This is a genomic window from Aeromonas sp. 601027, assembly GCF_049174455.1.
GTDB lineage: Bacteria > Pseudomonadota > Gammaproteobacteria > Enterobacterales > Aeromonadaceae > Aeromonas > Aeromonas veronii_A.
Genome location: NZ_JAAKTN010000018.1, coordinates 57274 through 140711 on the forward strand (window position 1 = coordinate 57274; position 83438 = coordinate 140711).

The 83438-nt window shown below is 53.9% G+C and carries 64 protein-coding genes, 4 tRNA genes and 12 pseudogenes (1 of these 80 running past the window's edge); 38 read left to right on the forward strand and 42 right to left on the reverse strand.

All coding sequences use genetic code 11. The features are described 5' to 3' along the window. Positions 1–564, reverse strand: the start of a protein-coding gene (locus tag G5193_RS19790; RefSeq protein WP_421207033.1) for an alpha-glucosidase. Its footprint begins 1458 nt before the window's first position; 564 of the gene's 2022 nt are visible here — the first part of the coding sequence; it begins with the start codon at positions 562–564; its stop codon lies off the left edge, out of view. Positions 565–853: 289 nt separating this feature from the next. Between G5193_RS19790 and G5193_RS19795 the strand changes: the two genes are divergently transcribed. The 9 genes from G5193_RS19795 (at position 854) to G5193_RS19835 (ending at position 10612) form a co-directional block, all read left to right on the forward strand. Further along, positions 854–2242, forward strand: a complete 1389-nt coding sequence (locus G5193_RS19795) for a glycoside-pentoside-hexuronide (GPH):cation symporter (RefSeq protein ID WP_421207035.1) — start codon at positions 854–856, stop codon at positions 2240–2242. A 62-nt stretch (positions 2243–2304) separates the two neighbouring features. Beyond that, positions 2305–3762, forward strand: coding sequence for a glycoside-pentoside-hexuronide (GPH):cation symporter (locus G5193_RS19800; RefSeq protein ID WP_421207037.1), 1458 nt, complete (start codon positions 2305–2307; stop codon positions 3760–3762). 64 nt (positions 3763–3826) lie between these two features. Further along, entirely contained in the window at positions 3827–5581 is a 1755-nt protein-coding gene (araD, locus tag G5193_RS19805; protein WP_216978944.1) for an L-arabinonate dehydratase, read from the forward strand. 11 nt (positions 5582–5592) lie between these two features. Then, positions 5593–6381: an HpcH/HpaI aldolase family protein gene (locus G5193_RS19810; protein WP_216978945.1), complete on the forward strand. Its 789-nt coding sequence runs from the start codon at positions 5593–5595 to the stop codon at positions 6379–6381. Continuing rightward, entirely contained in the window at positions 6381–7274 is an 894-nt protein-coding gene (locus tag G5193_RS19815; protein WP_421207040.1) for an aldose 1-epimerase, read from the forward strand. Before G5193_RS19810 ends, G5193_RS19815 begins: the two co-directional genes overlap by 1 nt. After that, positions 7267–8154, forward strand: a complete 888-nt coding sequence (locus tag G5193_RS19820; protein WP_216978947.1) for an SMP-30/gluconolactonase/LRE family protein — start codon at positions 7267–7269, stop codon at positions 8152–8154. Before G5193_RS19815 ends, G5193_RS19820 begins: the two co-directional genes overlap by 8 nt. Further along, complete coding sequence (locus tag G5193_RS19825; RefSeq protein ID WP_069556391.1) at positions 8151–9017, forward strand: NAD(P)-dependent oxidoreductase; 867 nt, start codon at positions 8151–8153, stop codon at positions 9015–9017. Before G5193_RS19820 ends, G5193_RS19825 begins: the two co-directional genes overlap by 4 nt. A 95-nt stretch (positions 9018–9112) precedes the next feature. Then, complete coding sequence (gene ompL / locus G5193_RS19830; protein WP_216978948.1) at positions 9113–9802, forward strand: porin OmpL; 690 nt, start codon at positions 9113–9115, stop codon at positions 9800–9802. A gap of 42 nt (positions 9803–9844) precedes the next feature. Beyond that, positions 9845–10612: an SDR family NAD(P)-dependent oxidoreductase gene (locus G5193_RS19835; protein WP_216953421.1), complete on the forward strand. Its 768-nt coding sequence runs from the start codon at positions 9845–9847 to the stop codon at positions 10610–10612. Between the two features lie 360 nt (positions 10613–10972). Here the strand turns inward: G5193_RS19835 and G5193_RS19840 are convergent. Both G5193_RS19840 and dauA read right to left on the reverse strand, forming a co-directional pair. Further along, positions 10973–11060: transfer RNA gene (locus tag G5193_RS19840), tRNA-Ser, on the reverse strand. 183 nt (positions 11061–11243) lie between these two features. After that, complete coding sequence (dauA, locus tag G5193_RS19845; RefSeq protein ID WP_069528347.1) at positions 11244–12980, reverse strand: C4-dicarboxylic acid transporter DauA; 1737 nt, start codon at positions 12978–12980, stop codon at positions 11244–11246. A 487-nt stretch (positions 12981–13467) separates the two neighbouring features. Between dauA and G5193_RS19850 the strand changes: the two genes are divergently transcribed. Both G5193_RS19850 and G5193_RS19855 read left to right on the forward strand, forming a co-directional pair. Next, positions 13468–13543 (forward strand) — tRNA-Asn (locus tag G5193_RS19850). Positions 13544–13545: 2 nt separating this feature from the next. After that, a tRNA-Asn gene (locus tag G5193_RS19855) sits at positions 13546–13621 on the forward strand. 44 nt (positions 13622–13665) lie between these two features. Here G5193_RS19855 and G5193_RS19860 read toward each other — a convergent pair. Together G5193_RS19860 and G5193_RS19865 are read right to left on the reverse strand one after the other, a co-directional pair. Next, the gene (locus G5193_RS19860) at positions 13666–14739 is read right to left on the reverse strand and encodes an HNH endonuclease (RefSeq protein ID WP_421207042.1); all 1074 of its coding nucleotides are present in this window, start codon (positions 14737–14739) and stop codon (positions 13666–13668) included. Next, a complete protein-coding gene (locus G5193_RS19865; protein WP_416034159.1) occupies positions 14723–15349 on the reverse strand; it encodes a class I SAM-dependent methyltransferase in 627 nt (208 codons plus the stop codon). Before G5193_RS19865 ends, G5193_RS19860 begins: the two co-directional genes overlap by 17 nt. Positions 15350–15610: 261 nt before the next feature. Between G5193_RS19865 and G5193_RS19870 the strand changes: the two genes are divergently transcribed. After that, positions 15611–20809, forward strand: coding sequence for a RecQ family ATP-dependent DNA helicase (locus G5193_RS19870; protein WP_421207045.1), 5199 nt, complete (start codon positions 15611–15613; stop codon positions 20807–20809). Positions 20810–20958: 149 nt separating this feature from the next. Here G5193_RS19870 and G5193_RS19875 read toward each other — a convergent pair. Then, a pseudogene (locus tag G5193_RS19875) lies at positions 20959–22014 on the reverse strand (IS3 family transposase). A 72-nt stretch (positions 22015–22086) separates the two neighbouring features. After that, positions 22087–22806 (reverse strand): hypothetical protein, encoded by a 720-nt coding sequence (locus G5193_RS19880; RefSeq protein WP_410489650.1) that lies wholly within the window; start codon positions 22804–22806, stop codon positions 22087–22089. 296 nt (positions 22807–23102) lie between these two features. Between G5193_RS19880 and G5193_RS19885 the strand changes: the two genes are divergently transcribed. Together G5193_RS19885 and G5193_RS19890 are read left to right on the forward strand one after the other, a co-directional pair. Then, entirely contained in the window at positions 23103–23654 is a 552-nt protein-coding gene (locus tag G5193_RS19885; RefSeq protein WP_216953405.1) for a lipoprotein, read from the forward strand. A 199-nt stretch (positions 23655–23853) separates the two neighbouring features. After that, positions 23854–25851 carry a hypothetical protein gene (locus tag G5193_RS19890; protein WP_421207047.1) on the forward strand — a complete coding sequence of 666 codons (1998 nt, stop codon included), beginning with the start codon at positions 23854–23856 and terminating at the stop codon, positions 25849–25851. An 84-nt stretch (positions 25852–25935) separates the two neighbouring features. Here the strand turns inward: G5193_RS19890 and glgC are convergent, their stop codons facing one another. Beyond that, entirely contained in the window at positions 25936–27210 is a 1275-nt protein-coding gene (gene glgC / locus G5193_RS19895) for a glucose-1-phosphate adenylyltransferase (protein ID WP_005337070.1), read from the reverse strand. A 189-nt stretch (positions 27211–27399) separates the two neighbouring features. Between glgC and G5193_RS19900 the strand changes: the two genes are divergently transcribed. Next, on the forward strand, positions 27400–29040 hold the full coding sequence (locus G5193_RS19900; RefSeq protein WP_421172589.1) for an EAL domain-containing protein: 1641 nt from the start codon (positions 27400–27402) through the stop codon (positions 29038–29040). On the opposite strand, the gene G5193_RS19905 is transcribed toward G5193_RS19900, so the two are convergent. The 14 genes from G5193_RS19905 to lrp all read right to left on the reverse strand — a co-directional run bounded on the left by G5193_RS19905 (position 29003) and on the right by lrp (position 44286). Then, complete coding sequence (locus G5193_RS19905) at positions 29003–29497, reverse strand: hypothetical protein (RefSeq protein WP_042055706.1); 495 nt, start codon at positions 29495–29497, stop codon at positions 29003–29005. The genes G5193_RS19900 and G5193_RS19905 overlap by 38 nt on opposite strands. Positions 29498–29671: 174 nt before the next feature. Next, the gene (locus G5193_RS19910; RefSeq protein ID WP_005337077.1) at positions 29672–30034 is read right to left on the reverse strand and encodes a DUF2750 domain-containing protein; all 363 of its coding nucleotides are present in this window, start codon (positions 30032–30034) and stop codon (positions 29672–29674) included. 180 nt (positions 30035–30214) lie between these two features. After that, a complete protein-coding gene (locus tag G5193_RS19915; protein ID WP_005337079.1) occupies positions 30215–31519 on the reverse strand; it encodes an inosine/guanosine kinase in 1305 nt (434 codons plus the stop codon). A gap of 185 nt (positions 31520–31704) precedes the next feature. After that, the gene (locus G5193_RS19920) at positions 31705–32097 is read right to left on the reverse strand and encodes an MAPEG family protein (RefSeq protein ID WP_005359993.1); all 393 of its coding nucleotides are present in this window, start codon (positions 32095–32097) and stop codon (positions 31705–31707) included. Positions 32098–32131: 34 nt separating this feature from the next. After that, entirely contained in the window at positions 32132–33106 is a 975-nt protein-coding gene (gene hemH / locus G5193_RS19925) for a ferrochelatase (RefSeq protein WP_005351231.1), read from the reverse strand. Between the two features lie 98 nt (positions 33107–33204). Next, positions 33205–33849 carry an adenylate kinase gene (gene adk, locus G5193_RS19930; protein ID WP_005337083.1) on the reverse strand — a complete coding sequence of 215 codons (645 nt, stop codon included), beginning with the start codon at positions 33847–33849 and terminating at the stop codon, positions 33205–33207. Between the two features lie 304 nt (positions 33850–34153). Next, entirely contained in the window at positions 34154–34912 is a 759-nt protein-coding gene (gene miaE / locus G5193_RS19935) for a tRNA isopentenyl-2-thiomethyl-A-37 hydroxylase MiaE (RefSeq protein ID WP_005346385.1), read from the reverse strand. A gap of 204 nt (positions 34913–35116) precedes the next feature. Continuing rightward, positions 35117–36637, reverse strand: coding sequence for an amidophosphoribosyltransferase (gene purF, locus G5193_RS19940; RefSeq protein ID WP_005351229.1), 1521 nt, complete (start codon positions 36635–36637; stop codon positions 35117–35119). Positions 36638–36658: 21 nt separating this feature from the next. Beyond that, positions 36659–37147, reverse strand: a complete 489-nt coding sequence (locus tag G5193_RS19945) for a CvpA family protein (protein ID WP_005337086.1) — start codon at positions 37145–37147, stop codon at positions 36659–36661. 221 nt (positions 37148–37368) lie between these two features. Beyond that, positions 37369–38664 (reverse strand): serine--tRNA ligase, encoded by a 1296-nt coding sequence (gene serS, locus G5193_RS19950; protein WP_421207048.1) that lies wholly within the window; start codon positions 38662–38664, stop codon positions 37369–37371. Positions 38665–38972: 308 nt separating this feature from the next. Beyond that, positions 38973–40310, reverse strand: a complete 1338-nt coding sequence (locus tag G5193_RS19955; RefSeq protein WP_421207050.1) for a replication-associated recombination protein A — start codon at positions 40308–40310, stop codon at positions 38973–38975. A gap of 76 nt (positions 40311–40386) precedes the next feature. Further along, positions 40387–40995, reverse strand: coding sequence for an outer membrane lipoprotein chaperone LolA (gene lolA, locus G5193_RS19960; RefSeq protein ID WP_421207052.1), 609 nt, complete (start codon positions 40993–40995; stop codon positions 40387–40389). 80 nt (positions 40996–41075) lie between these two features. Further along, complete coding sequence (locus tag G5193_RS19965) at positions 41076–43592, reverse strand: DNA translocase FtsK 4TM domain-containing protein (RefSeq protein WP_421207054.1); 2517 nt, start codon at positions 43590–43592, stop codon at positions 41076–41078. Between the two features lie 202 nt (positions 43593–43794). Further along, positions 43795–44286 carry a leucine-responsive transcriptional regulator Lrp gene (lrp, locus tag G5193_RS19970; RefSeq protein WP_005300047.1) on the reverse strand — a complete coding sequence of 164 codons (492 nt, stop codon included), beginning with the start codon at positions 44284–44286 and terminating at the stop codon, positions 43795–43797. A 150-nt stretch (positions 44287–44436) separates the two neighbouring features. On the opposite strand from lrp, the gene ald reads away from it, so the two are divergent. From ald to G5193_RS19985, 3 genes are all read left to right on the forward strand, one after another. Next, positions 44437–45552: an alanine dehydrogenase gene (gene ald, locus G5193_RS19975; protein ID WP_421207056.1), complete on the forward strand. Its 1116-nt coding sequence runs from the start codon at positions 44437–44439 to the stop codon at positions 45550–45552. Positions 45553–45748: 196 nt separating this feature from the next. Further along, positions 45749–46699 (forward strand): thioredoxin-disulfide reductase, encoded by a 951-nt coding sequence (trxB, locus tag G5193_RS19980; RefSeq protein WP_421207058.1) that lies wholly within the window; start codon positions 45749–45751, stop codon positions 46697–46699. Between the two features lie 62 nt (positions 46700–46761). After that, the gene (locus tag G5193_RS19985) at positions 46762–48009 is read left to right on the forward strand and encodes a diguanylate cyclase (protein WP_257697060.1); all 1248 of its coding nucleotides are present in this window, start codon (positions 46762–46764) and stop codon (positions 48007–48009) included. Between the two features lie 108 nt (positions 48010–48117). Here G5193_RS19985 and G5193_RS19990 read toward each other — a convergent pair whose 3' ends face one another. After that, a complete protein-coding gene (locus G5193_RS19990) occupies positions 48118–48588 on the reverse strand; it encodes a glycine zipper 2TM domain-containing protein (protein WP_005337104.1) in 471 nt (156 codons plus the stop codon). A 19-nt stretch (positions 48589–48607) separates the two neighbouring features. Here G5193_RS19990 and aat point away from each other — a divergent pair, with 19 nt between their 5' ends. From aat to infA, 3 genes are all read left to right on the forward strand, one after another. Next, complete coding sequence (gene aat / locus G5193_RS19995) at positions 48608–49315, forward strand: leucyl/phenylalanyl-tRNA--protein transferase (RefSeq protein WP_019445527.1); 708 nt, start codon at positions 48608–48610, stop codon at positions 49313–49315. Beyond that, a complete protein-coding gene (locus tag G5193_RS20000; RefSeq protein ID WP_005351203.1) occupies positions 49312–50028 on the forward strand; it encodes an arginyltransferase in 717 nt (238 codons plus the stop codon). The genes aat and G5193_RS20000 overlap by 4 nt, the downstream gene beginning before the upstream one ends. A 68-nt stretch (positions 50029–50096) precedes the next feature. After that, positions 50097–50315: a translation initiation factor IF-1 gene (gene infA, locus G5193_RS20005; RefSeq protein WP_005300033.1), complete on the forward strand. Its 219-nt coding sequence runs from the start codon at positions 50097–50099 to the stop codon at positions 50313–50315. A 68-nt stretch (positions 50316–50383) separates the two neighbouring features. Here the strand turns inward: infA and clpA are convergent, their stop codons facing one another. Together clpA and clpS are read right to left on the reverse strand one after the other, a co-directional pair. Further along, positions 50384–52639 (reverse strand): ATP-dependent Clp protease ATP-binding subunit ClpA, encoded by a 2256-nt coding sequence (clpA, locus tag G5193_RS20010; RefSeq protein ID WP_421207061.1) that lies wholly within the window; start codon positions 52637–52639, stop codon positions 50384–50386. Positions 52640–52698: 59 nt separating this feature from the next. Further along, entirely contained in the window at positions 52699–53016 is a 318-nt protein-coding gene (gene clpS, locus G5193_RS20015; RefSeq protein ID WP_005337111.1) for an ATP-dependent Clp protease adapter ClpS, read from the reverse strand. A 229-nt stretch (positions 53017–53245) separates the two neighbouring features. Between clpS and cspD the strand changes: the two genes are divergently transcribed. Beyond that, positions 53246–53464, forward strand: coding sequence for a cold shock-like protein CspD (gene cspD / locus G5193_RS20020; RefSeq protein ID WP_005300025.1), 219 nt, complete (start codon positions 53246–53248; stop codon positions 53462–53464). 117 nt (positions 53465–53581) lie between these two features. On the opposite strand, the gene folD is transcribed toward cspD, so the two are convergent. Then, positions 53582–54436: a bifunctional methylenetetrahydrofolate dehydrogenase/methenyltetrahydrofolate cyclohydrolase FolD gene (gene folD / locus G5193_RS20025; protein ID WP_108613922.1), complete on the reverse strand. Its 855-nt coding sequence runs from the start codon at positions 54434–54436 to the stop codon at positions 53582–53584. A 213-nt stretch (positions 54437–54649) separates the two neighbouring features. Here folD and G5193_RS20030 point away from each other — a divergent pair. Together G5193_RS20030 and G5193_RS20035 are read left to right on the forward strand one after the other, a co-directional pair. After that, positions 54650–54726: transfer RNA gene (locus tag G5193_RS20030), tRNA-Pro, on the forward strand. 690 nt (positions 54727–55416) lie between these two features. Next, a pseudogene (locus tag G5193_RS20035) lies at positions 55417–55821 on the forward strand (IS66 family transposase); the annotation flags it as partial. 15 nt (positions 55822–55836) lie between these two features. Here the strand turns inward: G5193_RS20035 and G5193_RS20040 are convergent. Continuing rightward, positions 55837–56403, reverse strand: coding sequence for a hypothetical protein (locus G5193_RS20040; RefSeq protein ID WP_421207062.1), 567 nt, complete (start codon positions 56401–56403; stop codon positions 55837–55839). 118 nt (positions 56404–56521) lie between these two features. Here G5193_RS20040 and G5193_RS20045 point away from each other — a divergent pair, with 118 nt between their 5' ends. From G5193_RS20045 to G5193_RS20060, 4 genes and pseudogenes are all read left to right on the forward strand, one after another. After that, positions 56522–56728 carry a helix-turn-helix domain-containing protein gene (locus G5193_RS20045; protein ID WP_005895552.1) on the forward strand — a complete coding sequence of 69 codons (207 nt, stop codon included), beginning with the start codon at positions 56522–56524 and terminating at the stop codon, positions 56726–56728. A gap of 240 nt (positions 56729–56968) precedes the next feature. Next, positions 56969–58072 carry a DUF3289 family protein gene (locus G5193_RS20050; protein WP_421207064.1) on the forward strand — a complete coding sequence of 368 codons (1104 nt, stop codon included), beginning with the start codon at positions 56969–56971 and terminating at the stop codon, positions 58070–58072. Positions 58073–58681: 609 nt separating this feature from the next. Continuing rightward, positions 58682–58915: pseudogene (locus tag G5193_RS20055) on the forward strand (DUF4172 domain-containing protein); the annotation flags it as partial. Between the two features lie 66 nt (positions 58916–58981). After that, a complete protein-coding gene (locus G5193_RS20060; protein WP_421207095.1) occupies positions 58982–59809 on the forward strand; it encodes a Fic family protein in 828 nt (275 codons plus the stop codon). A 75-nt stretch (positions 59810–59884) separates the two neighbouring features. Here G5193_RS20060 and G5193_RS20065 read toward each other — a convergent pair whose 3' ends face one another. From G5193_RS20065 to G5193_RS20075, 3 genes are all read right to left on the reverse strand, one after another. Further along, positions 59885–60145 (reverse strand): hypothetical protein, encoded by a 261-nt coding sequence (locus G5193_RS20065; protein WP_421207066.1) that lies wholly within the window; start codon positions 60143–60145, stop codon positions 59885–59887. Between the two features lie 60 nt (positions 60146–60205). Next, on the reverse strand, positions 60206–60613 hold the full coding sequence (locus G5193_RS20070) for an H-NS family nucleoid-associated regulatory protein (protein ID WP_421207068.1): 408 nt from the start codon (positions 60611–60613) through the stop codon (positions 60206–60208). Positions 60614–60967: 354 nt separating this feature from the next. Beyond that, a complete protein-coding gene (locus G5193_RS20075) occupies positions 60968–61267 on the reverse strand; it encodes a hypothetical protein (protein WP_421207070.1) in 300 nt (99 codons plus the stop codon). A 502-nt stretch (positions 61268–61769) separates the two neighbouring features. On the opposite strand from G5193_RS20075, the gene G5193_RS20080 reads away from it, so the two are divergent. Together G5193_RS20080 and G5193_RS20085 are read left to right on the forward strand one after the other, a co-directional pair. Continuing rightward, positions 61770–62222 (forward strand): antitoxin Xre/MbcA/ParS toxin-binding domain-containing protein, encoded by a 453-nt coding sequence (locus G5193_RS20080; RefSeq protein ID WP_421207072.1) that lies wholly within the window; start codon positions 61770–61772, stop codon positions 62220–62222. A 506-nt stretch (positions 62223–62728) separates the two neighbouring features. Continuing rightward, positions 62729–63109, forward strand: a pseudogene (locus G5193_RS20085) (transposase); the annotation flags it as partial. 396 nt (positions 63110–63505) lie between these two features. Here the strand turns inward: G5193_RS20085 and G5193_RS20090 are convergent. The 3 genes from G5193_RS20090 to G5193_RS20100 form a co-directional block, all read right to left on the reverse strand. Further along, a complete protein-coding gene (locus G5193_RS20090; RefSeq protein ID WP_421207074.1) occupies positions 63506–63781 on the reverse strand; it encodes a hypothetical protein in 276 nt (91 codons plus the stop codon). 402 nt (positions 63782–64183) lie between these two features. Next, complete coding sequence (locus tag G5193_RS20095; RefSeq protein WP_421207076.1) at positions 64184–64969, reverse strand: hypothetical protein; 786 nt, start codon at positions 64967–64969, stop codon at positions 64184–64186. Between the two features lie 810 nt (positions 64970–65779). Further along, complete coding sequence (locus G5193_RS20100; protein WP_421207097.1) at positions 65780–66757, reverse strand: IS110 family transposase; 978 nt, start codon at positions 66755–66757, stop codon at positions 65780–65782. Positions 66758–66873: 116 nt separating this feature from the next. On the opposite strand from G5193_RS20100, the pseudogene G5193_RS20105 reads away from it, so the two are divergent. The 4 genes and pseudogenes from G5193_RS20105 to G5193_RS20120 all read left to right on the forward strand — a co-directional run. Continuing rightward, a pseudogene (locus G5193_RS20105) lies at positions 66874–67254 on the forward strand (DDE-type integrase/transposase/recombinase); the annotation flags it as partial. Between the two features lie 194 nt (positions 67255–67448). Then, the gene (locus G5193_RS20110; protein WP_421207078.1) at positions 67449–68510 is read left to right on the forward strand and encodes an IS110 family transposase; all 1062 of its coding nucleotides are present in this window, start codon (positions 67449–67451) and stop codon (positions 68508–68510) included. A gap of 12 nt (positions 68511–68522) precedes the next feature. Continuing rightward, a pseudogene (locus G5193_RS20115) lies at positions 68523–68727 on the forward strand (integrase core domain-containing protein); the annotation flags it as partial. A 15-nt stretch (positions 68728–68742) separates the two neighbouring features. Further along, positions 68743–69335: pseudogene (locus tag G5193_RS20120) on the forward strand (IS5 family transposase); the annotation flags it as partial. A 24-nt stretch (positions 69336–69359) separates the two neighbouring features. Here G5193_RS20120 and G5193_RS20125 read toward each other — a convergent pair. The 6 genes from G5193_RS20125 to G5193_RS20150 form a co-directional block, all read right to left on the reverse strand. Further along, positions 69360–70718, reverse strand: a complete 1359-nt coding sequence (locus G5193_RS20125; RefSeq protein WP_421207080.1) for an efflux transporter outer membrane subunit — start codon at positions 70716–70718, stop codon at positions 69360–69362. 2 nt (positions 70719–70720) lie between these two features. Further along, positions 70721–72652 carry a MacB family efflux pump subunit gene (locus G5193_RS20130; protein ID WP_421207082.1) on the reverse strand — a complete coding sequence of 644 codons (1932 nt, stop codon included), beginning with the start codon at positions 72650–72652 and terminating at the stop codon, positions 70721–70723. Then, entirely contained in the window at positions 72649–73806 is a 1158-nt protein-coding gene (locus G5193_RS20135; RefSeq protein WP_421207083.1) for an efflux RND transporter periplasmic adaptor subunit, read from the reverse strand. Before G5193_RS20135 ends, G5193_RS20130 begins: the two co-directional genes overlap by 4 nt. A 62-nt stretch (positions 73807–73868) precedes the next feature. Next, on the reverse strand, positions 73869–75857 hold the full coding sequence (locus G5193_RS20140) for an ATP-binding cassette domain-containing protein (protein WP_421207085.1): 1989 nt from the start codon (positions 75855–75857) through the stop codon (positions 73869–73871). A gap of 15 nt (positions 75858–75872) precedes the next feature. Beyond that, on the reverse strand, positions 75873–76493 hold the full coding sequence (locus G5193_RS20145) for a hypothetical protein (protein WP_421207087.1): 621 nt from the start codon (positions 76491–76493) through the stop codon (positions 75873–75875). 492 nt (positions 76494–76985) lie between these two features. Next, on the reverse strand, positions 76986–77201 hold the full coding sequence (locus G5193_RS20150; protein ID WP_421207089.1) for a hypothetical protein: 216 nt from the start codon (positions 77199–77201) through the stop codon (positions 76986–76988). 390 nt (positions 77202–77591) lie between these two features. Here G5193_RS20150 and G5193_RS20155 point away from each other — a divergent pair, with 390 nt between their 5' ends. Both G5193_RS20155 and G5193_RS20160 read left to right on the forward strand, forming a co-directional pair. Next, positions 77592–78620, forward strand: coding sequence for an IS110 family transposase (locus G5193_RS20155; RefSeq protein ID WP_421207091.1), 1029 nt, complete (start codon positions 77592–77594; stop codon positions 78618–78620). 376 nt (positions 78621–78996) lie between these two features. Then, positions 78997–79708: pseudogene (locus G5193_RS20160) on the forward strand (IS5 family transposase); the annotation flags it as partial. Positions 79709–79723: 15 nt separating this feature from the next. Here the strand turns inward: G5193_RS20160 and G5193_RS20165 are convergent. Both G5193_RS20165 and G5193_RS20170 read right to left on the reverse strand, forming a co-directional pair. Beyond that, positions 79724–81213: pseudogene (locus tag G5193_RS20165) on the reverse strand (IS3 family transposase). 144 nt (positions 81214–81357) lie between these two features. Continuing rightward, positions 81358–81528 (reverse strand): annotated as a pseudogene (locus tag G5193_RS20170) (DUF6444 domain-containing protein); the annotation flags it as partial. A 71-nt stretch (positions 81529–81599) separates the two neighbouring features. Between G5193_RS20170 and G5193_RS20175 the strand changes: the two are divergent. Together G5193_RS20175 and G5193_RS20180 are read left to right on the forward strand one after the other, a co-directional pair. Beyond that, positions 81600–82157: pseudogene (locus tag G5193_RS20175) on the forward strand (transposase); the annotation flags it as partial. Between the two features lie 45 nt (positions 82158–82202). Next, positions 82203–82710: pseudogene (locus G5193_RS20180) on the forward strand (IS5 family transposase); the annotation flags it as partial. A 94-nt stretch (positions 82711–82804) separates the two neighbouring features. On the opposite strand, the gene G5193_RS20185 reads toward G5193_RS20180, so the two are convergent. Then, a partial coding sequence (locus G5193_RS20185) for a DUF1120 domain-containing protein (RefSeq protein WP_421207092.1) occupies positions 82805–83438 on the reverse strand: 634 nt, incomplete at its 5' end.

The window sequence follows — 83438 nt, forward strand, 5'->3', positions numbered from 1 at the left end:
GGTGGTGTCGATATGGCAGCTGTATTTGCGAGAGGAGACAAACGTGGGTTGCGGATAGTTGGTGTGGTAGTAATCCCCACCGGCTTTGCCCATCACATCGGCTTTCCATTTGATCTCGCTGTGGGGATGGCGACCAACACCGGGCTCTGAGGTCCACAACGGAAAGTGACGGCCACGCAAATCAAAATAGGACATCTGCTCGCCACAACCCCAGACATGCTCTTTACGTTCGGCCGGCAATCTGACCCAAAAGCGGTTATATGCCTCGTCCAGTATGGTCGGATAAAGCATCACATCATCGCCATCACACACCACAGCCACCTGTAGCAAAGCCGGGGTCAAGGCATTCGGGGCAAAAACGAACAGGTTGTTGTCAACCTGTTCGATATGAGTCAATGCGACGCGAGACTCGATATAGTCTTCGATATCAAAATTGCCGCGATAAATTTCCATTTTTTCCCGGCCCTTACCTATATAAAACGCCGGGGCATCCGCTTGATGAGAAAATAACAACTGCTGCTGGTGCTGAATCGTTAACGCCTGTGACGAAAATTCGAGTTGCATTGCATAAGCTCCTGTTTAGTCGGGCCATCCCCGCTTGCTCGCAAACACAATAATAGCGCTACGATTTCATTTCAATCGCGTAAAACCCAAACAGCGATCTCGATCACCAATCAACACTCGCCACACGAAAACGTTTGGCTCGTTTGCAAACACCATTTGTAAGAGAATCCTTAACCACCAGCGCAATCTCTCGATCTGGATCCCACTTTTTAACAATCACCCTTGCGCCCGCAATCGCATCGCTACGATTATTGTCGTGCCGGATGGGTTCCACACTATGGAGAATAAAATGGTTGTTCAGGCGCATATCGAAAGCAGACTGCCTTTTAGGGAAAAACTTGCCTATGGCGTCGGCGATTTTGGTTACAACTTTGTATTGAATATCACCACCCTCTACCTGCTTAAATTTCTGACCGATGTAGCAGGTATCAATGCGGCGTGGGCAGGCGTCATCTTTTTGGTGGCGAAAGTGTTCACCGGCTTCACCGACCTGGGCACCGGCATTTTCCTCGACACACGCAAGAGCTTCGGACCTCGCGGCAAGTTTCGTCCGATGCTGCTCTGGACCATAGTGCCCCTGTTTGTCTGCAATATGTTGCTGTTTTGCAATTTTGAGCTCAACAGCGAGACCAAGACTACCCTGTTCATCGTCTGCTTTATGGCCTTTGGCCTGTTCTTTAGCTTGGGCAATGCCAGCTATGGCGCCATGGTGCCCTCTATGACCAAAAATGTTCAGGATCGCGCAGAGCTGGCAGCATGGCGTCAGGGCGGAGCCAACACCGGCCTGTTGTTAGCCACCGTCGGTTTCATGCCCATCGCCATGTTGTTTGAATCCCAGGAGACCGGCTACATGGTGGCAGCCCTGGCCTACACCTCGGTCGGCTTGGCGGCGGTGCTCTTTTGCTACCTCAACGTCAAAGAACACCACACCATCATAGGTAATGACCCTGACCAGATAGTCGAGAAGCCCACCATCAAGGAGGGGCTCAAGGCGGTACTCAAGAACAACCAGTTGCTGGTGCTGGCAGTAGCCAACCTGCTGACCCTCTCCGCATTCAACGTCAAACTCACCGTGCAGGTCTTCTACGCCCAGTACATTCTGGGTGATGTCTCCATGGTCTCTTACATGAGCTTTGTCAGCATGGGGTGCATCTACCTCGGGGTGTTGTCTGTGCCTGCGCTGGTACGCCGCTTTGGCAAAAAACCTGTCTATCTGGCCGGATTGTGCCTGTGGATCTCCGGCGACATTGCCAACTACCTGTTCGGTGGCACCGTCATGAGTTACGTGCTGTTCACCTCGCTGGCGTTCTTTGGCACCTCTTTCGTCAACAGCCTTAACTGGGCGTTTGTCTCAGATACCGTTGAGTACGGTGAGTGGAAAACCGGTACCCGTACCGAAGGCTTGGTCTACTGCGGCATGACCTTCTTTAGAAAGTGTTCGCAAGCTATCGCAGGGTTCGTCCCCGGGTTTGCTCTGGCACTGGTTGGCTACATGCCCAATGTGGAGCAAACCGATGCCGCCAAAGCCGGGATCACCGGACTGATTTTCATCTACCCGGCAAGCCTGGCCATCGTAACGGCACTGGTGATGGCCCTCTTCTACACCCTCAACGAGCAGCGCTATCAAGAGATCATCGCCAGCCTTGGTGCCCGCCGTGTGGCGACCACCCAAAGCTGACTCTCATGCAACTGGCAGCGGCGTGCTGGCCACGCTGTTGCTCTCTTCAAGGATGTGATCCCATGACATATCGCAATGTGGCAAGTGACCGTCTGGCATGGCAGGAAAAGATGGCCTACGGAGTGGGTGATCTCGGCTATAACTTCCTGCTCAACTGCACAACTCTCTATTTGCTGATCTTCCTGACCGATGTGGCAGCCATTCCGGCAGCATGGGCCGGAGCAATCTTTCTGGTTTCAAAGTTCTTTACCGCCTGCACCGATCTGGTGACCGGCAGCGTGCTGGATAATCGTTCCGAGCTCGGCCCCAGAGGTAAATTTCGCCCCTTCCTGCTCTGGACCATAGTGCCACTGGCTCTTATCAACACCGCCCTGTTTACCAGCGTTGAGCTCCCGGTCATCGCTAAAACAGTACTGTTTACCCTGCTGTTCATGATGTTTGGTGCCTTTTACAGTTTTGGCAATGCCTCCTATGGCGCCATGGTCCCGGCCCTCACCAAGCGACTCCAGGACCGAGCCGAGCTCGCCGCCTGGCGCCAGGGCGGAGCCAATACCGGATTACTGCTCTGCTCGGTGGGGTTCATGCCGCTGGTATTGCTGTTTGACAAACCACAGGTCGGCTATAGCGTTGCGGTACTGATTTATTCGGTCATGGGGGCTGCAGCAGTACTCTTTTGCTACAGCAGAGTTCGTGAACGCCATGTGCTGCCATCGGTTGTCAACGAATCGGGGTTTTCGGCAGTACAAACCAACGCACGGACCGTGCTGGCAAACCGTCCGCTGGGCATCCTGGCGCTGGCCAATCTGCTGACGCTAGCAGCGTTCAACACCAAGCTGATTGTTCAGGTTTTTTACGCCCAATATGTGATTGGCGACGTATCGATGATCGCCTACATGAGCTTCATCAGCATAGGGTGTATCTACCTGGGTGTATTGCTGGTCCCCTTTGCCGTGCACCGTTTTGGCAAACTGCCTGTCTATCTGGCCGGCATTGGCGTGTGGATATGCGGTGACCTGCTCAACTACCTCTACAGCGAGAGTGCTCTCGATTACATCCTCTTCACCTCCCTGGCCCTGTGGGGATCCGCTTTCGTCAACAGTCTCAACTGGGCGTTCATCTCTGACACCGTCGAGTATGGGGAATGGAAAACCGGCATCCGCACAGAAGGGCTGGTCTACTGCAGTCTGACCTTCTGCCGCAAATGTTCGGCCGCGCTTGCGGGCCTCATTCCCGGGCTGGTGCTGGCATGGTCAGACTATGTTCCCAACGCGACGCAAAGCACCGAGACCCAAAGCAGCATCGCCAATCTGATGTTTCTCTACCCGATCTGTGCCCTGATTTGCGCTGCTGCCTTGATGTTGCTGTTCTACCCGCTCACTGATGCTCGCTATCAACAGATCGTCCGGGAGCTGGCACAACGCCATGCCCTTGCTTCTCCCCGGAAACCCCATCACCGAATGAGTGAACAATCTACTCCATCGCCTGACACCCCCCCTCTTCGTGCGGGTCAGAATGGCTGAATTTAACATGCTGTTTTTATTGAATTAATCCTTAACCAAATCAGACAAAGAGAGCGCTATTCCTATGTCATTCAACAGTGAAAACCTGGCCAAGCTCGATATCTCGGCGCTGCGTAGCCAACGCTGGTATGCCCCCGACACCATCCGAGCCTTCGCCCATCGTCAACGCAGTCAGCAAAGTGGCTTGAACCGCGACGAATTCATGGGCAAGCCCGTGATCGGGATCATCAATACCTGGAGTGAAATGAGCCCCTGCCATAGCCACCTGCGTGAGCGCGCCGAGGCCGTCAAGCGAGCCGTCTGGGCCGCGGGAGGCTACCCCGTTGAATTGCCCGCGCTGTCGGTCGGGGAAGTATTGGTCAAGCCGACCACCATGCTCTATCGCAACTTTCTGGCGATGGAGGCAGAAGAGCTGCTGCGCCAGCATCCGATCGATGGGGCTGTGCTGCTCGGCGGTTGCGACAAATCCACGCCAGCCCTGCTGATGGGCGCCATTTCGATGGACTTGCCAGTGATCTTCTGCCCCGCCGGCCCCATGTCGAGCGGCAAATGGCGCGGTCATGTCACCGGTGCCGGTACCCATACCAAGAAGTTCTGGGATCAATTGCGCTTGGGGGCCATTACCCAGCATGACTGGATCGAGCTGGAGGGGGCGATGACTCGCTCCATCGGCACCTGCAATACCATGGGCACAGCATCCACCATGACCTCCATCGCCGATGCCATGGGCTTTATGTTGCCGGGGGCCAGCTCCATCCCCGCCGCTGACTCACGACACGTCCAGATGGCAGCCCAATGCGGCCAAATCATCGTCGACATGGTGTGGCATGATCACAAACCTTCCCGCTGGCTGACCCGAGCCAACTTCCTCAATGGCGTAGTGGCCTACATGGCGCTCGGCGGCTCCACCAATGCCGCGATCCACATGATTGCGATGGCCAACCGGGCGGGCATCAACCTCACTCTGGAAGACATGGAGTCGGTGGCACGGGAAGTCCCTGTGCTGGCCAATCTGTTTCCCTCTGGTGATCAGTTGATGGAGGAGTTCTTCTTCGCCGGCGGTCTGATGGCCCAGCTGAAAAAGGTGGAGTCATTCCTCCACCTCGATGCGATCGGGGTCACCAATCGTCCCGTTGCACAGTGGATTGCCAACGCGACCTGTTATGACGACAACGTGATCCGCTCGCTAGATAACCCTGTGGTACCGCTCTCCCGTGGATGTGCATTGACAGTATTGCGCGGCAATCTGTGCCCCAACGGGGCTGTGATGAAATCATCTGCCGCCAAACCCGAACTGCGCCACCACAAGGGCCCTGCCATCGTCTTCGACAGCCATCAAGAGCTCTCGGATCGCATCGATGACCCCGCCCTGGAGGTAACCAAGGAATCAGTGATTATCCTGCGCAATGCCGGCCCGGTCGGCGCGCCGGGCATGCCGGAGTGGGGCAACCTGCCGATCCCGAAAAAGCTGCTGCAACAAGGCGTCACCGACATGGTGCGGATTAGCGATGCCCGCATGTCCGGTACTCACTATGGCACCTGTATCCTGCACGTTGCCCCTGAAGCGGCCATTGGTGGCCCACTGGCACTGGTACGTACCGGTGACCTCATCGAGCTCGATATCGCCAATGGCCGCCTCAACATGCTGGTCAGTGATGAAGAGCTGGCCGAGCGCCGCCGCACGCTAAAACCGGTACACAAAGTTTATGAACGCTCTTATGCCGCACTCTATCAACAACATGTGACCCAGGCCGATCAGGGCTGTGACTTCGATTTCCTCCAGGCTGGCAGCAAAGTGCCCGAGCCCCCGATTTTCTAAAGGAGCAAACAATGAATCCGTTCAAACTTGCGATTACTCAAGGTCCACGCCCACTGGGCACCTGGATGATGACTGGCAGCGATACGGTGGCGGAAGCCATGGCGACTGTCGGTTTCGATTTCTTGGTGCTGGACCAGGAACATGTGCCGGTCGATAGCCTGGATGCGATCCGTATCGATCGCGCCATTCGTGCCAGCAACCCGGCCACCACCCCACTCTACCGCCTGGCCTGGAACGACACTGTGTTGATCAAACGGGCGCTTGATGGCGGTGCAACGTCGCTGATGGTGCCGTTTGTCAACAGTGCAGCAGAAGCCCGCAAAGCGGTAGAGGCGGCCTACTACCCTCCCCTAGGCAAACGCGGCTTTGCCGCGGTGCATCGTGCGTCCGGTTACGGTGCCGAACCCGAATTCGTGCGTAAAGCCCGGGAAGAGCTCTGCCTTATCCTGCAAATTGAGACCCCTGACGCCATTGATGCCATGGAAGAGATGGCCATTGAAGGAGTGACCGGCTTCTTTATCGGCCCCGGCGATATGAGCGCAGCCATGGGCCATATTGGCAATCCCTCTCACCCCGAGGTGCAAGCCAAGATCCGTGAAGGGCTGGAGAAGTGCCAGCGCTTGGGATTGCCTTGCGGGATCGTCGGTGGCAACCCCGAGCTGGTGAACAAATATCAAGAGATGGGTTTTAGCTTCGTGGCGCTCGGCTCCGACATGAGTTACCTGCTGGCTCGCGCCCGTGAACAGCTCGCCGCGATCCGGGGGGAACGTCTGAGCATATCCGGTGGCGAGGTTTACTGATGAAGAGGCTTCACCGCCAAAGCGGCCCGCTTGATCTGGAGCTCATCCCCGAGCTTGGTGGCGCTATCGGCAAACTGACCTGGCATGGCAGGGAGATCTTGCGCTCCCTGCCCGATGGTCAGAACGTCACAGTCAACCAGGGGGGCTGTTTTCCCCTGGTACCTTACTCCAACCGTATTGCTCATGGACGGTTTCACTTCGCCGGATATGATTACGCCCTGCTGCGTAACTTTGGCGATCATCCCCACTCAATTCATGGCAACGGCTGGCAGCAGCCATGGCAAGAAGGGGATGCAGATGATTACTCTGTCGTGCTGACCCTGCACCATGACGCACAGGGAGCATCCGCGGCGCAATGGCCCTGGCCTTATCGGGCAACTCAGCGCTTCACCCTGCAAGAGAATGCGCTGCATATCATACTCACTTACCACAATCTGGCCGATCACGCTGTCCCGGCTGGGCTGGGCTTTCACCCCTATTTTCCCCGTGCGGCGCACGCCGAGATCCAGTTCGACGCAGGCGGTGTGGTACTCAACGACCACAAGTCCCTGCCCACTGGTCTCGCGCCACTACCGACCCAATGGAACTATCGCACTTGGCGCAAACCTGAACCCGCCAGTATCGATAACTGCTTCCATCACTGGAGTGGCTGTGCACGGGTGCGCTGGCCAGATGAGAAGCTGATGGTGACCCTGAGCTCACCCGATGCGCCTCACGCCATCCTGTTTCTGCCGCCCGCCGATCGTGACTTCATCGCCATCGAGCCGGTTTCTCATATCAATGATGCCATCAACAACGGTGGCTTTGGTGACCCTGCGCTGGCCATGGCCACTGTGCCAGCCAATGGGCAGTTGCAGATCTCCATGCTGCTTGAGGTTTCTCACTATGCCTAATCCTGCTCTGCTACTTGCCGACTACCGCGGCCATCTGCCCGAGTGCCCGACCTGGAGCACTGATGAACAGGCGCTCTACTGGACCGATATTCTCGAGCGTTGCCTGCACCGCTATCACCCCGAAAGCGGCGCCATGACGACAATCCCCTTCCCCGAAGAAGTGGGCTGTTTTGCCCTGCGCGAACAGGGTGGCTTTATCGCAGCGATGCGCACCGGGATCTATCTGTGTGATCAACACGGGCAAATTGAGCGTAAAGTCGCCGATAACCCCAATAACCCAGCGCTGGCCCGTTTTAATGATGGCGGTACCGATCAGGCGGGTCGTTTCTATGCGGGCACTTACTGGAGCCCACGAGATTACAACGGCGCCCTGCTATGCCGGGTTGATGCCGAGCTGCAGATGTCGGTGATCCAGTGCGACATTCTGGGAGCCAATGGCTTGGCATTCAGCCCAGACATGCGCTGGATGTACACCACTGATACCCCCAACCGCCGCCTTTATCGCACTCCGTTGGCCCGCGACGGTTCACTCGGTCAACGGCAACTGCTGCGCGAGTTTGCAGCCCGCGCCGACGAAGGGCGCCCGGATGGGGCTGCAATCGATGTAGAAGGATGCTACTGGAGCGCCCTGTTTGATGGCCATCGTATCGCCCGCTTCTCTGCAGAGGGGGTATTGCTGGCCGAATATCCCTTGCCGGTACGTTGCCCCACCATGGTCTGTTTTGGTGGTGAAGACATGAAGACCCTCTTCATCACCACCACTCGCGAAAATATGGACGCCGCCGAACTGGCAGCACGTCCGCTCTCAGGTGCGCTGTTCAGCATGCGTGTTGACATCGCCGGTCTTGCTAAACCCACATTTAAGGAAAACAACAGATGAAAACTATTGGCTTTATCGGTCTTGGTCTGATGGGCGAAGCGATGTCAAAGAACATCGTCAAAAAATTTGATGGCAATGTGTTGGTATTCGATATCAATCAGGAGGCTGTCGCCCGGGTGGTCGATGCAGGCGCCATCGCCTCCCCTTCCATTGCCAGGTTGGCAGCCGATGCGGATGTGATCATCTCCATGGTACCGCGCTCCGAACACGTCAAAGCGGTCTATACCGAACTGCTGCCACACCTTGGCCCCGGCAAGATCACCATCGACATGTCCACCATTGACCCGGCAGTGTCAATCGCCTTATCCCGCCAGGTAGCAGAAACCGGTGCCGTGATGCTCGATGCGCCCGTGGTCAAATCCGTCCCTGCCGCCGTGGCTGCCGAGCTCGGGATCTACATAGGTGGCGACCTGTCCGCCTACAAAAAGGTCAAGCCATTGCTAGCCATGATGGGCAGCAACCAGATCCACCTGGGGGGCAACGGCCGTGGTTTGATCATGAAGGTGCTGCACAACACCTTGGTCGCCCAAATTCAGAACAGTGTCAACGAAATGCTGGCCACCGCCGATCATTTCGGCATCGATAAAGAGAGCTTCAACACCGCCGTCTCTTACGGTGGCGGCAGCAACTTCTATCTGACCAGCAAGATAGGTGCCCTGATCGCCGAGAACTACAACACTGTCTTCTCGCTGGAGAACATGGCCAAAGATATCGGCATTATGAAGAACCTCATGGGAGAAGAAGCGCTGACCCTGCCCGGAGTCGAATTGGTGAATAACATTTACCAGCAAGGCCTGAATAACGGTTTGGGCCGTGAGGATTTCTGTGCCACTTATAAGTTGGTAAAGCAAAACATTCAATAGCTGGCTGATAAAAACCATCGCATGAGGTAATTAATTTACCTCATGCCAATCGCTGTACGATTTAATATCAACTTACCATTGGCGAGTCAATCACTATGCGTATCCACCCCAAAATATGCTTAATCCCTCTTATATGCTGCAACGCAGCTTTCGCGGGCGGTTATTTTGAAAGCCGTGAGGCATTTAACTTTGCTACCGACCAAAATGAGTTATTGTTGCGACTCGGCTATAACTGGGAATCTGGTGCGGGTATTATGGCCAGCAATGCGTATAATACCGATAAACTAGACAAGCTAAAGCACAGTTATAACGAAATTGAAGGGTGGTATCCGCTATTAAATTTAACCACCAAACTCTCGGTCAATGCCGGGGGTTTGGTTAACTCCTCTAGCTCTGGCTCTGGTGGCTCTGCGTATCTGGATGGAAAGTACAACTTTACCGATAACTTTTCCGTTATTGCACGATACCGTTACAATCATCAAAATTATCTAACTACGGATCTTGATGGTTATGGCGATAATAACGATACCAATGAATACGCACTGTATATTGTCAATAAAATAACGCCAGCTTTGACCCATACTTTTGAATCGCACTATTTTTCTCGCGTTAATAATTTCAACAGTGCTAATGGGAAAGATCATCACTGGGAGCTAACCAGTCAAACCCGCTATCGAATCAATCCACAATGGATGCCTTATCTGGAATTACAGTGGTACGATAGAAATATTGCCTATGATGCAGAGGCATACCGGATCCGTATTGGTGTTAAATACTTTTTCTAATGTTGCCAGATGAATTCAATCTATGACTCACGGAGAGCAGTTATGAACTATTCCCAGCAAGTACAATATCACTCTATTGCCGGCAAGGTCGCCGTTATCACAGGTGGCGCCAGTGGCATTGGCGAAGAGTTGGTGCGCGCCTTTGTCAGCCAAGGTGCCAAAGTCGCCTTCCTCGATTTTGATAAATCTGCAGGCGAAGCACTCGCGCATGAGCTCGACTGCCTGTTTCTGTTTTGCGATGTCACCGACCTGACTCTGCTCAAAGCGTGTTTTACGACCATTGAACAACAGCTGGGCAGTGTCGATATCCTGATCAACAACGCGGGCAGCGATGATCACCATAAAATTGAGGATCTGACCGAGGAGTATTTCGAAAACCGCATCAATATCAATCTGCGTCACCAGTTGTTTGCGATCCAAGCCGTGTTGCCAGGCATGGAGCAAAAAGGGAGCGGCAGCATCATCAATATGGGATCCATCAACTGGATGCGGGGCCGCCCCGGGAGAGTCTGCTACTCCCTGTCAAAAGCCGCTATCCATGGTTTTACCCGTACCCTGGCGCAGGAGTTGGGCGCAAGAGGCATTCGGGTTAACAGCCTGGTCCCAGGCGCAATCCGTACCCCCAAACAGGATGCGATGTGGGCGCAACTCGACCCTGCCGCGGTGAACCAGTTTGTCGAACTGCAAGCACTCAAATTCCGTCTCGATGGCTCACATTGTGCTCGCATGGCCCTCTTCCTGGGTTCTGACGAATCCAATGGCTGTACCGGCCAAGATTTCATTGTTGATGCGGGGCTTACTCTGAACTAAGGCTCTGTCCCAAGGCTGTCTGCTTGAAATGATGAGGTTTGAGCAATATCTGGCTGGCATGGCATTCAACCATGCCGGGCAATCCAGAAGAGGCAAATGCTGCAGATATTGCTTGTTTTTATAGATACGCGCTTGGCTAGATGGGACAGGTCTCGATGCAAATGGGGAAAACGCCATTAATCCGAGCAAGAGTGGTCTCCATGACCCTTTCTTACATCTGAGGGTACCGGAAGAAGATCCCACCATCTTCAGAATGATGCGATCAACTGATATGCAAACCACCAACAGTTGAGATAGTCGGGGCGCATAATAAATCATGCATAAAGAAAAACCCCTGCTCTAAAGCAGGGGTTTACTGTTTGGCGGTGAGGGAGGGATTCGAACCCTCGATACGTTGCCGTATACACACTTTCCAGGCGTGCTCCTTCAGCCACTCGGACACCTCACCAAATTTTTGCTCACTGTTTTATGTGCTTGAGCTGCACATTCGCTGGCGGACCATGCCGCGGCGACGGGGCGTAATGTAAGGGATACGATGGCTTTTGGTCAATGCAATTTTTTACTTTTTGCGTTCGTTTGCTCAATATCCGAACCAAGTGACCAAAAATATGCCGTTTCGTATCCCTTTCAATCAATTTACTGCCGCTTCGTGCAAATGTTCACCTTTGAGCGCCTCTTCCAGCGAACCGTAGAATTCCAGCTTGCCGGGCTGCGGCCGCACCTTGGCACGGGCCAGGGTCTTGAGCGGTTGGAACTGCAACTCGGCCACCCGCAACTCGACCCCGGCTTTGGCCATCTGCTTGCCAAAGTGGAGGAAGGCAGACAGGCCGCCCGCATCGAGGATGGAAACCGCCTCCATCTGCAACACCAGCACCTGGTGCCCTTTCACTTGCGCTTCCAGCTCGGCAAAGACCCGTTCGGCCGCGGCAAAGAAGAGCGGGCCGTTGATCTTGTAGAGCAGGCCGTTGTCCGGCACCTCGTGGGCATAGCGCTTGTGCTCGGCCAAATCGTGCAGTTTGGTCATCTTGGCGATTTCACGCATAAAGAGCAGGGAGGCCAGGATCACCCCGAAGGTGATGGCGATGACCATGTCGAAAATGACGGTGAGTGACAGGCAGACCAGCAGCACCAGCACATCGGATTTGGGCGCGCGACGGATCAGCTCCACCACCTTGTGCGCTTCACTCATGTTCCAGGCCACGATGAGCAGCAAGGCAGCCATGGCCGAGAGCGGCAACCAGGAGAGCCAGGGGGCCAGCACCAGAATGGCGGCCAGCACCACCAGCGCATGGACGATCCCCGAGATGGGGGACGTAGCACCGGCACGCACGTTGGCGGCAGAGCGAGCGATAGCGGCGGTAGCGGTAATGCCGCCAAAGAAGGGGGCGAAGATGTTGCCAAGCCCCTGCCCCACCAGCTCGGCGTTGGAGCTGTGTTTGCGACCGGTCATGCCATCGAGCACCACGGCGCAGAGCAGCGACTCGATCGCCCCCAGCATTGCCATGGAGAAGGCGGCAGGCAGCAGCCGCTCAACAGCCGCCAGGTTCCATTCAACTGGCAAACCATCCGGTCCGGGCAAGGCCCAGGGCATCACCAGGGTCGGCGCGATGGGCGGGATCCCCATCCCTTGAGTGCCATCGGCCAGGGTATAGCTGAACTTGCTGCCGATGGTGGCCACATCCACCCCAAAGTAATGGAGGCCAAAACCCAGACCTACCCCGACCAGCACTGCGGGCAGGTGGCCAGGCACCGGCAGACGCAGGCGCGGCCAGAGCAGCAGCACGGCCAGCGTTGCGACCCCCACCAGGGTATCGCCCCACTGCCAGCTTGGCAGGGCGGCGGCCAGCGCTTCGACCTTGCCCAGATAGGTTTCCGGCATCTCGGGCACGCTTAGGCCAAAGAAGTCCTTGATCTGCAAGGTGGCGATCACGATGGCGATACCACCGGTAAAGCCCAGCGTCACTGACGGGGGAATGTACTCGATAAGGCGGCCAAGACGGGCCATCCCCATCGCCACCAGAAAGAGGCCGGAGATGAGCGTCGCCATCAACAGACCACCGACCCCGAACTGCTGGGCGACAGGATAGAGGATCACCACAAAGGCAGCGGTCGGGCCGGAGATGGAGTAGCGGGAGCCACCGGTCACGGCGATCACGATTCCGGCAATGATGGCGGTATAGAGACCGTGTTGCGGCGGCACACCGCTGGCAATGGCCAGTGCCATGGCGAGCGGGATGGCGATGATGCCCACCGTCACACCGGCGATAAGATCACGGCCGAAGCGGGCCATGCTATAGGGTTCATCAATACAGGACTGGCGTAAGGCTATGGCGAGCTTCACGCTATTTAAAGAGGCTTGCTTGTGCATGTATATCGTAATACCAGAAGAGGGAGATAAAGGCCGGAGAGATCCGGCGCCCGATCATCATCAAGGGCCGGCAGGGCTGTCGACGCGGCGATGGTATCCTGCGTAACCTTACTCCAGACGGGTCATTTTTTCGATGGGCAGGATCAATGAAAAGCACTCTGCCCCATGATTTGGCCCATTTACCGCCAAATCGCCGATCTTGACTCCAGCTCTCCCCCTTTTAGCCACAAAGATTACCATTTGAGCCTCACCTGGTTACCAGCACGTTCGCGACATCATGCTGTCATCATCAGGTTGATGCGAACCGAACCCATGCCCCCTGCGCCGGTTGGGGGGAGCGATGGCAAGGGACTGATTGTGCTGAAAATAAACCGCAAAGCGCAACTTTTGGGCAAACAGTCCGAAAATCCGGTTTTCGAGAAATTCGCGGGTTGACACCCGCCGCCCTGGTCATTAATATTCGCCCCGTCTTAACGAGACAGGCAATTCCTCCTTAGTTCAGTCGGTAGAACGGCGGACTGTTAATCCGTATGTCACTGGTTCAAGTCCAGTAGGAGGAGCCAATTCCCTCGTAGTTCAGTCGGTAGAACGGCGGACTGTTAATCCGTATGTCACAGGTTCAAGTCCTGTCGAGGGAGCCAAATTCTAAAGCCCAGCCTTTTGGCTGGGCTTTTTCGTATCTGCCTCAGAAGAGTCTAGAGAAGCCTAGATTACTCATCCCCACACTGGGGGCTGTCACGTCCACAAACAGGTCAATACCACGCCACAACCGAGCATGCTCACGGAGTGCTTGCTGATAGGCCCAAGTGGCGATTGCGGTAGAACGCTCGGCGTCGATGCTCACCAGAGGGGACAGCTCGTCCGTGAGGTACGCCCCATGGGTCAGGATATTCTGCTCGTACCAGGCATCCCTGTGCTCGGGAGCGGCGAGAAAATCCCGTTTGCTCCGGTTACAGTTGGCGTGTGCCAGTACGAAGTTGTGGCCCAAATCGATTGGATAACGACGCCAGGGGATGAAATGGTCTACCTCACCACTCCCGTGTATCGCCTTGTTACAGTAAAAACAGGTTCCCCCCTGCAAGTCCCTCAAAACCTCCCCCACCCGTACCAGCGCCTGACGGCTTGAACCAAATAGAAAATTCTCCAGCCCTACACTTGGGCCAATCAGTGGCTGATTCCCCTTGATGTCGCAGATAAGCTGCAACCAATGCTGTCGGGAGAGGGAGACCACCAGATCGTAAAAGCGGTGGAGACAGTAGAGAATTCCGGGGTTCAGGCAGATATGATCCGCGCCCCTTTGATGAGGATAGAGGTGGCACTCCTCTCGCCCACCCAGGATCTGCAGACGCCACAAGGGCCCCTCAACAAGGATGCGCCGAACTCGGGCAAGAAGAGGCCGCCAGGCGTCGTGCCGACGCAGTGCAGTTACCGAGCGGACCCCCTCTGCACGCAGCCGGGACAACTCCGTTAGCATGATGGCCTGACGACCGCTGCTCTGTTTGAGCAAGGTAGCCGTTTCTCCCGTCGCCGAGTAGGGCAGACTGTGCTGCCAATAAAGCTCCACAAACTTGGTGGCCAGTTCGTCCAGCGTAATAGTGCGCGCCGCGGTCAGATCATGGGTCTCGGTACTGCGCTCAATCGCGATATCTGCAATCCCGTGGAGCAAGGCGCACTTGTAAGTGGCCACAAAATCGCCTTCGGTAAAGATGCGTTGCAGATAGGCAATAAAAGCGAGTTGTTGCTCAGGGGAGGCGTGCATGTTCACCCCCAAGGATCAGACTCTGCCAACTCAAGCCGCTACGCGCCAAGGCATCCTCCTGTGGTTCTGACACATGGAGCAGTGTCATCCCCTCCTCCAATGCAAGCCGCTCCACCTCATCGACAGCTACCGGATACATGGCTCGCTCCCGCATCTCCTGCTCCGAGATAACCAGACGAAGACTCAGTACCAGATAACCATCTGGTGAGAGCAGCTCATGAAGACGTGCCAGCGCCAAGGGACGAGACTCCGGGGGTAGATGCATCCAGACAGCACTGAGCAAAATCAGATCAAAAGTACCGGTCACGCGAGAGAGAGCCGGCATAGCGTCATTGACCCAATCCACTGCAACATCCCGGGTACGGCACTGTCCCAGCGAAGCGAGTGCCTGACTGGGTTCGACAGCGACCACACTGTGGCCCTGATGGAGCCCGGCCAAAAACGCGGCATCCCGACCACTGCCAGCCCCTACATCGAGCAACCGGCGCGGCGCCGCCACGAGCCAAGGCTCCAGCAGAGTGAGCCAGTCGCAATGAACAGTGCGCGAAGATACTTGTTGGTAACGGGCCGCCAATTCGGTGGCGTGGCGCTGGTAGTAGTCGAGGGACACAATGCGTTCCAATCGGAAAATAAAGGGAAATAGTCTCACAAGATCAGTGGGTTGACTATGACAAGGACGACACTTTACAGACATGAACGATTAAGGGGGCAGAGGCATTTACAAAAACGGGATGCCAGCCAAAAGAAGCGCGGCCAGAGGGCTCTGAATGATGCCACCGCTCAACATTTCGGGTAATATTCGTCCAACTCACTGATCTGTTGGCACTTATTATCGCCATGATAGGTCAACGCCAGATGGAGATGGCTATTGATGAACCCAGCTGATGTCGTGGCCCTGTTTGGGGATGACAAGATTCTTTCTTTTGACCTTGAGCTGACCAGGGATGAAAAGCTGCGCCATCTGGGTGCACTCCTGGCTGATCGTGAGCTCAATCTCAAAGGCCCGCAGGATCTCTCCCTCAAGGCGTTAAATGCTCTGGCACAGGGGGCTGAGGTAATCCTTGGCCATAATATTCTCGATTTTGATCTCCCCTGGTTGGCCAAACAGGCTGTACGTCCCCAGTTGCTTCTCGAAAAGCCGGTAATAGATACCCTCTATCTATCTCCCCTTGCCTTTCCCAAAAACCCCTATCACCGCTTGGTCAAGGATTACAAACTGGTTCGGGATACCCTCAATGATCCGGTCGCGGATGCAAGGCTCGCATTGCAGATCTTCTCGGAACAGTTGATAGCCCTGCAAGCCTTACCCCTGTCCCAATTGCAGCTTTATCAATATCTGTTCGACCAGGGAGTCATGGCGCAATTTAACACTCAGGGTCTGTCACTGGTGTTTGCCAGACTGACAGGCCGCCCGCCAGTGCGGGGCTCGGAGCTACCCACTCTCATCAAGAGCATTGCCCATGAGAAAGCGTGCCCCAATCAGCTCAACCGGGTGATTGGTGATGCCCTGCGTCAACCCATGCTGTTGTTACCATTGGCTTATGCCTGCGCCTGGTTGCCCGTGTCCGGCGGGAACTCCGTGTTGCCCCCCTGGATTTGGCGCCGCTTCCCCCAGACCGCAGAAATCATTCACACAATTCGTGAACGTCACTGCGGTCATGCTGACTGCAGCTATTGTCAGGAGAACCACGATGCACGCCGCCATCTGCAGCGAATCTTCGAGCTCGACAACTTTCGCAACCTGCCTGATGGGACACCATTGCAGAAGACCTTGATCGAGGAAGCCATGGCTGGCGTCGCATTGCTCGGCATACTCCCAACCAGCGGCGGTAAGTCGCTCTGCTACCAGCTCCCGGCACTGGTGCGTAACCAGCGAAGCGGTGCTCTCACGGTCGTGATATCCCCCCTGCAGGCACTGATGAAGGATCAGGTGGACAACCTTAAACACAAGGCCGGTATTGAAGGGGTTGCCGCTATCTCGGGGCTGCTGACGCTACCAGAGCGAGGCGCGATTCTTGAACAGATCCGTATGGGGGATATCGCCTTGCTCTATATCTCCCCCGAGCAGTTGCGCAACCGCACAGTCAAACAAGCAATACGACAACGTCAGATCGGTGGCTGGGTATTTGACGAAGCGCACTGCCTGTCGAAATGGGGGCATGATTTTCGCCCTGACTATCTCTACTGTGCCAAGGCCATCGCCACCATTGCCAAGGAACAGCAGGTCCCCATGCCTCCTGTCTTCTGCTATACCGCGACCGCCAAACCGGATGTGATTGAGGATATTTGCGCCCAGTTTCTCGACAAACAGCCCAGACCTCTTCTCAGACTGGAAGGCGGGGTTGAACGTACCAACCTCGAATATGCCGTCGTTGAGTGTCCCGGTCTCAATAAACAGGGCCATATCCTTAACCTGCTCGAGCAGTTCTTCGGTGAGGAAAAGCCCGGTTCCTGCGTTATCTACTGCGCAACCAAGCGCAGCGTGGACGAGCTGGCCGATTTCCTCGGTCAGCAACAATCCCTCCCGATCTCGCGCTTTTACGCCCGAATGGACAGTGCCCAGAAAAAAGCGACTCTCGAACAATTTATCAATGGCGAGATCCGGGTCATCTGCGCGACCAACGCCTTCGGGATGGGGATCGACAAGGATGATGTGCGTTTGGTGATCCATGCCGATATCCCCGGCTCCCTCGAAAACTATCTACAGGAAGCGGGACGAGCGGGACGCGATACAGCACAAGCCCACTGCGTACTGCTGTTTGATGAACAGGATATCGAGAAACAGTTCCAGCTCGAGGCAATGAGTGAAGTCAGCCTGCGCGATATCAAGCAGATTCTGCGCGGAATACGGCTCAGGGCCAGCAAAGGCGGCAAGCAGGAGAACAACCCGCCACTGGTCGCAACCAGTGCAGAGCTCATCAACCAGCCTGAGGTGGAAACCAGCTTTGCTGCCGATGACACCAATGCGGATACCAAGGTCAAGACAGCGATCGCCTGGCTCGAGCGCGCTGGCTATCTGGAGCGCAGCGACAACATCACTCAGGTTTTTCAGGGGCGCCCTCTGTTTGCTTCCACAGAAGAGGCAATGAAAAGGGTAGACAGTCTAAAACTCGCTCCCAAGGCCAAAGCCATCTGGCAAGCGGTTATCCAGGCGCTGATGAGTGCTGCCGATGATGATGGTCTCAGTGCCGATGCCATTGCCGAAGAGGCAGGCCAATACATGGCCGATCACGGAAGTGGAGTTCAGGCCAGTGAAGTGATGCGGGTACTCACCCAGATGGCGGATGTCGGTCTGCTCTCTCAGGGGATGTTACTGACTACCTGGCTTCGCCCCAAAGGAAGAGACAATGCCAAGGTGCTCTGCGGGCAAGTACACAGCATTGAAAAGGCGATGCTGGACACCTTGCGTGAAACAGAACCCGAACCTGATACAGGGCAAGGGCTGATCTTTAACATTCGACTGGTCAATCAGGCCATCAAAGATCTGGGGCATGAGCGGTGTAACCCTGGCTTGCTGCGCAATTTGCTGACCAGCTGGGCCCAGGATGGTCGCTCGGGGGGCGAGAAAGGCTCCATTGATGTCAAATATCTCTCTCGGGATCTTTACCAACTCACCTTCAACCGAACCTGGTCCCAGATTGAGCAGACAATTGAGCAACGCCATCGCGTCACTGGCGCCACCCTCGATTTTCTCTACACCCTGTTGGCAAGCAGCGAAGAGAGTGTCCAGCGCCAAGTGATGCTGTCATTTGCCCTGGAACAACTGGTCAAATACCTGCGAGAAGACATGGATGTGGCTCAGCTAATGAACAAGCGGGAGGCAAGCAGCCAGCAGGAGTGGTTGCTCAAAGGGGCAGAGCGGGCACTGCTCTACCTGCATGAGCAACACGCCATCGTGCTGCAAAATGGTCTTGCCGTGTTCCGAAGCGCTATGACCCTCACGCTGACCGCTGAGCGGCAGCAACAATACAACAAGGCAGACTATCAGCCGCTTGAGCATCACTATCGCCAGAAGGTGATTCAGATCCATGTGATGAATGAATACGCCCGCATCAGCCTGGAGCACTTCAAGAAAGCCAAAAAGCTGGTGACAGACTACTTTTCCATGGAAGCTGACAAGTTCCTCGGTCACTACTTCAAAGGGCGCAACAAAATCCTGGAGCTGGCGACCAGCGAACACTCCTGGAAGCGCATTGTCGAAGATCTTCACAACCGAGCCCAGGAGCAGATCGTTCAGGCACCGCCCGAGCAAAACTTGCTGGTACTGGCAGGCCCGGGGTCAGGCAAGAGCAAGGTGATTATCCACCGCTGCGCCTACCTGATGCGGGTCAAGCAAATCTCCCCATCGCGGATCATGTTGCTCTGTTACAACCATAATGCGGCGATGTCCCTGCGCCGACGCCTGACCGAGTTGCTGGGGCGTGACGGAGCACGGGTCTCGGTATTCACCTTTCACGGTCTCGCAATGAGTCTGACAGGCAATGCGGTGCAAAACCGGACATCCGACGATATCGACTTTACCACCATCATTGATGACGCAATCAAGCTGCTCCGGGGGGAGCAGAACCAGCTCGGTCTCGAATTGGAAGAGCAGCGGGAAAAGCTGCTCGGTGGATTGCAATTTCTGCTCGTCGACGAGTATCAGGACATTGATGAACAACAGTACCAGCTTATCGCGGCACTGGTGGGCAAAAGCGAAGAGGATGAGGAGGCCCGACTGCATCTGATGGCTGTGGGTGATGATGACCAATCGATCTACGCCTTTCGCGACGCGAACGTCAGCTTTATTCGCCGCTTTGAGCACGACTACAATGCCCAGACTCACTTCCTGACCTGGAACTATCGTTCCACCACCCACATCATCGAGACCTCCAACCGCGTGATTGAGCACAATCAGGATCGCATGAAGCGTACACATCCCATCAAGATCGACGACAGGCGCAAGATGGAAGTGGCCGGGGGGCACTGGGAGGGACTGGAGGCAGCACAGGGCCGTGTCATCATCCAGCAGTGCCAGGATGTGGCGCAACAGGCAGCCGAGGTTGTGAGACATATCGCGCTTATCCGTGAGAAGACTCCCACTTGCCCGCTGGAATCTATCGCCGTGCTGGCCCGTAATGGGCTGGAGAAGGAGGAACTGGCCTGGGTTCGCTCGGCGCTGGCAGATGCCGATATTCCCTGTCGTTTTACTCTGGATAAAGAGAACGGTTTTCCTGTGCATCGCTGCCGTGAAATCTTGCGCTATCAGAATTGGCTACAACAGCAAGGTCATGCCCTGCTGACAGCGGAGCAACTTGCAGCCCCTCTCCCTCCACTCTCACTGGCCAACCGTTGGGAGGAGCTACTGCACAATCTGATTGCTCAATGGCAAGCCAGCCAGGGAGAGCACGCTCTTTCTGCCCACCACTTCCTGATGTTCCTCTACGAGTATTTGAGCGAGCAAAAGCGCCAGATCCGCTTCGGTAAAGGGGTATTGTTAAGTACGGTACATGGGGTTAAGGGGGAGGAGTATCGCCATGTGATACTTCTCGACGGCGGCTGGCAACGCGCGGCGGAGCTATCGACCAGTAACCTGGAAGAGGAGCGGCGCCTCTTCTATGTGGGGATGACACGTGCTATCGAAAGGCTGGTTCTCATGGCTCGCCACGATCAACGTAATCCCCATATTCCACTGATCGCCTCCCACTGCTACGTGCAGAGACCTTACGCAACCCGACCGGACAGACAACGTCGTTTTGCCATGATGGGTATGTCGCAACTGGTGTTGGGCTATGCCGGACGCAGTAGCGAGACTCATCGTATCCACCGCCTGCTCAGTCAGATAAAGGTTGGCGATGCCGTGCGTATCGCTCCCGATAAAAACAACAAGCTTCATGTGTATCACCAGAATCACGAAATAGCTCGCCTCTCCCTGCTCGGCGAAGAGACCTGGAAATTCGACATGAATAGCATCCGTGAAGCCCGAGTGATTGCTCTGGTGGAACGACGTAAAGAACAGGAGAAAGAAGAGTATCAACCCAAGATGCGCAGCGAACGTTGGGAGATCCCCATAATCGAGCTGGAGTTATGAACCAAACTGGTAGCCCCCCATGCTACCGGGATAGACCTTCACGACTTGCAGCACCAGCTGTGCCGGTACTGCAATAGGTGATAGTGAAAGCTTGGTGACTTGACGACACGTCGCTGCCAATAGCCTCAATTCAGGTCATAATGTAGTGGTCAACTAAATCCGGACACTTGGTTAGGCCGTTCTTCGGCTTTTGCTGGCGGTATCCCGTCATTGTGGCAATGTGGACGCCGCCAGTTGTAGTAAGTAATCCATCAGGTAATAACTGATATCTCGTTTCGCTTCTCGCAAGCTCATATATCCCATAGCCGGGAGCCACTCTGACTTCAGGCTCCTGAACAGTCGCTCCATCGGGGCGTTATCCCAGCAGTTACCACGACGACTCATACTCTGGGTCATGCGATAGCGCCACACTCGTTGCCGAAATGCCCGGCTGCCATATTGGCTGCCTTGGTCAGAGTGAAATAGCACACCGGATGGGCAACCCCGCTGCTGATAGGCCATCTCCAGTGCTTTGATGGCTAGCTCTGCATCTGGTTTATCTGACATCGCCCAGCCCACGACCCGCCGGGTGTGCAGGTCAAGAACCGCTGCCAGGTAATGCCAACGACCACCTGCCCAGACGTAGGTGATATCGCCACACCACACCTGATTGGGTTGCTGGACATCAAATTCACGGGCCAGCAGATTGGGGATATCCGGTCGTTCAGACTGTGCCACCTTATAGCGGTGTGCGCCCGGCTGTTTGGATACCAGCCCGGCTTCCTTCATCAGGTTACGTACTTTGAATCGGCCAATCTGATACCCCAACTCTCGCATCATCGACATCAAGGCGCGGCTGCCCGCTGAGTTCCGGCTTTCTTTGAACAACCTGCGCAACTCAGAGCGCTGCTGCATACGCTCACGGTTAATCGTCCGCCTGCGAGTCAGATAGTCGTAAAAGCAGGAGGTGGGAACATCGAAAGCGCGGCAGACCAGAGTGATGGGGCTTCCAGCTCCTGGATTTTCTGCAGCTCCGGAGTCAGCGCTTTGCTGATTGGGGTAGTGCCAATTCGTTAGGATTGAAGCTGCTGAACCCAACGACGCAGTACGGTTTCACCGACATCCAGTGAACAGCTGGCTTCAGGGACAGAATATCCCTGGTCGAGCACCAGGGATGCGGCTTCGAGCTTGAATTCGGCAGTAAATGAGCGACGTAATCTTGTCATTGAACACCTCAGGTCATGGTGGCGACTGTACCACCTAAAATGGTGTCCGGGATGATTAGACCACTACATTGCTTATTGGCGGGTGACCCGGATCTGCAGGGTCTGGCGCTCGCTCTGGCTGCCTCGTCCGCCCTGTAGCTGGGTGCCGAGGCTACTCCCCTGATCTGCCGAGCTGGTCGAGAGCTCCCCCACCGTCAGCCACTGGCCTGGGGCCCCGCTCACCTCGGTGGCACTCTGCCCACGATTGATGGTGCCCTGATCCAGCCTCGCCTGTTCGCTGCTCAGCGCAATCTGCACCCGATCGCCAATCAAGGTGGCCGTGGCATAGAGGCCGTTCACCAACGGCATCATCCCCACCACGGCGCCCCCGTTCCATTGGTAGAAAGTCACCGGCTGATAGGAGCCCATCTGCAGCAGCACGGGACGGCCCGAAAGCCCGCGCACCTGCCAGCTGTCGTTTTGGCTGCGCTGGTACTGCTGGGAGTTGCCATCGAGCAACCACTGCCGCTTGACCTCGTCGCGACTGATTGAGCCTCCCAGTTGCTGACCGCTGGCGGCACCATCGACCCGCCACTCGATAAGCAGGCTTTGCGGTGGCTGGTTGATCTGCGCCAGCGTGGCTTCGGCCTCCTGCAGCTGGGCTGGCGTCCCGCTCAGCACCAGCTGATTACCCATGGCACTCACCCCAAGCTGGGGATAGATCTCCTTGAGGGTCTGCACCGCGGCCTGCGCCTCGAATACCGGGATCACTTTCACCTCGGCCCACAGCGATGGGCTCCAGAGTCCCATCATGCAGCCAAGCCACAGCAGCGCCCTGCAGCCAACCTTGCCCATCCGAACCATTACGCTCTCCTCGTTCTCTTTGCTCTTCTCGCTCTCTGTGCTCTTCTCTCTGCTTAAGGCGTAGACCTGCGCCCGCAGCCAACAGCTCAGCCCTATTCCGCTCACTCGTCGATGATGAACCCGGCGGTTGCCAAAAAACAATCGGGAATGCAGCAACTCCGTGATTTCCCACGGTATGAGGCTCTCATTCCACGCCCGTTATCGCGTAAGATAGCGCCATCATAGTTGCCCAAGCGGAATCCATCATGTTGAAACAGTTGTTGTTACTCCCCCTCGCCCTGCTGCTGGGGGCCTGCTCCCTGACCCAGTACAATGTCAGCGAGGCCGAAATCAACCAGTACCTCAAAGATCAGGTCTCTTTTGAAAAACAGCTGGGGATCCCCGGCATCATGTCGAGCAAGATCCGTCTGGATGAGATGCAGAGCCGTATCGGCCGCAAACAAGCGGATCGCATCGAGCTGGATGCCGCTGGCGACCTGCAGGTGAGCAGCCCCCTTGGCAGCCAGCAGATGAAGATCCGCTTTGCCCTGAGTGCCCGCCCCGACTATGTGGCCGATCAGGGCGCCATCTATCTGCGCGACCTTGAACTGATCTCGGTCAAGACCGAGCCGGCCGATATCGGGGCCGCCCTCACCCCACTGCTGCCCACCTTCAATCAGTCGCTCTCCCTGTTCCTGTCGCAGACCCCGGTCTACCGCCTCGACAGCAGCCGCAAGAACGAAGCCAGGATCAAGGACAAGGTTGAAGCCCTCAAGGTAGAGCCGGGCCGTCTGGTCATCCCGTTCAAGCTGCTCTGATCACCGCCGCACTGGCACTTTCAGCGCGCTCAACAGATAACCGTCCTATTCGACAGCGCACATCCGGTTTAACGTGCAGCCGAATGGGGCGGTTTTTTACTTCTCAAGTCCCCCTCAACACAGCATAATGCAGACCATTCTCATTTAGATTCGTCATGAGAAGCGTCAATAATAAAACCAACCAATGGTGAGAAGGGACATGAGAAAAACCGTACTGGTTCAGGCGATCGCCTGCGCACTGATCAGCGGCGCCGCACACGCTGCCGTCAAGGTCGAAGACAAGACATTCAATACCGCCGCCAACATGCTGGCCTATACCGAATTCGAGCTCTCTGGCGAGCCGCTGGCCGAAGCACTGGGGCTGGATCTGGATGTGCTGGATGCCAACCGTGCCGATGAACCAACTCCGTTCGACTTCGCTGCCGGCATCGAATCCTACGAATACTCCGAAGAGGCGATGTACGCCCTCAACTACCAATCCGGCATGGGCCCACATCTGGTGAACGGGCCGCAAAACCTGGCCCGTGGTGGCACCATGGCCTCTCTGGGGCAACGGGTGCTGGCCATGGCCGATGCGGTCGGCTTCCCGGCCGATGAAGTGCCGCAAGGCATGTATCCCCTCTCCCTGCCCTACGCCTCCGCCAATCCGGAGTTTGCCCAGGCCGTCAACGCCACTCCGGTCAATGGCGATCAGATCACCATCAAGACCGCCAAAGGGACCGAGAAAACCGTCAAGACCCAGGTGCCCGCCTACTTCCGCGACTACAGCACCCTGCGCTGGAGCGGCAGCGACAACCTGCTGGTGCCCGCAGCGGTGGGCGGTATCCTGCTCAAAGAGGTGATGTGGTCCCAGGACTTCCTCGGCGGCATGCACGTAGCCGAAACCGATGAAGAGGTAGAAGCCGCCTCCGCCACCATGGATCAGGATGGCAAGCACAAGCTGGGCGTCTCTGCCGCCGATGGCTTCAATGGCATGATGCTGACCGAGCAGTCCATCGACAAGCTGGCCATCATGCAGAACCAGCTTGGCTTCGATGGCAAGCAACTGGGCGCCAGGATCACCCCGCAGTACGATCCGGCCAAGGGCGTTGTCTACTTCCCCCATCAGGTGAAAGTGACCGAAACCAGCAACAACGATGCCGGGGCCATCGGCAAGCTGGAGGTGGTGGATGGCTCCGCCCAGCTGCGCGATGCCTGGATGATGCTGTGGCCGCTCTCCGAGTTCTATGCCTTCAGCGATCAGCGCAGCGCCAACACCAACCAGAACCCGGCCTTCCACGCCGTGTTTGACGGCGCGCCGTTTGCCGCCGCACCGGCTGCCAACAAGGCCAATGACCTGGGCAAAGCGGTCACAGGCAGCGATGCCTTCTCGCTGGCGATAAATCTCTCCAACCTCACCTTCAAGAACCTGGCAGCCCTGCACTTTGATACCAAGGCTGGCACCCTGGTCGACAGCTGGCAGGCAGGCAAACAGGGCAAGCACGTCACCACCTTTGACGCCGCTTACGCACTGGTCGCCCTGCAGATCTTCCAGCGCGCTCAGGACGCGCTGCCGGTCGGTTACGCCGCCGGTGACAATGGCGAGCTGAACCTCAAGACCAAGCAGGGTCAAGAGGCGCTCGACTTGATCCGCAAACAGGCCGATTTCATCCTTGCCAACCTCAAGGGTAAAAATGGTCTGGTGCATGACGGCATCACGCTAGGTGGCAAGCTCGATGCCGGCCACTCCATCGATGCGCAGTTCGCCGCCATCCGTGGTCTGACTGCCGCCTTCCTCGCTACCTCCGATGCCAAGTACCGCACCGCCGCCCGCGAGCTGTTTATCGCCACCGACAAGGCCTACTTCAATGCCAAGGCGGGCACTTGGCTGGCGGGTAAACAGGGTGAATACACTCCCTGGACCCAGGCTGCCATCTCCGGCGCCCTGCGCTCCGCCATGCTGAACCTGCGCAACGAAGGGGCCGAGAAGGCGCCCGAGTTGGAGCTGGCCAAGCTGACCGGTCAATACGTCAGCTGGTTCCGTGGCACCGTCAACGGTGGCATGCAGATGGCCGAGTGGATCGGTGACTCCGGCGAGAACATCATCGAAGGTGCCGGCAGCGACACCGACGAAGATGGTGTACCGCAAGTGACCGCTGCCGGTGGCAAGCACGGCACCGCCATGGTGATGGCCGCTAAAGCAGTGGTTAGCGAGTAATCCTCGCCATTCACCAGCATGAAAAAGGGAGCCAAATTGGCTCCCTTTGCATTACAGCGTCTGACACAGTTTCAAGGGGTTTCCTCAAACCAGCTTGTCCAGCATCTCCTTGGTCACCAGCACAATCCCCTGCTCGGAGCGGTAGAAGCGGCGGCTATCCTCATCGGCATTCTCGCCCACCACCAACCCATCGGGCAGCACACACCCTTTATCCACCACCACCCGGCGTAGACGGCAACCGGCGCCAATCTCGACCCCGGGGAAGATGATGGCCTGATCCAGGGTGCAGAAGGAGTGCACCCGCACATTGGTAAAGAGCACCGAGTTGAGCACAAACGACCCGCTGACAATGGTACCGCCCGAGAACATGGAGTTGATGGTCATGCCGTGCTGGCCATTGCGATCCTGCACAAACTTGGCCGGTGGCGTCAGGGTCTGGCTGGTCCAGATAGGCCAGTTCTGATCGTAGATATCGAGCTCGGGCAGCACGGAGGCGAGATCCATGTTCGCTTCCCAGAAGGAGTCCAGTGTACCCACGTCACGCCAGTAGGGCTTTTGCCCCTCGCGTGCCCCGACACAGGACATGTTGAAGGGGTGCGCAAAGGCCATCCCCTCCTCCACAATGCGGGGGATCACATCCATTCCGAAGTCGTGTTTGGAGTCCTGATTGTGAATATCCTCCTCCAGCAATTGGTAGAGGTACTCCGCCTCGAAGATATAGATCCCCATGGAGGCCAGCGAGCGATCCTCGCAACCCGGCATGGCAGGCGGATTGGCCGGTTTTTCGACGAAGGCGCGGATCTTGCGCTGCTCGTCGATATCCATGATCCCGAAGGCGGATGCCTCTGCCCGCGGCACTTCGATGCAGGCTACCGTCACCTTGGCACCGAGGCGTACATGGTCGAGCAGCATGGCGGCATAATCCATCTTGTAGATGTGATCCCCAGCCAGCACCACCAGGTATTTGGGGCCGTAGTCACGAATGATATCGACGTTCTGATAGATGGCATCGGCGGTGCCGCGATACCAGTGCACCTCATCCACCCTTTGCTGGGCTGGAAGCAGGTCGATGAACTCGTTCATCTGGTAACGCAGGAAGGACCAGCCCGATTGCAGGTGACGCAGCAGACTGTGAGATTTGTATTGGGTGACTACACCAACGCGGCGGATCCCCGAGTTGATACAGTTGGAGAGCACAAAGTCGATGATCCGGAATTTGCCACCGAAATGGACGGCAGGCTTGGCGCGGTTGTCAGTCAACTGCTTCAGGCGACTGCCACGTCCACCTGCCAGCACCAGTGCCATACTCTGGTTCAACAATTGTCGTGCTTTGGCACTATTTTCTGGCTCTAACAACATGATTTACCTCTGCCTTGTTTGATCTGTTTTCAACTCATCTTCGCCTGTTTCGGTACCTGTGAAAGTGGTTTCACTCACATTTAACCGATTTCAATTGACCCTTTTCACCGAGTTGCGAGGAATAGCATGCTTTGCACCGCAAGCTTGGTTAAAATTCCCTCATAAAGCAGCCACTTCAAGGATAAAAAGATGGTTCACAAGCTTGGACGCCCCCTCTTCATGATCGCCACCATAGTGACCATACCCCTGCTGCTCCTGCAAGCAGTTTGGTTGGCCCTTCAGAGCACACCGCTCACTCTGACAGTTATTCTGGCCACCACACTGCTCGGCATGATCCTGTTGTTAATGCTGGCCATGCGCACCATGGACGGCATGGTCCAGCATCAGGAGCTCACCTGGGTCAAGGCCATCAGGAGCCGGGATCCCTCACAGCTTGATGAGCCCGCCTCCCGGGAAGTGCTGCAACAGCTGCTGGAACAGTTCGAGAGTGCCGAACAGAGTGCCCATCGTCAGCTGACCGAACTGAGCAATCTGGCCACCACCGACGAGCTGACTCAACTACTCAACCGCCACGCCTTTCGCCGCGACATGACCGAGTTGCTGCAGCGGGATCAGGACACCCAGACCGCAAGTCTGGTGCTGATCCGCGCCACCGAGCTTGGCAAGATCAACGCCCAGCGCGGCTTCCAGTCTGGTGATGCCTACATCAAGGACATGGCGGCCCTTATCAAGCGGGTGGTGAGCCGCTTCCCGGGCAATCAGGTCTATCGCATTTCGGGGGCTGATTTCGCCGTGCTGGTGCAACCGGTGGCCAATATTCCCCCCCATCTGCTGGGACAGGATTTGAAAGTGGCTTTCGATCACTATCAGGCTCAACACGAGCTGGAGAGCACAGGTTACTCGGGGTTGACCAAGCTCAGCAGCGGCCAGAAAATCGAAGCCGTGCTGGCCAGGGCGGATTTGGCGCTGGCACGCGCCCAGACCGAAACCATCAATGGCTGGGCCATCCAGCAGGATGACAACGTCTCCGATCTGCAGGGACAGCATCACTGGCGCGAGGTGCTGACTGAAGTGCTGGCACAGGAGCGACTCAGCTTCACCTATCAGCCAATCCAGCCCCTGCACCGCAGCATGCTGGCCTACAACGAAATCTACACCCGTTTCAGCGGCAGCGATGGTACCGCCCTGCCCACCGACACCCTGTTTGCCATGGCCCAGCGGCTCGATATGGTGATGCGGCTGGAGCAACTGGTGATTGTTCATATAATGCGTCAATACCGGGCTTTTGGTGCCAATCAGAGTCGCTGGGGAGTCAATCTCTCCCCCAACCTGCTGCAAAACAGCGCCTTCCTGATCTGGCTTGACCGCCAGTTGCTCAAAGATCCCAATACCAGCGCCAATCTGGTGTTCGAGCTGGATGAAGAGCATCTGGAACGCAATCTGACCGGTGCCAAGCGGGTATTTGAACTGCTGCGCCGCAACGGCAGCCGCTCGGCCATCGCCAATTTCGGCAAGGGGATCGGCTCCTTTACCCTGTTTCGCGAGCTCAAGCCCGACTACATCAAGCTGGATCCTGCCCTTATTACCGGGCTGGAGCAGGATCAGACCAACCAGCAGTTTGTGCGGATGATCGTCGATGTATCACATCGGATGGGATGTCAGGTGATTGCTGAGGGGGTAGAACAGCTTGGCCAGAAACAGCTGCTGCAGGGGATGTATGTGGATGGCTTGCAGGGCTATCTGATCGCCCGGCCGCAACCGCTGCGACCGGATATCAGCCAGCTGGGGCTCTTTACTGAGGATGCTTCAGCTTCAACAGGGTCAGAATGATGTCATTGAGCTGGCGATAGCGCTCCAGCTCTTTCTGATCGTAACGGGTCGCCAGCGTGGTGGGGTTGTGGCGATTTTTGAGGTAACGGTTGATTTGCAGGCGATTGAACCCCGCCACCTGATAGACCTGGCCAAGCAGGGTATTGAGCTCATCGTGCTCCAGACCGGCTCTGGCCAGATAGTCCCCATCGGCGGGACTCTCGGTCTGGTGGCTCCACTTGCCAATGCGACCGCTCTCTTGCAGATAGCTGAGCCACTGCTCGATATAGAGCGGTTTGCACCCCGCCAACAGGTTGAAAAAGCCCACCGCATCGCAACGACAACCGCTCAGGAGCACGACCGCCAGCTGATCATCATCGCACTGGAAGGTCACTGGTCCGGCTTGCGCCCAATCCAGCGCCTGCACCCGAATGCTGGCCTTCTCACCCGCAGCTCCCGTTACGTCGAATACAAACATGGCGCTCCTCCCTTGGCAAAAGGTTGATGATGGACCATCCCCCTGACAGGTGCAAAGGCAAATCGGCTTTTAACTCATCAATCGGACCATTCGACCATAAAAAAACCGACACCCTCACGGATGCCGGTCTTTGTCCCGATGGCCTGTGCATTCAGGCCATCAATGGAGGCGCTTTCAGGCGTCCAGCTCAACTAGTGCCTTGGCCAGCTCGATAGGTTCGAGCTCCTGACCTTCAAGATCGGCGTTCCAGTTCGGGCCGACCAGTACATCGTCTTCGTCCAGATCGTTGATCCAGATATCGAGAAACTCTTCCAGATCGATCACTTCCGGCTCGTAATCGGCCCACTCGTCGACGCAGTGCAGACGGGCGTCCTCTTCGGCAGACCAGAGCGGCATCACGTCGGCATCTTCAAATTCGGCGGAGCGGCAGACGACCCAGTCTTCCCCATAGCGCAGACCCCACACCTGACCCGACTCGCGGACTTGTTCGATAAACAGTTGGAAATTGGCGTCAAGGTTGTCGTTAAGCATGCTCATGGGATTCTCTCTTTCTTTCGGGTGCTGCGGCATTGTCGGGCGACAATACGATGGCCAAATGGTGTCGCAAAAGTGACATGGACTCAAGCATATTGGGGTTATTCTGGGAAAAAAGCCGGGATAACCCCCATTTGCCTGCAAAAACGCCTCCCGATGGAGGCGTCTTGCAGATTCAGGAGATCAACGCTCCCAGTAAACCTCTTCCAGGCTGTCCTCTTTCTCAGGCAAACCGCGGGAGAGACGGGGGCTGCTCTGGGCCAACACCTCGTAGCTGACGCGGTTGGCGTATTTGCACACCTGGGCCAGTGAGGAGTAGGTCAGGAACTCGGAGATGTGCTTGGCGGAGTTGGGCACATTCATCCGGTGATAGGAGTTGGCCACCATGTCGTGCAGCACGGCGGAAAGCGCGCCATCCCCTGCCCCGTTGGTGTTCTTGATCTTCTCCGGGCCCCCCATATACGGGGAGATGTGGGAGTAGATGCGGGCCGGTTTACGGCACTTGGCGCGGGCCATCGGGCGGCTGAACTCATACATGTTGAACTCGGGGATAACGCCCGGCAACAGGGTATGAGTGGTCTCGCGCTTGTAGTCCTCGTCGGTATAACTCGCCATGTAGAGGCCGATGGGGCCAGCAGTACAGAGCACCATATCGGCCCAGTCGAGCGCCTTGTCGGCAGCACCGAGCGGATCAGCGATGCCGGTCAGGGCTTCCCCTTCGTCTTCGTTCATCGCCAGCACGGTCACGTTCTCGGCAATGAAGTCGCGCCACCACTGGGGATTTTCGTCGATGACGAAACGGGTGCCCAGGGTCAGCACCACGGGAATACCGGCCTCACGGGCATAACGCACCGCGGTCATGGCCGCCTCTTTCATCGGATCACCATCGTCACCGCGTACCAGATAGGCGGTGATCACCAGTGCAGACGCCCCTTTGATCACATCCTCCGGAATGTGCTGCACATCCAGCTGGTTCATCTTGCCAGCGTTGATACCGAAGCTGCGCTCGCCGCACTCGGTAATGAAAGTGAAGCAACGGCCGATGGGGCCATCCACCGGCTGCAGATAGTCCAGATTGACGCGGGAAGAGGTGTTGCACAGATAACGGTAGGCGTAGCAGCCGATTCGAATATCCTGACTCATCACACCCAGCAGGATGGAGTGGGAATCGGCCAGTACCGAGTAGTTGTGTACCGTGTTGCCAATGGTGCCACCGGCAAACTCGCTCACCACCATGTTGTTGGCCTTGAGCTCGTCATAAATCCGTTCGGCCACGTCGTCATTGATAACGACGGAGTGCCCCTTGCTCAGACCATAACGGGTCAGAAAGTCTTCATCCACATGGGCTTCAATATCAACCAGGGTCTGATCAATCCCGACCACGTAGGCTTTGCCCAGCTCAGTTAACAGGGGATTTTGCGGAACCAGGGGATCGCGTCTGTCGACAGGGAAGTAGTGTTTGGACTTGCGCTGACCGGGAAATTTCATGGCAATGTTCTGTGCTCTGGGGAAAAGAGGGGCGGGATTTTAACACAATCCGCCGCCCCGAAAAGTCGCCCTGTTTAAATAATGGAGTCAGTATAGACAAGGCTGCAAGGAAAAACGTTTGCCTTTTCACCATAAAAAAACCACCCCGTCCGAGGTGGTTCCCTAGCATAAAAAAGCGCCTGTTTTCAGGCGGCCGCCATGCCCTGCAAAAGGGCCAGTACCGAAAAGAGGCCGAGGGCGAGCCAGAACAGCAAGGTACCCAGAAAACGGGGCACATTGGGGGCTTTGGGGATCTGGATGCCGATGGCATGCAGGATGCGGCCGACCAGCAGCATGGCGCCACCGGCATGCAGCCAGAGCGCACCGGCACCGGAGAGCTCGCACAGCGCCATCAGCAGCAGGGTCAGCGGCACATACTCGGCAAAATTGCCGTGGGCCCGGATCGCCGCCAGCAGCTCGGGGGCCTCCCCCTGCCCTATCATCACCCCGAACTGGGCGCGGCGTTTGACCACCCAGAAGGAGAGCCCCAGAAACAGCAGCCCCAGCAGGCCTGCGTATATCAGTGTGATATGTACCATGACTCGACTCCTTGTTTGACTGACTGCCGGTCACTCATGCCAATTCGCGGCAGATGAGCGAGACCATCATCCGGATGTGGGCCTGATCGCTGTTGAGGGCCGGAATATATTCAAACCGCTCGCCACCGGCCTCCATGAAGATCTCCCGATTCTGTACCTGAATTTCCTCAAGGGTTTCGAGGCAGTCGGCCGCAAAGGCAGGGCAAATCACATCGAGCCGCTTGATGCCCGCAGCAGGCATACCGCCAATGGTCACGTCTGTGTAGGGCTTGAGCCACTCCTCCTTGCCAAAGCGGGACTGGAAGCTTGCCGTCCACTGCCCGGCCTCCAGCCCGAGCGCCTCGGCCAGCAAGCTGGCGGTATGGCGACACTGGTGACCATAGGGGTCCCCTTCGTTCTCGTAGCGCTCGGGAATACCGTGGAACGACATCAGCAGGTGATCACCCTGACCGTGCTGCTCCCAGTGACGGCGCACGCTCATGGCCAGCGCCTGAATGTATTCGGGATGGGCGTGATAATCACGAATGAGCCGTACCACCGGCAGATTGCGCTCTCTCTTCATCGCCTTGCCCCAGGCATCGAAGACCGAGGCGGTGGTACTGACCGAATATTGCGGATAGAGCGGCAACAGGATCACCCGGTTGACCCCTTTGGCCTTGAGCGCCTGCCAGCCATCATTCACTGACGGGGAACCATAAGTCATCGCCAGCTCCACCGGCACCTCGACCCCCTCCCGCTTGAGCTCCTGCTCCAGTGCGGCGCGCTGCTGCTTGCTTATCACCATCAGCGGCGAGCCCTGCTCGGTCCACACCTGCTGATAGAGCTTGGCCACTTTGGGCGAGCGCGTCGGCAAGATGATGAAGTGGAGCAGCGGACACCAGAGGTAACGGGGCAGGTCCACCACACGGGGATCGTGCAGGAACTGGCTGAGGAACGCTTTGACGGCAGCGGTGGTCGGTGCGGCTGGGGTACCCAGATTGACCAGCAATATTCCGGTTTTCGTGGTCACGTTGGCTTCCTGTCTATCTGTCATTATGCAAAAAGGGCCCGACAGGGCCCTTCTCTTTATTTATCTGATGGCACGGGAAACAGTGCCGGCAGCAAAGATCAGCCCAGAATGGTGGCAAGCTGCTTGCTGACCAGATCAACCGGCTGGGTGCCGTCGATCTTGACGTAACGGGTGTGGCCCGCTTCCGCCTCTTTGCCGTAGAAACCGATCAGCGGCGCGGTCTGCTGATGATATACATCCAGACGCTTGCGTACTGTGGTCTCTTCGTCGTCGGCGCGGATCACCAGATCTTCACCGGTCACGTCATCCTTGCCTTCCACTTTCGGCGGGTTGAACACCACGTGGTAGGTACGGCCGGAGCCGGAGTGAACGCGACGGCCGCTCATGCGCTTGACGATCTCTTCGTCCGGCACATCGAACTCCAGCACGAAATCAACCACGACACCGGCGTCCTTCATGGCTTGCGCCTGGGGAATGGTGCGCGGGAAACCGTCCAACAGGAAGCCTTTGGCGCAGTCCGGCTGAGCGATGCGCTCCTTGACCAGACCGATGATGATGTCGTCAGAGACCAGCTGACCTGCGTCCATCACAGCTTTGGCTTTCAGACCGAGCTCGGTGCCCGCCTTGATCGCCGCACGCAGCATGTCGCCGGTGGAGATCTGGGGAATACCGTGTTTTTCCATGATGAACTGAGCCTGGGTACCTTTGCCGGCGCCCGGAGCCCCCAACAGAACAATGCGCATACACGCTCCTATTGATTGGTTATTCAAATCTTGCGAAGGCAAAAAAGTACACGGTTTCGCCCGTTTCTACAAGGGTGAGCCACCTGAATGAGCACTTTATCACCACAATAACCGGCTGATCGAACAGGATTTCATCGCAATGGGAAGACGCAAAAATAGCCAGGGATTCAGCATAGAGCGCCAAAAGCAGGAAGGAGGTACGACAGAAAAAAAGATCCCGGCTCAGGGCCGGGAATTGCGCTCAAAAGTAACTACTTGTCGCTCGTAGTAGGAACAGGGCAATAGTAGTTTGCCCCCCTGTGCGTCAACAACTGTCAGATGTGACAGGCAGGCCGCTATGGAACCGGAACTGCGGATCCGGTGAGCAGATTAGCTCGGCTTCGAGCTTGCCAAAGAAGGCTACCCGCTCGCTGATATCCTCCCCTGCGTACTGTTCGGCCAGGCTCAGGTAATCCTGATAGTGACGCGCTTCGGAGCGCAGCAAAGAGACATAGAAGCGGCTCAGCTCTTCGTCCAGATGGGGGGCCAGCTTGGCAAAACGCTCGCAGGAGCGGGCCTCGATATAGGCGCCGATGATCATCTTGTCGACTATGGTGGCCGGCTCATGGGTGCGCACATGCTGCATCAACTGGCGAGCATAGCGGGAGGCCGTCACCGGCCCGTATTCGATGCCGCGGGCCTGCATGATCTCCAGCACCTGCTCGAAGTGGTGCAGCTCCTCCTGAATGAGCCGCACCATGGGAAACAGCAGCGGATTGCGTTCCAGCTCGGCAAAGACGGTGCGATCAGACTCTCCCATGCTGCGTTTGCCCAGGATCTCGGCCTTCTCCGGAATGGCATCCAGCTCGCGATAAAACTCCAGCTTGGGCAGCAGATGGCGCTTGCCCTTGGGCAGGCAGTAGCGGCGCACCAGACTGTGGGCAGTAAGTGCGGCCTTGGTCTCGCAGTTGGCGTGATCGATGAGCAGGGTCGGTAAACGGGCCGGATCCCGCGCCATCTCCACCCACTCATCCGGGGTCTCGCACTGTAAAAACTGGCGCACTGGGGCTAGCAGATCATCCATCTGAACTCTCGTCTCTTAAAGCGTATCGGTCATATATGTTGCCGCCTATGCTAGCGGATCCCGCTGACCATGCCCATATCCGGCAAGATAAGCGGATATTTTTCAAACAGATATCTCCTCCCCCTTCTGCCGGTGTGAGGCAAAAACGACAATGGGGGCCACTGGCCCCCATCTCGCTATCCCATCTGGCAAAACCGCAAACGTTTAACTGCCTTCGTTAAAAATTTCCAGATTGCTGGTGCCTTCCTGCCATTCACGCACCGCTTTGGTGTCATCGTTGCGCAGGGCGTTGAGGTGATCCAGATAGGACTGGTCCACGTCGGAGGTGACGTAGTGACCATTGAACACCGAGGTCTCGAAGTGACGCAGATCCGGGTTGATCTCCCGCACGGCGGCTTCCAGATCTTCCAGATCCTGGAAAATCAGGCCGTCAGCGCCAATCAGCTTGCACACCTCTTCTACTTCACGGCCGTGGGCGATCAGCTCGTTGGCGGTGGGCATGTCGATGCCATAGACGTTGGGGAAGCGAATTTCCGGCGCCGCCGAGGCGAAGTAGACCTTGGCTGCCCCCGCTTCACGGGCCATCTGGATGATCTGCTCGGACGTGGTACCACGCACGATGGAATCATCCACCAGCAACACCTTCTTGCCCTTGAATTCGGAGCTGATGGCGTTGAGTTTGCGGCGCACTGACTTCTTACGCTGGGTCTGGCCCGGCATGATGAAGGTACGGCCGATGTAGCGGTTCTTCACGAAGCCCTGACGGTATGGCAGATCCAGGGTGTGAGCGATCTCCAGCGCCACGTCACAGGAGGTCTCGGGGATGGGGATAACCACATCGACGTCGAGATCTTCCCACTCGCGGGCAATCTTCTGACCCAGCTTGCGACCCATGTTGAGGCGGGCGGCGTAGACCGAGACCTTGTCGATGCACGAATCGGGACGAGCGAAGTAGACGTATTCGAAGATGCAGGAGCTCATCTGCGGGTTCTCCGCACACTGCTCGGAGAAGAGCTGGCCCTGCTCGGTGATGTAGATGGCTTCACCCGGCGCAATATCCCGTACCGTCTCGAAACCGATGGCGTCGAGTGCCACGCTCTCGGAGGCGAGCATGTACTCCACCTGGCCCTGCTCGTCCTGACGACGACCGAGGATCAGCGGGCGAATGCCGTTGGGATCACGAAAACCGATGAGACCATGACCAATCACCAAGGAGACCACCGCATAAGCGCCGCGGATCTGCTGATGGGTTCTGCGCACCGCGGCGAAGATATCTTCGGGGCGCAACGCCATCTTGTCACAACGATCCAGCTCGTGGGCCAGCACGTTCAGCAGCACTTCCGAGTCGGAGGTGGTGTTGATGTGACGGCGGGCGACCTTGAACTGCTGCTCCTTGAGCTCCTTGGCGTTGGTGAGGTTGCCGTTATGGGCCAGCACCATGCCGTAGGGCGAGTTCACATAAAAAGGTTGGGCTTCAGCGGCACTTGAGCTACCTGCGGTGGGATATCTGACATGACCTATGCCGATGTTCCCTTGCAAACGCTGCATGTGGCGCACTTCAAACACGTCCTTCACCAGGCCATTGGCCTTGCGTTGCCGGAAGTTTCCACTATCAATGGTCACGATCCCGGCGGCATCCTGTCCCCTGTGCTGCAACACCGTCAAGGCGTCGTAGAGGGCCTGATTGACGGGGGTGGTGCCAACTATACCGACAATACCACACATGTCTTTGCTACCTCGAAGTCACTATACCTGTTTAAGAAAACTGGATGAGTTCAACATGAACCCGAAAAACCACTGGATCACCGGCTTGAACTCCGGCACCAGCTTGGACGCCACCCACCAGTCGCTCTGGGAGAGGCTGGTGAAGGTATCCATGAAAAAAAGCAGGGCACTGACGATCAGCACCCCGCGAATTGCACCGAAGCAGACCCCCAGCACCCGATCGGTACCGGAGAGACCCGTCTTGTCCACCAACAGGCCCACCACATAGTTGACCACACTGCCGAGGATCAGGGTCGCCACAAACAGCGCCGCGATGGCCAGACCGTTGCGAACCAGCGCGTCGGAGAAGGAGGTGAAATAGACGGCGAGATCGGGATAGAAATGGCTGGCAATAAAGAAGGCAACGAACCAGGTGACAAGAGACATGGCCTCCTTGACGAAGCCGCGCACCAGACTGATGAGAGCAGAGAAACCGACGATGCCGATGATGGCGTAATCAATCCAGACCATAGAAAAAGATGTCCTGCGAAATTGCGGCGCAGTCTAACAAAAACGATTGCGCATTGCTTGATAAAAATGTGTTAACTGTTCAAAGCGGCGCCGAAAAGCTGCATTTTTTTCAGCACTAAAACGATTGTTCGGCGCCAGAATGCACAACGCCATGGCAATGCCATGGCGTTGTGGTCAGCTGCGTGAGCTTACCCGATGTGGGTCAGGCCACCCATGTGAGCTTACCCGATGTGGGTCAGGCCACCCATGTAGGATTGCAGCGCGGCCGGAATGGCGATACGACCATCTGCCTGCTGGTAGTTCTCAAGCACAGCGACCAAGGTACGACCCACAGCCAGACCTGAGCCATTCAAGGTGTGAATGAGCTGCGGCTTGCCATCGACACGCACGCGAGCCTGCATGCGGCGCGCCTGGAAGTCGGTGCAGTTGGAGACGGAGGAGATCTCGCGGTAAGTGTTCTGGGCCGGCAGCCACACTTCCAGATCGTAGGTTTTGGAAGCGCAGAAGCCCATGTCACCGGTAGAGAGCGCCATCACGCGATACGGCAGCTCCAGCAGTTGCAGCACCTTCTCGGCGTGACCGACCATCTCCTCCAGCGCATCCCAGGATTTCTCCGGGTGAACCAGCTGTACCATCTCGACCTTGTCGAACTGGTGCATACGGATGAGGCCGCGGGTATCACGACCGTAGGAACCGGCTTCAGAGCGGAAGCAGGGGCTGTGGGCGGTCATCTTGATCGGCAGCTCTTGCGCGTCAAAGATCTCGTCACGGGCCATGTTGGTGAGCGGCACTTCGGAGGTCGGGATCAGGGAGAACTTGCGTACCTTGCCCTCTTCTTCCCCTTCACCTTCGATACCGGTGTTGAACAGGTCTTGAGCAAATTTCGGCAACTGGCCGGTGCCATAGAGGCTGTCCGGGTTCACCAGATAGGGCACGTAGCATTCGGTGTAACCGTGCTGCTGGGTGTGCAGATCCAGCATGAACTGAGCCAGGGCACGGTGCAGACGGGCAATCTGACCCTTCATCACCACAAAACGGGTACCGGAGAGTTTGACGCCATTCTTGAAGTCAACGCCCTTGGCCGCTTCGCCCAGATCGATGTGATCGCGTACCGGGAAGCTGAACTCACGCGGGGTACCCCAACGGCGCACTTCCACGTTGTCGTTCTCGTCACGGCCCACCGGAGTGGTCTCGCTCGGCAGGTTGGGGATGGCGTCGGCAATGGCTTTCAGCTGGGCCAGCAGGGCATCCAGCTCGACCTTGCTGGTTTCCAGCTCGTCGTTGATTTTGGTCACTTCGGCCTTGAGCGGGGCAACATCTTCACCACGACGGGCAGCTTCACCGATGGATTTGGAGCGGGCGTTGCGCTCGGCCTGCAGCTCCTGGGTACGGGACTGCAGATCCTTGCGTTTCTCTTCCAGAGCGTTGACAGCCGCTACGTCCAGAACGTAGCCACGTGTCGCCAGACGAGCGGCAGCCTCTTCGATATCGCTGCGCAGATATTTGGGATCCAGCATGGTTTACCTACTTTTTTAAAATGGGATCTGGGCCTGAGTCATCATGACGGGCTGGGAAACAGATCCGGAAGTTAACATCGGTTGGCGCACCCCAATCGTCTTCAGAATCGGGCCTTAACTATCACAGGCCTTCGAGATCAAGAAGATGGCGCAAGGCCAAGACAAGCGGGGTCAGACGGGCAGTGTAGCAGACCGCCCCCCCGCCCGAACAGGGACTATTTGTGTCGTTTTTACCGACTTTGGCACGCAAACCGTCCTGCATATTCAAACGCCTGACCAATTTTCAGCCACGCGGGGTAACAAAGGGGCTATTTGCCCCGTTGCTGCGGACTTTGCCTGTCCAGCTCATGGAGGTAATCAAGCTTCTGGCCAATCTGCTTTTCAAGGCCGCGATCGGTGGGCTGGTAGTACTGCTTGCCCGCAAGCTCAGGCGGAAAATACTGCTCGCCAGCGGCATAGGCGCCCGGCTCGTCATGGGCATAGCGATACTCGGCGCCATAGCCCAGATCGCTCATCAGCTTGGTCGGCGCATTGCGCAGGTGTACCGGCACCTCGAAGTCAGGGAGGTTTTTGGCATCATGAAGCGCCGCCTTCCAGGCGGTATAGACCGCATTGCTTTTCGGGGCGCAGGCGAGATAGACGATCGCCTGGGCGATGGCCCGTTCCCCTTCCGCCGGACCGATCCGATGGAAACAATCCCAGGCCGACAGGGCGACCTGCATGGCGCGCGGATCGGCATTGCCCACATCTTCCGAGGCAATCGCCAGCAAGCGGCGGGCTATATAGAGGGGATCGCAACCGGCGCTCACCATGCGGGCGTACCAATAGAGCGCCGCATCCGGCGCCGAGCCGCGAATGGATTTGTGCACCGCCGAGATGAGGTCGTAGAAGTGATCGCCCCCCTTGTCGAAGCGGGCCACGTGCTCCCCCACCACGGCGGCGAGCAGGGCACTGTCGATCACCCGCACCCCTGTGCTGTCGGTTTCGGCCATGTCGGCCAACAGCTCCAGATAGTTGAGGGATTTGCGCCCGTCCCCATCCACCGCCTTGGCCAGCGCCTCTTTGGCACCGGGGGCGAAGGTGAGTGCCGGATCATTAAGACCACGGGGATCGGTCATCGCCTGATCGAGCATGGCGAGAATATCGCTCTCCTCCAGTCGCTTGAGCAGATAGACCCGGGCTCGTGAGAGCAGTGCGTTGTTGAGTTCGAACGAGGGGTTTTCAGTGGTGGCACCGATAAAAGTGATGGTGCCATCTTCGATGTGAGGCAGGAACACATCCTGCTGGCTCTTGTTGAAGCGGTGCACCTCATCCACAAACAGAATGGTGCGAACCCCGCGCCAGCTATTCTCCTTCGCCTTGTCGATGGCGGCGCGGATCTCCTTGATGCCGGAGGTGACCGCAGAGAGTCGCTCCACTTCCGCCTGACAGTAGTGAGCCATCAACTCCGCCAGCGTGGTCTTGCCGGTACCGGGCGGCCCCCACAGGATCATCGAGTGGCAGTGACCCGCCAGGATCGCTTTGCGCAGGGGCTTGTCAGCCCCCAGGATATGTTGCTGACCGATATACTGGTCGAGGTTTTGCGGCCGCATCCGGGCCGCCAGCGGACGAAAGTCCGATGAGAAATCCAGCGTCAAGTTGCTCATCTGTATTGACCACCCAGCGTCACGCCACTCGCCTTTGACTGGCGCAGTGGCGAGCAATCCAACGACCGCTTGCTCATTAGCGCTGGTCGTCCAGCTCGACCCCCTTCGGGATCTTGAAGACAAATTCGTTACCCTTGAGCACCGGCTTGCGGTTGAAGTTATTGAGGGTAAATTCGGTCCACTGCCCCTGCGCCTCTTTCACATCGAAGCGGCTGATGTTGTTGTCGCGATCGAAGGTTACACGGAAGGAGGCGATAAGCTCGCTCGGATCACGGCTGGTGACTGTGTAGACATCACCCTGCTGAGTCACGTCGTACTGCTTCCATAGTTTTTCGTCATTGCCGGTGATAAGCACGAAGGGGGTATTGAGCACCGCATCCTTCATTTTAAGGGCGGTGACCTGCTCGACGAAGGGATCATAGACCCAGACATCCTGACCATCGGCCACGATCAGGCTCTCGTCCGGCGAGGTGGTGTGCCAGTTGAAACGGTTTGGCCGCTGCACCAGCAGATCGCCGCTGGCCTTTTGCAGCTCCTTGCCCTTGCTGTCATAGACGGTCTGGGCAAATTTGGCGGAGAAGAGGCTCACCCCCGCCAGCTTCTGTTTGAGATCGCTGGCCGCATCGGCCCACACCTGGCTGCTGGCCATCAGCAGCACGGTACCCATCAACAGTTGTTTTTTCATCACGCTCTTCATAAAGACGCTCTCGATAAAAGGCCACGCCCGTGGAGGGCATGGCCAGGGATAGTATGAAACGGTGAGGCTTAGTCCCGCACCGGCGGCGGTGCCAGCACGTCGCGCTGACCATTGCCACCCGGTGAGCTGACGATGCCCTGATTCTCCATCTGCTCGATGAGACGGGCTGCCCGGTTGTAACCAATCTTGAACTTGCGCTGGACGCTGGAGGTCGAGCCACGGCGGGACTCCACCACAAAAGCGACCGCTTCGTCGAACAGGGGGTCCAGCTCTTCATCGCCACCACCGCCATATTCGCCGCTGCCACCTTCACCACCCGACTCACCGGAGAGGATCTCCTCGATGTAGTTCGGCTCGCCGCGCAGTTTCCAGTCCGCCACAACCTTGTGCACTTCGTGATCATCGACGAACGCACCGTGTACCCGGGTCGGGTTGGAGGTACCGGCCGGCATGTAGAGCATGTCGCCCATACCGAGCAGAGATTCGGCACCACCCTGATCGATGATGGTGCGCGAGTCGATCTTGCTCGACACCTGGAACGAGATCCGGGTCGGGATGTTGGCCTTGATAAGACCGGTAATGACATCCACCGACGGACGCTGGGTCGCCAGAATAAGGTGAATACCGGCGGCCCGCGCCTTCTGGGCGATACGGGCGATCAGCTCTTCCACCTTCTTGCCGACGATCATCATCATGTCGGCAAATTCGTCCACCACCACCACGATGTGAGGCAGTTTCTCCAACTCTGGCGGCATCTGATCCATGGAGTCACCCGGGCGCCACAACGGATCCAGCAGAGGTTCCCCCTCCTCGATGGCAGCCAGCACCTTGTCGTTGTAGCCCTTGAGGTTGCGCACCCCGACTGCCGACATCAGCTTGTAACGGCGTTCCATCTCCCCCACACACCAGCGCAGGGCGTTGGCGGCGTCCTTCATGTCGGTCACCACCTCGGTCAGCAGATGCGGGATCCCTTCGTAGACCGAGAGTTCCAGCATCTTGGGGTCGATCATGATGAAGCGCAGATCATCGGGGGATGACTTGTAGAGCATCGAGATGATCATGGTGTTGACCCCCACCGACTTACCGGAACCTGTGGTACCGGCCACCAGCAGGTGCGGCATCTTGGCCAGGTTCACCACCACCGGCTCGCCGGCGATGTCCTGACCCAGCCCCATGGTGAGCGGGTTGCGGCTATCGCGGAAGGCATCGCAGTCAAGGGTTTCGCGCAGGTAAACGGTCTGGCGCACCCGGTTGGGCAGCTCGATACCGACATAGGTTTTGCCCGGGATCACCTCAACCACCCGCACGCTGCTGGCAGACAAGGAGCGGGCCAGATCGCGCGAGAGGTTGGTGATCTTGCTCGCCTTCATGCCCGGCGCCAGATCCAGCTCGAAACGAGTAATGACCGGGCCCGGATAGACACCGACCACCTTGGCCTGCACGTTGTAGTCGGCAAGCTTGGCCTCCACCAGACGGCCCATGCGATCCAGCTCATCCTTGCTCATCATCTGGGTCTTGGCGGGTGGACGGTCGAGCAGCTCGATGCTAGGCAACGGCGGCATTGTTGACTGCGGACGACGCTTGGGCTTGGTCGGTGCAACGGCTACCGGCGCGGCAACCTCGTCGTCCCCTTCGGCCCACGGCAGATCCAGATCGTCCTCATCATCGTCATCGGCCACAGCCAGTACCGGCTGGCGGCGACCATTGGCAGCCGCCACCGCACGTTTAGGCTTGGCAGCCGGAGCCGGCTCATCATCTTCATCATCAAACTGGGGATCGAACTCGAAGGTATCGTCGTCGAGTTCCGGCAGCCACTCTTCGGTGGCAGCCTTCTGATTTTTGGCCTTGGGCTTGCGCGTCCAGCTGGTGTGTGGCTCATCTTCCTCATCATCAAACGCGATGGCCCCTACCCCGCCTTCCAGCAAGGGATCCGGCCCCTCGTTGCGGGGTTGACGCCAGCCACCGGTCAGCCAGCGGCCGAGGGTGGTCGGGAAGTGGTAAACAGCGCTGACCGAACCGGTACAGGCCGCGCCGATCTGCTCGACGATGGTGAGCCAGGACCAGCCGGTAAACAGGGTGATACCGGTTGCCACGAAGCAGAGCAGCATCAGGTTGGCCCCGACGCCGCCAAACAGCGGCACCACGGCAGAAGCGATCACATCCCCCACCAGACCACCGGCGGAGAAGTTCTGCATATCGTTGAAGTTCATGCTGGCAATGGCCGACATGCCGAGCACGGTCAGGATAAAGCCGATGATCCGCACCCCCAGGGTGAGGTAATCCACATCGAGCAGACGGCTCGGGCGCCAGAACAGACTCCAGCCCAGCAGTACCACCAGCGGCGGCACCAGATAGGAGAAAGCACCAAAGGTAAACATGGTGATGTCGGCGAGCCAGGCACCGGCACTACCGGCGAGGTTCTTCACCTCCCCTTGCCAGGAGGTCTGGGACCAGCCGGGATCAGCGGGATGATAGGACAACAGGGCAAGCAGAAGATAAGCAGCCATCAGGGTGATGGCGATCAAGACGGCTTCGAAGATCCGTTGTGTACCTGATAAAGGAGTAAACAGCTTTTTATCGGCCAAACTCCGGCTCCTTTCTGAAAACATGTAATGCAGGAAATAAGGGGGCCTAGTATCCCCGAAAAGCCCATCGATTGTCAGCCAGAGCCTGATGGGACGGGGCCATATTTGCAATTATCTTTACAAGAAGAAACGAGCGGACCGGCCGCTCGTTTCTGACTGTCATGGTGTCTCATATGGAAAAGATACCACGGCATAACCTGCTTTATCGGGTGCTGATCACCAGACGACTGCTCTGCTTGACCTCTTCCATCACCACGTAGGTGCGGGTGTCATTGACACCGGGCAGACGCAGCAGGGTTTCCCCCAACAGACGGCGGTAAGCCGACATGTCGCTGACTCGGGTCTTGAGCAGATAGTCGAAGTCACCGGAAACCAGATGACACTCCTGGATCTCTTCGAGCACCTGAACAGCCTTATTGAACTGTTCAAACACATCAGGCGCCCCGCGATTGAGGGTTATCTCTACAAACACCAGCAGAGATGCGTCCAGATAATGAGGGTTCAGAATAGCGGCATATCCTTCGATATAACCTTGTCGCTCGAGGCGACGAACCCGTTCCAGACACGGTGTAGGACTCAGGCCAACTCGCTTGGACAACTCAACATTCGAAATCCTGCCATCCTTTTGCAGTTCATTAAGAATGTTGCGGTCAATCCTGTCCAAATCCTTTAGCCGACTCTTAGCTTCCATCATTTTATTCCATCCTTTGGCTATTTTTTGGTAAGAATCACCAGTCATTTTATAATTATGGTCACAAATCCTGTCAATACCTGAATATACTAGGCGCAAATGTTGGTTAACATTTTGGCAACATGAAACACCAATCTATAGACGAGGGATAGCATGATTATCGGTGTACCTAAAGAGATAAAAAACCATGAATACCGCGTAGGCATGGTTCCGGCCAGTGTACGTGAACTGACAGCACGAAACCATACTGTTTTCGTCCAAAGCGGTGCCGGAAACGGCATTGGCTTCAGCGATGCAGATTATATCGCTGTTGGAGCCGAAATTTTGGCCTCTGCAGCAGAGGTTTTCGCCAAAGCCGAGATGATCGTCAAGGTCAAGGAACCTCAGCCTGTCGAATGTGCCATGCTGCGTCCGGGTCAAACCCTGTTCACCTATCTGCATCTGGCGCCAGACTTGCCCCAGACCGAAGCCCTGCTGAAAAGCGGCGCCATCTGTATCGCCTATGAAACCGTCACCGACGGCCGTGGCGGCCTGCCCCTGCTGGCCCCCATGTCGGAAGTCGCAGGTCGCATGTCTATTCAGGCGGGTGCCCAGGCGCTGGAAAAATCGCGCGGTGGGAGCGGTGTGCTGCTCGGCGGCGTACCCGGTGTCGAACCGGCCAAGGTGGTGATCATCGGCGGCGGCGTGGTCGGCTCCAATGCAGCCCGCATGGCCATTGGCCTGCGCGCGGATGTGACCATCCTCGACAACAACGTCGATACCCTGCGCCGTCTCGATAACGAGTTCCAGGGAGCGGCCAAGGTGGTTTACTCCAACAGCGAGACGCTGGAGCGCCATCTGCTGGCGGCCGATCTGGTCATCGGCGGCGTGCTGGTGCCGGGTGCCACTGCGCCAAAACTTGTCCGCCGTGACCACATTGCGCGCATGAAGCCGGGTTCTGCTATCGTCGATGTCGCCATCGATCAGGGCGGCTGTGTGGAAACCTCCCACGCCACCACCCACCAGGATCCGACCTATATTGTCGATGAGGTGGTGCACTACTGTGTCGCCAACATGCCGGGTGCGGTAGCCCGTACCTCGACCGTGGCACTCAACAACGCTACCCTCCCCTTTATCATCAAGCTGGCTCAACAAGGTTACCGCGACGCCCTGTCGTCAGACGTGCACCTGCGTCATGGCCTCAACGTGATGGAGGGCAAGCTCACCTGCAAAGAAGTCGCCGTGGCTCATGGCCTTGCCTACACGGATCCCTTGACCCTGCTGAACTGATCTGCGCTGGCCTGAGCCAGTCAACGATAAGTGAAAATCCGCCCGCGATGGGCGGTTTTTTTATCTCTTTTTCATGCCCGACCGGACTGCGCAGTGATGCAGGAAGCCGATTGAAACAATCGACTCACTGGCCTTTGACCCCGGATCACGAATTACCTACAATCGCGCAAACTCATCACGTCTCGGAAATCACATCATGAGCCAAGTCACTCACAGCAAATTGCTGATCCTGGGGTCAGGCCCGGCCGGTTACACTGCCGCCGTCTACGCCGCCCGTGCCAACCTCAATCCCCTGCTCATCACCGGCATGCAGCAAGGTGGCCAGCTGACCACCACCACAGAGGTAGAGAACTGGCCCGGCGACCCGGAAGGGCTGACCGGCCCGGCGCTGATGGAGCGCATGAAAAACCATGCTGAGAAGTTCGATACCCGCATTCTGTTCGATCACATCAACAGTGTCGAATTGACCCAGCGCCCGTTCCGCCTCAAGGGTGACAATGGCGAATACACCTGTGATGCGCTGATCATCGCCACCGGTGCCTCCGCCAAGTATCTGGGCCTCCCTTCCGAAGAAGCCTTCAAGGGCCGCGGCGTCTCCGCCTGCGCCACTTGTGACGGCTTCTTCTATCGCAATCAGGAAGTGGCTGTGGTTGGCGGCGGCAACACCGCCGTGGAAGAGGCGCTCTATCTGGCCAACATCGCCAAGAAGGTACACCTTATTCACCGTCGCGACGAATTCCGCGCCGAGAAGATCCTGATCAAGCGTCTGCACGACAAGGTCGAGAGCGGCAACATCGTGCTGCACACTCACCAGACCCTGGACGAAGTACTGGGCGATCAGATGGGGGTTACCGGTGTGCGCCTGCGCAACACCCAGAACGACACCACCACCGACCTGCCACTGATGGGCGTCTTCATCGCCATCGGTCACCAGCCCAACACCCAGATCTTTGATGGCCAGCTGGAGATGCAAAACGGCTATCTGAAAGTACGTGGCGGCCTCGACGGTTTTGCCACCCAGACCAGCATTGAAGGTGTTTTCGCTGCCGGCGATGTGGCCGACCACAACTACCGTCAGGCCATCACCTCTGCCGGTACCGGCTGCATGGCAGCCCTCGATGCAGAACGCTACCTCGATGCGCAATAAATAAGCGCAGTTGTGATATAAGGCATACCCATTGGTATGCCTTTTTTATTTGAAGGAGTCTAATGAAACAGAAGATATTGATTGTCGAAGATAGCCTGACCATCCGCCGTATGCTGACTCAGGCCATTGCCCAGCAGACTGGTCTCGAGATCGATGCCTTTGATACTCTCGAAGGCGCCCGTCACTGTCGGGGAGAGGAGTATGTGGTCGCGCTGGTAGATCTGACCTTGCCGGATGCGCCCCGTGGCGAAGCGGTCAACGAGCTGCTGGCTCAGGGTTTGCCGGTGGTGATCCTCACTGCCGACATCAGCGAGGATAAACGTGCCGCCTGGCTGGAAACCGGCGTGCTGGACTATGTGATGAAGGATTCGCGCCACTCGCTGCAATATGCCGTCAGTCTGGTGCACCGCCTCTATCTCAACCAGTCCATCGAAGTGCTGGTAGTCGACGACTCACGCACCTCCCGTCACCGCACCATGGCCCAGTTGCGCAAGCAGTTGTTGCAGGTGCATGAGGCCAGCCATGCCCGTGAAGCGATGGCGATGCTGGAGCAACACCCGGACATCCGGCTGGCACTGGTCGACTACTATATGCCGGATATCGATGGCATCAGTCTGGTGCGGATGCTGAGAGAGCGATACAGCAAGCAGCAGCTCGCGATTATCGGGATCTCGGTCTCGGACAAGCGCGGTCTCTCTGCTCGCTACCTCAAGCAAGGCGCCAACGACTTTCTCAACCAGCCGTTCGAGCCGGAAGAGCTGCAGTGTCGGGTCAGCCACAATCTGGAAGCGCTCGAGCAGTTCAACAGCATTCAGGAGTCAGCCAATCGTGACTACCTGACCGGTCTCTACAACCGGCGCTACTGGTTCAACGAAGGGCAAAAATGGTTTGAAGAGCATCAGCGCCAGCAGACGCCTCTGGCACTCTGTGTGCTCGATGTGGATCACTTCAAGCAGGTCAACGATCACTGGGGCCATGCCATCGGCGATCAACTGCTCTGCCATCTGACCCGGCTACTGACCCAGTTCTTCCCCGATGCCATGATCGCCCGCTTTGGCGGAGAGGAGTTTGCCATGATGGTGCCTCACTGTACCGTCCCCGTGTTGATCAAGCGTCTTGAAGGGCTGCGTCAGCAGCTGCGCCAGCAACCTTTGTCACCGGAAACCCCGCTCTTTGTTCGCGCCAGTTACGGCGTGATCAGCGTCGGGCGGATATCCATGGACGAGGCGCTGAGCGTAGCGGATCGGCTGCTCTATCAGGCAAAGAACACCGGTCGCGACAAGATAGTCTCTCAAGAGACAGCTATCTGAATCCTCAGGGCATCAGTCCCGTGTATTACCGCCCGACAGACTTTCCAACAGGAGAGTCTGCGGGTTCCTTTCCTGCCACTGTCTCCCCATCACCGAGACTATCGAAAGTCAGTAAGTCTTGTCGACCCGCACCCCATCATCGAAGTAGAGAATGCGCACCTTGTCTCCATTGGCAAAGACCATGGCGGGATCATAATCCTGGATCACGTTGATAAGGGCATTTTGTTCGTTGCGGATCAGCAGCTCCACCAGCTTGTTTTCCACCACGGTTCCCCCGGACTGGTATTGCTGCGCAGCCGCAGCCCCCGCGAGCGCCCCGACGGCGGTGGCGATTTCACGGCCATGACCGCCGCCAAACTGGTTGCCCAGCAGGCCGCCCAACACGGCACCACCCAGCGTCTTCCAGCCAGAGTGCTCGGACTCCAGGATCTGGCGCTGGGTAATATTGCGCACCGTTTCGACCTGACCAAACACCACCTGATTGACCGGCCGCGCGGTATTGCGCTGGTAGACCTCCGCCCCGGCGGGCGCCGTGACAAAGCAGAGCAAGCTGGATACTATCAGGATAATGGCCTTCATCTATGAACCTCGTTGCCTTATGTCTCGCTATCTTACCCAACTGGATGATGAGCTTTGCTGGTTTCCCGACCCCAGCCATGCGCTGGAAGAGCCCAACGGCTTGCTGGCGATCGGCGGGGATCTCTCCCCTGCCAGATTGCTGGCAGCTTACCACAAGGGGATCTTCCCGTGGAATGAACCCCACCAGCCGACCCTGTGGTGGTCACCGGATCCCCGCGGGGTGATCCGTCCCGACCAACTCCATGTGGGGCGGACACTGCAGAAGATTATCCGCCGTACCCCATTCGATATTTCTGTCAATCGCGCCTTTAATGAAGTCATTACCGCCTGCGCCGCCCCTCGTCGCACTGCCGATGGCACCTGGATCAGCCAGCCCATGATCGAGGCCTACCAGCAGTTGCATCGGCTGGGTCATGCCCACTCTATCGAGATCTGGCAGGAGGGAGAGCTGCAAGCGGGACTGTATGGCCTCTCTATCGGCCGACTGTTTTGCGGTGAATCCATGTTCAGCCGGATTGATAACGGCGCCAAACTTGCCATGGTGGCACTCTGTCGCCACTTCGCCCGCCATCGCGGCGCTCTCATCGATTGCCAGATGCAGAACCCGTTTCTGGCGACCCTGGGTATCGAGGAGTGGCCAAGGGCCCGTTTTCTGGCCGAGCTGGCGCGCCTTGGCCATCAACCACTGTTGGCTTCCTGCTGGCAAGAGGGGGAGATCAGTCTATGACTGAAGAAGTGATCCTAAAAGTAGGGCTGACTCCCAAGCATCCCTGCAGTTATCTGGACCATGAACAGGAGCAGTTGCTGGTACTGATGGATCACAATCTGCTCAACGCCAACGGTTACGAGCGATTGTTGACTGCCGGTTTTCGCCGCAGTGGCAACGACATCTATCGTCCCCACTGCCCGGCGTGCCATGCCTGCCAATCCCTTCGTATTCACAGTGAACACTTTCGTCCCAGCCGTGGCCAGAAGCGGATCCGCCAGCTCAACAGGGATATCGAGATCGTCCTGAGCTATGATGACAAACCCGAGTATTACCTGCTCTACGAACGCTATATCCGCGAGCGACATCACGATGGCAGCATGTATCCCCCCAACCGCAGCCAGTATCGCGGGTTTCTCCATTGTGACTGGATGCCGCCACTCTATCTGGAAATGCGCAAGGAGGGCCGTCTTATCGGCGTGGCCACCACAGACCTGCTACCCCACTCCTTGAGCGCTATGTACACCTTCTTCGATCCGGATTATGCCGATCGCTCCCTGGGCACCTTTGCCATCCTTTGCCAGCTCGATCTGGCCAGGCGAACCGGGCGAAGCTGGCTCTATCTTGGCTATCTGGTAGAGGCGTGTCGCAAGATGAATTACAAACGCAATTACCTCCCTCATGAGCTGTTAATTCAGGGGGAATGGAAAAATATCGACACCAAGCCCGAGTAAACTTTACACATAGCCTTAAATCCGGCATGATCCAGCGGTTTTTTGTTGTGGCTTATCAAGAGGATTCAATGGCTAAAGAAGACAGTATTGAGATGCAGGGCACTATTCTCGAAACCCTGCCCAATACCATGTTCCGTGTGGAACTGGAGAATGGTCACGTGGTTATCGCTCATATTTCAGGCAAGATGCGCAAAAACTACATTCGTATCCTGACTGGAGACAAAGTAACGGTAGCACTGACTCCCTACGATCTCTCCAAGGGACGTATTGTTTTCCGCTCTCGCTAAGCCAGGAATTCAGCAAAAAACCCCAACCTTTCGGTTGGGGTTTTTTGTCGTTTTCTGATCACTGACGCTTAGTGGGAAACAGCTTCAACATTGACCTGAAAATCAAAGCTGAGGCTGTCATTTACCAACTCAACCTTCACAATTCCCCCGTCAACCAGTGAACCGAACAGGATCTCGTTGGCCAGGGGTTTCTTGAGGTGCTCCTGGATCACCCGCCCCATCGGTCTGGCGCCCATGGCTCTGTCATACCCCTTCTCCGCCAACCAGTGGCGGGCACGCTCGGACACCTCGAGAGAAACTCCCTTCGCATCCAGTTGAACCTGCAATTCGACAATAAACTTGTCGACCACCTGATGAATCACCGTCATATCGAGATGGTTGAACCAGATGGTGTGATCAAGCCGGTTACGAAACTCCGGACTGAAGGTCTTGTTGATCACCGCCATGGCATCGTGGCTCAAATCCTGTTGCTGGAAGCCAATCGATTTACGCTGGGTCTCCTGCACACCGGCGTTGGTAGTCATGACCAAAATCACGTTACGGAAATCCGCCTTGCGCCCGTTGTTGTCGGTCAGGGTGCCGTTGTCCATCACCTGCAACAGCAGATTGAATACGTCCGGGTGAGCTTTCTCAATTTCGTCAAGCAACACAACGGAATGAGGATGCTTGATCACCGCATCAGTCAGCAGACCACCCTGCTCAAAACCAACATAGCCGGGAGGCGCACCAATCAGACGTGAGACGGTGTGGCGCTCCATATACTCGGACATATCAAAGCGCAGCATCTCCACCCCCAGCGCCTTGCCCAACTGCTGGGTAACCTCGGTCTTGCCCACCCCGGTCGGGCCAGCAAAGAGGAAGCAACCTACCGGGCGACGCTCGTTACCCAAACCTGAACGAGAGAGGCGAATTGCATCCGTCAGCACCTCAATGGCTTTATCCTGACCAAAGACCACCATCTTCAGATTGCGCTCCAGGTTCTTCAACACTTCTTTATCTGAAGAGGAGACTGATTTTTCCGGAATGCGGGCGATCTTGGCCACAATGGACTCAATTTCCTGCACATTGATCACTTTCTTGCGCTTGCTCGCCGGCAGCAACCGTTGACCGGCACCCGCCTCGTCGATCACGTCGATCGCCTTGTCGGGCAAGTGACGATCATTGATATACTTGGCAGAGAGCTCGGCAGCTGCACGGATCGCCTTGGCGGTATAGCGCACGCCGTGGTGAGCTTCATAGCGGCTCTTGAGCCCCATCAGGATACGGGTCGTGTCATCAATAGTCGGCTCGACAATATCGATCTTCTGGAAGCGACGGGCCAGCGCACGGTCTTTCTCGAAGATCTGGGCGTACTCCTGATAAGTGGTGGATCCCACACAGCGGAGCAAACCATTGGAGAGTAGCGGCTTGATCAGGTTGGCCGCATCCAGCTGACCACCGGATGCCGCACCGGCACCAATGATGGTATGGATCTCGTCGATAAAGAGGATGGCCCCTTCCTGACGCTCAATCTGCTTGAGCAGTACCTTGAGGCGCTTCTCGAAATCCCCACGGTATTTGGTGCCCGCCAACAGAGAACCCATATCCAGCGAATAGATGGTACTGCCCGCAATCACCTCGGGGACATCACCCTTGACGATGCGATAGGCCAGCCCTTCGGCAATGGCTGTTTTCCCCACGCCCGCTTCACCCACCAGCAACGGGTTGTTCTTGCGACGACGGCAGAGCACCTGAATCGTACGATTAAGCTCCTGATCACGACCGATGAGCGGATCGATGCGCCCTTCCAGCACCAGCTGGTTCAGGTTGGTGGCAAAGCTCTCGATCTGGGCGGCCGAAACATCATCATCAGACTCGGGATTGTTATTGCTGCCGAGATCCGGCTTGCTGTCCTTGCGCACCCCGTGGGAGAGGAAATTGACGACGTCGAGACGGCTGATCTCGGCTTTTTTCAGGAAATAGGCAGCTTGTGACTCCTGCTCACTGAAGATAGCGACCAGCACGTTGGCGCCGCTGACTTCGGTATTGCCGGAGGATTGCACATGAAAGACGGCACGCTGCAACACGCGCTGGAAGCCCAGTGTCGGCTGGGTTTCACGATCTTCATCATCGCGCGGTATGAGCGGAGTAGTTTGGGTGATGAATGCGCGGATCTCCTTGCGCATCTGCTCAATATCGGCACCACAAGAGCTCAGCGCCTCATGGGCTGAACTGTTATCCAGAAGGGCTAACAACAGGTGCTCGACGGTCATGAATTCGTGGCGCTCGTCACGGGCCAGTTTGAAAGCCTCGTTCAGCGTCTTTTCTAGATCTTTATTCAACATAGGCACCTCCCCTAGTACAGCTACAATGTGGTGTCACACTCGCCATCAAGTCATCAGATTCAAGCCTTTTCCATAGTACAGAGCAGTGGATGTTCGTTGTTACGTGCATAGGTGTTGACCTGGACAACCTTGGTTTCGGCGATCTCTGCGGTAAACATGCCGCAGACACCCTTACCACTATAATGCACACTCAGCATGACCTGAGTCGCCTTGTCCAAATCCATACCAAAGAACTTTTGCAGCACCTCCACCACAAACTCCATGGGCGTGTAGTCATCGTTGTTCAACACAACCTTATACATGGGTGGCGGCTGCAGCTTTGTTTTCTCTGCTTCTGCAATCTCTTCATTAGCAAAGAGTTCTTTCTGCTTGCTCATAATCGCGCTTTGGTACCTCTAGATTACTACCGTCTAACACAAGGTTGTCAATAGACTTGTTAACCAGATCACATCAGCTGTTAACAACTTCTTGACTCGCTCAAAAGTTAGACTAGATTGGTTACTTGCTAATCTGTGCCCGTCTGCTATGGGCCCATGTCCCTAGTTATAAAGGGCTGGCGCAGGTTACTCAACGACTTCTGGGTAATCAATAAAAGGATGTAGAAGTATGGCAACCGGCACAGTTAAGTGGTTTAACAACGCAAAAGGATTTGGGTTTATCTGTCCGGAAGGGGGCGGTGAGGATATCTTCGCTCACTACTCCACGATTCAAATGGAGGGCTACAAGACCCTGAAAGCGGGTCAAGCTGTCAATTTTGAACTGCAACAGGGGCCGAAAGGAAATCACGCCTCTGTGATTGTGCCAAACGAAGCACAAAATATGTAAATAACACCCGTTGGATAAATAAAAAACCGGTTCCTCTCTGAGCAACCGGTTTTTTATTGTCAGATTTCTGGCGAATCCTGCCTCCTCATGGGGTCACAGGGTTATCGCCAGCCATGATCAGTCGTGATATTCACTGCAGGCGATCAGGGTATTTTCCATCAGGCTGGCGACCGTCATCGGGCCCACGCCACCGGGTACCGGAGTAATGAAGGAGGCATGGCTGCGCGCCGTCTCAAACTCCACATCCCCGACCAGCGAGCCATCAGCCAAGCGATTGATGCCAACATCGATTACCAGTGCCCCCGGTTTGATCCACTCGCCAGGAATGAAGTTGGGCTTGCCGACCGCAACAACCAGCAGATCGGCACGGCGAACCTGCTCTTCCAGATCCCGGGTAAAGCGGTGACAGGTCGTGGTTGTGCAGCCAGCCAGCAACAATTCGAGGGTCATGGGACGCCCGACGATGTTGGACGCTCCCACCACGACCGCATGCAGACCATGTGTCTTCACGCCGGTGGTCTCGATCAGTGTCATGATCCCTTTCGGAGTGCAGGGGCGCAGCGCCGGAATACGTTGGGCCAGACGGCCGACGTTATACGGGTGAAATCCATCTACATCCTTGTCAGGCTGGATCCGCTCCAGCACCTGAGTTGTATCAAAGTGATCCGGCAACGGCAGCTGAACCAGAATGCCATCTACGTGGCTATCCGAATTCAGCTGGTCGATCAGCGCCAGCAGCTCTTCCTGACTGGCAGTGGCACTCAGGTCATAGGAGCGGGAGAGAAACCCCACCTCCTCACATGCCCGGCGTTTGCTGCCGACATAGACCTGAGAGGCGGGATCCGCCCCCACCAGAATGACTGCCAGCCCTGGAGCCCGTTTCCCTGCCGCCAACCGCTGTTGGACTTGCGCCGCGACCTGGCTGCGAATCGTTTGCGCAACCTGTTTTCCATCTATGATTTTGGCAGACATCGTTCTCCACTCACCATGTGTTCAACTGCCGCGCATTGTCGCATTTTTTTAGCCGGGATGTTAGCGGCAGACGCACGCCATACCTGTAGCGGGCAATAAGTAGGCACTTGAATTTACTGGGGGAAAAAGTCGTTGACGCTGGCCCTTACGCTTGGCTATGATGCCCGCCCGTTGCCCAGTACGACTCATGTCGATATGCTGGTCAGGGATTTTCGGTGATTAGCGCAGTCCGGTAGCGCATCTGGTTTGGGACCAGAGGGTCAAAGGTTCGAATCCTTTATCACCGACCATGTTCATCGATTCGTCCTTAAGACGTGTTGATACAAAGCGCCCTTAGCTCAGTTGGATAGAGCAAAACTAACCCCCAAAGTGTTACCACTTTTTGAGGTGACTAGAGCAGGCAAGGGCTGGAGAGATGGTAAGGTTACCTAGTAAAGCCTTGCTGTTACTCCTTACAAAAAAGAGTTACCATTTTGCATAGCTCTTAAGATGTTGTTGATTTGTAAAATTTGTCCCGTTAGCTCAGTCGGATAGAGCATCCGCCTTTAAGTTATTAGGAGCCTGTACAGGGAAACCTATACAGTGGAGAGGGTGAATTCAAGGAAGCCTCAGCGCGTAATGGCGGTGGTAATCTTGAGCCAAGCTCTACAAGCGTGTAGAGAAGGTGCAGAGACTAGATGGTGCAATGCGATCTCATTGCGGAATACATCATTAGCGCCCTCCACCCAAACAGATAATGCTGTGGGTGAAGATATAGTCCAGACCACAAACACCCTCGGGTGGCAGTGAAAGCTGTAGTGGTAAGCTAAGCGGATGGTCGCAGGTTCGAATCCTGCACGGGACGCCATTTTCAGAAGTAAAAAAGCCAGCATTAGCTGGCTTTTTTACTTCTATAACCTCTCAATTAAATCCCCCCCTCCCCCATTGGACAACCAATGACGACCTTATTGGTCTTTGGATGAGTACGCCCTCATCACCTCCTCCACAGCAAAGTGTTGGCTCATGACAACCTTATCGATCGGATCTATGTGTGTATGGCTCTGAGCAAGATAGCGGTCTGTTTTATGACAGCCAACGGGCGTGGCATTGATGTCGCCAAGCGCCTGCTGGAGTAGGAGTTGGCTGGTGTATTGGTGGCGGGCCTGTATGCTGGCTACCGGTTTATCTGCACGAGTCTGCGCCTGCTTTGCTGGGCCCATGTACTGCGCAACGTGGCTGTTATCGCCCTGAGTGGGGAGCTGTTTCGTCAACGCTTACTTTCGTTGGTTGAGACGACCAAACGCTTGGGACATTGACCCCAAGAGTGACTGCATACCATTATCCGAGCCCGCATCGAGAAAACGGATTACCCCATTCACTCCGAACTGTGTGCATCAATCCCCTGACGCTGAACGGTTACATCAAGAGGCGCTTCTAAACGCCATCAGCCCCCTCAAAAGCCTCTCCACGGCTTCCAGCCTGCCCCGCAAATCGCGACTTTCTGCAACGGTATGGTTGATGGCCCTTTCAATCGCTAGTTCCAATATGGAGAAGTCGGATCTTAACTCTTGGTACTCAGTGAGCATTGAATCACATTCCTGCAACGCTTGACGGTAGTGCTGTGCTCTCGCACTCAGCCCCTCCAATACGGATTCATACGTTTCCGGCTCGCGCTCCTTACCCGATTCCGTTACAAGCGCATCCGGCCCAATAAATTCCTCTTTGAAATGCACTTCATCGAACTTGGGAGTCCTGATGAAATGAGAAAAGCGCCTCCCATCATCAACGTTCTTCCTTTTTAGAAGTCCCTGATTTACGAGCTTGATCAGATGCCGATAAATGAAGGTATAACGCCGCTTACGTATCTGCGATTCTGCTTTGTCACCAAAAATGGCATTTACAAATCCTATCGCAGTGAAGTCATCCATGTGCAGTCGAATGAGTGCGGTGTAGAGCGCGGTGGGTAACCGCACAGTCTGGGAGCTCATAAGCAATCCTCAGTCTCGAACGAAAACATTTAGTGGGGTTCTAAATTCGACTGCGGATTATAATCCGTGGTCGTTAGCCAGACAACCAGAGATAGTGCTCGCCAGCGAGAGGCGAGACATGCAAGAGCTAGCAAAAAAATTTGGTGATGCTGTACGTGACAGACGGCTTCAATTGGGCGTATCGCAAGATGCACTCGCATATGCGGCCGAAATTGATAGAAGCTACGTAGGACGGATTGAGCGTGGTGAGGTCAATGTCACCCTGGAAAAGGCTTATCGTCTTGCCAGGGTAATGGGGTGTGACATTCGCGACTTGCTGCCATAGATATATTTGCCAAGTAATTATCTCTTTACCCAGATAAAACTAAATTTCCCTATAATTATTCACAGTGATGGCAATTAGCATCATTGCCATCCTTAGCATTTGTCTATTAGCTATTAATCCCCCGCGTCCATCGATAGAAAGCGTCACAAACTGCCGTTTTCAGAAAATGCCTACATGGTCTCGATTGGCGCATTGATGATAAAGTGATCCTCTAACTACTCTTCATCGAGCCCTCTATACATGCAGAAACCCGACCTCAGAGACATCAACCAACTTACCAAGGACGAGTTCAAGCGCATTCTAGGCCCTGTGGCAGGAAGCCTTGATGATGGTTCAAAGGTCATATTGGGGATGCAATCTGATGTGTTTGCTTGCTGCACTATCCAGGGAGATCAAATCTCGGTGAGTGGTACGCCCAGGTTTGAGCAGACCATCAAGTCGGCATATGCCCAAGCCAAGCCGACAATGTGGTTCGGTTCGGCAGAGAAAGAGCGCCCGAAGGCAGAAACCATTCCTCCTGCTCTCAAGCCAAAAACCGATACAACATCAGCCACAACCTATCGTGTGCCAGTGCTCATCTACAAGTCGAAGCGTGAGCCAGGTAAGAACGTTGATGGCAGCCCCGCCGAAGATATGACCTACGGCAAAATGACGGCAGAGCAGATTAAGGCTATCCCCATGTTCGTAGGGAAGATGGGAGATGACGGCTTTATTGGTGATCTCGAAAAGACTGACCCCAAGGTGTTCTTTAGTAGCTTCCGCAACATGGCCACATTGTTTGCAACTGGTGACTTGGAGATGAACATTCTGGCCATGATCGCCAAGTTCGAGAAATCCGAGGGGGGTGAATACCGGAACCAAGCGTTGACGAGAGCAGCGCGAGCTCACCCGACCACGATCAAGTTCTCAGATACCCTTATCAAGGAAGTGAAGGCAAAGCTGGCCGAACTTGATGGTGATGTGAACAAGCTTGTTCTGAGTGACTTGATGCAGCAATACAGCAAGACCTCCGGCTTTCGGTTACCCATCTTCAACTCTGCGGCGGATAAGGTGCAGGGCCTCACAATTGCGGTGAACGATGTCTGGGCAGGCAAGGCGGAAATCGCGACATATGAAAAATTTGGCGACTTCTACAAAGGGACGATCAAAGTAACGCTATATGACCACTTCGGTCTCGATTATCCTGACATTGGCCCTGACCCCACGACCGGAAGAGTCAAGTTCTACGGCCTGGCATCCGGTTTCAGAAGCTGGTTTGTGCTTCAACACTACAAGCGCTTTGCCTACAAGCCATTTTTGACCGTCATTGAACTCAGCTATCCATTCCAATGGGAACTAAAGTGAGCGCAGCAGTGAAGACAGAGAGAACATGGGTATTCGTGTTGTTCATGCTCTATCACCTCTTGAATGCATCGATCCTGTTCATTCAGCCTGTCTATGACTGGTTTAATGATGAATACTCACTGACTGGCCTATATGTACTGCTCATGCCCTATCTCTGGGGTTTGATAACGATACTGGGTGCGATTTTGTTCTTGTCAGATCGCTCTTGGAAATACCTGGCAGGTAATCTACTCGGTGGTTCAATTCTTCTCTTTTGGTGGCTTAGACTGGCATCCCAATATTAGTGAGTATCATCAGGCATATGAATGAGTAGACCGAACGGCATTTTCTTGGGGGTGGATTCATGCAGCGCAAGCTGCAAGCTCACAAGAACCATTCGAAACGAAAACGAGCTCCCGCCTTGTCTATCTACTGGTTGCTGTAGCGCCACACAACAGCAATAAATCTAGTTTTTCATTAGCTCAGGTCTGAGATTTTCAGCCTGGATCTCCATCCTCATTACCAGCTCTGCTGGTCTGCTGCATGTGTTATATTCGGCTCAGATGTTGAGCCGAATGATGGACTAGGTCGGCTCATTATTGAGACCCTAGCACGTTGGATGAGGAAATAATGGAACCATTTTGGATTTGGCAACAAGCTGATTGGCCCCATTTTCGTTGGCGGGATAGCGAGATATTGCCCAGATTACGGCAGGTTCAACGCAGACAGGGAATTCTAATCGGTAGTCATTCCAGGTTGGGGAACCCCGACCAAACGTTGGACACGTTATTGGCTAACATCATCGCCTCGTCCGCTATCGAAGGCGAACGTCTCAATGCCCAATCCGTGCGATCTTCCTTGGCTAGGCGGTTAGGGGGTTCACAAACTCCGTCCTATCCTGTGTCAGATCGCTCAGAGGGGCTCGCGGCCATGATGCTGGATGCCATCGACAACCATGAACAACCACTGACAATTGAACGACTTTACCAATGGCATCGTTGTCTGTTCCCCGCCAACGAATGGTCGGTGCAGCCAGTGAACGTAGGGCAGTTGCGAGGAGATGAGCCGATGCAGGTTGTCTCTGGGCGTGTAGATCACCCCACCGTGCATTTTGAGGCACCGCCCAGAGCAACTCTGGACGATCAACTGGCCGAGTTCATCCCCTGGTTTAACCAGACTCGGCATGACCCCACGATGGATCCCCTTCTTCGTGCGGCAATCATCCATTTCTGGTTCGTGACCCTGCATCCCGTTGATGATGGTAATGGGCGGCTCACGCGGGCATTGACCGATCTCGCGCTGTCACAGGCTGACAGCCACAGTATCCGGCTGTATGCCATGTCAGTTGCAATTCTCGAACGGCGGGATCACTACTATCGGGCGCTTGAGTCAGCGCAGAGGGGCCCGCTAGATATTACCTCCTGGATCTGTTGGTTCCTCGACACACTGGATTACTCCATAGAGCTGGCATTAAAGGTTATTGATCGTTCTCTCGCCAAGACATTTTTCTGGTTGCGGCACTGTCATGACGAGCTAAGTCCAGAGCAAACCAAGGTGCTGAATCGTTTACTGGATGGCGGCGAACAGGGTTTTAAAAATGGCATCAGTGCCAGTCAATATCAAAAAGTCGCCGGAGTCAGTAAGCCCACGGCCACACGCCATCTGGCTGCATTGGTGGAAAAGGGATGTATTGAGAAATTACCTGGTGGCGGACGCAATACACGCTATCAGATCCGCTTGCACACCGAGGGAGTTTGAAAAAGCATCGCCATGGGGTGTTATTTTTATTTGGTAGATAAAATCTGCGATTAACGTACCGATGCCGATCTTTAGTTAAATATTGACACCATGATGAGTGCCGTCAGGCATATGAACAAATAAACTCAACCGACAGTCATGGCTCTCAACTGATTTTTTGAGCGACAACAAACCATCGAGAACATCGGTATCTATCGTAGGAACATCACCCGTCCCGAGATTTGCAAGCAATTTAGTCACACTCAGACGAACCAATTGCTCGTCTGCGATCTCTTGGGCTCTCTGGACAACCTCGTGTGATTCGGAGGAGATGATGTCCTCTAATGTTCTCCCCATACGGGCTCCTACTAAAAACAGAATGAAAGGCCCACTCCGAACTGGCATGGGCTCTCAGCATTAGATCAGGAAATCTTCCAGAGTCTTGCCAGCCGCAACAGCGTCTGCAATGGCCTTGGGCATGCGACCTTGGCCAGTCCAGGTCTTCTCTTGACCATCTTCGGTGTAGCGATACTTTGCAGGACGAGGAGCTCGCTTAGCCTTCACTATGCCCTCGGTTTTTGCGGTGGTTGCAGTGCCAACCAACTCACTCGGATCTATGCCAGCGTCTTTCAGCAGCTCGGCAAACTCAGCCAGTTTTTGCAGGCGTTCAGCGGACTCTTCTCTCCATTTGCTCTCTTGCTGCTCACGTTCGGCATAGATTTTGTCAAATTTTTCCTTAGCCTCAACCAGCTGCTCATAAGACAGCTCACGCAGTACAGCTCGCAGACTACGAATATTCATCAGTGTTTTCAAAAAATCGTTCATTGATAGCCTCATGTATCACATTTTTATATCAGAGATATTATCTCTTAATCCCAGCATTAGCTCCACAGTTTTTGGCACCAAGATGACTCAAAAAAAATAGCATCATTTAAAATTCGTGAGCTAAATTGCGTTTGGATCTACTTATTGGCCTAGCTCCAATCTGCTATGAAACTATGTAGCTAAAAATTAAATCCAAGTGGTAGTGAGCGTTGAGACCACCTCACCAGATGAGCCGATGAAGGATCTTGAACGGCTCACGAAATGAGCCGAATGAACAATATCATTGGCTCACAGAATGAATCGATGATGGGAAATAGTTCTCTCCACACAACCTCGAATATGGAGGCACACTATTCAGATTATCTCCCTATTAGAATAATCACGCCCAAATGTGTCTGGGTTTGCAGCCTCATAGTCATCGTCAAACATATGTTCCCCGCGATGCATCTCCCTCATTGTTGCGAGTATACCGAAAAAACACATTTCACACAGATGCACCAGATAACGCTCACCATCGTGACGGGAACCATAGCCAAAATCCGCCGATAACGAGCCGTATTGATTGGTTCCAAAATTCGTTTTTGTACTACGACCACAAACATCACAGAGAATGTCAATAACCTGCTCTGTTGGCACACTCCCTTTTACGAGCATGCTAAGCTCCTAATCTGATGAGAATAGGAGTTATCATACGCGGACTGACTATATATGGTGCAACCTGTTTTTGGTTACTTTTTGGTATCCATGCGAATAAGGCTTTTCACCTCAACAACAGTGGCTCCGATAGGAACACCTATCGAACTCAATAACTCGCCATTTTTAGTTCTGGTAACCTCGGGATCGCCCTTATACCAACACCATTCTCGGCCAGTTTTTGTGTCAGCTGCCTCTAAGATGCCACAACGATAATCAAAATTGATAGTCACTGAATGTTCTCTCGGCTAGCTTGGTTATAGCATAGTAAATATATGAGACTTCAAGTCTCATAAAGAGCCCAGAGATTCACAAAAAGTTGATGCTGCCCGCGTGGGGCGCTTCAACCTTTGTATCCTGTGCCTCATCCAATAAAGTCCTCAGACCCATCGCCATCGCCATCGCCACATGGAACAGATAGGATAGGGTAATCTGGTATCGTAGGTTCAGGGGAGATTTCATCATGTCCTATGCGAGTTATCATCTAGGTAAGGCTACGGCCTCTACTAAGACAATATTTGACTCTCTTGGCATACCGAGTGACCCGTTGGGGGCACATCTATGGATCGTGGCTGGCGTAGCTCCTGGCAGCATTCATCGACTGGCTGAATTGATGAGTACCGACATAGGTTTGATATGCCGCTTAGCAGGTATTAGCCGCCACACTGTTGCTCGCAAGCTGAGGATTGGGGCTCCCCTATCAATCTCTCAGGGTGCCAGAGTATACGGCGTTGTACAGGCTCTCGAAGCGGTTCTATCTCTACATAGGAATAATGCCGCCAGAGCACTGTCATGGTTACATCGTCCAGCCTGGGGCCTTGGTGGAGTCGCTCCAGCCACATTGTTGACTACAGATATGGGAGTTCAGGCAGTTATCCATTTGGTGGGGCGGATTCAGCATGGGGTGTGCAACTAAATCGAGGGTTCCGATAGGCGAATCCCCACAGGATGCTTCAAAAACAACCAATCTCATCATTTTTTGAAATTTATTTCATTTACCCCACTTGAAAAATTCTAAAAACTGTCCATTTACTAATTATGAGAGCTTGAATCAAATTTAAGCTGCTCACCATTATTCCGCTGCTACGCAGCGAAGATAAACCAATTTATACACCCACTACTATTACACCATCAACAAGCAAGACTCATTACAAAATCACAACAAGCTAGTTACAAAATCTATCGAAGAACAGGGCCATGCAAGAACTGGTCAGATATGGGCCGAAGGCACGGAGTAGTAAAACTATATTATCCTTGTATAAACATCAATCATGCTGGACTCAAGCTACTTGGTGTCATCAATAGTGTCTGTTGTTATGCACTCGTAAATTCTATTTTTACCATCTCGCTTCGCTTTGTAAACCAGTATATCGGCTGCATTTATAAGCTCTTTTGCACTAATTCCTTTTTTACTAACCCTCGCTCAACCCTCTGCGGCGTAAGCTGGGACATGTTTATGCGGATGGCGCCTATGACAGCAAAGCCAGCCATCAGCTTATCTTGCGCAAAGGGGCAACAACCTGTATCCCGCCTCGCAAAAGCGCGGGGTTATGGGAAAAGGGACACGCAAGAAATGACGCGGTGCTGGTGATGCGCAAGGAAGGGCTGGCGCATTGGAAGAAGATATCGGGGTATCACCGTCGCTCGCTGGTAGAGACGGTGATGTATCGGTTCAAGCCGCTGCTGGCGGGGAAAATCAGTCTGCGTAACTACAACGGCCAAGTGGGAGAAGTCATGGCGTATGTAAGCGCCATAAACAAGCTGAATACCCTGGGCCTATCTGTCAGAACGCCCCGAGTGTAGCGGTCACCAGGGGCTGGGGAAGTCAGACTTGCTGGCTGATTTGGGAAACAACGCCCCAAAGATGTATTTAGAGTAGGGTTGGCTGCCGGGGCAACAAAAATTAATGCAGCTTTGAAAATATTTGACATTTCGAAACTCCTTAAAAAATGAGTTTTCAATATATCAAGGTGCGATCTGCCTGAATTGTACGAAGGCGACATTGATTTTATCGCTGTAAATAATATGACGTACGAAATGAGATCACCTCATACAAAGATGAGCGCATGAGCATCATCACGATGCTACACCATCACTGCATATTGGAATGCAATTCACTTTAAGGGACGGGTACATGGTCTAGTATTATAACTCTAGGCTTAGAAATTTATCTGGATATCTATCGCGGCACATACAGTTTTAAATATACATTTGCTCATAACCCCACACTTGCTTTCTCAATGGATTATTGTAACGCAGTCCTAATGCCACGGCCCTCTCTTCGGCAATAGTTACATATATCACGCCAGCTTTTAACATCAATGGCCGCAATGGTGTTTTATAGTAAGACTGCAATTTTGCTACCGATTGGTTGAACACATAAAGCCGAGCATCACCATCCCGATAAAAAAAACTGATAAATCCCTTACGGCTGGATAAGGCTAGCATATCATCAGTAACAATTAACCTTTTCATTAATCATGGCATCCATATGTGATAAACTATCATGTTTAGCTTCACTGATTTTTGAGCATTGCTTGGTGCATTTTTATCTTGAAAGAGAAATCATCTACCATTTAACTTGCCAGCAACATCGATTAAAGCCATGAAAAAAAACACAACTCACCTCCAAAGAAAATAAAAGCATCACTTTAGCAGGCAAATTAATGACATTGCTATTTCTTGGGCTATTCAAAATAGTATAAGCAAAATGTCTTTTCAATTTCATGAGTAAGAAATCGCATTGAATAATGTAAAGGTTTATGACTTTTACCTATTTCTAGGTTGTAGCGGTAATAACATGACAACAAAATGTATGCACTCGAATTATGGATATACATGGAGACCAAATCTAGAAACTTTACCAGAGGGAGATTATTAAGTCTTGTAGGCGTAACCTTGAAATCCGAATGACTTTGCCAATCCAGCAATCATATTTCTATGCTCAATGCGCTCAACAATTATTTTTCTCACTGAAATATCAGCCCTAGATGAAAAATGATGAAATTGTCTGCGTTGAACCTCATTGAGAGGAACTTCAATTTTTATATATTGATATATTCCAGATAGCACTTCAGGCATTCTAAAGTCATCCTCTTCACTATAAATGTCGAAATCATCCACAGCAAGTGACACATTCATGTCATTTAAAAATTCGAGTCCATCGTCAATCTGACTACAAAAACCACAAACATTTCGCTCAGTGATTTCTAGCACCAACTCTATGTTATTGGCATGTAGCTTTTTAGAAAGCAGTGCAATTTTTCTTAGCAAAATCTTATTGCACAAGTGCATACGCTCAAAGTTAATGAAATAGCGCCCAGCACCGTAAATTGACCTATTGCTTAATAGCATGCTAATGGCAGCCTCAGTGGCGGATGTATCATAAATGGATTTTTGATACTGAGATACATGATCTCCATACGCCTTGGCTTTATCGAAGTTCAACAAAATTTCGTATCCAATGATAGCGCCATCTGTAGCAACTATTTTCTCATATTTAAACTCATACTCCTTTAGGGATGAAAAGTTATCATAATAGCTTTGTGCGTTCAGCTCTTTCACATCAAGAATCGGACACTTTTTGTCTTTTAAATTGTGCATTTCCAAATCACCACACATCATAAAAATGATGGATGCTATCTTGCCATTGATAAAACACAAAGTCTGTTCTCATGAGAACAGACTTTGTGTTTTATCAAGGCGCTTTGTTCACACTGCGGGTGTAGCATTAACATCAAGGGTCGCGTCTGCATAAGCATCAAAGATATTTAATTTACAAAACCCTCCTCCCATGAAGCCAGTCGGTATTTAGCTAGGCAGGTCTCGGCGTAAACTAGAACAGCAATTATAATGACATTTCAGGAATAATAAAAAATAAATACATCATTGGTGGCTGTTAATTTATTAAAACCTAGCCTTCACTGATAGCGAAGCTCCTACCCCGCAATCTGAATAACCCATGGTTCTTTTGTAAGCAAAATATACTGACAAAAAATCAAGATAATCTTGCGCAGCATTACCCCATATAATCAACTGCAACCTAATATCTAGACATAAAAGCAACCCATCGTCATGATGTAGAAGTTTTATTGGAAAAATGCTTTATCAAGCGCAAGATGTTTTTACCATATCTGATAAATAGCACTATTCAATTGTGTATGCCCATCACCTTAAATTTATCATATAAACAATTTCCACGCCACATGAGGAAGAATAATGAATTCGCTAAAAAATGTATGGTCTGTTCCTTATCTGCAAGCTCGAACTGATTTCCAGAAGTCGTTTGCGTCAATGTATCCGGCCTGTCTGTGAGCCGTTTTCCGGCTCTGGCCTTGATGGGATCCGCACGTCGTCGTCCTAATAAAGCTACCAGTCATGAGAGACTGCTTTTTTAGCCAGGCTGCAACGTCGTGGGGTGAACGCTTCTGTCATCTGTTTTTGGCTCGCAAAACCGGGTATGGGTTATATCTGTTAAACGGCTGCGCTTGCGTTGGGATAGGGTTGGTAATCCCTGCCGGATGTCAGTACTTTCCAGCAAATACGCATTATCTTGTTGGCCAATGCGATAAGGACCACATGATGGTGATGGCCGGCCTCCAGCCTGGCGACCCATTCGCCTAACGATGATTTGTCACGCTTCATGTGAATTTTTAGCGCTTTGGCACCTTGAATAACCATTTGCCTTAAATAGCTATTGCCACGCTTACTGATCCCGCCGAGCGAAGATTTGCCGCCCGTTGAATATTGCCTGGGGACCAGCCCCAACCAGGCTGACAGGTCGCGGGCTTTCTTGAATTGTGAGCCATTTCCAATCGCGGCAATCAACGCGGTTGAGACAATCGGTCCAATGCCGGGGACGGTTCTGATTTTTTGGCACAAAAATGATGCGCTTGAGGCTTGTCCGAGCATGAGGCTCATGTCATCAATCTGAATATCCAGCTGTTGCCACCGTTCTCTCAGGCGTAATACCAGGGCGCGGATAAAGTCAGGCAAGCCATTCTCGGCATCTTCAAGGATCGTCGGCAGAGAGCGCTCGAAGATTTTTCTGCCGACTGGCACAGTGAGCCCATATTCCAGCAGCAACGCTCTCGTCTGATTGACAGTAGCGGTACGTTCGACGATGAAACGCTGACGGACGCGATGAGTCGCCTGCAATGCCAGTTGCTCATGAGATTTCAACGGGACACAGCGCATAGTGCCTCTGCTACCAGCCTCGGCAATGGCGGTGGCATCGTTGAAGTCATTCTTGTTCGATTTGAGGTAGGGCTTAACAAATTGAGCGGGAATAATCTTGGGCTCGAACCCCGCCTGTTGAAACAGGCGCCCCCAGTATTGCGAACTAGGACATGCCTCGAAGGCGACCCGACAGGGTGGGGTCGTGCTGATGAACAGCTTCAGTTGTGAACGAGTGAGCTTTTGCCTAGTCAATACATGCCCCATGCGATCCATCGCCACCAGGTGAAACCAATTTTTGCCTATAAATGTAAATCTGCGCTTGCGTCATGATGAGCCTCCTTGATGCTGGCTACAGCATAGCGGGGTGGATGGAGCAGACCATCCCATTAGGCTACTGCTCTCTTGATGGCGGACGAGTTCACACGTACGCGCTGATAGACCGATTAAGGAAGCAAGCCCCCATCACTCTGGTCTGCTGCGCTTTCGATGTTCCCACTTCCTGTTTTGACGACTATCTGGCCCGCAGGCATTACCTGGCAGCGGTTCTTGACCTGTACACCCGGCGGGTCGTGGGCTGGGCGATGTCTGATAAGCCTGATGCAGAGCTGGCCATCAAAGCACTGGAGATGGCCTATCAGCTGCGGGGTTGCCCATGCGGTGTGCTGTTTCACTCCGACCAGAGCAGCCAATATGGCAGCCGTGCATTTCGGCAACGAGTGTGGCGCTATCGCATGACCCAGAGTATGAGTCGACGTGGAAACTGCTGGGATACTCAGTTCATTATGCTCAAGAACATCAGCCCAATCTGACATAATGCCTTTGCGTTGACCTGTCGATTGGATGCTGATGTTCCCTGGCATTGCTGGGCCCCGCATCTGTGACCTAATAGGATCCTTGTGCTGCATCTTGAGTGTCCTGTCCTGCGTATGGGGTTGGTAGTGCATATTCCTTGGAGGAATGAGCCATGAACAATTCCAGAAACAAAGCTGAAGTTATCCTTGGTGTAGACACCCATCTGGATACCCATGTTGGGTTTTTGCTTAATGCACAAGGACACCAGTTGGGATGCTTGATAGTCACGACCAATATCAGCGGATATGAGAGACTCGTGACCTGGGCAAACTCTTTCGGGAGCTTGAAGAGAGCAGGCGTTGAAGGCACAGGCACGTATGGTGCTGGCTTGGCCAGTATACTGCGCAAGCATGGTATCGAAGTCTTCGACGTCAATCGCCCTGACCGCACCAAACGTAGGCTCCAGGGAAAATCGGATCCTACCGATGCTGAAAGTGCAGCGCGAGCCGTTCTTTCCGGTAGTGCTACCGCGATAGCAAAGACCCAGTCAGGCGCGACAGAAATGATGCGAGTGGTATCAGTACCCAGACGCAGTGCCGTCAAAGCCAAAACGCAGGCGATGAATCAACTCAGAGCATTACTTGTCCGTGCCCCCCAGGATGTTCGTGAACGACTCTGGAAAAGCAAGCCAGCTGACTGTGCAAGGGGCTGCGCACGAGTGAGGTCATTGGATTCTACTGAACTCCTGCATACCTTAACAACGACCCTGTGCCTGCTGGCCAAGCGCTGGTTGCTATTGGCAGACGAAGTTGAAAAGCTTGATGCCATGTTGGATGCCCTAACTCGTCAACATGCTGGCCGTCTGCGCGAGCAATTTGGTATCGGCCCTCAAAACGCCGCGGTGCTGCTTTCAACGGCTGGCGATAACCCGGAACGGTTAAGAAATGAAGCATCGCTTGCAGCACTTTGTGGGGTTAATCCTTTACCCGCATCCTCGGGAAAGACCGTGCGACATCGCTTAAACCGAGGTGGTAATCGTGCAGCAAATAATGCGTTATGGACGATTGTAATGGTCCGGATGCGAGGAGGTCCACAAACCCAATCGTACGTCGCACGACGTAGCGCCCAAGGGTTATCTTCGAAAGAGATCCAGCGTTGTTTGAAACGCTATATCGTCAGGGATCTCTACCCTTTGATCTTGGCCGATTTAGCTGACTCAGCGCGAGCTTGTTGACATAGGAGCGTCAACGCCACGATGGAACGGTTGTTAAGAAGCCTGAAGTCAGAGTGGCTTCCGGCTATGGGATATATGAGTTTGCGAGAGGCAAAACGAGATATCAGTTATTACCTGATGGATTACTACAACTGGCGGCGTTCCACATCAACACAATGACGGGATAGCGCCAGCAGAGGCCGAAAAGCGGTTTAACTATGCGTCCGGATTTAGTTGACCACTACAATGCTGCATCTATACCATCCTTGAAGTGCTGCAACTGTATCTAAATAAAGAAGGCTTATCAACTTCGACCTGTGGAGCATTGACAGCTCCAATGTCAGGGCATCCAAAGATGCTGCCGGTGTGCGAAAAAGAGACTCTTTTGAGTTAATCGCTTGGGCTCGCGTGGCAGTCTTGGCAGCACAACTCACTTGGTCACTGATCATAATGGTGTACCGCTTGGGCTCTGCCTTTCAGCGGGGCAATTAGCGGAAATCAGATATGCGACAAGTACGTTGCCCATGGCCAGGATCCAGACCTAATCATAACGTTATCGCTCGCGACCTGCGCATATAAGACTTATAGCAGCAGGGCTTTGCGGGCAGAACTCCGGCGCAGAGGGAGCCCCCCGACAAGCAGCGGTACCATAAAGGGCGTTCAAATAGTATAGCTCGTCATCGCAGGCGAAATATGGTCGAGAGGTGCTTCGGATGGCTGAAAAAGTTTCGCCGATCCTCAACGAGGTATGAAAAGCTGGCGGAAAATTTTGCAACCTTTATCAAGCTGGCTTTCTGCCTTCGTTACTTACGGGAACTATTGACGGACAGAAAACCAGCATTCTGAGAGCACAACCTAGAGCAGGATCGTTTACTGGAGCGAGGCCCCCCCCCCACTGGCTTGGAAAATTTTGGACGTCACATTGAGCAGCTCTTTTTGTTGAACAAGAAGGCTGTCTTCTACATCCCATAAACGATTCTGCTCATCCAGCCAGCCCTGTACATCGGTAGCTCCTGCCTCAAAGCGCACCTTGGCAGACCGTTCCGACTCCTTAGCATAGCCTAGCTGCTCCAGAAGATAGGCGAGCCGCTGCTGGCCATGGTGACGAGCCACCAAGTTGTCTTCGACTTCTACCAGCGCCGTATAAAGCTGTTTGCGAAATTCGGTTTCGGCAATCTGATAATCAAGTTCTGAGCTATCAATGGCGAGCTGGTTGCGATTGTACTCTAGGAAGGGAAGGGTCAGGCTTGCCCCCAGAACGCCTACCGGATTTTGCAGTACTTGAGCCAGCTTGTCCGACGCGGTACTGGCACTGCCGGTTAGGGTTAGTGTCGGGTAAAAACTGGCGCGCACTTCATCCCCTCTGGCTAAGGTCTTACGCAACCGTAGTTCCGCAGCCTTAACATCGGGGCGACGGGCCAGCAGGTCGGCGGGAATGCCAACCGCGATCTCGGGGATCGGCTGAAGTTCAAGGCTGGTTAGCGTATATTCCAAAGGACCACTACTGCGTCCCAGGAGCAGCTTCAGGGCATTGTTGGCCTGCTCTTGCTGCGTTTTTAACGACACAAGTGCGGCCCGCTTGCCCGCCACCTGCTGCTGGATTTGGACCAGCCCAAACGGGGTAATGGCACCGGCTTGGTATTTGGCTTCGGTTAACCGTTCAGTACGCTCCAAATTGATAAGTTGCTGTTCGCTCAAGCTGATGGCTGAGCTGAGATAGCCCAGTTGCCAGTATTGCGTCAACGTTTTGCTAATCAACATCAGACGGGTGCTTGCCAGATCTTGCTCGCTGGCGGCCGCTTCCCAGTCCGCTTGATCTCGTACTGATGACAATCTTCCCCATAGATCCACCTCATAACTGAGGCCGAGGGTTGGGCCTAACGTATTGCTGGATTTCCCTGTTTTCAGATCCTTGTTACTACTGCCATCAAGGCTGCCATTGACGGAAGGGGTGAGATTGGTATTGGCCTGCTCCGAGTTAAGTTGTGCGCTTTTGAGTTTCAGGGCGGCAACATACATATCTGGGTTAGCGGCCAGCACTGCATCGACCAAGCGGTCAAGTTGAGGGTCATTAAATGCCCGCCACCAGAAGCCTGCCTGTTCAGGTTGCCGGATATCATGTACCTGTTGCCATGCGGGGGCGATGGTGAGTTCTGGACGTTGGTAGGTGCTGTGTTGACTGCAACCAGCAAGCGCGATGCAAAGGGTCAAACAGGATAATTTTTGCATTGTTATTCCCTCGCCAGAGCGACTACTGGGTCGAGTCGCGCCGCATTGCGCGCGGGCAGATAACCGAACAGGATCCCAATGAGTGACGAACACCCGAAGGCCATCAAGATAGCGGAGAGTGAAAACTGCATCTGGATGGCATCGACCTGCTGGGAGACCGTGATGCCAATCCCGAGTGCGAGTGCGACACCAAAGATCCCCCCCAATAGGCTAACCATCACAGCTTCAATCAGGAATTGCTGTAGAATGTCTGACTGACGCGCCCCAACGGCCATGCGGATACCTATCTCACTGGTACGCTCTACCACAGATACAAGCATGATGTTCATCACGCCCACGCCTCCTACTATCAGCGAAATGAGAGCGATGCCTGATACCATTAGGGTCATGGTTGCGGTTGTTTTCTCCACTGATTTGATTATTCTGTCGCTGCTGTAGGTGAAGAAATCTTTCACTCCATGGCGCTTGGTGAGAAGTTCGCTCACTGCCTGCTCGGCCAGTGCGGGCGGAATACCATCCTTGACTCGCATGGTGAGCTGGCTGAAGTGGCGTTGGGAGATAAGACGGCTCATCACGGCACTATAGGGGAGCCACACATTGACCGACTTACTGGTAGGGCCAACCGCACTCTCCAAGGAGACGATCCCGATAATACGCACCGGAAGAGAGTCAATAAGCACAACTTTCCCAATGGGCTCATCCGAACCAAGTAGGCTGGAGATGCTCTTTTGGTCGACAACGGCGACTGCGGCCCCTTTTTTTATATCTTGCCATTCAAATAAACGACCACTGATGAGCTTGAGGTTTTTGACTTTGAAATAATCGTTGCCGACTCCGGTCACGTTGCCACTGTTGGTCTTATTGCGATAACGAAGTTGTCTCGAGCTAGCGATTTCTGGGCTAGCACCGGCCAGATAGGGTTGTTCGAGTAAGGCATCAAGATCTCCTTTATTGAGGGTCTGAATACTGCCCATTTGCTCATCACCCCACCCGATGCCTGGGAAGATCTCGATGGTGTTGGTTCCCATTGCATTGATTTGCGCGATCACCTTGGCGCGGGTCCCCTGGCTAAGGGCCACTACGCTGACGACCGCCGCAATGCCGATGATAATGCCCAGCATGGTGAGAAAGGTTCGCATTCGATGAGCCAGCATGGCATGCAGTGCCATTCGAGCCGCTTCACGATAGCGATCTTTATCAATATAAGGCCCTCTTTTGAGAGGCATCAGCACGGGGGGAGGTGGCGTATTCTGGCCACTGTCATGCTCGATGCGACCATCTTTGAGCGTAATGATGCGGTCGGCATGATTAGCGACGTTCATATCGTGGGTCACCAAGATGATAGTGTGACCCTGAATATGAAGTTCTTTAAGGATAGCCATCACCTCCTCACCACTTCGGCTATCCAGTGCCCCCGTTGGCTCATCGGCCAAGATCACCTCGCCACCATTGGTCAGTGCTCGAGCGATACTGACCCGCTGTTGTTGGCCACCAGAGAGTTGTCCCGGCGTATGATGGAGACGCTCGCCAAGGCCCAGTCTTTCCAGCAGTTGTGCGGCTCTGGCATGACGCGAGTTACGTTCAGAACCGGCGTAGACGGCGGGGATCTCCACGTTTGCGATGGCATCGAGATGAGGCAGCAAGTGGTAGCGCTGAAAAATAAAGCCAAAGTGGTGACAGCGCAGGCGTGCCAGATCGAGGGTATCCAGGGTTGCTGTATCCTGGCCACGAAAAAGGTACTGGCCGCGGCTAGGGCGATCGAGGCAACCAAGCAGGTTCATCAACGTTGACTTACCAGAGCCGGAGGCGCCGACGATGGCGATCATCTCACCGGCTTGGATGGTCAAATCGAGGGGATGAAGCACGGTGACCTCCTGTTCACCGCTCTGGTAGCGACGCTCTATTGCTTTTAGCTGGATGAGTGGCTCGATCATAGCATCATACCTTCATCGTCATCGGGCTCTGGAGCGCCTTGGTAGAGTTGTACTTCATCTTGTTCCGTTAACCCACTTACTACCTCAATACGGAGCTCGTCTTTTATCCCAGTGTTGATGTGACGGATTTCACTGGGAGCGCCCTTCTTGACAAGGGTTACTTCATATACGTCGTCAGCCACTTGGCTACCAAGGGCTGCCTGTGGCAATGTGAGTACCTGTTTGCGCTCGTCGAGCACGATGGTTACTTGGGTGGTCATGGCCATACGCAGAGCATGATCAGGGTTGGGTACGTCGAACAGGGCATAGTAGTAAACAGCGGTCCGGCTAGTGGTATTTGTGCTTTGTTCGTTGATATTGGTGGGGGCCAGCGCTACTGTGCGCAGGGTGCCTTGATAGCGAGTTTCTGGTTCACCGATCAGGGTGAAATAAACCGGCATACCAGCTTTGACCTTGCTGACATCGGCTTCCGAGATCTGAGTTTTGACCGTCATGGTATCTAGATTGGCCAATGTAAGTAAAGTTGGCACGGTCTGGCTGGCAGCCAGAGTCTGACCCTGACGCGCGGCGATGGAAACCACGGTGCCATCCATAGGTGCTAGGATCTTGGTGTAACCAAGTTCAGTCTGGGCCCGCTCCACTTTAATACGGGCGCTGTCTATATTAGCTTGGGTATGCTGTAGTTCGGCCCGAGTAATGGCCAATTGAGCCTCGGCATTTTCTAGATCGGCTGGTGACGTTGCTTCTTGTCTGAACATCTGCCGCTGGCGACGCCATGCTAGTTCGTGCTGTTTAAGCTGAGCTTGCTTAATTTTGAGCTGAGCGAGGCTGCTGCTGAGTTCTGTCTGGGCGGTTTTCAGATTATTCTGCGCAATCAATGGGTCGATTTCGGCTAGGAGTTCGCCTTGTTTGACCTTCTCACCATCCTCGACGGCGAGGTAGGTAACTTGACCAGAAACCTGTGCCCCGATATCAACCTGCTCGATAGCTTGCAACACCCCACTTGCGAGCACAGTTTGACGAATGTCGTCACGCGTCACGTGAGTGGTAAGCGCTACCTGAGTCGGTCGACTTGGCCAGAGCAACCAGCTAATAAGTCCAACTAGACTCAGGGCTATGAGTATCAATATGTCCCGTTTTGGATTCAAGTACATGTTTTATATTACTCAAAGTGAACAAAGTGTGGTGTGATGAGCACTATGCAACAATGCATCCGTTACAACGAGATGACCTGGTCAACGATGCTCAACTGGTCTATATCATGGCTGGTAAATAGTACGGTCCTTCCTGCTCCATATATTTGTGCAATGACTTTTTTTGTCATGTTTTGGTCTAAGCTTTTTGTTGGTTCATCAATCAGTAAGAGTACTGCGGAACTCACAAATGCTCTACACAGTAGTAACCTTGATTTTTCACCATCAGAAAAGGGATGTGTTGATTCACTGATCAAAGTGTTTAAACCATCAGGAAGACGACTTATCAGCGTTTCAAGCTCAAAGTGTTGAATATAATGATGCAATACATTGTTTTGCAATGCGTCGTTATTCATGGTCATGTTCTGGCGCAATGTGCCGGAAAAGAATTTTTGGTTTGATGCATGATAATAAAATCGACTTCTTCTTTCAGAATCTGAAAGGCACATGCCATTATATTCAATTTCCCCATCATATTGAGCATAAAATCCGGCAATAATTTTAAGGAGGGTGGTTTTACCACTACCTGAGTCCCCGGTTATAGCCGAAACGCTACCATTGGCAAACTGTTCATTGTCATATGAAATTATGTTGTTGCTATATTTAAAACTAACATCTAAAAGTGACAGGCCTAATCCTTCAATGTCATCATTATTAATGTGGTTAACAGTGCTATTCGCATGAAGCGTTTCTGAATCAAACTCAGAAATGTCTCTACCTCTCTCCTCAGAATTTTGTATTTCTCCCAGCGAAATATATTTGGAAGTGATATCGTCGATAGCGGAATTTGTAATTTGACGCATAAAGAATATGATAAAAATGTATGCCAGTGATATCTCATCGCGCTGAGTCAATTGAAAACATATATAAAACACACAGACGGTTTCAACGGCCGCCATGATGCCTTTTATTGCAGAGTATTTGTATAAATTCAATGCGCTTGAAACATTAAAATTGGCGTAATCAACCAGAACGCGTCGTAACAGGTTTGCAAATGCACTTGACTGCTGTGACGATTTTATGTCGTAAATGACATCACTTGATTCATTTATGGTTTTAAAAATTTTTTCATCAAACTCTTGTCGCATATGGTTGAACAGTGATACTTTGCCTTTTTCCATATTTGACACTAAGCAGGCAAGCAAGGAAAAAAAGATGACAACCAATGCTAACGTTGGTGACAGGGCCACGAGCACGGCAACAGAGAGCAGCAGCTGGGTGCCAGATATAAAAAAGTCATTAAACAAGGTGCTGCGCGACACATTTGCAGCAACGGCTTTCATTAACTTGTTTGTGGTGTCAGAAGGATTTCTTTTTTCAAAAAAGAAAATTTTATTTGATAGTAGCTTGTGGTAGAGCTTATCTGTGTAGCTGACGAGCGTTTTTGCTTCAATTTTTAAGCGTTCCTTTAAGAATAACCGAACCAACAACAACACTGTTATTTGAGATATAATAAAGAGGATTAACAAATTCATGTTGAACTGCTTATCAGCAGTGAAATTATCAAAGCTAAATAAATAGGCAGGAATAATTGTCGATAGAACGGCAGTCGACAGTCCCAACAGAATAAGTTGTGCACTCAGATTGAATTTAGTTCTTTTTACATGTGTATTCGTTGGTGCAATCAGTTCATCAAACACGACTGCATAACCAGATACCCCCATTAATACAATATCATTCTTGATAGTTTGTCTACCTAATGCAGGATTCATCACAATAGAGTACGCAGAGTTAACCTTTTCAAGTACAACATAGTGATTGGTATTAAGGTGAATAATACAGGGGGTAGGAAGTTTATCATAAAATGCATGATCGAAATATATAGCTCGCCCCTTAACACCTATTTTTGTGGAAAGTTCGACCAATTCATGCAATGTTGTCCCCAGCGATGATACGTTATGGTATTTCCTCAGAGATGGTAAAGTAATATGCTCTGAACTGAATCTTGATATATGGCTTAAGCTTGCCAGTGCACATTCTGATGGTTCACCCTGCAAACAAATTTCTTTCATGTTAATCATGTTAATCTACCCATTAAAATAATAAAAAGAAGGGAAGTGCCATAACATCCACTGTTCGCTCTTCTCTTTAATCACGCATTCAATCAAAAAAGGTAATTTATCTCCAACATCCCCCTTATCAATCAAAGGAAAAATCCTTAATTTAAGTTTAAAGCCCTCTACGTATACATAATATGGGAGAATGTCTTTTTTCATTAGTCTAGGAAAAACAAACCCACCAGAATGCAATAATGCACGTCGTTCAAAAATGGTAGACTTTTTATAAGTGTGCGCCCCCCTCAATCTTACTGTGTACTCGGGGAGTGCATCAGGAAATAAGGCAAAATCACATAGGTCGTTTTTACATTCACCGATGATTTTTCGTATGTTTTTAGCTGCGTCGTTTTCAGATAGCTCAAAGGGATTATATAAGTCAAGGTCACTTATCCAGTCAGATCGAAACTGCGACACCGCCTGCCCCCATTTACTCGACCAAGTATCTTTTGAGACATCAGAGATGACGGATAGCTTTTTTTTTGTTGCAAGTGCTAATACAACGATAGGGAATTCATCACTGAATACATGAAATGGGTAGAATATTACCCCTTGCTTTGTAGTATCGGCGTGTGCCCGGAGTTCAGTTGCCATATCTTGAACCCAAGAGAGCACAATGGCGTTCTCATATGTCATTAGCAATACGTAACCACGACAAAGTCGGTCGTAAAAAGTCCAAGCGCCGTACCAACCTGCTTTCTTAATTATTTTACGTTTATTACTTGTAACGAGTCGTTCAGTTAGACCACAACACGTCATTAAAGCGATAAAAAAAGATGACAATACAACCACTACTACACAGAAACAGGGCGTCCTCCTGTTTAAAAAAGACAGCATATAGTCACAAAAAGCACGAAAGTTCACAGTCGCTTTGTTTTTTACATTATATATTTTACCTACCAAGAAAAAAAAACAAGAGTTCATAATACTTCTCACACTCGTACACTGTTAGCACATCGCCATCACAATGAATCACCACCACATAGAATCAAGTACAACGAGGTTACTTGCTGCCGCACTCACATTAAAAAGCCCGTAAAAATTAACGGGCTTTGTTTCTGCGTTTAACTTACATGTTTAACATGTTTACAGCCATTGATTGAAGTTAAAACCACTCCCATGAGCAGACTTACACGCCTTGTCAGCCTTTTTTTGGTTTTTCTTGTCAACAGACACATTGCGATAAATACGATCAAAACCGCCAGTGTGATCGGCACCATTACGTTCGACCAATCGGAGACACTGAGCGGTAAAAGCACCGCCAACAACAGTTTTTGCTTCAGTTACATCAACGCTTCTCATATTTAATTCCTCTATATATCATTCTAAATACACAATTAGCTTTCTTGGCCACGATAAAATGACCACTCCACTTAGAACTCTTTCTAAACCAAGTGCTTGGTGCTTGAACTTCGTATTTCCATACATCAAAGCACTCTAATCTAGACCGTGGAGAGCAAGGTGATAATGCCATACTGGGTAGGCAGGATTCTGTTCCAGAGGGAACACAATGGTTTTTTTTACTACCGCGTTGTTAATGAGATGGTCGACCCTACCCAAAACGGCATCTGAAGTGCCAAAGTGGCGAATGTATGTTCCCAGGCGTTAATGGAATGGTCGCCCCTCCCCAAAACGGCATCTGAGTGCCAAAGTAGCGAATGCAAGTTCCCACTGATGAGAGAGGCGACCACCATGAAGACTGCGGCTATCGGCATCGATCTGGCAAAACATCTCTTCCAATTACATGGCGTTGATCAACATGGCAAGACGGTCCTCAAGCGACAGTTGAAGCGGGAGCGGATGCTCTCATTCTTTAGCAATCTTCCTCCTAGCCTGATCGGCATGGAGGCATGCGGCAGTGCCCATTACTGGGCCAATAAATTGCAAGGGCTGGGGCATACCGTCAAGCTGATGGCGCCTCAGTTCGTTAAGCCCTATGTAAAGACCAACAAGAACGATGCTGCGGATGCCGAAGCTATTTGTGAAGCTCTGACTCGGCCCACCATGCGGTTCGTGCCGATAAAGAGCAGCGAACAATTGGCCATCCTGGCCTTGCATCGTGCTCGACAGGGCTTCATCAAGGCCAGGACTGCTCAAGCCAACCAGATCCGGGGCCTGTTAGCAGAATACGGGTTCATCCTTCCTCAAGGTATCACCCACATAGGCAAACACGTTCCCGAGCTGCTCGAGGACAGTGAAAACGGCTTGCCAGGAACGTTTCGCCATTTGTTAATGCGACTTCACGAACACCTCAAGATGCTCGACAAGCAGGTCAATGAATTGGAGGACGCGATCGTTCGCTGGCATAAGGACAGTGCCGCCAGCCAAACCTTAGCCCAGCTGCCAGGTATCGGCCCTATCACCGCAAGCGCACTGGTTGCTTCCATCGGCAATGCGAAAAATTTCAAGAATGGCCGGCAATTGGCCGCGTGGCTGGGGTTAGTGCCACGGCAACACTCCAGTGGTGGTAAGCAGAACTTGCTTGGGATCAGCAAGCGTGGCGACAGCTATCTGCGCACCTTGTTAATTCATGGCGCTCGGGCGGTGCTACGAGTAGCAGAACGCAAGGAGTCGTTTTCGGGAAGCTGGCTGGCCGGGGTGATGGCTCGGCGCAACCCTAACGTGGCGGCGGTAGCGCAAGCCAACAAGACGGTTAGAATCATCTGGGCATTGCTGGCACACGACAGAAAATATGATGCCCACTATGGCATAGCCGCATGAAAAACAGGTTTGGCAATGTAAGGGCTGATTGACAGCCCTATGACCAAAAATTGGTAAGGAAGCACCGATTGCACAGGCAATCATGAAGTGATGGCGAGACAGGTCAGACCGTGGCTGGTAAAACCCGAGGGAAACAAAGTACTCCAAGTACGTGGCGTTGATAGCGGAGCCAGCCAGCGAATTCCATCAGGGATAGATGCAGTAGCCTCGATCAAAATCCGGATCTATGGCTGCAATCTCAACCTGACTCACTTTCATTGATTGAGGGCTTGGCAAACCGGGGCGACCATCTATGTTTCCCAAATCGATGCTGCTTGAATGGAACTAACTGGGGGCTCGGTGATCTGATCACTACCATTCCCTTCAAGTCTGCATCATGAGCACGTCGCTTCACCCCATCACCAACTTGCCTCAGTATAACAAGCCTTTGATTAACCGTGGTTCCCTCACCTTCTGGGTTGATGCCGCAGCCAGTTTTACACCGACCAGACCATTTGTACCTTCCTGATGCTCAAGGGGATTTTCAACCTCACTCTGCGAGCCACTCAGGGACTACTCGACTCTCTGTTCGAGTTGATGAATATGCCGTTTGCGCACCGGACTACAGTTGTGTCAGCAAGCGCGCTCGCACAGTGAAGGTGGCCTATCGACAACCCGCCAAGGGGCGTATCACCGACCTGGTTATCGACTCGACCGGCCTGAAGGTATTTGGTGAAGGCGAGTGGAAGGTCAGAAAACACGGCGCCGAGAAACGGCGAGTGTGGCGCAAGTTGCATCTGGCGGTAGACCCTGTGACCCACGATATCGTGGCGGCGGAAGTCTCACTGGAAAATATTCATGATGTCGAGGTGTTGCCCACCTTGCTCAACCCTCAGCGGCGCAAACTGCGATATGTTTATGCGGATGGCGCCTACGACAGCAAAGCCAGCCATCAGCTTTTTTCGCGCAAAGGGGCGACAGCCTGTATCCCGCCTCGTAAGAGCGCGGGGTTATGGAAAAAGGGGCATCCAAGAAATGAGGCCGTGCTGGTGATGCGCAAGGAACGGTTGGCGCACAGGAAGAAGATATCGGGGTATCGGCGTTTTTCAAGGTAGTTGCCGTTTTTATGCTGCCCGGCGTTCATTTTCCGGATTGAGCGCCACCATACTTACTGGTGTCCAGTTCCTTGTTTTACCAGACCAGCGTTCAGGATGCTGGCATCGTGCGGCTTCATAGACTGCTTCCCGTTGTTTAAGCAGAGGCTTATCCAAACCCTGGTGCCTTTGTTCTGGTGTGACAAACTTAATCCCGCTATGACGATGTTGGGTGTTGTACCAGCGTATGAAGCTGTGTACCCATGCCCGTGCTTTGCTTATATCGCTAAAGCCATCGGCAGGCCATGCAGGGCAATATTTCAGTGTTCGGAACAGCGACTCCGAGTAGGGGTTATCATTGCTGACCCGGGGTCTACTGAATGACGAGCAGACACCCAGTTCATACTTTTTGGCCAGCATGGTGAAGCTCTTCATCGGAGCCCCATTATCTGAGTGTAAAATTAATCCGCTATTCCGGCAGTTTTCCATGATGACGGCCCGCTGTAACAAGGCTGCTGCATATTCACCGAGCTCAATCACCCTCACTTCCGCTGCCACAATTTTACGGCTATATACGTCCATGAGCATGTATAGATAATACCGCTCCCCTTTGACCTCTCCTGGCAAATGGGTGATGTCCCAAGACCAGACTTGGTTCGGACCATGTGCTGTATAGCTGGTCGGACGGCTATAAGTACCACGGGGTTTCCCACCGGCTCTGTGGTGCAATTGAGCCTCTGCCTTCAGGAGCCGATAGAATGTTGCTTCCGAAGCAAGGTATATGCCCCTGTCAGCAAGCATGGGGACGATCCTCGACGGAGGCAAAGACGCGTACTCAGCCTCAGAGCATACTTGTAGTACCTGTGTTCGCTCATGTTCTGTCAGCTTATTGGCTGGCACTGGCCGTCTGGCTAATGGTCTTCCATCTGGTTTTAGCCTGCCGTCACAGTACCATCGCTGAAAAGTCCTGTGTGTGATACCCGCAACTCGGCAGGCCTGAGCATAGCGAGCCCCGTGGTCTACAGCTTCCTCTATCAGTGCAATTATCCGTTGCCTCTCCGGGTAAGAGGTCAGTCGTCCTCTTCGTTGTCCCGGAGCGCTGATAACTTTTCCTGAAGCACCAGCAGTGCAGCCAATTCGGCTAGAGCCTTGTCTTTTCGACGTAGCTCTTTTTCAAGCGCTCGGATGCGGGCTTTCTCTGAACGAACAGCTCGCTGTTCATCAACCAATTGGCGATGCTTAGGCTGATTGGCCGCCAGGCAATTTTGCTTCCATGCCACAAGATGCTCAGGGTACAGGCCATGCTTGCGACAATACTCAGCCAGCTAATGTTCAGACAATGCGGCCGTTTCAAGCAGGATCGTAAAAATTTGCTCTGTAGAATGCTCCGAGTCGGGTTCGATTTTTCGGATGATCAGCCCCTCTAGTTCCAGTTGTTTTCGCCAGCCATGAACAGTTGCAATGCCAACACCAATATCATCAGCAACCTGTCTGAGGCTCCAGTTATAGGGTGGCATCATATGCATGATGGCTCTCTCCCTAAGCTCAGGCGCAATCCTGTGATTAGCCATTTTACAGCTCCAGCCCCCATTGAAAAAATCAGGCGACAACTACCCTGCCACTGGGGGGTTATTGAGCGATCGCCATGCGTGGAAATACGCAACAGGTGGTGTGCTGCCAGGACCATTACTGGAGGGCGGCTTGGAGGAGTTGCCGCTGTGTTGATTAAGGCGGTCCTCTAACTCGGTAATACGGTCCAGCAGCTTATGTATCAGCTCGTGGGCCTGTTCGATAGTCAGAGCGTTAACCGCTGGAGTCGAGAGCTTTTTGGTCATGTCCGCAAGTATGCAATACGGGCGGGATCAAACAACTGGCAAAGGAAGATCAAGATACGAACGTCTCTTAGGGCCCTAAGCTTGCCGTCGGTGATGGCGCTCTGGGCTTTTGGCAAGCGCTGGCCAAGTGCTACCCGGACACGGTCCATCAACGGTGCTGGGTGCACAAGACCGCGAACGTGCTGGCAGCGTTGCCCAAATCAGTACATCCCAAGGTCAAGGATGCACTGCATGAAATCTGGGTGGCCGAGACAAGGGATGAGGCACACACGGCGTTTGAACGGATCTTGGTGCGCTTTGAAGCGAAGTACCCGAAGGCGATGGAGAAGCTGACGAAAGACCGGGAGGAGCTGCTGGCGTTCTATGATTTTCCGGCCGAGCACTGGGTGCATATCCGGACGACGAACCCGATAGAGTCGACGTTTTCGACGGTCAGGCTACGAAGTAAGAGAGCGCGGAACTGCGGGTCTCGGGAGACCACACTTGCGATGGTTTACAAGCTGCTTGAGGTGGCGCAGAAGAAGTGGAAGCGGCTCAAGGGATTTGCGCTGCTGACGTTGGTAGTGAATAACGTGAAATTCAAGGATGGAGTACAGGTGCTGGATGAGTCAGACAGGAATGCCGTCTGACCGACTCCATACACCAGATTCGACATTAGCTCCCAAGCCAGACAAATGGCGGTAGACCCGGTGACCCACGATATCGTGGCGGCGGAGGTCTCGCTGGAAAATATCCATGATGCCGAGGTATTGCCCACCTTGCTCAACCCTCTGCGGCGTAAGCTGGGACATGTTTATGCGGATGGCGCCTATGACACCAAGGCTTGCCATCGGCTGATAGCCAGCAAGGGGGGCGAGCGTCTGTATCCCGCCCCGCAAGGGCGCGGGGTTATGGAAAAAAGGACACCCAAGAAATGACGCTGTGCTGGTGATGCGCAAGGAAGGGCTGGCGCACTGGAAGAAGATATCGGGGTATCACCGTCGCTCGCTGGCAGAGACGGCGATGTATCGGTTCAAGCAGTTGCTGACGGGGAAAATCAGTCTGCGTAACTACAACGGCCAAGTGGGCGAAGTGATGGCGTATGTGAAGGCAATGAACAAACTAAATACCCTTGGCCCGCCCGTCGAGCAGCCCCAAGTGAGACAACCACTGGGGCTGGGAAAGTTGTCGTCTGATGGCTAATTTGGGCAACAACGCCACCAAGAGCTGTTAACACAGATTAGATTGGATTTGCAGCTTAGCAAATTGAAACGATCTCTATGAATCGTACAAATTATTACAGGTATTCTAAAGTCATTGTTGTACTACCTTCGATATTTTCAACGTCTGCAATGCCTGCGAGAGCGGTATGTTCCAGGTAAACCCAAGGGCGATATTTAAAGTTAACATGTTTAACCAAGGCATTTTCCAGCACGCCACCGGCAATCATGAATGACTGGGGCGTATTAAGACCTAGCATAAGATTTTGGTCGCAATTTTTATTCGTGACACCACTCGCACGATGACATAAGGCTTCCAAATCGTTGTCTACACCATTGCTTGAGCCATTCATAAATTCCATAGAATAACGATAGTGACCAATTTTATTCCCTGCATTAGTAAAGCCTAAGCCTGAATGATAATTGACCATACCGAGACCAGATACTTCGGAAATATTATCAGAGCTAGAGCTATCAGGGCGATTATCTGTGAAATAAACATTAAATTTCGTCGGGGCCGAGCAGGTGATATTCACATTAATACTTAGATTGCGGTTATAAGAAGTAGGCAAACTGTCAGCCTTATAATCACCCAGCTCCACAATACCACCATTCGCAAGGGTTGCCACACAGACCCCCTGGGTCACAGAGCCTTGAACCTGGAGGGTTGCAGATGGGCCAGCTGCAAATGCTGATGAACTAGCGGCCATC

Excerpts from the sequence above, each read along its gene's own strand:
- G5193_RS19795 (WP_421207035.1), top strand. The coding sequence starts at position 854 with ATGGTTGTTCAGGCGCATATCGAAAGCAGACTGCCTTTTAGGGAAAAA.
- G5193_RS19800 (WP_421207037.1), top strand. The coding sequence starts at position 2,305 with ATGACATATCGCAATGTGGCAAGTGACCGTCTGGCATGGCAGGAAAAG.
- araD (WP_216978944.1), top strand. The coding sequence starts at position 3,827 with ATGTCATTCAACAGTGAAAACCTGGCCAAGCTCGATATCTCGGCGCTG.
- G5193_RS19810 (WP_216978945.1), top strand. The coding sequence starts at position 5,593 with ATGAATCCGTTCAAACTTGCGATTACTCAAGGTCCACGCCCACTGGGC.
- G5193_RS19815 (WP_421207040.1), top strand. The coding sequence starts at position 6,381 with ATGAAGAGGCTTCACCGCCAAAGCGGCCCGCTTGATCTGGAGCTCATC.
- G5193_RS19820 (WP_216978947.1), top strand. The coding sequence starts at position 7,267 with ATGCCTAATCCTGCTCTGCTACTTGCCGACTACCGCGGCCATCTGCCC.
- G5193_RS19825 (WP_069556391.1), top strand. The coding sequence starts at position 8,151 with ATGAAAACTATTGGCTTTATCGGTCTTGGTCTGATGGGCGAAGCGATG.
- ompL (WP_216978948.1), top strand. The coding sequence starts at position 9,113 with ATGCGTATCCACCCCAAAATATGCTTAATCCCTCTTATATGCTGCAAC.
- G5193_RS19835 (WP_216953421.1), top strand. The coding sequence starts at position 9,845 with ATGAACTATTCCCAGCAAGTACAATATCACTCTATTGCCGGCAAGGTC.
- dauA (WP_069528347.1), bottom strand. The coding sequence starts at position 12,980 with ATGCACAAGCAAGCCTCTTTAAATAGCGTGAAGCTCGCCATAGCCTTA.
- G5193_RS19860 (WP_421207042.1), bottom strand. The coding sequence starts at position 14,739 with ATGCACGCCTCCCCTGAGCAACAACTCGCTTTTATTGCCTATCTGCAA.
- G5193_RS19870 (WP_421207045.1), top strand. The coding sequence starts at position 15,611 with ATGAACCCAGCTGATGTCGTGGCCCTGTTTGGGGATGACAAGATTCTT.
- G5193_RS19880 (WP_410489650.1), bottom strand. The coding sequence starts at position 22,806 with ATGATGGGACTCTGGAGCCCATCGCTGTGGGCCGAGGTGAAAGTGATC.
- G5193_RS19885 (WP_216953405.1), top strand. The coding sequence starts at position 23,103 with ATGTTGAAACAGTTGTTGTTACTCCCCCTCGCCCTGCTGCTGGGGGCC.
- G5193_RS19890 (WP_421207047.1), top strand. The coding sequence starts at position 23,854 with ATGAGAAAAACCGTACTGGTTCAGGCGATCGCCTGCGCACTGATCAGC.
- glgC (WP_005337070.1), bottom strand. The coding sequence starts at position 27,210 with ATGTTGTTAGAGCCAGAAAATAGTGCCAAAGCACGACAATTGTTGAAC.
- G5193_RS19900 (WP_421172589.1), top strand. The coding sequence starts at position 27,400 with ATGGTTCACAAGCTTGGACGCCCCCTCTTCATGATCGCCACCATAGTG.
- G5193_RS19905 (WP_042055706.1), bottom strand. The coding sequence starts at position 29,497 with ATGTTTGTATTCGACGTAACGGGAGCTGCGGGTGAGAAGGCCAGCATT.
- G5193_RS19910 (WP_005337077.1), bottom strand. The coding sequence starts at position 30,034 with ATGAGCATGCTTAACGACAACCTTGACGCCAATTTCCAACTGTTTATC.
- G5193_RS19915 (WP_005337079.1), bottom strand. The coding sequence starts at position 31,519 with ATGAAATTTCCCGGTCAGCGCAAGTCCAAACACTACTTCCCTGTCGAC.
- G5193_RS19920 (WP_005359993.1), bottom strand. The coding sequence starts at position 32,097 with ATGGTACATATCACACTGATATACGCAGGCCTGCTGGGGCTGCTGTTT.
- adk (WP_005337083.1), bottom strand. The coding sequence starts at position 33,849 with ATGCGCATTGTTCTGTTGGGGGCTCCGGGCGCCGGCAAAGGTACCCAG.
- miaE (WP_005346385.1), bottom strand. The coding sequence starts at position 34,912 with ATGGATGATCTGCTAGCCCCAGTGCGCCAGTTTTTACAGTGCGAGACC.
- purF (WP_005351229.1), bottom strand. The coding sequence starts at position 36,637 with ATGTGTGGTATTGTCGGTATAGTTGGCACCACCCCCGTCAATCAGGCC.
- G5193_RS19945 (WP_005337086.1), bottom strand. The coding sequence starts at position 37,147 with ATGGTCTGGATTGATTACGCCATCATCGGCATCGTCGGTTTCTCTGCT.
- serS (WP_421207048.1), bottom strand. The coding sequence starts at position 38,664 with ATGCTGGATCCCAAATATCTGCGCAGCGATATCGAAGAGGCTGCCGCT.
- G5193_RS19955 (WP_421207050.1), bottom strand. The coding sequence starts at position 40,310 with ATGAGCAACTTGACGCTGGATTTCTCATCGGACTTTCGTCCGCTGGCG.
- lolA (WP_421207052.1), bottom strand. The coding sequence starts at position 40,995 with ATGAAAAAACAACTGTTGATGGGTACCGTGCTGCTGATGGCCAGCAGC.
- lrp (WP_005300047.1), bottom strand. The coding sequence starts at position 44,286 with ATGATGGAAGCTAAGAGTCGGCTAAAGGATTTGGACAGGATTGACCGC.
- ald (WP_421207056.1), top strand. The coding sequence starts at position 44,437 with ATGATTATCGGTGTACCTAAAGAGATAAAAAACCATGAATACCGCGTA.
- trxB (WP_421207058.1), top strand. The coding sequence starts at position 45,749 with ATGAGCCAAGTCACTCACAGCAAATTGCTGATCCTGGGGTCAGGCCCG.
- G5193_RS19985 (WP_257697060.1), top strand. The coding sequence starts at position 46,762 with ATGAAACAGAAGATATTGATTGTCGAAGATAGCCTGACCATCCGCCGT.
- G5193_RS19990 (WP_005337104.1), bottom strand. The coding sequence starts at position 48,588 with ATGAAGGCCATTATCCTGATAGTATCCAGCTTGCTCTGCTTTGTCACG.
- aat (WP_019445527.1), top strand. The coding sequence starts at position 48,608 with ATGTCTCGCTATCTTACCCAACTGGATGATGAGCTTTGCTGGTTTCCC.
- G5193_RS20000 (WP_005351203.1), top strand. The coding sequence starts at position 49,312 with ATGACTGAAGAAGTGATCCTAAAAGTAGGGCTGACTCCCAAGCATCCC.
- infA (WP_005300033.1), top strand. The coding sequence starts at position 50,097 with ATGGCTAAAGAAGACAGTATTGAGATGCAGGGCACTATTCTCGAAACC.
- clpA (WP_421207061.1), bottom strand. The coding sequence starts at position 52,639 with ATGTTGAATAAAGATCTAGAAAAGACGCTGAACGAGGCTTTCAAACTG.
- clpS (WP_005337111.1), bottom strand. The coding sequence starts at position 53,016 with ATGAGCAAGCAGAAAGAACTCTTTGCTAATGAAGAGATTGCAGAAGCA.
- cspD (WP_005300025.1), top strand. The coding sequence starts at position 53,246 with ATGGCAACCGGCACAGTTAAGTGGTTTAACAACGCAAAAGGATTTGGG.
- folD (WP_108613922.1), bottom strand. The coding sequence starts at position 54,436 with ATGTCTGCCAAAATCATAGATGGAAAACAGGTTGCGCAAACGATTCGC.
- G5193_RS20040 (WP_421207062.1), bottom strand. The coding sequence starts at position 56,403 with ATGAGCTCCCAGACTGTGCGGTTACCCACCGCGCTCTACACCGCACTC.
- G5193_RS20045 (WP_005895552.1), top strand. The coding sequence starts at position 56,522 with ATGCAAGAGCTAGCAAAAAAATTTGGTGATGCTGTACGTGACAGACGG.
- G5193_RS20050 (WP_421207064.1), top strand. The coding sequence starts at position 56,969 with ATGCAGAAACCCGACCTCAGAGACATCAACCAACTTACCAAGGACGAG.
- G5193_RS20060 (WP_421207095.1), top strand. The coding sequence starts at position 58,982 with ATGATGCTGGATGCCATCGACAACCATGAACAACCACTGACAATTGAA.
- G5193_RS20065 (WP_421207066.1), bottom strand. The coding sequence starts at position 60,145 with ATGGGGAGAACATTAGAGGACATCATCTCCTCCGAATCACACGAGGTT.
- G5193_RS20070 (WP_421207068.1), bottom strand. The coding sequence starts at position 60,613 with ATGAACGATTTTTTGAAAACACTGATGAATATTCGTAGTCTGCGAGCT.
- G5193_RS20075 (WP_421207070.1), bottom strand. The coding sequence starts at position 61,267 with ATGCTCGTAAAAGGGAGTGTGCCAACAGAGCAGGTTATTGACATTCTC.
- G5193_RS20080 (WP_421207072.1), top strand. The coding sequence starts at position 61,770 with ATGTCCTATGCGAGTTATCATCTAGGTAAGGCTACGGCCTCTACTAAG.
- G5193_RS20090 (WP_421207074.1), bottom strand. The coding sequence starts at position 63,781 with ATGAAAAGGTTAATTGTTACTGATGATATGCTAGCCTTATCCAGCCGT.
- G5193_RS20100 (WP_421207097.1), bottom strand. The coding sequence starts at position 66,757 with ATGGATCGCATGGGGCATGTATTGACTAGGCAAAAGCTCACTCGTTCA.
- G5193_RS20110 (WP_421207078.1), top strand. The coding sequence starts at position 67,449 with ATGAACAATTCCAGAAACAAAGCTGAAGTTATCCTTGGTGTAGACACC.
- G5193_RS20125 (WP_421207080.1), bottom strand. The coding sequence starts at position 70,718 with ATGCAAAAATTATCCTGTTTGACCCTTTGCATCGCGCTTGCTGGTTGC.
- G5193_RS20130 (WP_421207082.1), bottom strand. The coding sequence starts at position 72,652 with ATGATCGAGCCACTCATCCAGCTAAAAGCAATAGAGCGTCGCTACCAG.
- G5193_RS20135 (WP_421207083.1), bottom strand. The coding sequence starts at position 73,806 with ATGTACTTGAATCCAAAACGGGACATATTGATACTCATAGCCCTGAGT.
- G5193_RS20140 (WP_421207085.1), bottom strand. The coding sequence starts at position 75,857 with ATGAAAGAAATTTGTTTGCAGGGTGAACCATCAGAATGTGCACTGGCA.
- G5193_RS20145 (WP_421207087.1), bottom strand. The coding sequence starts at position 76,493 with ATGGCAACTGAACTCCGGGCACACGCCGATACTACAAAGCAAGGGGTA.
- G5193_RS20150 (WP_421207089.1), bottom strand. The coding sequence starts at position 77,201 with ATGAGAAGCGTTGATGTAACTGAAGCAAAAACTGTTGTTGGCGGTGCT.
- G5193_RS20155 (WP_421207091.1), top strand. The coding sequence starts at position 77,592 with ATGAAGACTGCGGCTATCGGCATCGATCTGGCAAAACATCTCTTCCAA.